This is a genomic window from Streptomyces sp. NPDC056128 (genome assembly GCF_042263835.1).
Classification (GTDB): Bacteria; Actinomycetota; Actinomycetes; order Streptomycetales; family Streptomycetaceae; genus Streptomyces.
The window spans coordinates 71,964-182,961 of record NZ_JBHJVQ010000007.1; the positions used below are offsets into that span (position 1 = coordinate 71,964).

100 protein-coding genes, 9 pseudogenes and 1 riboswitch (1 of these 110 running past the window's edge) are annotated in these 110,998 nt (G+C 72.4%); of the genes and pseudogenes, 41 read left to right on the forward strand and 68 right to left on the reverse strand.

From position 1 onward, the window contains the following. Positions 1 to 54 carry the final stretch of a pyridoxamine 5'-phosphate oxidase family protein gene (locus ACFC1X_RS16600; RefSeq protein WP_376353988.1) on the forward strand. The gene continues 405 nt to the left of window position 1, outside the view, so only the last 54 of its 459 coding nucleotides appear in the window; its start codon lies beyond the left edge, outside the window; its stop codon occupies positions 52 to 54. Between the two features lie 31 nt (positions 55 to 85). Here the strand turns inward: ACFC1X_RS16600 and ACFC1X_RS16605 are convergent, their stop codons facing one another. Both ACFC1X_RS16605 and ACFC1X_RS16610 read right to left on the reverse strand, forming a co-directional pair. After that, a complete protein-coding gene (locus ACFC1X_RS16605; RefSeq protein WP_376353990.1) occupies positions 86 to 985 on the reverse strand; it encodes an aldo/keto reductase in 900 nt (299 codons plus the stop codon). A 27-nt stretch (positions 986 to 1,012) separates the two neighbouring features. Then, positions 1,013 to 1,903, reverse strand: coding sequence for a glycoside hydrolase family 19 protein (locus tag ACFC1X_RS16610; RefSeq protein WP_376353992.1), 891 nt, complete (start codon positions 1,901 to 1,903; stop codon positions 1,013 to 1,015). A 256-nt stretch (positions 1,904 to 2,159) separates the two neighbouring features. Between ACFC1X_RS16610 and ACFC1X_RS16615 the strand changes: the two genes are divergently transcribed. Continuing rightward, positions 2,160 to 3,215, forward strand: coding sequence for an acyl-CoA dehydrogenase family protein (locus ACFC1X_RS16615; RefSeq protein WP_376353995.1), 1,056 nt, complete (start codon positions 2,160 to 2,162; stop codon positions 3,213 to 3,215). Positions 3,216 to 3,269: 54 nt separating this feature from the next. Here the strand turns inward: ACFC1X_RS16615 and ACFC1X_RS16620 are convergent, their stop codons facing one another. The 3 genes from ACFC1X_RS16620 to ACFC1X_RS16630 form a co-directional block, all read right to left on the reverse strand. After that, a complete protein-coding gene (locus tag ACFC1X_RS16620) occupies positions 3,270 to 4,436 on the reverse strand; it encodes an LLM class flavin-dependent oxidoreductase (RefSeq protein WP_376353997.1) in 1,167 nt (388 codons plus the stop codon). Between the two features lie 91 nt (positions 4,437 to 4,527). Beyond that, complete coding sequence (ssuE, locus tag ACFC1X_RS16625) at positions 4,528 to 5,106, reverse strand: NADPH-dependent FMN reductase (protein ID WP_376353998.1); 579 nt, start codon at positions 5,104 to 5,106, stop codon at positions 4,528 to 4,530. 163 nt (positions 5,107 to 5,269) lie between these two features. Beyond that, positions 5,270 to 5,353 (reverse strand): putative leader peptide, encoded by an 84-nt coding sequence (locus tag ACFC1X_RS16630; protein ID WP_356367094.1) that lies wholly within the window; start codon positions 5,351 to 5,353, stop codon positions 5,270 to 5,272. Positions 5,354 to 5,556: 203 nt separating this feature from the next. Between ACFC1X_RS16630 and ACFC1X_RS16635 the strand changes: the two genes are divergently transcribed. Both ACFC1X_RS16635 and ACFC1X_RS16640 read left to right on the forward strand, forming a co-directional pair. Next, the gene (locus ACFC1X_RS16635) at positions 5,557 to 5,997 is read left to right on the forward strand and encodes an SPW repeat protein (RefSeq protein WP_307009580.1); all 441 of its coding nucleotides are present in this window, start codon (positions 5,557 to 5,559) and stop codon (positions 5,995 to 5,997) included. Positions 5,998 to 6,125: 128 nt separating this feature from the next. After that, positions 6,126 to 6,395, forward strand: coding sequence for a GlsB/YeaQ/YmgE family stress response membrane protein (locus ACFC1X_RS16640; protein WP_376354001.1), 270 nt, complete (start codon positions 6,126 to 6,128; stop codon positions 6,393 to 6,395). Between the two features lie 11 nt (positions 6,396 to 6,406). Here ACFC1X_RS16640 and ACFC1X_RS16645 read toward each other — a convergent pair whose 3' ends face one another. Beyond that, entirely contained in the window at positions 6,407 to 7,366 is a 960-nt protein-coding gene (locus ACFC1X_RS16645; protein WP_376354003.1) for an NAD-dependent epimerase/dehydratase family protein, read from the reverse strand. A 153-nt stretch (positions 7,367 to 7,519) separates the two neighbouring features. Here ACFC1X_RS16645 and ACFC1X_RS16650 point away from each other — a divergent pair, with 153 nt between their 5' ends. Further along, positions 7,520 to 8,005 (forward strand): nucleoside deaminase, encoded by a 486-nt coding sequence (locus ACFC1X_RS16650; protein WP_376354006.1) that lies wholly within the window; start codon positions 7,520 to 7,522, stop codon positions 8,003 to 8,005. A 75-nt stretch (positions 8,006 to 8,080) separates the two neighbouring features. On the opposite strand, the gene ACFC1X_RS16655 is transcribed toward ACFC1X_RS16650, so the two are convergent. Continuing rightward, positions 8,081 to 8,788, reverse strand: a complete 708-nt coding sequence (locus ACFC1X_RS16655; RefSeq protein ID WP_376354009.1) for a chaplin — start codon at positions 8,786 to 8,788, stop codon at positions 8,081 to 8,083. Positions 8,789 to 9,045: 257 nt separating this feature from the next. On the opposite strand from ACFC1X_RS16655, the gene ACFC1X_RS16660 reads away from it, so the two are divergent. The 4 genes from ACFC1X_RS16660 (at position 9,046) to ACFC1X_RS16675 (ending at position 14,574) form a co-directional block, all read left to right on the forward strand. Next, entirely contained in the window at positions 9,046 to 10,656 is a 1,611-nt protein-coding gene (locus tag ACFC1X_RS16660) for an alpha/beta hydrolase (protein WP_376354536.1), read from the forward strand. Positions 10,657 to 10,735: 79 nt separating this feature from the next. Then, positions 10,736 to 11,830 carry a chemotaxis protein gene (locus ACFC1X_RS16665; protein ID WP_376354012.1) on the forward strand — a complete coding sequence of 365 codons (1,095 nt, stop codon included), beginning with the start codon at positions 10,736 to 10,738 and terminating at the stop codon, positions 11,828 to 11,830. A 124-nt stretch (positions 11,831 to 11,954) separates the two neighbouring features. Beyond that, positions 11,955 to 12,974: a Gfo/Idh/MocA family protein gene (locus ACFC1X_RS16670; RefSeq protein ID WP_376354014.1), complete on the forward strand. Its 1,020-nt coding sequence runs from the start codon at positions 11,955 to 11,957 to the stop codon at positions 12,972 to 12,974. Between the two features lie 271 nt (positions 12,975 to 13,245). After that, the gene (locus ACFC1X_RS16675; RefSeq protein ID WP_376354017.1) at positions 13,246 to 14,574 is read left to right on the forward strand and encodes a PP2C family protein-serine/threonine phosphatase; all 1,329 of its coding nucleotides are present in this window, start codon (positions 13,246 to 13,248) and stop codon (positions 14,572 to 14,574) included. A 15-nt stretch (positions 14,575 to 14,589) separates the two neighbouring features. Here the strand turns inward: ACFC1X_RS16675 and ACFC1X_RS16680 are convergent, their stop codons facing one another. Continuing rightward, positions 14,590 to 16,098 (reverse strand): hypothetical protein, encoded by a 1,509-nt coding sequence (locus ACFC1X_RS16680; RefSeq protein ID WP_376354020.1) that lies wholly within the window; start codon positions 16,096 to 16,098, stop codon positions 14,590 to 14,592. Between the two features lie 289 nt (positions 16,099 to 16,387). Between ACFC1X_RS16680 and ACFC1X_RS16685 the strand changes: the two genes are divergently transcribed. Together ACFC1X_RS16685 and ACFC1X_RS16690 are read left to right on the forward strand one after the other, a co-directional pair. Then, positions 16,388 to 17,533 (forward strand): aminoglycoside phosphotransferase family protein, encoded by a 1,146-nt coding sequence (locus tag ACFC1X_RS16685; protein ID WP_376354022.1) that lies wholly within the window; start codon positions 16,388 to 16,390, stop codon positions 17,531 to 17,533. 281 nt (positions 17,534 to 17,814) lie between these two features. Then, positions 17,815 to 19,731, forward strand: a complete 1,917-nt coding sequence (locus ACFC1X_RS16690) for an N-acetylmuramoyl-L-alanine amidase (protein WP_376354025.1) — start codon at positions 17,815 to 17,817, stop codon at positions 19,729 to 19,731. Between the two features lie 8 nt (positions 19,732 to 19,739). Here the strand turns inward: ACFC1X_RS16690 and ACFC1X_RS16695 are convergent, their stop codons facing one another. From ACFC1X_RS16695 to ACFC1X_RS16720, 6 genes are all read right to left on the reverse strand, one after another. Further along, on the reverse strand, positions 19,740 to 20,237 hold the full coding sequence (locus ACFC1X_RS16695) for a hypothetical protein (protein ID WP_376354028.1): 498 nt from the start codon (positions 20,235 to 20,237) through the stop codon (positions 19,740 to 19,742). A gap of 58 nt (positions 20,238 to 20,295) precedes the next feature. Then, positions 20,296 to 20,895 (reverse strand): CGNR zinc finger domain-containing protein, encoded by a 600-nt coding sequence (locus tag ACFC1X_RS16700; RefSeq protein WP_376354031.1) that lies wholly within the window; start codon positions 20,893 to 20,895, stop codon positions 20,296 to 20,298. A 75-nt stretch (positions 20,896 to 20,970) separates the two neighbouring features. After that, the gene (locus ACFC1X_RS16705; protein ID WP_376354034.1) at positions 20,971 to 21,873 is read right to left on the reverse strand and encodes a universal stress protein; all 903 of its coding nucleotides are present in this window, start codon (positions 21,871 to 21,873) and stop codon (positions 20,971 to 20,973) included. An 86-nt stretch (positions 21,874 to 21,959) separates the two neighbouring features. Next, positions 21,960 to 22,202 carry a DUF397 domain-containing protein gene (locus ACFC1X_RS16710; RefSeq protein ID WP_376354036.1) on the reverse strand — a complete coding sequence of 81 codons (243 nt, stop codon included), beginning with the start codon at positions 22,200 to 22,202 and terminating at the stop codon, positions 21,960 to 21,962. Between the two features lie 37 nt (positions 22,203 to 22,239). Continuing rightward, positions 22,240 to 23,115: an alpha/beta fold hydrolase gene (locus ACFC1X_RS16715; RefSeq protein ID WP_376354038.1), complete on the reverse strand. Its 876-nt coding sequence runs from the start codon at positions 23,113 to 23,115 to the stop codon at positions 22,240 to 22,242. A gap of 74 nt (positions 23,116 to 23,189) precedes the next feature. After that, positions 23,190 to 24,689 (reverse strand): acyl-CoA synthetase, encoded by a 1,500-nt coding sequence (locus tag ACFC1X_RS16720; protein WP_376354040.1) that lies wholly within the window; start codon positions 24,687 to 24,689, stop codon positions 23,190 to 23,192. A gap of 161 nt (positions 24,690 to 24,850) precedes the next feature. On the opposite strand from ACFC1X_RS16720, the gene ACFC1X_RS16725 reads away from it, so the two are divergent. Continuing rightward, positions 24,851 to 26,626: a serine hydrolase gene (locus tag ACFC1X_RS16725; RefSeq protein ID WP_376354042.1), complete on the forward strand. Its 1,776-nt coding sequence runs from the start codon at positions 24,851 to 24,853 to the stop codon at positions 26,624 to 26,626. Positions 26,627 to 26,652: 26 nt separating this feature from the next. Here ACFC1X_RS16725 and ACFC1X_RS16730 read toward each other — a convergent pair whose 3' ends face one another. The 3 genes from ACFC1X_RS16730 to ACFC1X_RS16740 form a co-directional block, all read right to left on the reverse strand. Next, positions 26,653 to 27,387: a dienelactone hydrolase family protein gene (locus tag ACFC1X_RS16730; RefSeq protein ID WP_376354044.1), complete on the reverse strand. Its 735-nt coding sequence runs from the start codon at positions 27,385 to 27,387 to the stop codon at positions 26,653 to 26,655. Positions 27,388 to 27,462: 75 nt separating this feature from the next. Then, positions 27,463 to 27,798, reverse strand: coding sequence for a hypothetical protein (locus ACFC1X_RS16735; RefSeq protein ID WP_376354047.1), 336 nt, complete (start codon positions 27,796 to 27,798; stop codon positions 27,463 to 27,465). Positions 27,799 to 28,087: 289 nt separating this feature from the next. Next, a complete protein-coding gene (locus ACFC1X_RS16740) occupies positions 28,088 to 29,164 on the reverse strand; it encodes a glycoside hydrolase family 5 protein (RefSeq protein WP_376354050.1) in 1,077 nt (358 codons plus the stop codon). Positions 29,165 to 29,437: 273 nt separating this feature from the next. On the opposite strand from ACFC1X_RS16740, the gene ACFC1X_RS16745 reads away from it, so the two are divergent. Then, positions 29,438 to 30,403: a nitrous oxide reductase family maturation protein NosD gene (locus tag ACFC1X_RS16745; RefSeq protein ID WP_376354052.1), complete on the forward strand. Its 966-nt coding sequence runs from the start codon at positions 29,438 to 29,440 to the stop codon at positions 30,401 to 30,403. Positions 30,404 to 30,463: 60 nt separating this feature from the next. On the opposite strand, the pseudogene ACFC1X_RS16750 reads toward ACFC1X_RS16745, so the two are convergent. After that, positions 30,464 to 30,950, reverse strand: a pseudogene (locus ACFC1X_RS16750) (alginate lyase family protein). Between the two features lie 142 nt (positions 30,951 to 31,092). Here ACFC1X_RS16750 and ACFC1X_RS16755 point away from each other — a divergent pair. After that, entirely contained in the window at positions 31,093 to 31,479 is a 387-nt protein-coding gene (locus tag ACFC1X_RS16755; protein WP_376354054.1) for an SRPBCC family protein, read from the forward strand. 33 nt (positions 31,480 to 31,512) lie between these two features. Here the strand turns inward: ACFC1X_RS16755 and ACFC1X_RS16760 are convergent, their stop codons facing one another. The 5 genes and pseudogenes from ACFC1X_RS16760 to ACFC1X_RS16780 form a co-directional block, all read right to left on the reverse strand. Beyond that, a complete protein-coding gene (locus ACFC1X_RS16760; RefSeq protein WP_376354539.1) occupies positions 31,513 to 31,968 on the reverse strand; it encodes a DUF427 domain-containing protein in 456 nt (151 codons plus the stop codon). Between the two features lie 60 nt (positions 31,969 to 32,028). Next, a pseudogene (locus ACFC1X_RS16765) lies at positions 32,029 to 32,271 on the reverse strand (UBP-type zinc finger domain-containing protein); the annotation flags it as partial. A 201-nt stretch (positions 32,272 to 32,472) separates the two neighbouring features. Next, positions 32,473 to 33,282: an ABC transporter permease gene (locus ACFC1X_RS16770; protein ID WP_376354057.1), complete on the reverse strand. Its 810-nt coding sequence runs from the start codon at positions 33,280 to 33,282 to the stop codon at positions 32,473 to 32,475. Next, positions 33,279 to 34,292: an ATP-binding cassette domain-containing protein gene (locus tag ACFC1X_RS16775; RefSeq protein ID WP_376354059.1), complete on the reverse strand. Its 1,014-nt coding sequence runs from the start codon at positions 34,290 to 34,292 to the stop codon at positions 33,279 to 33,281. Before ACFC1X_RS16775 ends, ACFC1X_RS16770 begins: the two co-directional genes overlap by 4 nt. Positions 34,293 to 34,411: 119 nt before the next feature. After that, a pseudogene (locus tag ACFC1X_RS16780) lies at positions 34,412 to 34,939 on the reverse strand (SDR family NAD(P)-dependent oxidoreductase); the annotation flags it as partial. A 35-nt stretch (positions 34,940 to 34,974) separates the two neighbouring features. On the opposite strand from ACFC1X_RS16780, the pseudogene ACFC1X_RS16785 reads away from it, so the two are divergent. Continuing rightward, a pseudogene (locus tag ACFC1X_RS16785) lies at positions 34,975 to 35,322 on the forward strand (HAD family hydrolase); the annotation flags it as partial. A gap of 107 nt (positions 35,323 to 35,429) precedes the next feature. Next, entirely contained in the window at positions 35,430 to 36,290 is an 861-nt protein-coding gene (locus tag ACFC1X_RS16790; RefSeq protein WP_376354061.1) for an alpha/beta fold hydrolase, read from the forward strand. 71 nt (positions 36,291 to 36,361) lie between these two features. Here ACFC1X_RS16790 and ACFC1X_RS16795 read toward each other — a convergent pair whose 3' ends face one another. Next, positions 36,362 to 36,835 carry a hypothetical protein gene (locus ACFC1X_RS16795; RefSeq protein WP_376354064.1) on the reverse strand — a complete coding sequence of 158 codons (474 nt, stop codon included), beginning with the start codon at positions 36,833 to 36,835 and terminating at the stop codon, positions 36,362 to 36,364. A gap of 339 nt (positions 36,836 to 37,174) precedes the next feature. On the opposite strand from ACFC1X_RS16795, the pseudogene ACFC1X_RS16800 reads away from it, so the two are divergent. Continuing rightward, positions 37,175 to 37,693 (forward strand): annotated as a pseudogene (locus ACFC1X_RS16800) (alpha/beta fold hydrolase); the annotation flags it as partial. A 57-nt stretch (positions 37,694 to 37,750) separates the two neighbouring features. On the opposite strand, the gene ACFC1X_RS16805 reads toward ACFC1X_RS16800, so the two are convergent. Both ACFC1X_RS16805 and ACFC1X_RS16810 read right to left on the reverse strand, forming a co-directional pair. Further along, the gene (locus tag ACFC1X_RS16805) at positions 37,751 to 39,325 is read right to left on the reverse strand and encodes a phytoene desaturase family protein (protein ID WP_376354065.1); all 1,575 of its coding nucleotides are present in this window, start codon (positions 39,323 to 39,325) and stop codon (positions 37,751 to 37,753) included. Positions 39,326 to 39,368: 43 nt separating this feature from the next. After that, the gene (locus tag ACFC1X_RS16810; RefSeq protein WP_376354068.1) at positions 39,369 to 40,394 is read right to left on the reverse strand and encodes an Lrp/AsnC family transcriptional regulator; all 1,026 of its coding nucleotides are present in this window, start codon (positions 40,392 to 40,394) and stop codon (positions 39,369 to 39,371) included. Positions 40,395 to 40,561: 167 nt separating this feature from the next. Between ACFC1X_RS16810 and ACFC1X_RS16815 the strand changes: the two genes are divergently transcribed. Together ACFC1X_RS16815 and ACFC1X_RS16820 are read left to right on the forward strand one after the other, a co-directional pair. Beyond that, positions 40,562 to 41,998 carry an MFS transporter gene (locus tag ACFC1X_RS16815; protein ID WP_376354071.1) on the forward strand — a complete coding sequence of 479 codons (1,437 nt, stop codon included), beginning with the start codon at positions 40,562 to 40,564 and terminating at the stop codon, positions 41,996 to 41,998. Positions 41,999 to 42,035: 37 nt separating this feature from the next. Then, the gene (locus ACFC1X_RS16820) at positions 42,036 to 43,214 is read left to right on the forward strand and encodes an amidohydrolase (protein WP_376354074.1); all 1,179 of its coding nucleotides are present in this window, start codon (positions 42,036 to 42,038) and stop codon (positions 43,212 to 43,214) included. 9 nt (positions 43,215 to 43,223) lie between these two features. Here the strand turns inward: ACFC1X_RS16820 and ACFC1X_RS16825 are convergent, their stop codons facing one another. The 3 genes from ACFC1X_RS16825 to ACFC1X_RS16835 are packed head-to-tail and all read right to left on the reverse strand — an operon-like array spanning position 43,224 to position 46,712. Beyond that, entirely contained in the window at positions 43,224 to 45,359 is a 2,136-nt protein-coding gene (locus ACFC1X_RS16825) for a tetratricopeptide repeat protein (protein ID WP_376354077.1), read from the reverse strand. A gap of 58 nt (positions 45,360 to 45,417) precedes the next feature. Beyond that, complete coding sequence (locus tag ACFC1X_RS16830; RefSeq protein ID WP_376354079.1) at positions 45,418 to 46,278, reverse strand: oxygenase MpaB family protein; 861 nt, start codon at positions 46,276 to 46,278, stop codon at positions 45,418 to 45,420. Between the two features lie 56 nt (positions 46,279 to 46,334). Next, positions 46,335 to 46,712 carry a four-helix bundle copper-binding protein gene (locus ACFC1X_RS16835; protein WP_376354082.1) on the reverse strand — a complete coding sequence of 126 codons (378 nt, stop codon included), beginning with the start codon at positions 46,710 to 46,712 and terminating at the stop codon, positions 46,335 to 46,337. A gap of 89 nt (positions 46,713 to 46,801) precedes the next feature. Here ACFC1X_RS16835 and ACFC1X_RS16840 point away from each other — a divergent pair, with 89 nt between their 5' ends. Then, entirely contained in the window at positions 46,802 to 47,161 is a 360-nt protein-coding gene (locus ACFC1X_RS16840; protein WP_376354085.1) for a DUF6479 family protein, read from the forward strand. Positions 47,162 to 47,171: 10 nt separating this feature from the next. Here the strand turns inward: ACFC1X_RS16840 and ACFC1X_RS16845 are convergent, their stop codons facing one another. From ACFC1X_RS16845 to ACFC1X_RS16855, 3 genes are read right to left on the reverse strand one after another with little or no spacing between them, the layout of a single operon-like run. Continuing rightward, entirely contained in the window at positions 47,172 to 47,861 is a 690-nt protein-coding gene (locus tag ACFC1X_RS16845) for a hypothetical protein (RefSeq protein WP_376354088.1), read from the reverse strand. 8 nt (positions 47,862 to 47,869) lie between these two features. Continuing rightward, positions 47,870 to 49,381, reverse strand: a complete 1,512-nt coding sequence (locus tag ACFC1X_RS16850; RefSeq protein WP_376354091.1) for an ATP-binding protein — start codon at positions 49,379 to 49,381, stop codon at positions 47,870 to 47,872. After that, complete coding sequence (locus ACFC1X_RS16855; RefSeq protein WP_352153778.1) at positions 49,378 to 50,067, reverse strand: response regulator transcription factor; 690 nt, start codon at positions 50,065 to 50,067, stop codon at positions 49,378 to 49,380. The genes ACFC1X_RS16850 and ACFC1X_RS16855 overlap by 4 nt, the downstream gene beginning before the upstream one ends. Positions 50,068 to 50,180: 113 nt before the next feature. Between ACFC1X_RS16855 and ACFC1X_RS16860 the strand changes: the two genes are divergently transcribed. Next, on the forward strand, positions 50,181 to 51,137 hold the full coding sequence (locus ACFC1X_RS16860; RefSeq protein WP_376354094.1) for a DUF3152 domain-containing protein: 957 nt from the start codon (positions 50,181 to 50,183) through the stop codon (positions 51,135 to 51,137). Between the two features lie 51 nt (positions 51,138 to 51,188). Here ACFC1X_RS16860 and ACFC1X_RS16865 read toward each other — a convergent pair whose 3' ends face one another. The 5 genes from ACFC1X_RS16865 to ACFC1X_RS16885 form a co-directional block, all read right to left on the reverse strand. Then, positions 51,189 to 51,398 (reverse strand): hypothetical protein, encoded by a 210-nt coding sequence (locus tag ACFC1X_RS16865; RefSeq protein ID WP_376354097.1) that lies wholly within the window; start codon positions 51,396 to 51,398, stop codon positions 51,189 to 51,191. 55 nt (positions 51,399 to 51,453) lie between these two features. Then, positions 51,454 to 52,458, reverse strand: coding sequence for a TerC family protein (locus tag ACFC1X_RS16870; RefSeq protein ID WP_376354100.1), 1,005 nt, complete (start codon positions 52,456 to 52,458; stop codon positions 51,454 to 51,456). Positions 52,459 to 52,486: 28 nt separating this feature from the next. Then, positions 52,487 to 53,533 (reverse strand): SPFH domain-containing protein, encoded by a 1,047-nt coding sequence (locus ACFC1X_RS16875; RefSeq protein WP_161332247.1) that lies wholly within the window; start codon positions 53,531 to 53,533, stop codon positions 52,487 to 52,489. Positions 53,534 to 53,535: 2 nt separating this feature from the next. Continuing rightward, on the reverse strand, positions 53,536 to 53,967 hold the full coding sequence (locus tag ACFC1X_RS16880) for an NfeD family protein (protein ID WP_376354102.1): 432 nt from the start codon (positions 53,965 to 53,967) through the stop codon (positions 53,536 to 53,538). 121 nt (positions 53,968 to 54,088) lie between these two features. Then, positions 54,089 to 55,228, reverse strand: a complete 1,140-nt coding sequence (locus ACFC1X_RS16885) for a winged helix DNA-binding domain-containing protein (protein ID WP_376354104.1) — start codon at positions 55,226 to 55,228, stop codon at positions 54,089 to 54,091. Positions 55,229 to 55,341: 113 nt separating this feature from the next. Between ACFC1X_RS16885 and ACFC1X_RS16890 the strand changes: the two genes are divergently transcribed. Then, complete coding sequence (locus tag ACFC1X_RS16890; RefSeq protein ID WP_376354107.1) at positions 55,342 to 56,196, forward strand: alpha/beta fold hydrolase; 855 nt, start codon at positions 55,342 to 55,344, stop codon at positions 56,194 to 56,196. Here ACFC1X_RS16890 and ACFC1X_RS16895 read toward each other — a convergent pair. The 3 genes from ACFC1X_RS16895 to ACFC1X_RS16905 form a co-directional block, all read right to left on the reverse strand. After that, positions 56,193 to 56,771 carry a dihydrofolate reductase family protein gene (locus ACFC1X_RS16895; RefSeq protein WP_376354110.1) on the reverse strand — a complete coding sequence of 193 codons (579 nt, stop codon included), beginning with the start codon at positions 56,769 to 56,771 and terminating at the stop codon, positions 56,193 to 56,195. The two genes, ACFC1X_RS16890 and ACFC1X_RS16895, sit on opposite strands and share 4 nt — an antisense overlap. Positions 56,772 to 56,866: 95 nt before the next feature. Beyond that, entirely contained in the window at positions 56,867 to 57,289 is a 423-nt protein-coding gene (locus ACFC1X_RS16900) for a cupin domain-containing protein (protein WP_376354112.1), read from the reverse strand. Then, positions 57,286 to 58,764: an MFS transporter gene (locus tag ACFC1X_RS16905; RefSeq protein ID WP_376354115.1), complete on the reverse strand. Its 1,479-nt coding sequence runs from the start codon at positions 58,762 to 58,764 to the stop codon at positions 57,286 to 57,288. The genes ACFC1X_RS16900 and ACFC1X_RS16905 overlap by 4 nt, the downstream gene beginning before the upstream one ends. 86 nt (positions 58,765 to 58,850) lie before the next feature. Here ACFC1X_RS16905 and ACFC1X_RS16910 point away from each other — a divergent pair, with 86 nt between their 5' ends. Beyond that, positions 58,851 to 59,519 carry a TetR/AcrR family transcriptional regulator gene (locus ACFC1X_RS16910; protein ID WP_376354117.1) on the forward strand — a complete coding sequence of 223 codons (669 nt, stop codon included), beginning with the start codon at positions 58,851 to 58,853 and terminating at the stop codon, positions 59,517 to 59,519. Positions 59,520 to 59,528: 9 nt separating this feature from the next. Here ACFC1X_RS16910 and ACFC1X_RS16915 read toward each other — a convergent pair whose 3' ends face one another. Further along, on the reverse strand, positions 59,529 to 60,428 hold the full coding sequence (locus ACFC1X_RS16915) for a virginiamycin B lyase (RefSeq protein ID WP_376354120.1): 900 nt from the start codon (positions 60,426 to 60,428) through the stop codon (positions 59,529 to 59,531). 235 nt (positions 60,429 to 60,663) lie between these two features. Here ACFC1X_RS16915 and ACFC1X_RS16920 point away from each other — a divergent pair, with 235 nt between their 5' ends. Then, complete coding sequence (locus ACFC1X_RS16920; protein WP_376354122.1) at positions 60,664 to 61,878, forward strand: phosphatidylserine/phosphatidylglycerophosphate/cardiolipin synthase family protein; 1,215 nt, start codon at positions 60,664 to 60,666, stop codon at positions 61,876 to 61,878. Positions 61,879 to 61,910: 32 nt separating this feature from the next. On the opposite strand, the gene ACFC1X_RS16925 is transcribed toward ACFC1X_RS16920, so the two are convergent. Further along, positions 61,911 to 62,765, reverse strand: a complete 855-nt coding sequence (locus ACFC1X_RS16925) for a helix-turn-helix transcriptional regulator (protein WP_376354125.1) — start codon at positions 62,763 to 62,765, stop codon at positions 61,911 to 61,913. A 179-nt stretch (positions 62,766 to 62,944) separates the two neighbouring features. Between ACFC1X_RS16925 and ACFC1X_RS16930 the strand changes: the two genes are divergently transcribed. Then, a complete protein-coding gene (locus ACFC1X_RS16930; protein WP_376354127.1) occupies positions 62,945 to 63,892 on the forward strand; it encodes an SDR family oxidoreductase in 948 nt (315 codons plus the stop codon). Between the two features lie 24 nt (positions 63,893 to 63,916). Here ACFC1X_RS16930 and ACFC1X_RS16935 read toward each other — a convergent pair whose 3' ends face one another. Then, positions 63,917 to 66,202 carry a glycoside hydrolase family 3 C-terminal domain-containing protein gene (locus tag ACFC1X_RS16935; RefSeq protein WP_376354129.1) on the reverse strand — a complete coding sequence of 762 codons (2,286 nt, stop codon included), beginning with the start codon at positions 66,200 to 66,202 and terminating at the stop codon, positions 63,917 to 63,919. Positions 66,203 to 66,318: 116 nt separating this feature from the next. Here ACFC1X_RS16935 and ACFC1X_RS16940 point away from each other — a divergent pair, with 116 nt between their 5' ends. Continuing rightward, positions 66,319 to 67,011 carry an alpha/beta fold hydrolase gene (locus ACFC1X_RS16940; protein ID WP_376354132.1) on the forward strand — a complete coding sequence of 231 codons (693 nt, stop codon included), beginning with the start codon at positions 66,319 to 66,321 and terminating at the stop codon, positions 67,009 to 67,011. Positions 67,012 to 67,141: 130 nt separating this feature from the next. Here the strand turns inward: ACFC1X_RS16940 and surE are convergent, their stop codons facing one another. The 4 genes from surE to ACFC1X_RS16960 all read right to left on the reverse strand — a co-directional run bounded on the left by surE (position 67,142) and on the right by ACFC1X_RS16960 (position 71,786). After that, on the reverse strand, positions 67,142 to 68,200 hold the full coding sequence (gene surE, locus ACFC1X_RS16945) for a 5'/3'-nucleotidase SurE (protein WP_376354133.1): 1,059 nt from the start codon (positions 68,198 to 68,200) through the stop codon (positions 67,142 to 67,144). 342 nt (positions 68,201 to 68,542) lie between these two features. After that, positions 68,543 to 69,901 carry an MFS transporter gene (locus tag ACFC1X_RS16950; protein ID WP_376354136.1) on the reverse strand — a complete coding sequence of 453 codons (1,359 nt, stop codon included), beginning with the start codon at positions 69,899 to 69,901 and terminating at the stop codon, positions 68,543 to 68,545. A gap of 218 nt (positions 69,902 to 70,119) precedes the next feature. Continuing rightward, complete coding sequence (locus ACFC1X_RS16955; protein ID WP_376354138.1) at positions 70,120 to 71,151, reverse strand: LacI family DNA-binding transcriptional regulator; 1,032 nt, start codon at positions 71,149 to 71,151, stop codon at positions 70,120 to 70,122. Between the two features lie 77 nt (positions 71,152 to 71,228). Beyond that, entirely contained in the window at positions 71,229 to 71,786 is a 558-nt protein-coding gene (locus tag ACFC1X_RS16960) for a dihydrofolate reductase family protein (RefSeq protein WP_376354141.1), read from the reverse strand. Between the two features lie 376 nt (positions 71,787 to 72,162). Between ACFC1X_RS16960 and ACFC1X_RS16965 the strand changes: the two genes are divergently transcribed. The 3 genes from ACFC1X_RS16965 to ACFC1X_RS16975 all read left to right on the forward strand — a co-directional run bounded on the left by ACFC1X_RS16965 (position 72,163) and on the right by ACFC1X_RS16975 (position 76,611). Continuing rightward, positions 72,163 to 73,974 carry an ATP-binding cassette domain-containing protein gene (locus ACFC1X_RS16965; protein ID WP_376354144.1) on the forward strand — a complete coding sequence of 604 codons (1,812 nt, stop codon included), beginning with the start codon at positions 72,163 to 72,165 and terminating at the stop codon, positions 73,972 to 73,974. A gap of 88 nt (positions 73,975 to 74,062) precedes the next feature. Further along, positions 74,063 to 74,998 (forward strand): acetoacetate decarboxylase family protein, encoded by a 936-nt coding sequence (locus ACFC1X_RS16970; RefSeq protein ID WP_376354147.1) that lies wholly within the window; start codon positions 74,063 to 74,065, stop codon positions 74,996 to 74,998. Between the two features lie 14 nt (positions 74,999 to 75,012). Further along, complete coding sequence (locus tag ACFC1X_RS16975; RefSeq protein WP_376354149.1) at positions 75,013 to 76,611, forward strand: succinic semialdehyde dehydrogenase; 1,599 nt, start codon at positions 75,013 to 75,015, stop codon at positions 76,609 to 76,611. 51 nt (positions 76,612 to 76,662) lie between these two features. Here the strand turns inward: ACFC1X_RS16975 and ACFC1X_RS16980 are convergent, their stop codons facing one another. After that, entirely contained in the window at positions 76,663 to 77,886 is a 1,224-nt protein-coding gene (locus tag ACFC1X_RS16980) for an NADH:flavin oxidoreductase/NADH oxidase family protein (protein WP_376354152.1), read from the reverse strand. Positions 77,887 to 77,981: 95 nt separating this feature from the next. Here ACFC1X_RS16980 and ACFC1X_RS16985 point away from each other — a divergent pair, with 95 nt between their 5' ends. Then, positions 77,982 to 78,581, forward strand: coding sequence for a TetR/AcrR family transcriptional regulator (locus ACFC1X_RS16985; RefSeq protein WP_376354153.1), 600 nt, complete (start codon positions 77,982 to 77,984; stop codon positions 78,579 to 78,581). Here the strand turns inward: ACFC1X_RS16985 and ACFC1X_RS16990 are convergent. Next, positions 78,574 to 79,152, reverse strand: a complete 579-nt coding sequence (locus ACFC1X_RS16990) for a dienelactone hydrolase family protein (RefSeq protein WP_376354156.1) — start codon at positions 79,150 to 79,152, stop codon at positions 78,574 to 78,576. The two genes, ACFC1X_RS16985 and ACFC1X_RS16990, sit on opposite strands and share 8 nt — an antisense overlap. An 87-nt stretch (positions 79,153 to 79,239) precedes the next feature. Between ACFC1X_RS16990 and ACFC1X_RS16995 the strand changes: the two are divergent. Then, positions 79,240 to 79,386 (forward strand): annotated as a pseudogene (locus ACFC1X_RS16995) (short-chain fatty acyl-CoA regulator family protein); the annotation flags it as partial. Between the two features lie 39 nt (positions 79,387 to 79,425). On the opposite strand, the gene ACFC1X_RS17000 reads toward ACFC1X_RS16995, so the two are convergent. The 7 genes and pseudogenes from ACFC1X_RS17000 to tsaD form a co-directional block, all read right to left on the reverse strand. Beyond that, positions 79,426 to 80,199, reverse strand: a complete 774-nt coding sequence (locus ACFC1X_RS17000; protein ID WP_376354159.1) for an enoyl-CoA hydratase — start codon at positions 80,197 to 80,199, stop codon at positions 79,426 to 79,428. Between the two features lie 2 nt (positions 80,200 to 80,201). Then, positions 80,202 to 81,098: a 3-hydroxyisobutyrate dehydrogenase gene (mmsB, locus tag ACFC1X_RS17005; RefSeq protein ID WP_376354162.1), complete on the reverse strand. Its 897-nt coding sequence runs from the start codon at positions 81,096 to 81,098 to the stop codon at positions 80,202 to 80,204. Next, positions 81,095 to 82,162, reverse strand: a complete 1,068-nt coding sequence (locus ACFC1X_RS17010; RefSeq protein WP_376354165.1) for an enoyl-CoA hydratase/isomerase family protein — start codon at positions 82,160 to 82,162, stop codon at positions 81,095 to 81,097. Before ACFC1X_RS17010 ends, mmsB begins: the two co-directional genes overlap by 4 nt. Next, positions 82,159 to 83,307: an acyl-CoA dehydrogenase family protein gene (locus tag ACFC1X_RS17015; RefSeq protein WP_376354168.1), complete on the reverse strand. Its 1,149-nt coding sequence runs from the start codon at positions 83,305 to 83,307 to the stop codon at positions 82,159 to 82,161. Before ACFC1X_RS17015 ends, ACFC1X_RS17010 begins: the two co-directional genes overlap by 4 nt. Positions 83,308 to 83,312: 5 nt before the next feature. Next, positions 83,313 to 84,836 (reverse strand): CoA-acylating methylmalonate-semialdehyde dehydrogenase, encoded by a 1,524-nt coding sequence (locus tag ACFC1X_RS17020; protein ID WP_376354171.1) that lies wholly within the window; start codon positions 84,834 to 84,836, stop codon positions 83,313 to 83,315. Positions 84,837 to 85,016: 180 nt separating this feature from the next. Further along, positions 85,017 to 85,198: riboswitch (cobalamin riboswitch) on the reverse strand. A gap of 87 nt (positions 85,199 to 85,285) precedes the next feature. After that, a pseudogene (gene alaS / locus ACFC1X_RS17025) lies at positions 85,286 to 87,935 on the reverse strand (alanine--tRNA ligase). Positions 87,936 to 88,017: 82 nt separating this feature from the next. Then, a complete protein-coding gene (tsaD, locus tag ACFC1X_RS17030; protein ID WP_376354174.1) occupies positions 88,018 to 89,088 on the reverse strand; it encodes a tRNA (adenosine(37)-N6)-threonylcarbamoyltransferase complex transferase subunit TsaD in 1,071 nt (356 codons plus the stop codon). Between the two features lie 201 nt (positions 89,089 to 89,289). Between tsaD and ACFC1X_RS17035 the strand changes: the two genes are divergently transcribed. Then, positions 89,290 to 90,258: a DUF3500 domain-containing protein gene (locus tag ACFC1X_RS17035; RefSeq protein ID WP_376354177.1), complete on the forward strand. Its 969-nt coding sequence runs from the start codon at positions 89,290 to 89,292 to the stop codon at positions 90,256 to 90,258. On the opposite strand, the gene ACFC1X_RS17040 is transcribed toward ACFC1X_RS17035, so the two are convergent. Further along, complete coding sequence (locus ACFC1X_RS17040; protein ID WP_376354180.1) at positions 90,255 to 90,671, reverse strand: Rid family hydrolase; 417 nt, start codon at positions 90,669 to 90,671, stop codon at positions 90,255 to 90,257. The two genes, ACFC1X_RS17035 and ACFC1X_RS17040, sit on opposite strands and share 4 nt — an antisense overlap. Positions 90,672 to 90,780: 109 nt before the next feature. Here ACFC1X_RS17040 and ACFC1X_RS17045 point away from each other — a divergent pair, with 109 nt between their 5' ends. Next, positions 90,781 to 91,269 (forward strand): MarR family winged helix-turn-helix transcriptional regulator, encoded by a 489-nt coding sequence (locus ACFC1X_RS17045; protein ID WP_376354183.1) that lies wholly within the window; start codon positions 90,781 to 90,783, stop codon positions 91,267 to 91,269. A gap of 13 nt (positions 91,270 to 91,282) precedes the next feature. Here the strand turns inward: ACFC1X_RS17045 and ACFC1X_RS17050 are convergent, their stop codons facing one another. The 7 genes and pseudogenes from ACFC1X_RS17050 to ACFC1X_RS17080 all read right to left on the reverse strand — a co-directional run. Continuing rightward, entirely contained in the window at positions 91,283 to 91,465 is a 183-nt protein-coding gene (locus ACFC1X_RS17050) for a DUF6480 family protein (protein ID WP_376354186.1), read from the reverse strand. A 152-nt stretch (positions 91,466 to 91,617) separates the two neighbouring features. Then, a complete protein-coding gene (locus ACFC1X_RS17055) occupies positions 91,618 to 93,846 on the reverse strand; it encodes an MMPL family transporter (RefSeq protein WP_376354189.1) in 2,229 nt (742 codons plus the stop codon). 386 nt (positions 93,847 to 94,232) lie between these two features. Further along, positions 94,233 to 95,828, reverse strand: coding sequence for a polyamine aminopropyltransferase (locus ACFC1X_RS17060; RefSeq protein WP_376354192.1), 1,596 nt, complete (start codon positions 95,826 to 95,828; stop codon positions 94,233 to 94,235). Between the two features lie 25 nt (positions 95,829 to 95,853). Next, a complete protein-coding gene (locus ACFC1X_RS17065; RefSeq protein WP_376354195.1) occupies positions 95,854 to 96,291 on the reverse strand; it encodes a DUF350 domain-containing protein in 438 nt (145 codons plus the stop codon). Positions 96,292 to 96,352: 61 nt separating this feature from the next. Then, on the reverse strand, positions 96,353 to 96,748 hold the full coding sequence (locus ACFC1X_RS17070) for a DUF4247 domain-containing protein (protein WP_376354197.1): 396 nt from the start codon (positions 96,746 to 96,748) through the stop codon (positions 96,353 to 96,355). Further along, complete coding sequence (locus tag ACFC1X_RS17075; protein WP_376354200.1) at positions 96,745 to 97,251, reverse strand: DUF2617 family protein; 507 nt, start codon at positions 97,249 to 97,251, stop codon at positions 96,745 to 96,747. Before ACFC1X_RS17075 ends, ACFC1X_RS17070 begins: the two co-directional genes overlap by 4 nt. 377 nt (positions 97,252 to 97,628) lie before the next feature. Then, positions 97,629 to 98,204, reverse strand: a pseudogene (locus tag ACFC1X_RS17080) (VOC family protein); the annotation flags it as partial. A gap of 126 nt (positions 98,205 to 98,330) precedes the next feature. Here ACFC1X_RS17080 and ACFC1X_RS17085 point away from each other — a divergent pair. After that, positions 98,331 to 98,531, forward strand: a complete 201-nt coding sequence (locus ACFC1X_RS17085) for a type II toxin-antitoxin system VapB family antitoxin (protein ID WP_376354202.1) — start codon at positions 98,331 to 98,333, stop codon at positions 98,529 to 98,531. A gap of 25 nt (positions 98,532 to 98,556) precedes the next feature. Here the strand turns inward: ACFC1X_RS17085 and ACFC1X_RS17090 are convergent, their stop codons facing one another. Further along, entirely contained in the window at positions 98,557 to 99,591 is a 1,035-nt protein-coding gene (locus ACFC1X_RS17090; protein WP_376354205.1) for a DUF6215 domain-containing protein, read from the reverse strand. A 110-nt stretch (positions 99,592 to 99,701) separates the two neighbouring features. Between ACFC1X_RS17090 and ACFC1X_RS17095 the strand changes: the two are divergent. The 6 genes and pseudogenes from ACFC1X_RS17095 to meaB all read left to right on the forward strand — a co-directional run. Continuing rightward, positions 99,702 to 99,887 (forward strand): annotated as a pseudogene (locus ACFC1X_RS17095) (hypothetical protein); the annotation flags it as partial. Positions 99,888 to 99,917: 30 nt separating this feature from the next. Next, positions 99,918 to 100,844: a cobalamin-binding protein gene (locus tag ACFC1X_RS17100; RefSeq protein ID WP_376354208.1), complete on the forward strand. Its 927-nt coding sequence runs from the start codon at positions 99,918 to 99,920 to the stop codon at positions 100,842 to 100,844. 68 nt (positions 100,845 to 100,912) lie between these two features. Then, positions 100,913 to 101,404 carry a hypothetical protein gene (locus ACFC1X_RS17105; protein ID WP_376354210.1) on the forward strand — a complete coding sequence of 164 codons (492 nt, stop codon included), beginning with the start codon at positions 100,913 to 100,915 and terminating at the stop codon, positions 101,402 to 101,404. Between the two features lie 116 nt (positions 101,405 to 101,520). Further along, positions 101,521 to 103,332 carry a methylmalonyl-CoA mutase family protein gene (locus ACFC1X_RS17110; protein ID WP_376354213.1) on the forward strand — a complete coding sequence of 604 codons (1,812 nt, stop codon included), beginning with the start codon at positions 101,521 to 101,523 and terminating at the stop codon, positions 103,330 to 103,332. Further along, positions 103,332 to 105,512 (forward strand): methylmalonyl-CoA mutase, encoded by a 2,181-nt coding sequence (gene scpA, locus ACFC1X_RS17115; protein WP_376354216.1) that lies wholly within the window; start codon positions 103,332 to 103,334, stop codon positions 105,510 to 105,512. The genes ACFC1X_RS17110 and scpA overlap by 1 nt, the downstream gene beginning before the upstream one ends. Positions 105,513 to 105,524: 12 nt before the next feature. Then, on the forward strand, positions 105,525 to 106,538 hold the full coding sequence (meaB, locus tag ACFC1X_RS17120; RefSeq protein WP_376354219.1) for a methylmalonyl Co-A mutase-associated GTPase MeaB: 1,014 nt from the start codon (positions 105,525 to 105,527) through the stop codon (positions 106,536 to 106,538). A gap of 15 nt (positions 106,539 to 106,553) precedes the next feature. Here the strand turns inward: meaB and ACFC1X_RS17125 are convergent, their stop codons facing one another. Then, positions 106,554 to 107,627 (reverse strand): alpha/beta hydrolase family protein, encoded by a 1,074-nt coding sequence (locus ACFC1X_RS17125; RefSeq protein ID WP_376354220.1) that lies wholly within the window; start codon positions 107,625 to 107,627, stop codon positions 106,554 to 106,556. A 176-nt stretch (positions 107,628 to 107,803) separates the two neighbouring features. After that, entirely contained in the window at positions 107,804 to 108,469 is a 666-nt protein-coding gene (locus tag ACFC1X_RS17130; RefSeq protein WP_376354223.1) for a TetR/AcrR family transcriptional regulator C-terminal domain-containing protein, read from the reverse strand. A 65-nt stretch (positions 108,470 to 108,534) separates the two neighbouring features. Between ACFC1X_RS17130 and ACFC1X_RS17135 the strand changes: the two genes are divergently transcribed. After that, positions 108,535 to 110,049, forward strand: coding sequence for a monooxygenase (locus tag ACFC1X_RS17135; RefSeq protein ID WP_376354226.1), 1,515 nt, complete (start codon positions 108,535 to 108,537; stop codon positions 110,047 to 110,049). A gap of 12 nt (positions 110,050 to 110,061) precedes the next feature. On the opposite strand, the gene ACFC1X_RS17140 is transcribed toward ACFC1X_RS17135, so the two are convergent. Continuing rightward, positions 110,062 to 110,796: a DUF2071 domain-containing protein gene (locus ACFC1X_RS17140; protein ID WP_376354229.1), complete on the reverse strand. Its 735-nt coding sequence runs from the start codon at positions 110,794 to 110,796 to the stop codon at positions 110,062 to 110,064. Between the last annotated feature and the right edge of the window lie 202 nt (positions 110,797 to 110,998).

Below are 110,998 nucleotides of genomic sequence, written 5' to 3' on the forward strand. Positions count from 1 at the left end.
GAGCGCGAGCTGAAGCAGCGGCACCTCATGCGGGACGGCGCCTGGACCGTGTGACGGAGCCCGGCCGGGCCGGATGTCGCCGGCGTCAGCCGGTCCGGGCCGCGTCGAGCCGTGCCAGTTCCCCGTCGCTGAGCCGGAGCGCGCCCGCGGCGACGTTCTCGGCGAGGTGGCCAGGGTTTCCGGTGCCGGGGATGGCGAGGACGTTCGGGCCCTGGTGCAGGGTCCAGGCGATCCTCACCTGTGCCGGGCTCGCCCCGTGCGCCCGGGCGACCGCGCGGACCTCCTCCTCGTGGGCGGTACCGGCGCCCCGCGGTCCGGCCTCGCCGGCGATGGCGTAGAACGGCACGAAGGCGACGCCCTGCTCGCGGCACAGGGCGAGGAGGTCGTCGGAGGCGGGGTCGTGGAAGCCGAGGCCGTACCGGTTCTGGACGCAGACCACGGGGGCGATGGCCAGAGCCTCGTGGAGGTGCCGGGGCTCGACGTCGGAGAGACCGAGGTGGCGGATCAGGCCCGCCTCGCGCAGTTCGGCGAGGGCGCCGAAGTGCTCGGCGACCGAATCCTGCCGCATGCGGCGCAGGTAGACGACGTCGAGGTGGTCGCGGCCGAGCTGGCGCAGGTTCTCCTCGACGTGGGCGCGCAGGTCCTCGGGGCGGGCGGAGGTGCCCCACTCCCCCGACCACTCGCGGTACGGGCCGACCTTGGCGGCGATGACCAGGTCGTCGGCGTAGGGCGCGAGCGCGCTGTTGATCAGTTCGTTGGCGGAGCGCAGTGAGGAGAAGTAGAAGGCGGCCGTGTCGATGTGGTTGACGCCGAGTTCGACGGCCCGGCGCAGCACGGCGAGTGACTGCTCCCTGTCGCTCGGCGTGCCGAGATGGAAGGCGGCGCTGCCCGTCAGCCGCATCGCGCCCAAGCCGATGCGACGGACGGGCAGGTCGCCGAGGTGCCAGGTGCCGGCCGACTCCGCGGTGATCGTCTCCGAGGTCATCGGCGGAGTTTCGCACACCTGCGCGGGTCAGCAGTACAGGTTGCCGCCCGGGGAGACGCCGAGGATCTGACTGAACTGCTGGTACTTGGTGACGCGGCTCTGGACCTGCGCCGGGTTCCGTCCGTCGCACTCCAGGGAGCCGTTGATGGAGCGGATCGTCTGGCCGAAGCCGGCGCCGTTGACCATGGCGTTGTGCGGGGTCATGCTGCCCGGTCCGGACTGGGTGTTCCAGTACCACAGGGCGGTCTTCCAGGCGACGGCCGCGTCGTTCTGCACCAGCCAGGGGTTGCCCAGCAGGTTGATGCCGAGCGCGTCGCCCGCGGCCTTGTAGTTGAAGTTCCAGCTGAGCTGGATCGGCCCGCGCCCGTAGTAGGCCGCCTGGCCGGCCGGGCAGCCGTAGGGCTGGCTCCAGTCGCAGTAGTGCGGGTAGTTGGCGGTGTTCTGCTCGACGACGTGCACGAGTCCGCCGGTCTCGTGGCTGACGTTGGCGAGGAAGGCGGCGGCCTCCTGCTTCTTGGTGGCGTCGCCGCCGGTGTTGGCGAAGCCGGGGTAGGCGCTGAGCGCGGCGGTGAGGCCGCTGTAGGTGTAGAAGGAGTTCCGGCCCGGGAACATCTGGTTGAACTGGGCCTCGCTCACCACGAAGTTGCCGACCGGCGTACCCGGGCCGCCGCTGCAGGCGTACGGCTCCCAGTACCAGGTGCTGATCACCGGGTCGTAGCCCGGGTTGGCGTGCTCCGCGATGTACGCCTTGCCGTCGGTGTAGCGGACGATGTCGCCGGCGTTGTAGTTCCGGCCCGCCGTCCAGGCCGGGTAGCTCGAACACGCGGCGGCGGACGCCTCGGTGGCGGGCAGGAGGGCGGGCACGGCGCCCGCGAGGGCGAGCACGGTCACCAGGGCGGAGATACGGCGCCTCGACACAGGACTGCCTCCTTTGACGGGCACGGCCGCTCCCGCACAAGGCAGGCCGGGGCGATGCCTTGCGCGCACGCGCCGGCCTGGCCGGTCACGGCGTCGGGGGCGGCCGTAGTGGGGGGTGTGACGGATACTCAACCGCGTTGGTCTGTACCAGTCAAGGGTGTAGACCAGTCGGACTCGGGCCGTTTTCCGGCCTGGCGGGGACTCGCCGTACCGTGCCCGCTCGTCACCGGCCGGAAGACGTCGGGAGAATCGCCGTATGACCACCACGATCCATCCGCTCGTCACCGAGGCGCACCGGCTCGCCGACGCCCTGCTCGCCCCGTCCGCCCAGCGCGTCGACCAGGACGTCGTGCCCACAAGTCACATCGAGGCGGTCCGGCGGTCCGGGCTGCTCGGGGTGAGCGCGCCCGTGGAGTCCGGCGGGGCCGGTGCCCCGGACCGGGTCGCCAGGGAGGTCGCCGAGATCCTGGCCGGAGCGTGCTGCTCCACGTGGTTCGTGCAGACCCAACACCACACGCCGGTACGGCTGCTGGCGAAGGCGGAGCCCGGACTCGCCGTCCGCGAACGCCTGTTGCGTCCGCTCGCCACCGGCGAACTGCTCGCGGGCATCGCCTACGCGCACGTCCGCGCCCACCCCCGGGTCCCGGTGCGGGCCACCGTCGAGCGGGGCGGTGTGCGCTTCGACGGCACCGTCCCCTGGTACACCGGCTGGGGCCTGAACGACCTGATGCTGCTCGCGGGCGTGACGGAATCCGACGAGGTGGTGTTCGCCTTCGCCGACGCCCGCGAACAGCCGGGGCTGCGGGCGTCGCCGCCGATGCGGCTGGTGGCGCTGACGGCGGCCCGCACGGTGTCGCTGACGCTGGACGGCCTGTGGGTGCCGGAGGAGTCGGTCGTACTGCGCACCCCGCGCGAGGAGTTCGCCCGCGTCGACGTGGACCGCAGCACCAACACGTCCCCGGCCGTCTTCGGCCTCGGGTACGCCGCGCTGGACCTGCTCGGCGCCGCACCCGCCGAGCGCGACGCGGCCGACACCCTGCGCGCGCGGCTGGACGAGGTGCGGGAGCGGGCGTACGCGCTCGCCGACCACCCCGTCCCGCACGAGCACGTCGAGGAGCGGCTGGCGCTGCGGACGCGGGCGTACGAGCTGCTGCGCGCGGCCACGACCGCCGCGGTCGTGGCCGGGGGCGGGCGGGCCACGGGTGTGGACAGCCCGGCCCAACGGCTCGCGCGGGAGGCGGTGTTCCTGTTGATCCAGGGCCAGACGGCCACGGTGCGCGAGGCCCACCTGGCCGCGCTGGCCTCCGTCTAGACGGCTTGACGGCTTGACGGCTGGACCACTGGGAAAGCTGGACACCTGGGACGACTAGACGGCGACCGGCAGCACCGCCTCTTCGGCACCCGCACCGGCACCGGCACTCGCATGCTCGGGGTGGCGCCACAGCCCCCGGGCGGCGAGGCGCGGCAGGACGCCCTCGCCGAACCAGTACGCCTCCTCCAGGTGCGGGTAGCCGGAGAGGACGAACTCGTCGATGCCGAGGGCGTGGTACTCGGCGATCCGCTCGGCGACCTCGTCGTGGCCGCCGACCAGGGCGGTGCCCGCGCCGCCGCGCACCAGGCCGATCCCGGCCCAGAGGTTGGGGTGGATCTCCAGGGCGTCGCGGGAGCCGCCGTGCAGGGCGAGCATGCGCCGCTGCCCCTCGGACTCGCTGCGGGCGAGGTTGGCCTGCGCCTCCCGTACGGTGTCCGGGTCGAAACCGTCGAGCAGCCGGTGGGCCTCGGCCCAGGCGTCCGCCGCGGTGTCGCGCGTGATGACGTGCAGCCGGATGCCGAAGCGCAGGGTGCGGCCCTCCCGCGCGGCCGCCTCCCGCAGTCGGGCGATCTTGCCGGCGACCTGCGCGGGCGGCTCGCCCCAGGTCAGGTACACGTCCGCGTGCCGGGCGGCGACCTCGACCGCGGCGGGCGAGGAGCCGCCGAAGTACACCTCGGGCACGGGGTCGGGCACCCGAGTGAGCCGCGCGTCCTCGACCCGGATGTGCTCGCCGCGCAGGTTCACCGTGCCGCCCTGCCACAACTCCCGTACGACGTGCAGGAATTCGCCGGTGCGCCGGTAGCGGGCGTCCTTGTCCAGGAAGTCGCCGTAGGCCCGCTGTTCGCGGCTCTCGCCGCCCGTGACGACGTTGAGCAGCAGCCGTCCGCCGGTCTGCCGCTGGAAGGTGGACGCCATCTGCGCGGCGAGCGTGGGTGAGACGAAGCCGGGACGGAAGGCGACCAGGAACTTCAGGCGTTCGGTGGCCTGGGAGACCATCGCGGTGGTCAGCCACGCGTCCTCGCACCAGGCACCGGTGGGCGTGAGCGCGCCGACGAAGCCCAGGTTCTCGGCGGCGCGCGCGATCTGCCCGAGATAGGCCACCGTCGGCGGCCGGCGGCGCCCGGTGTCGGTGGCGGTGTCCGGGGCGCCGTGGCCGCCGCCGACGACGTCGCGGCTGTCGCCGCTGGTGGGCAGGAACCAGTGGAAGGTGAGGGACGACACGGGGATCTCCGTTCGGGGACGTTCGGCCGCGGCGTGCGGGCGCCGGGCGGGGAAGCGGAAGGGTGAGCGGCGTACGGTCGCGGCGCGGCGGTCAGACAGCCGCGGCCAGCACGGGCGGGGCCGGCGCGGGCGCCGCCGCCGGAGTGCCCAGGGCCACCGAGAACTGGTCGACCACCTGGGCGAGGGCCTCCGCCGAGCCCGGCGCGACGCCGACCGACCCGTCCTCGTGCGCGGTGATGTCCCGGTCCAGCGTGAACCAGCCCTGCACGATGTGCGCGGCGCCCATGGAGTTCAGCACCGGGCGGAGCGCGTAGTCGATCGCCAGGACGTGGGCGGTGGAGCCGCCGGTGGCGAGCGGCAGCACCGTCTTGCCCGTGAGGGCGTACTGCGGAAGCAGGTCGAGCAGCGCCTTCAGTACGCCGGAGTAGGACGCCTTGTAGACGGGGGTGCCGACGACGACGCCGTCGGCGCGGGCGAACAGCGCGGCGGCCTCGGTGATGGCGGGGTGCCTGAAGTCCGCGCCGAGCAGCGCTTCGGCGGGGATGGTGCGGACGTCGAGCGGGATCACGTCGTGGCCCTGCGCGGTCAGCCGTTCGTCGAGGTGGCGCAGCAGCCGGTGGGTGCGGGAGGAGGCGGAGGGGCTGCCGGAGACGGACAGGACGGTGGCCATGGGTCCTCTTTTCGGGAAGGCGGGATTCCCGGTCCGTCCTTCCCTCGGGGAGCCGCTGGACCGGGACATGGACCGGGACATGGGAAGCACCGGACCCGACGGGAGCCTGGGCGGCCACCGGTTCAGTGCGGCGGGGTGAGAAGGGGGCGGCGGATCGGCGGGATCAGGCCGCGGTGCGACAGGAGGCGCTGGAGACGCGTGCGAGGTCGACGTGGCGTCGCCGCGTGAGATCCGGTCGCGTTGGCATGCCGTCGATCGTGGCAGCCGCCGTCGAACAGGGTCAAGGAGATCAGGGCCGGTCTCGGCCCGCGGACGTGGATTTCACACGGGTGTGACAGAGGGGATTCCCCGACTACACATAAGGGAAAAATAAGAGCAGAATGCTCTTATGCGGCGCTACCGCACACCGCAACCGAAGCGGTTGGCCCTGCAAGTCGAAGGAGACGACTCATGGCCCACGTCTCGCACTCCAGAAGTGACATCACCAGCCACCCCGACGCCCCGGAAATGCAGGAACGCTACGCGCGCATGCTGGGTGGCCGTGACGTGGCGCTCGTGGACGGGCCGGTGTTCCTGCTCGGCCTCTACTGTGCCGTGTCCCCGTGGATACTCCACTTCACCACCAGCCAGCCGTCGCTCGTGGCCCACAACCTGATCGTGGGCATCGCCATCGGCCTGCTGGCCCTCGGATTCACCCGCGCCCCGGAGCGCATGTACGGCCTGAGCTGGGCCATGTGCGCGATGGGCGTCTGGATGATCATCTCGCCGTGGATCGTGGGCTCCGGCCCGGACGCCGGCGTCATCTGGAACAACATCATCATCGGCGCACTCGCCCTGGTCCTGGGCATGGTCTGCGCCGGTACGGCGGCGCGCAGCGCCCCCAAGAGTTAGACATCCGGGAAGGGAGCCGCACGAGCCGGTCCGCTCACGCGCGCGGGCCGGCCCGCCCGCGCCCGGACTGCGCCAGCCCGCAGTGGGCAGAAGCACTACAGCGGGGGACCTGACGAAGTGGGGTGGAGATGGAGATCGACGGCGTCATCAGTGCCATCGTCATCGGTATCGTCATCGGCGTCCTGGGCCGCCTCGTGGTCCCGGGACGCCAGCGCATCGGCGTCCTGTGGACGATCGCCGTCGGCATCCTGGCCGCGCTGCTCGGGTCGGCGGTCGCCTCGGCGTTCGACGTGGCCGACACCGACGGCGTGGACTGGGTCGAGTGGCTCATCCAGATCGGGCTGGCCGCGGTCGGCGTGGCCGCACTGGACCGGTCCCGGTCGCGCCCGGGCCGCTGAGGCGTTGACCGTCACCGGTCGGCGAGCCACGCCTCGTACCAGGTGACGGTCGCGTCCAGGGTGTCCGCGAGCGGCGTGGGGGCCACCGCGAAGAACCGCTCGAAGGCGCCGGAGTCCACGATCTGCGGCTCCGTGTGCTGGTAGAACATCTCCTCGTACTCGGCCATGAACCGCTCGTCGAACGGGCCGAAGGCGCGGGGCCGGGTGAGCAGGACGACGTTCAGCGGCCGGCCCACCCGCTTCTCGATCATCGTGTGGATCTCGCGCGTGGTGACGGCGGGCGCGGTGGGCAGGTGCCAGACCCGGCCGTCGCCCTCCGGGCGTTCACCGAGGGTCGCGAGACCGGCTGCCACGTCCGCGATGCCGGTGTAGCTGTGCGGCAGGTCGATGTCGCCGAAGCCCACGACCTCCCCGCCGGTGAGCGCGCCGGGGAAGACAGCCGCGCCGAGGGACGAGTTGAGCACGCCGGGACCGACGAAGTCGGCGCTGCGGCCGAGGACCACGCGGGCCCGGCCGTCCCGGTGCGCGGCGAGGTACCGCTCGTCCAGTTCGGCGCGCATCCGGCCCTTGCGGCTCGTCGCCTGCCAGGGGCTGTCCTCGGTCATCACCGCTCCCCCGGTCTCGCCGTACGGGTAGAGCGTGTCGAGCACGACGAGGCGGGCGCCGGTCTCCTCGACCGCGGCCAGAACGGCCTCCTGGACGCGGGGCATCACCTCGACCTGGAGGTGATAGGCGACGTTGACGCAGTGGTACACGACGGCCGCGTCGGCTATGGCGGCCCGCGCGCCTTCGACCGTGCTGACGTCGGCGGCGAACCGTTCGACGCCCTCGACCGCGGGGCCCTCGCTCCGCCGGTCCACCAGGCGGACGGGGTGCCCCCTGCGTGCCAGTTCACGGGCGAGCGCGGTCCCGGCGGGGCCGGATCCGAGAACGGTGTGCGGGGCGTGCGACTGCGGGGTGACGGTGGGCATGGCGCTCCTCTTCCAGTACGTGCCTTGCGGTGCTAGTGCCACTCGCTTTCGTTAGATACTGTAACTCTCACGAGTAGCGATAGCAAGGACGCCGGAAGTCGGGCGGACATAGGCTGATGGACGGGGGCCACATCGCGAGGAAGGCCGTACGCCATGGTCGTGAAGGACGTCGAACTGCCGCATCTGCGCCGTTGTGTGGAGCTGGCGGCGCGGGCGCTTGAGGCCGGCGACGAGCCGTTCGGGTCGGTGCTGGTCGGCGCGGAGGGCACGGTGCTGGCCGAGGACCGCAACCGGGTGGCCGGCGGCGACCGCACCCGTCACCCGGAGTTCGAGCTGGCGCGCTGGTCCGCCGCCCACCTCACCCCCGGCGAGCGGGCCGCGGCCACGGTGTACACGTCCGGGGAGCACTGCCCGATGTGCGCCGCCGCGCACGCCTGGGTGGGCCTGGGGCGCATCGTGTACGTCGCCTCGTCCGAGCAGCTGGGCGGCTGGCTGGCGGAGCTGGGCGTCCCGGCCTCGCCGGTGCGGCCGTTGGCGGTGCGGGAGGTGGCGCCCGGGGTGGCCGTGGACGGCCCTGTACCGGAACTCACCGAGGAGATCCGCGCGTTGCACCGGCGGTTTTACGAAGGGCGCGGCTGAGCGCGCGGGCCGGGTGAACGGACGGGGCGCCCCTCCCGACGGAAGGGCGCCCCGGAATGTGCGACCGGGCCCCGGTCAGCTCTCGGCACCCGGGCGGAAACGCCGGTAGAGGACGGCGCCGCCGAGGACGAGCGCCGCGCCGCCCGCGAGCACGGGCAGGGTCTGCTCCGCCCCGGTGTGGGCGAGGGCCGCCGACGCGCGCGGCGGTGCGGCGTGCGGGACCGGCTCCGGCTGGGCGCGCTCCTTCTCGGGCGCGGACGGCTCGGGTTCGGCGGGGGCCGGCGGCGGGGGCTCGGGGTCGTCGTCGGAGCCGTTCGTCGACTCGTTGCCGACGGCCGGGTTGCCGATGCCGACCACATTGACGCTGTTGCCGCTGACATTGACCGGCAGGTGCACCGGCAACTGCACTCCGTTGCCGGACAGCACGCCCGGCGAATCCTTTCCGCTCCCCTCGGCGTGCGCGCCGCCCGACGTGCCGGCGGCGCCCGTCCCCTCGTGCGAGGCGTCCGACTCGTGGGACGCGCCGCCCTTCCCGGTGTTGGCGCAACTGTTGCCCGCGGTCGGGTTGAGGAGCCCCACCACGTTCACGGTGTTGCCGCACACGTTGACCGGTACGTCCACCGGGAGCTGGACGGTGTTGCCGGAGATCAGACCCGGCGAACCGGCCGAGGAGCCGTCGGCGGTGGCACCGTCGGACGCGAACGCCGCGTACGCCGGCATCGTCACCGCCAGCGCGCCGGAGGCGGCGACGGCGAGCACACCGTTTCGGGTAACCCTTCTCATGCGGTTCCCTGCCTTCCAGACATGGTCGCGGGCACTCGCCCGCACCGGTTAAAACGCGGGCGCACCATCCGAGTTATGGCTAATCGGTCTTTCACCCCATCGAGTGGACGGTTCATCGAACAAACGGTGGGGTGTTCCGGGCGCCCGCGCGGGGTCCCGCGGGCCGTCCGCGCCCGGAGGCGCCGGGTGCAAGGCCCGCTTATGGTGATCGAGTGGCGCCGACCACGGGTCCGCGACAGGGCGCCCGGGAGGCATCGATGCAGGCCAAGCCGTCGACTCGGCCCTCTGTCCGGCGCTGCGCGGTCAGCGGGGCGCTCGGCCTGTCCCTGCTGGGTGCGGGGCTGCCCGCGGCGGCCGCACGGGACACCGGTCCGGATCTGTCCCGGTTCTACGACCAGAAGGTCACCTGGTCGGCGTGCGAGGGCATGGAGATGCCGAAGGACCTCCAGTGCGGGAAGGTCACCGTCCCCCTCGACTACGACCGGCCGAAGGGCGAGACCCTCGACCTGGCGCTGGCCCGGTTCCGGGCGACCGGCGAATCGCGCGGCTCGGTGCTGCTGAACTTCGGCGGTCCCGGCGGCTCGGGGGTCAGCGAACTCTCCTTCGGCGGCAAGGACTTCATGCATCTCACCAACGGCTACGACGTGGTCACCTTCGACCCCCGCGGCGTCGGCCGGTCCTCCCCCGTGACCTGCGGTCCGGCCACCCTGAAGATCATCGAGGCGACGGGCGGGGACGAGCCGGTCACCGACCCCGAGGACGTGCTCGGACGGCTGCGGGACGCGGCGGCCGAGTGCGCGAAGTACTCCGGACCCGTGCTGTACCACATGGGCACGGTCGACGCCGCCCGCGACATGGACGTGATGCGCAGCGCGCTCGGCGACGGCCGGCTCAACTACCTGGGGTTCTCCTACGGCACCCGGCTGGGCGCGGTCTACGCCGCCCGGTTCCCGGACAAGGTGGGCCGGATGGTGCTGGACGGTGTGGACACGCTGACCGAACCGCTGGCCGAGCAGGGGCTGGCGGGTGCGCGGGGCCAGCAGACCGCGCTGGAGAACTTCCTCGACTGGTGCGTGGAGGACATCGCCTGTCCGTTCGGCCAGGACGCCCGGGCCGCCCGGGAGCATGTCGAGCGGCTCGTCGCCTCGCTCGACGCCGATCCGGTGCCGTCGGCCTTCGGGGAGCCCTTCTCCGGTCAGGACATGGTGGGCGCCATAGGCCAGGCGCTGTACAGCCAGGAGCTGTGGCCCTCGCTGCAGCGGGCGCTGGCGCAGCTGCTGGACGACGGCGACACCCGGGGCCTGGAGGGCTTCTCCTCCGGCGGCGTCACCTTCCCGGTCCGTGCGGGGTCGGTCGCGGCGGGCCGGGAGCCCGCGGGCGGCGGCCTCACGGACGAGGAGGACATACCCATGGACAACCTCCCGGCCGCCCTGATGGCGGTGAACTGCGCCGACGACCCCGACCGCCCCTCGGCCGCCGAGGTCACCGGCTCCCTGGACCGGCTTCGCGCGCGGTACGAGGAGGTGTCGCCGGTCTTCGGCCGGTACCGCCTCACCCAGGTGCTCATGTGCTACGGGCGCCCCCGGGGCACCGACTACATCCGCGACGACGTGAAGGACCTCGACACCGCCAGGATGCTGCTCGTCGGCACCCGGGGCGACCCGGCCACGCCGTACCGCTGGACCACGGAGACCGCCGAGCGGCTGGGGCCCTCGGCCGTGGTCCTCGACAACCGGGACGAGGGACACACCGGGTACGCGTCCTCCGAGTGCGTGCACCGCAAGGTCGACGACTTCCTGCTCTACGGCTCCCTGCCGCCCGACGGCAGCTCCTGCGGACCGGAGAACGGCGAGGGCGAGACCGACTGAGCGCCCGGCCGCACCGGCCGCCCCGGCTGCCCGATGTGATCGATATGCCCTATTCGTCCAACGGTCCTATCGTGCTGACATGGAGCACGATCTGAGTCCCGCCACCCTCGCCGAGCTGCGGCGCCCCCGGCCGTATCCGGCCGTGTCCGTGCTGACGCCGACCCACCGCCGCGAACCGGACAACGCCCAGGACCGGGTCCGGCTGCGCAACGTGGTCGCCGCGGCCAAGAAACAGCTGGAGGACGATCCCGCGGTCACCCGCGAACGCCGTGCCGAGGTCTCCCGGGAACTCGACCGGGCCCTCGCCGAGGTCGATCTGACCTACGCCGAGGACGGCTTGGCGATCTTCGCCGCTCCGGGTGAGCACCAGGTCTGGACCCTCGCCCGTTCCGTGCCCGAGCGCGTGGTCCTCTCGGACACCTTCCTGACCCGCAACCTCGTCGCCGCGCAGGCCGCCGAACGGCCGTTCTGGGTGCTGTCGGTCGCCGCCGACCGCGTCAAGCTGTGGAGCGGCGGCGCGGACCGGGTCGTGGAGGAACACCTCGGCGGCTTCCCGTTCGACCGGCCCGCTGAGGACTTCGACCCCGAGCGCCAGGAGCGGATCGGCGACGCGCCGAGCACCTTCCGCGACGAGGGCACCCGCCGGTTCCTGCGCGACGCCGACACGGCGATGGGCAAGATCCTGCGCACCCACCCCCGGCCGCTGTACGTCACCGGCCCCGAGCCCGCGCTGTCTCTGTTCGACGAGGCGGGCACCCTCGCCGCGGGCGCGGTGCTGGTCCCGCACGGCGGCCTCGCGCACGGCACGCCCGAGGCCGTGTGGCAGGCGGTGCGGCAGGTGCTCGACGACGAGGCGAAGGGGTCCGTGGCGGCGGTGGCCAGGGAACTGGACGCGGCCCGCGGGCGCAAGGACTTCGCGGCCGGGGTGGACGAGCTGTGGGAGAGCGCCCACAGCGGCCGGGTCCGGCTGCTCGCCGTCGAGGAGAACTTCAAGGTCACGATGCGCGACGACGGTGAGCACCTGCTCCCGGCGTTCGACGGGGACCTCGACGCCCGCGAGGACATCGTGGACGAGATCGTCGAGCAGTGCCTGGAGACCGGCGCCGACGTCCGCTTCGTGCCGGACGGCGCGCTCGCGGACGCGGACGGCATCGCGGGGGTGCTGCGCTACTGACGCCGCCCGCCGTTCCTCACCGGCCGTTCCCTCTTGACGACGGTGACGACCATGAAACCCTGTTCGCCGTACACGCGCCCGCCGTCCGCGGGTGCGCGGCGGACGTGGAAGGAGCCGGCGGAGCGTGAGCGATCTTCTGGGTGTGGCGGTCCTGGGCGCGGGACACATGGGCGCCGACCACGTACGGCGCCTCGACGCGGTGGTGAGCGGCGCCAGGGTCGCCGCGGTCGCGGACCCCGACGCGGAACGGGCGAAGGAGGCCGTGGGCGGCATCGACGGGGTCAGCGTGCACACGGACGCCGTGGCCGCGCTCGACGCGCCGGGCGTCCGGGCGGTCCTGATCGCCTCGCCCGGCGAGGCGCACGAGGAGGCCCTGCTGGCCGCGTTCGAGCGGGGGCTGCCGGTGCTGTGCGAGAAGCCGATGGTGCCGGACTCCGCGGGCGCGCTGCGCGTGGTGGAGGCGGAGGCGCGGCTCGGCAGGCGGCTGACGCAGATCGGGTTCATGCGCCGGTACGACACCGAGTACCGGCAGCTGAAGTCGCTGCTGGACGGCGGGCGGCTGGGCCGGCCCCTGATGCTGCACTGCGTCCACCGCAACGTCTCCTCGCCACCGCACTTCACCTCGGCGATGCTGGTCAACAGCTCCGTCTCGCACGAGATCGACGCCGCCCGCTGGCTGCTCGGGCAGGAGCTGAGCGCGGTGACCGTGCTCCGGCCGCGGCCGTCGGCGGGGGCGCCCGAGGGCCTGCTCGATCCGCAGCTGGTGCTGTTCGAGACCGACGGCGGCGCGCTCGTGGACGTGGAGGTCTTCGTCAACTGCGGCTTCGGCTACGAGGTGCGCTGCGAGGCCGTCTGCGAGGCGGGCAGCGCCCGGATCGGCGAGGCACACGGCATGCTGGTGACGGCGGCGGGCGGCGCCCGGGAGGAGGTGCCGCAGGACTACCTCGTACGGTTCGCCGACGCCTACGACCGCCAGGTCCAGACCTGGGTGGACGCCACCCGCCGCGGCCGGGTCACCGGTCCCGGCGCCTGGGACGGGTACGCCGCCTCCGCGGTCGCCGAGGCCGGGGTGCGGGCGCTGGAGACGGGTGAGCGCACGCCGGTCGAACTGGCACCGCGGCCGGCCCTCCACGACCCGGCATAGAACAAGGGTCCACCGAACACCAGGGCGACGACACCTCCGGGATCCGGCACCCGCCAAGTCCCGTAGGGGTTCTACGACTTGAGCTCCGACACACGTACGCCGCCCACGTACCCAAGTCACTCCGCCAAGACGCTGGCATATGCCGGAAGCACCACCGTATCGTGTGTTGCCGAATCCCTTACGAGCCGTCGCGGGCTGTGCAACAGTCGTAACGGTCCTTCCGCCGGCCCCGGTTCACCCTGGTCGTACCGTCTGCACATCGGAGTGCGTCATGTCGCCCCATCTCTCCGCGGACCACCCCGCCGCCCAGCCGCCGGGACGCGGCTCGGTCGAGTCCCTCATATCGCAGGCGCGGCGGCTGCGGGGCGACGTGGACGCGGTACGGCGGGACAGCCAGGGCGAGGCGGCGGACCCCCGGGGACGGTGGCAACGCGCGCTGTACGACCTGGCGCTGCACCAACTCACCGACCTCGACGCGCACTTGGCGCAGCTCCGGGACGGCCCGGCGCCCGCGCCACGGCCCGGTTCGCTGCTCAGCCGGGTCGGCAGCGCGGAGTGGAACCTGCTGACGGACGAGGCCGACTGGTCCGGGGAACTGTTCCAGATCCTCGGCCGCGACCCCGCCTCCACCCCGCTCAGCCTCGACGAACTCCCGTCCCTGGTCCTCACCGAGGACCGCCCGAAGCTGACCGCGATGGTTACGGACTGTCTTGTCGACGGCCGGCCCATCGACGGGGAGTTCCGCGTCGTGCGCCCCGACGGCACCGTGCGCACGGTGCACATGATGGGCGAGCCCGTGCTCGACGCCGACGGCAGCACCGCCTCGATGTGGGCGGTGCTGCGGGACGTCAGCGAACTGCGCCGCAGCCAGCGGGCGGTGAGCGAGACCCGTGACTCGCTCCGTCACCGCCCGCCGCCCGCGGACACCGGGTCACGGGCCGCGGTCGAACCGCGGGAGGCCGCATCCGCGCCCTGGCACGGCCTCCTGCGGTTCCCGCACCAGGGACGGCCGGGCCTCGACCTGGCCGCCGGGTACCTGCCCTCGTCGGACCACGCGCCCCGGCACAGCGCCTGGTACGACGCGTGCCCGCTCACCGGCGACGAGACCCTCTTCGCCGCCGGCGACCTCCCCGGCGTGGACACCGACGGGGCGCAGGGCCCGGTGATGCTGATCGGCGCCCTGCGGGGCCTGGCGCTGGCGGGGATCCGTCCCGCGCAACTCCCGGACCGGCTGGCCGGGTTACTCGACGCCACCGCCCTGCCGCCCGTCCGCTCCGCCGTGTACTGCGGCTACGCGCCCCGCACCCGCGCCCTGACCTGGGCCGGGTCCGGGCACCCGGTCCCGCTGCTGCTGTTCCGCGCGGGAGCGGGGCGTGCGCTGACCGGACAGGGCGAGGCGACCCTCGAACCGGGCGACCTGCTGCTCCTGCATACCGGCGCGACGGAGCCCGCGGCCGTGGCACACCTCCTCTCCCTGGCCCCCCGGCTGACCGGGTCGGGCTCGGCGCGGGACGGCGTACGGATCGCGGCCGGGGAACGCGCCGAGTCCCCGGCGCCGATGGACGACGCCTGTGTGCTGGTCGCCCGGGTGACGCCCTGAACGACGGGTCGCCCCCTACGCCGGCGCGACGCTGCCGCCCCTCCCCTTTCCCCTGGCCGACTTGCCCTTGGGTAGCGCCAGTTCGATCTCCTCGCGCAGTTCCTGGATCTTCGGGTAGCCGGCGTACTCGGCGGTGAGCCGGTACATCTGCCGCAGCCGGTCCCAGGTCCGCTGGGAGGAGTTTGACCCCATCGACACCAGGGCCAGGCGCGCGTACCGGTCCGCCTGTTCGGGGTCGTCGGCGATGAAGCAGGCGGAGGCCATGGACAGGTAGTCGAAGATCTTCGACCGCTGCCGGCCGTCGATCCGCAGGGCCAGCGCTTTCTCCGCGTAGTACTGCGCGTGCACGGCGGCGCCCGGCTCGAAGTCGGCGAGCGTCCGGTAGGCCAGGGCCTGCATGCCGAGCAGGTCCTCCTCCTTGAACGTCTGCATCCAGTCCGGCGGCGGCACGTCGGCCTTGTCGGAGACGAAGAGGTCCTCGGCCCGCCCGAGGGTGCGGCGCATGGCCTGGCCCTTGCCCATGGACGCCTGTGCCCAGGCCTCGATGGTGCAGAGCATGGCCTGGGTGCGCGGCAGCACCTGCTCGCCGGAACCGGACTTGGCGAGCTTCATCAGGTCGAGCGCGTCGTCGGGCCGGCCCAGGTGCACCATCTGGCGGGCCGCCCGGGAGAGCGCCTCCCCGGCCCGGGGCCGGTCGCCGCCCTCGCGTGCGGCGTGGGCGGCGATGACGAAGTACTTCTGGGCCGTGGGTTCCAGGCCGACGTCGTGCGACATCCAGCCCGCGAGGACGGCGAGGTTGGCGGCGACGCCCCACAGGCGCCGCTGGAGATGGGGTGGGTGGTGGTAGGCGAGCATGCCGCCCACCTCGTTGAGCTGGCCCACCACGGCCTTGCGCTGGAGCCCGCCGCCACGGGCGGCGTCCCAGGCGCGGAACACCTCGACCGAGCGCTCCAGTTCCTCCACTTCCTGCGACCCGATGGGGGCGGCCTCGTAGCGGTCGAACCCGGCGGGGTCGGCGTGCAGGGGTTGGCGGAGGTCGGGGGCGTCGGCCGCGAGGGCCGGGTCGGTGTGCAGCCAGTCGTGCATGGCGCTGCTGAGTGCGGAGCCCGCGGCGAGCGCGGCGCCCGCGCCCACCAAGCCGCGTCGGTTGAGCATGAGGTCCATTCCCGTGAATTCGGTGAGGACCGCCGCAGTCCGCTCGGGCGCCCACGGCACTCCGTCGGGATGTTCCTCGCTCCCGCCGCCCTGCCGTTTCCCCGCGCGCCCGTGCCGGACCAGGCCGAGGTCCTCGATGGTCACGACACGGCCGAGTCGCTCGGTGAACAGAACCGCCAGCACCCGCGGCACCGGATCGCGCGGGATCTCTCCCATGTCGATCCACCGCCGCACCCGCGAGGTGTCGGTCGCCAGCTGGGGGTGGCCCATGGCCGCCGCCTGCCGGTTCACCAGCCTCGCGAGTTCGCCCTTGGACCAGCCGGCCAGGCCGAACAGGTCCGACAGACGGGTGTTGGGTTCTCCGCTCACGTCAAGCCCCCAGGTTCTCGGCTGAGTTGACAGTAGCCCGGTGCGGGTTGCCGGGCGACTATTCGCCACCGTTCGCCAGGGTGCGCCAGATGGTGTGCCAGGGGCGGCCGGGTGTCAGGTAGGAATGCGCCACCCCGACCCGGTTGCCGTGGAGTTACTCCCCAGGGTGACCCCCGGGCGGCCGGTCGGGCGGCGCGACGGCTTACGGAAGACGCGCTCCTCCGGAACCACGGACGGGCACCGGTCTTCAGGCAGGCACAGCAGGCACACGAAGGGATCTGTCTCGCCCATGTACGCAGCATCGTCCTCCGTGTCCGCCCCGCAGCGCTCGCTGCACCCCCGCCCGGCGGCGGGCGGCGGCCCCTATCTCGCCCCCGCTCGTCCGGCGGCCCCGGTACTCGGGGCAGGCAGGGCGCGGCGCGGCGCGGGGCCCGGCACGCAGCCGCTCAGCGGGAGAATCGACCTGTCCGGCCCCCAGGGGGCCCAACTGCGCACGGCGATCGCCTCCGTGCACCGCATCTGCCCGGAGTTCTCCCCCGTGCAGGTCCTGCGCCGCAGCGGGCGCTCCGTACTCCTGGTCGGTACGACCGGGCGCAGTACGGCGGTCGCCAAGTGCTTACTGGACCACTCACCGGCGTGGTCGGAGCGGATCCGGCACGAGATAGGGGCATACCGCTCGTTCGTCCGGCAGCGCCCTCCGGTGCGGGTGCCGAGGCTGATCGCGGCGGATCCGGACAACGGCACGCTGGTCATCGAGCGGATGCCGGGACGGGTGGCCGCGTTGCAGCGGCACCCCGTGGAGGCCCCGCCGCGTGCGGACATCAGGGCGGCGCTGGGCGCGATCTGCCGGCTGAACGCCTGGCGGCCGCCGGCCGGGGCGTTCGACGCCCCGCTGGACTACGCGGCCCGGATCTCCCGGTACCACGAGCTGGGGCTGCTCACCGACCGGGACCTGGGCGACCTGCAGAAACTGCTGCACGGCATCGCCCACGCGAGCGGACGCCAGGGCATGGGGCAGTTCTGCCACGGCGACGCGCTCCTGTCCAACGTCCTGATGTCGCCGGCCGGTCCGGTCCTGGTGGACTGGGAGCACGCCGGCTGGTACCTGCCGGGCTACGACCTGGCGACGCTGTGGGCGGTCCTCGGCGACGCCCCGGTGGCCCGCCGTCAGATCAGCCAGATCGCCCAGTCGACGGGCACGGCGGCGCGCGACGCCTTCCTGGTGAACCTGATGCTCGTACTGACCAGGGAGATCCGTACCTACGAGACGGCCGTGCAGCGTTCGATGCACGACTCGGTCCCGGCCCCGTCGGCCACGCCGGCCCACCCCGGTGCCACGCCGACCGGCGAGGAGCAGCGGCTGCTGCTGCGCCGGCTGCACGACGACTGCCAGATGGCCCGCCGGGCCGTGCGGGCGGCGGTCGGCACGCGCTGACGCGAGAGAAGGACAGTCCGCGGTGTGCCCCTCGGGGCGCACCGCGGATTTTGTGTGTCCAGGTACATGCAGGGGCCATTGGTGTACGCCACTGACGCCGCGCAGGCCGGTGCCCCGCCGCCACGAAACTCGCCGGGCACCTTGCTGACGTGGGAAATCGCCGCCATGACGGCATGATTGACGGATTGTCGGACCGCCGGGTACCACTGACCCAGCCCGGCCCCGAACGCCCCCCCCACGTCCGACCGTCACAGGAGGCCGCTTTGCGAGGATCCCCCGTAGTGCCCGCCCTGGCCGTCGCCGCGCTGCTGCTGCCGCTGCTCGGCGCGGCACCGTCCGCCGCCGGTCCCTCCGACGCACCGCCCGCCACGGACCGCCTCCAGCGGGCGTTCGCCACCGCGGCTGCCGAGTACCGGGTGCCGCAGAGCGTGCTGCTCGGCGTCTCCTACCTCCAGTCCCGCTGGGACGCGCACGGCGGAGCGCCGAGCGTGACCGGCGGCTACGGCCCGCTGCACCTGACCGACGCCCGCACGGCCCTGGCAGGGACCTCGCACCACGACGAGGGCACCGAGGACCCGCGCGGCGACGACGCCCGCGACCCGCTGCACCCGAAGGCGCGGGCCACGCGCGCCGCCGCCCTGCCGGACCGGCTGACGACGCTGCCGAAGGCTGCCGAGCTGACCGGCCTGAGCCCCGAGACGCTGCGCACCGACCCGGCCGCGAACGTGTCCGGCGGTGCCGCGCTGCTGGCCGCCGCCCAGCGGGAGCTGGGTGAGCCGCTCAGCGCCGACCCGGCGGACTGGTACGGGGCGGTGGCCCGCTTCTCGGGCGCGGAGGACTCGGCGACGGCGGCGGCGTACGCGAACGACGTGTTCGAGGTGATCCGCGCGGGCGGGCGACGGACCACGGACGCCGGGCAGCGCGTCACCCTGGCCGCCCGTCCGGGCGTGGCCCCCGACACCGCGCAGCTGGGCGACGCGGGCCTGAGCGCCGCCTCGGCCGCCGGCACCGAGTGCCCGAAGTCGGTGTCCTGCGAGTGGATCCCGGCGCCGTACGAGGAGTTCGGCGACGGCGACTACGGCAACCACGACCTGGGGAACCGGCCCGCCTCGCAGCGCATCCGGTACATCGTCGTGCACGACACGGAAGGCGCCTGGGACGGCGTCCTCAACATGGTCCAGGACCCCACCTACGTCTCCTGGAACTACACGCTCCGCTCCACCGACGGGCACATCGCCCAGCACGTGAAGGCGAAGGACGTGGCCTGGCACGCGGGCAACTGGTACGTCAACGCCAAGTCGATCGGGCTGGAGCACGAGGGTTTCCTGGCGGAGCCGGACGCCTGGTACACGGAGGCCATGTACCGCTCCTCGGCGCGGCTGGTGAAGTACCTGGCGAGGAAGTACGACATCCCGCTGGACCGGCAGCACATCCTGGGCCACGACACCGTCCCGGGCACCACCACGGCGACGATCCCGGGCATGCACACCGACCCGGGCCCGTACTGGGACTGGCGGCACTACTTCCGGCTGCTCGGCCGCCCCTTGGAGCCGACCGCGGGCCGGAAGTCCGGCCTGGTGACGATCCGCCCCGACTACTCCGCCAACCGCCCGGAGTACACCGGCTGCGAGAAGGCGGGCGAGCCCTGCACGACGCATGGCTCCAGCGCGGTGCGGCTCTACTCCGACCATGACGTGAACGCGCCCCTGATCAAGGACATCGGCCTCGGCTCGGCCCCGACGACGGGCGTGAACGATCTGTCGTCCCGGGTCTCCACGGGGCAGCAGTACGCGGTGGCCGACCGGTGGCGGGACTGGACGGCCATCTGGTACCTGGGCCAGAAGGCCTGGTTCCACAACCCGGCGAAGAACCCGGCGGCCGTGCCCGCGTCGGGCCGGGTGATCACCCCGAGGAAGGGGCTGGACAGCGTCCCCGTGTACGGAAGGGCGTACCCGGAGAAGGCCGCCTACCCGGCTGACGTGCCCGCCCAGGCCGTGTCACCGCTGCCGTACACGCTGGGCAAGGGGCAGAAGTACGTGGTCGGGGAGAAGGTTCCCGGCGAGTACTACTACGCGGTCGGGTTCGACACGGCCTCCCACCGGGTGGTGCGGGGCGAGGACCAGTACTACGAGATCCAGTACGGCCACCGGGTCGGGTACGTGCGCGCCGCCGACGTCACGCTCTCGACCGTGCGGTAGCCGCCGGGTCAGCCCTGCTGGAAAAGCTCCGCCGGGAGCGGCTTCAGCAGGGCGTACAGGTCGTCGGTGATCGGGCGGTCCCAGGCGGCGATGGTCACCAGGACGCCGTCGCTGCGGTCGAACTGCACGCAGGAGATCCGGCCCTCGGAGAGCTTGAGGCGGCGCACGATGAGCAGGTTGTCGCCCTGCATCACCGGGACGTCCTCGGCGCCGACGACGGTGACCTCCTCGTCGTTCTCCAGCGCGAGCAGCAGTTGGGCCACCTCGAAGGGGATCTCGCCCTCGGGGACCTCGCGGGCCGGGGAGCCGTCCGGCAGGTTGCCGATGATCATCGCGGGGCCGCGGCCGCCGAACAGGTCGTAGCGCAGGAAGACGCCCTGACAGCTGCCGTCGGGCGCGGGCAGCAGGCCGGCGCCCAGATTGCCGGGCCAGTCGCCCGGGTCCATGGCCAGTACGTCGAAGTCGGGCCCGGCGGGCGTGGCGCTGCGGCGGCGGAGGAACGACATGCCGCCATGGTACGTGGCCGGACCCCGCGGACGGCGTGCGGGCGGGCAGCCGTCCCGGCTATGGCCGAGGCTCGGCGGTCCGTTGCTGCCGCTGCTGGTGGCGGGCGACCCGGGCCCGGTTGCCGCAGGACGGTTTGCACCACTCCTGGCGCGGGTGGTCCTTGAGGAAGTACCGGACGCAGCGCGGTGCGTGGCAGGCCCGCAGCCGCTGCCGGTCGGGGCCCGCGAGGAAGCCGATCACGGCCTGGGCGAGCGCGGCGGTGAGGTCGGGCCGGGCGCCGGGCGCGGGCGCGGCGCGGACGACGGGGGCACCGGCGTCGGCCCAGTGCAGGACGGGGACGGTGGGGGTGCGGGCGGCGGCCTCGTTCAGGCGCCGCAGGGCTTCGGGGACGGGCAGCAGCCGGGCGGCGTCGGCCGGGCTCGGCTCGCCGGGGCGCACGGCGCGGGCGAAGAGGGCGCGGGCGGCGGCTCGCACGTCCCGGACGGCGGCCAGGTCCGCGGCCCCGGCCTCCGCCGCGAGGTCGGGGTGGGCCCGTACCCAGGCGGTGAGCCCGGCGGGGCCGGCGAGGTCGTCGGCGACCCCGCCGTGCCCGTCGTGCCGGACGGTCAGAGCGAGGTCGAGGGCGATCCGGGCGTCCCTGTCGGGTGAGTCCTGCATGGGGCCGATGATAGGCAGGGCAGGTGCGCCGGGGGCGCGGCCTCGTACGGGAGAGCGGACTACGGGGCGGCCCCCTCAGTCCTCCGGTGGGGCCGGTGGTACGACCGCGACCGGGGACGCCGCGTGGAGCAGGACCGCGTGGGTGACCGAGCCCATCATGCGGGCGGGGGCCAGCAGGCGGCGGCGGTGGCGGCCGACGACGACCAGCAGGGCGTCGCGGGAGGTGGCGACGAGGTGGCCGGCGGCGTCGCCGGGCGCGACGTACGGCTCGGCACGGACGTCGGGATGACGTTCGCGGTACGGGGCAAGGAAGCCGTCGGCCAGGACCCGGGTCTCGCTCTCGATGGAGACCTCGTCGATCACCGGGGGCATGATCTGCCCGGCGGCGGCCCAGGTCTGCACCGGCCACGGGTAGGCGGCGACGACCTGGAGGCGGGCGCCGCGCAGCTCGGCCTCGGCGAAGGCGAAGGAGAGGGTGGCCTCATCGGGGCTGTCCACGTGCAGTCCGACGACCACCCGGGGCCCCTCCTCGGCCGGCGCCTCGCCGTGCACCTCGCGTCCGGGGCGGGGCACCACGACGACGGGGCACTCGGCGTCGCGGGCGGCGGCCATGCCGTTGGAGCCGAGCAGCAGGCTGGCGAAGCCGCCGCGGCCCCGGGAGCCGAGCACCAGCATCTGGGAGTCGGCGCCCAGTTCCGGCAGCGCGGCGCCCGGCACGCCCTCCATGCCGACGTACTCCGTCGCCACGGCGTAGGCACGCCCCTGGAGGTGGCCGCGGGCCTGGTCGAGCACCGGGTCGTCGCCGGTGTCCGGCTCACCCGCCACCAGGATGTCGGTCTGGGCCCAGGTGGCGTACTGGCGCACATGCACCACCCGCAGGGGCGCCCCGCGCCGGTGCGCGGCGTCGAGGGCCCAGTCCAGGGCGCGCAGGCTGTCGTCGGAACCGTCGACGGCCGCGATGACCGGCAGGGTGCTCATGGGGCCTCACCTCCGGAGTACGGCCTTCCCCCCGGCACAGGACGGGACACCCCGGTTCGGCCGGTCGGCTCACCGCACCCGGCGGGTCAGGTGAGGTCGAACTCCCCTTCCCGCGCCCCCGACACGAACGCGCCCCATTCCGCGGGGGTGAAGATCAGGGAGGGGCTTTCCGGGCTGCCGCTGTTGCGCATGGCGATGAACCCCTCGACAAAGGCGATCTGGACATCCCCCAGGCCCCGGCTGCTCGACTGCCACTGCGCGTCGCTGAGGTCCAGCTCCGGCTTGTCCCAGCCCATGATCGGGCGCTGGTATGTGGTGCTCTCGGCCACGTCCGTGCTCCTCCCGGTCTCGTCGTTCGCGGCCAGCCTAGCGATCGGCTCCGACCGCCGACAGGCCACGTGAGGGCTGCCCTTCGAGGAACGCGGCGACACGCCGTACGAACCACTCGGGGTCGTCGAGCCAGGGATAGTGCCCGGCGCCCGGCTGGACGGCGACCTCGGCGTGCGGGAAGACGGCGGCGCAGCGGCGGGCGAGTTCCGGCCGGGGACCGCCGTCGAGTTCACCGGCGAGGACCAGGACCCGGGCGGTACCGCGGGCGAGGGCGGCGCGGGTGGCGGGCGGGTCGAAGGCGTCCGGGGAGAGGTAGACGTCGCCCGCCTCGTAGTTGGACTCCTGGTCGCCGCGGGCGACGTGGGCGCGGGCGGCGTCGTCCCAGCGGCCGTGGAAGAAGGGGAGGAAGACCGGGTCGAAGTCGCCGGTGCCGGCCAGCCAGGCCTCGAAGGGGCCGTACGCCTCCTCGAACCAGGGTTCGTCCCGGCGCAGGAGGGCGGCCGCCCTTCGGTCCTCCGGCGTGGCGGGCATGTCCAGCGCCCAGGGCGTGGCGGTGATCAGGGCGAGGCGTCGCACGCTCGCCGGGTGGCGGGCGGCGTGGAGCATGGCGAGGCTGCCGCCGGCGGAGTGCGCGAGGACGTCCATGCGGTCGAGGCCGAGGTGGACGCGGAGCGCCTCCACGTCGTCGACGAGCCGGTCGCAGCGGTAGGTCGCCGGGTCGGCGGGCACGCCGGAGTCGCCGGTGCCGCGCAGGTCGAGGAGGACGAGCTGTCGGTGCGCGGTCAGACCGCCGAGGTCGCCGAGGTAGGAGGAGGCCCGCATGGGCCCGCCCGGCAGCACGACCAGCGGGGCGCCGCGGCCCCGGACGTGGTAGGCGAGTTCGGTTCCGTCGTACGCGGTGAAGGTGCCCATGGCGCCGATCCTCGGCTGCCGGGGGTGGGGGCCGCAACGGAGTTGTGGAGGCTGGGCCCTGCCGCCGAAAGGACCTAGGACCCGGCGAAGCGGTCCCGCAGTTCGCGCTTGAGGATCTTCCCGCTGGCGTTGCGCGGCAGCGCGTCCACGAACCGCACCCCCTTGGGCGCCTTGAACGCGGTGAGCCGGTCCCGGGCGTGGGCGATCAGCGCGTCCTCGGTGACCTCGCCGCGCGGGACGACGACGGCCGTGACGGCCTCGATCCAGCGTTCGTCGGGCAGGCCGATCACCGCGACCTCGGCGACCGCGCCGTGCGTGTAGAGGGCGTCCTCGACCTGGCGGGAGGCGACCAGGACGCCGCCGGAGTTGATGACGTCCTTCACGCGGTCGACGATCGTGTAGTAGCCGTCCGCGTCCCGCACGGCGAGGTCGCCGGAGTGGAACCACCCGTCGCGGAAGGCGGCTTCGGTCTCCTCGGGCTTGTCCCAGTAGCCCTCGCACAGCTGCGGCGAGCGGTAGACGACCTCGCCGGGGGTGCCGTCGGGCACGTCCGCGCCGTCCTCGTCGACCACGCGCGCGTCCACGAACAGGACGGTCCGCCCGCAGGAGTCCATCCGGCCCTCGTGCTCGTCCGGGCCGAGGACGGTGGCGAGGGGGCCGATCTCGCTCTGGCCGAAGCAGTTGTAGAAGGCGAGTGCGGGCAGGCGCTCGCGCAGCCGCTCCAGGACGGGCACGGGCATGATCGACGCCCCGTAGTAGGCCTTGCGCAGGCCGCCGAGGTCGCGGGTGGCGAAGTCGGCGCGGTTCGCGAGGCCGATCCACACGGTGGGCGGCGCGAAGACGCTGTCCACGCGGCCGGCTTCGATCAGGTTGAAGAGCAGGTCGCCGTCCGGGGCGTCCAGGATGATGTTCGTGGCGCCGACGGCGAGGTAGGGCAGCAGGAAGACGTGGGTCTGCGCCGAGTGGTAGAGCGGCAGGGCGTGCACGGGGCGGTCGCCGGCACTGAGGTCGAGGGCGGTGATGGCGCTGAGGTATTCGTGCACCAGGGCCCGGTGGGTCATCATCGCGCCCTTGGGCAGGGCGGTGGTGCCGGAGGTGTACAGGAGCTGCACCAGGTCGTCGCCGGCCGGCTCGGGACCGTCGTACGCGGGCGCCGCCGCGAGGCGGGTGAGGAGCGAGTCGGCGGCGTCGCGCAGCGCGAGGACGCGGGTGCCGTCCGGCAGCCGGTCGGCGAGGCCGGGGTCGGCGAGGACCAGGGAGCTGCCGGACTGGCCGACCAGGTAGGCGAGGTCGTCGCCGGTGAGGTTCTGGTTGACCGGGACGTGCACCAGGCCGGCCCGGGCGCAGGCCAGGAAGGCGATCAGGTAGGCGTCGGAGTTGTGGCCGTAGGCGCCGACCCGGTCGCCGGGGGACAGTCCCTCGGCCCGCAGGACGCTCGCCGCGCGGGAGACCGCGGTGTCGAGTTCCCCGTACGTCCAGGTGCGGTCGCGGTACTCGACCGCGACGCGTGCCGGAGTGCGTCGGGCGCTGCGTCGCAGCACCCCGTCGACCGTGCTGCCGTGTCCGGGCTTCATGACATGATCCTCGGCCGCCCGCCGGGGCGGGTCAAGCGACGTGCGTCCGGTCCGTGGACCGCGCACGCCCCATTGACACGACCCCGTCATGACAGGAAAGTTTCACTCCGCACGGCGATCCGGGAAAGATACTTTCAGCTTCGGTGGCGGGAGACTCTTCGATGGCCGGACAGGCGACCAGCGGATTCACACGGCGTCAACTGGGCGCCGGCGCCCTGGCCCTGGGCGGTGCCCTGGCCATCGCCCCGTTCGCCGCCGGGCCGGCCGAGGCGGTCGCGGACAGGGGCCGCCGGCCCACCCTCCGGCGCGGCTCCGCCGAGCGGGCGGGTCTGCTCCCGGGTCATCTGCGCCGGCTCGTCAGCGACGCGGAGACCTACCTCGGGCCCTCTCCCCAGCACCCGTGGTACGCGGGCGCCGTGCTGCTGGCCGGCCGGGGCGGCACGGTCGCCCTGCACGAGCCGATCGGCATGGCGGTGCGCTACCGGGCCTACGACGAGGCGACCGACACCGGCGTCGAGTTCCCGGCCGCGGAGCAGATCCCGATGGCCGGCGACACCGTGTTCGATCTCGCGTCCATCTCCAAGCTGTTCACCTCGATCCTCGCCGTGCAGCAGCTGGAGCGGGGCGCGCTGGAGCTGGAGGCGCCGGTCGCGTCGTACCTGCCGGACTTCGGGCGGGCCGGGAAGCAGGACGTGACGGTCCGGCAGCTGCTCACGCACACCTCCGGGTTCCGGGCGTGGATCCCGCTGTTCCGCGCGCCCACCTACGAGGAGAAGGTGCGGCTCATCTACGACGAGGTCCCGGTCAGCGCGCCCGGTACGGCGTACCTGTACTCGGACCTGAACATGATCTCGCTCCAGCTGGTGCTGGAGAAGGTCACCGGCCGCGCGCTGGACGTCCTGCTGCGCGACGAGATCACCCGCCCGCTCGGTCTGCGCCGCACCCGCTACAACCCGCCCGCGTCCTGGCGGCCGGGCATCGCGGCCACCGAGGACGCCCGGCAGCCCTGGTCCGGCCTCGACCGCGGTCTCGTGTGGGGCGAGGTGCACGACGAGAACGCGTTCAGCCTCGGCGGCGTCGCCGGTCACGCCGGGGTGTTCTCCTGCGCGTGGGACCTGGCGGTGCTCGGCCGGACCCTGCTCAACGGCGGTTCCTACGGCCGGGCGCGCGTCCTGCGGCCGGAGTCGGTGGAGCTGATGTTCACCGACTTCAACACGGACTTCCCGGGGGACGCGCACGGCCTGGGCTTCGAGCTGTACCAGCACTGGTACATGGGTGCCATGGCGACGCCGCGCACGGCCGGGCACACCGGCTTCACGGGTACGTCGCTGGTGCTCGACCCGACGACGGACTCGTTCCTGGTGGTGCTCGGCAACTCGGTGCACCCGGTGCGCAGTTGGCGCTCGGGGTCCGCTCCCCGGGTGGCGGCCGGCACCCACATGGCGCGGGCGGTGCCGGTCCGGCCCGCGCACGGGCGCACGGCGTGGTTCTCGGGGACGGCGAGTTCCGCGACGGCGACGCTCACGCTGCCCGCGCTCGACACGTCGGCCGGGCGAGCGCGGCTGCGCTGCTCGCTGTGGTGGGACACCGAACCCGGGTCGGACGCCCTGGTCCTGGAGGCCACGACCGACGGCGGCGCCGCCTGGCAGCCCGTCCCGTTCACGACCACTCGGCGCGCACACGAACCCGTGGCGCACGAGGACGGCTCGGTCACCGGCTGGTCGGGGCGTGTCTGGCACCGGCTGGCGGCCGAACTCCCGGCCGCCCGCGCGCTCACGCTGCGCTGGCGGTACACGACCGACCGGCTGTACGTGGGCCGCGGGGCGTACGTCGACGGGCTGCGGGCGGAGGCGGCGGGCAAGGTCCTGTTCCACGACGCGCGCCCGGCGGACGCCGCGCGTGTCGAGACGGTGGGGTGGACCGCGTCGGCCGACTAGACGCCGGCCCCGCCGCTTCCGGAGTCTCAGTTCCTGGTCAGCGTGCGGCCCAGGAGGGGCAGCAGGCGGTCCCAGTGGAGCTGGAGGGCCGCGGAGTTGAAGGCTTCGGTATCCGACATGGTGAAGCCGTGGACGGTGCCGGGGTAGATCTCCGAGGTGTAGTCGACTCCTGACGCGTCCAGGGCCCGGTTGAGCCCGCCGAGGGCCTCGGGCGTCAAGTCGCCCTCGGCGTGGCCGAAGTGGGTCTCGGCGGTCAGCTTGGCGAGGCTGTCCGGCCCGTCCGCTCCCACCGGCGCGTGGAACGCGGCGAGGGCGGCCACCTCGTCCGGGTGGGCCACGGCGGTGCGCGCCGCCAGGAGGCCGCCGAAGCAGTAGCCGGTCACCGCGACCGGTCCGCCGTCGGCCTCGGGCCGGGCCCTGAGGAAGTCGAGGTAGGCGTCGGCGTCGCTCAGGGCACGCTCTGCGGTGTGGGCCTCGATCATGGGCATCAACTGGGCGAAGAGCGCGGTCCGGTGCTCGTCGCGGATGTGCTCGGGTAGTTCGACGACCGGCGTCTCACCGTGCCGGTAGAAGATGTTGGGGACGAGCACGTAGTACCCGTGCCCGGCCAGGTACCCGGCCATCTCCCGCAGGACGGGACGGATTCCGAACGCGTCCGGATACATCAGCACCCCCGGGTGCCGCCCGCCGCCGTCGGGGAAGGCGGCGAGGGCGTCGGCCTGACCGTCCGCGGTGGTGATCCGCAGCGTCTTGATGGGCATGAAATCTCCTGTCGTGGATGTCCACAACGTAGTCCACCCGATGAGACGGACGGTCCGCACCCGGGTGACCTCCGGTCAGGACCGGGGCAGCGTCGGAAGGACCTTCTCGGCGAGGCCGAGGAGGACGCCGTCGTCCGGGAAGGCTCCGGACGTGCTCCACACGGTGATGTCGTAGTAGCCGCCCCGGTCCCCGCTGTCGAAGGCCACGGAGAGCGTCCTGGCGAGCGGGCCCTGCTCGACCGGGCCGCCGGCGCCGCTCCCGAGGCCGATCTCGATCTTCATGGTGTGGCCGGAGGCGAGGACCGCGGGCCGGCCGAGGACGGTGGTCGTCCTGACGTCCGTCTCCTCCCCGAGCTTCATCAGGTCCACGTACTGGGCGGAATCCGACGGCGTGGACCTCCACGAGGACATCGTTCTCGGCGACGTGCGGGCGCTCACTGCCGGTGGGCCACTTGCGCCGATGGGAGCGTGAACGCCGGAAGGCGAAGGTCGCGGCGCGAAGGCCGGAGCGCGCTCGCATGGCGGCCGCGATGGTGGGACCGGATGTGTCGCGAAGCCGCCCCCGGCGGTGATTCCGTCAGCGGCACCGGGGGCGGCGAGGGTCCCGAGGAGAGCCCCTCGACCTGTCCTTCCGCCGACACGCGGAGGACGGATGCAGCTCTCGCGGCTCGGTGACCGTGGAGAGGCGGGGCTCGGTGGATCAGCGGGCGGGGAAGGCGTCGGGAGTACGGACGCGGTCACGGATCCAGGCGCCGGCGGGCTTCAGCGAGGAGGTGCCGGTCCACGGCCCGTTCCTGTCGCAGGTGCCGGTCTTGAAGACGGCACCGGAGCGCTGGTCGTCGGAGAAGTTCCAGTTCACCCAGCTGATCTTCTTGCTCGCCATGAGGTCGAGGTAGCGCTGGGACATGGCGAAGTCGTTGCTCCCCTCACCGGCGTAGTTCTGTGTGCCGAACTCGGTGACGAAGACCGGGAGGGCGTCGGCGGCCCGGGACAGGGTCGCCAGGTACTCGTCACGGTGCGAGTACGCGTAGAAGTGGAACGTGTACATGATGTTGGCGGCGCGGACGGGGTTGTTGACCACCTCGGACTCGTCGGCGCCCTCGGAGACGCCGAACGAGGACCAGGCGCGCGTGCCGACCAGGACCGGGGCGTCGGCGTCGATGGCGCGGATGGTCGGGATGATCTGCTCGGCGTAGCTCTTGACGCGGGACCAGCTCACGCCGCTGGGCTCGTTGGCGATCTCGTAGATGATGTTGTTCTTGTTCTTGTTGCGGTTGGCGATCTCGGTGAAGAACTGCCGGGCCTTGCTCAGGTTGGCGTTCGGGTCGCCCGGAGTGAGCATGTGCCAGTCGACGATCACGTACATGCCGTGGTCGGTCGCCTGCTGGACGAGGGAGTTCGCCAGGTCGGTGAAGCGCTTCGGGTCGGTTTCGTAGCCGCCCTCCTGCACGTAGGTCGACACCCGCAGGACGTCCGCCTTCCAGTCCTGGGCGAGGGCGTCGAGCGAACCGCCGGTCAGGCAGTGCGGGTACCACTGGGTGCCGTGGCTGCTCATGCCGCGCAACTGGATGGGGTTGCCGCGGCTGTTGCACAGCTTGGTGCCGCAGACCTTGAGCTGGCCGTTGGCACCGACGGGGGTTTCCGCGGTGGCCGCGGCCGGCACCTGACGTGCGCTGGTGGCACCCGCGCCTGGAGCCACGCCCAGGACCAGGAGCAGGGCGCTGCCCACGACGCCTGCCGCCACAGAGGATCGCCATGAGGTGCGGTGTGCGCGCATACGAACTCCATTCATGGAACTGTCTGATAGGAAACTTTCCTAACTACAGCGAAGCAAGTACCACCCCCTCCATCAAGAGTGCCGACGACATCCGGCCGACAGGTCATTCACAGCGCCCTGTGAATGAGATGTATCCACGCGAGGGACACGTCGACCGGCCTTGACGCCCAGGGGGAGCGCCTCTACTTTCCCCCCACCTGATTCACATCAGTAGGTATAGGCCATGTATGTGAATCACACCATGAACCACGTCCAGGACACAGGAGGTCCCCCATGCGCACGCGCTCCCGCTCGCTGCTCACCTCCCTGCTCGCCGTGACCGGCGGGCTGGCCCTGCTCCCCACGCCGGCCCCGGCCCTCGGGTCGGCGTCCGTCATCGAGGTCACCACCGCCGCCCAGTTGAAGTCGGCGCTCGCGGCGGCCGCGCCCGGCGACACGATCCGGCTCGCCGACGGCACGTACACGGGCAACTTCAAGGCCACCCGGGCCGCCACCGCGGTCTCCCGCATCACGCTCACCGGCTCGTCCAGGGCGGTGCTCACCGCCGGCGGCGGCTACGGCCTCCACCTGAACGCGGCCTCCTACTGGACGGTCCGCGGGGTGACGGTGACCGGCGGCCAGAAGGGCATCGTGATCGACGCCGCGCGCGGGGTGGTCGTGGACGGCGTGACGGTCCACGACCTGGACATGGAGGGCGTCCACTTCCGCAAGTCCAGCGCGGACGGCGTCATCCGCGACTCACGCATCCACGACACCGGCAACGACGGGCGCGGCATGGGTGAGGGCGTGTACGTCGGCTCGGCGAACACGCTCTCCGACAGGAGCGACAACGTGCAGATACTGAACAACACCATCGGGCCCGACGTCGGCGGCGAGAACATCGACGTCAAGGAGGGCACCACCGGGACCCGGATCATCGGGAACACCTTCGACGGCGGCGGCCTCACCGGCGTCCACTACGACGACTCGTGGGTGGACGTGAAGGGCAACGACGTCCTGGTGGAGAACAACACCGGCACCCGGACCACGAACGACGGCTACCAGACGCACACCCAGCAGCCGGGCTGGGGCTGCGGCACGGTCTTCCGCAACAACAGGTCCGACCTGAGCGGCGCCGGCGGGTCCACCAGGCTGGCCATCAACGTCACGAACTCCGGCTCCGGTTGCCGTACCACGGTGTACGCGAGCAACACCGTGACCGGCGGCCGGGGGCTGACCAACGTCGCCGTGACGCCGTGACACCGGCACCATGAGGGGCTGGCGCCGACCCTCTCGTGGTGCCCCGGGGGGCGGGTCAGGTCAGCCCGCTATGGAGTCCAGTTGCTCGGCGGCGGGGCGAAGTGTCCACAGATCGCCGCCGGGTGGCGTCTCCAGCAGGGGCAGGGCGCGCCGCTCGCCGCGAACAGGCTCTGCCCCTGTGGGCCCCGGTGCGCCCATAGATCCGCCCCGGCGTTCTCGCCGATCGCCGCGAGCCGGGTGTAAGCGACCAGGTCGAAGGTGGAAGTGGTCCAGGTTGGGGTTCATCCGGGTGGCCGGGGAGAGGAACCAGGTCCGCAGGACGTCCGCCGCCTTCCGCTGGTACCACCGTTCGCTGGTGTAGTACCAGGCGAGCGCGAGGTCGTACCACCTCGGGGTTCCGCTCGCCGTCGCGCTGGACGTAGGGGCAGCCCCACGGATTGTCGGCGGTCGAGGTTCGGCTGGGCCACCAGCAGGGAGCCTGGCTCAGATAGGCGTGGACGTCACCGCCGGGTGCCGGTCGCGGCTTGTCGACGACGGTCCAGATCACCGCTGCCAGCAGGGGCCGTGATCGGGCGGAGTCGTCTACCCCATCGCTACGTCGGGGCCGGTTCGGCCTGCGGTGACGGCGCTTCCGACCGGATCAACCGCCGGCCGTGCCGCGGACCCGCAAGATCGGGTACTCGTGAGTCATGGCCAGTCTGACCATTGAAGCGGTGGGACCGATCGACGCCGACACGGCGTGGCAGCGTTATGCCCGGCTCGACGAGTGGGCCTCGTGGGCCCCGCAGATCAGGTGTGTGCACGCGGACCGCCGCCTGCTCGTTCCAGGGCTCACCGGTCAGGTGGAGGGGGTGGCCGGGATCAAGGTTCCCTTCCGGGTCGAGGCGGTCGACGACGTACGGCGTACATGGTCCTGGCGGGTCCGGGTGGGGCCGGTGCGGATCCGGCTGCATCACGGGGTGCACGCCTCCGAGGGCGGCTGCCGCACCGATCTCACCATGAACGGGCCCGGGCTCGTACTGGCCGCCTACGCGCCACTCGCCCGCTTCGCCCTGCGTCGACTGGTGCGACGGTGAGGCGGGAGGTGCCGACGATGCTGCGGCACTCCGTCACCACATGCCGGTGCCCGGCTCGCCCTTGAAGGGGCCCCGCACCTCAGTGGTGATCCAGCCGCCGTAGAAGTCACCCCGCTGCGCGCCGACCACCTGGTCGCCGACCGTGCAACGGTCCATCCGCCCGGGGTAGAAGGCGAGGAAGCCGGCGATGCGTTCGTAACCGGGTGTGGGAGTGGGATAGCTCCATGCGGCGCCGGCACGCCGGTCGTTCTCCACCAGGACGTCCCAGTACGTCGCCTCGCCCTTCCACTCGCACCAGGTGGGTGCCGTGGCCGCAGGCCGCAGGAGGTCGGTGGCCACGTCCGACGGCGGTACGTAGAAGACCGGGGGGTGACTGGTTTCCAGTACCTGGACGGCCTGTCGCGTTTCGGCGACCACGAGCCCCGCGCACTCGACGCGGACCACACGACCGTCCTCCCGGAGTGCGGGCGGCCTGGGGTAGTCCCACACGGACTCCCGTTCCCGGGAGGCGGAGGGGGCCGAACCTCCTCCGGGCGACGGATCCAGGTAGACCTGGTCCTCGTAGCACCACGCCCACTCCTCGCCGGGCGCCAGGGAACGCACCACCGGATGACCGCTGTCGTCGAAGTGCGCACTGGCGTGAGCGCCGGGCGAGCTGTCGCTGCACCCGACGTGTCCGCAGGTCAGGCAGAGTCGCAGGCCGATCTGGTGCCGCCCGCGCGCCGCGCACGGCAGGCACACCTCGCTGAGGGGTGCCGGCTCCGGGAACACCGTTCGGGTGTGGGCGCACACACGGCCGTCCGGGCGGCCGCCGTCCGGACGGGGCTCCCACCGCGGCTCCGTCTCCGTCTCACTCTGCGTCGTCGCCGCCTCCGTACGATGCGGTCGGTTCCGGCTTTCCATCTCCGCTCCTTCCGGCCGGGTCATCCCCGGCTCACCGCTGCCTCCCCCCTGCTTCGCCCATGTTCGGCGTGCCGGATGCGGTCGCGGCGGTCAACCGCGCGAGACGCGGCCGCGGAGCGCCGTGAAGGCGAGGGCGAAACTGAGGGTGCCGACACCGAGCACCGCCAGCAGCCCCGGCCACAGCTCGGCCCACGACCAGCCGTCACTGAGCAGGGACCGCAGTGCGGCGAGAAGGTAGGTGACCGGGTTGTAGTCGGCGATGGTGGCCAGCCACCCGGTCAGCGCCTGCTGCGGCAGGAACGACGTCGTGAGGAACGCGAACGGGAAGAAGAGGAGAAAGGAGGAATTGACGGCTCCGGGGCTTCCCGTGCGCAGGGCGATCGCGTAGGGGAATCCGGTGAAGGCCAGTCCCCAGAGTCCGGCGATGACGACGAAGGCCAGAGCACCGAGCACCCCCGTGGTGAAACTGACCCCGACGACGAGACCGAGGAGGATGACCGGGACGCACAGCGCCATGACGAGCGCGAGATCGGCCACCATCAGGCCGAGCAGCAGGGCCGTACGGCGCATCGGGGTGAGGAGCAGCCGGTCGAAGTACCCGCTGCTGATGTCGGTGACAAGTCCGCTTGCGCGCGATACGCCGGTCACGGCGAAAATGATCGCGACCGGGAGTTGGAAGGCCCGGAAGTCCCGCACGCCGCTCTGTTCGGCGACTGGCTCCAGGGCGCCGATGTTCACCACGAAGAAGAACACCGGAATGATCAGCGCGGGGACGACGGTCTCGAGGTCGCGCGGAATGGACCGCAGCGCCCGGATCGCGACGGAGATCAGGTCCCCGGCGAATCCGGCTCGCCGCGGCTGTGCGCGCACGATGCCGCCGCGCTCGTCGGTGGTGGTCATGAGGACTCCGTGTCGGGCTGCCCGCGCTCCGCGCTCCTCGACGCCTCCGCGTCCAGGTCGCGTCCTGCCATGCGCTCCCCCGTGGCGGAGAGGAACACGTCTTCCAGCGACGGCCGGCGCAGCGAGAGCTCCTGGACGGTCACGCCGGGGGCCCGGGACAGTGCGACGGCCATGGGGCTGATCGCGGACGGGCCGTCGGACACGCTCACCGTGAGGGTCTGACCGCTGGTATCCACCCGCCGCACGCCGTCGAGCGCCCGCACGGCGCGCCGGGCGTCGTCGACGGGACCCTCCAGCCTCACGACGACCACGTCGGTGCCGATGGCGCGTTTGAGGCTCTCCGGAGTGCCTTCGGCGACCAGCCGGCCCCGATTGATGATGCCGACCCGGTCCGACAGCTCGTCGGCCTCCTCCAGGTACTGGGTGGTGAGGAACACCGTCATGCCCAGCTCCTTGTTGAGGCGGCGGACCTCCTCCCAGATGCGGGACCGGCTGACGGGGTCGAGTCCCGTGGTGGGCTCGTCCAGGAACAGCACCTCGGGATCGTGCACGAGGGCGAGGGCGAGGTCCAGGCGCCGCTTCATGCCTCCGGAGTACGTGCCGACGCGTCTGCCGAGGGCGCTTCCGATGTCGACCAGGTCGGTCAGTTCGGCCACGCGTGCCCGGGTGGCGGCGCGGGTCAGGCCGTAGAAGCGGCCTTGCAGGGCCAGCATCTCCGCGCCCGTCTGCTGGTCGTCCAGCGCGGCCTCCTGCAACGCCACGCCGACCCGGAGCCGTACCTGGTCGGCCTCGGTCGCGACGTCGTGGCCCGCCACCGTGGCCCGTCCCGAGGTGGGGCGGAGCAGCGTGCAGAGCACCCGGGTCAGGGTGGACTTGCCGGCGCCGTTGGGGCCGAGGAAGCCGTAGATCTCACCTGCGCGTACGGCGATGTCGACACGGTCGACGGCGACCAGGTCGCCGAAGCGCCGCTCGACGCGCTCCGCCGCGATGGCGGTACCCGGCAGTTCCATGACGTGCTCCCCGCATCGGCCTTCGCACCATGTGTACCGGCCGGAACCGCCTCGCGGATGCAGGCGCGCTCCCGTCGGCGCCCCTACGACGTCGTGGTCACCCCGCGCGCGAGGCACCCTCAGGGCAGGGCCACCGGGTAGGGCTCGCCGAAGTCCGCCGAACGGCTGACCTTCTCCCAGGCTGCCGCCTCGGCCGTGCGCCGGCGGGAGTGGTCCAGGGCCATCGTCGCCGCGTTCACGCCGAGGGGAAGGTGACCGGGGACCTCCTCGCGGCGGACGGTACGCACGATGATCTCGGCGGCCCGCCGAGGGTCCCCCGCCGCGCCGTCCGTGCTCCGGCGCACCCGGCGGTTCATCTCGCCGACGGTGGCGTCGTACGCCTGCGGGAGGTCGTGGACCGTCATCGACGACCCGGCCCAGTCGGTGGCGAAACCGCTCGGCTCGACGACCATCACCCGCACACCGAACGGCGCAGTCTCCGCAGCCAGGACGCGGCTGAAGCCGTCGACCGCGAACTTGGCCGCCTGGTAGGAGGCGATGCCGGGCGACCCTCCGACCCTGCCGCCGATCGAGGAGAACTGCACGACCGTGCCCGTCCCCTGGCGGCGCAGGGTGGGCAGGGCGGCCTTGGTGACGTTGTAGACGCCGGCTGCTGGACGCCGTCGCCCACCAGTCGCAGCTCGCGGTGGCGGCCGAGTTGGAGGAAGCCGGCCGGACGGCTGTCGTCGTCCTGCGCGGACAGGAGCCGGTGGGCGTGCTCGGCGTCGCGGACCGGCTGCGCCCGGACGCGACGGCCACCCTGACCCGCCTGACCGGCCGGACTCCCGTACTGCTGACCGGCGACAACGCACGCGCCGCCGGGCGTCTGGCCGCCGATGTGGCCATCACCGACGTCCGCGCCCACCTGCTGCCCCAGGACAAGGTCGCCGCCGGCGACGGCGTGAACGACGCGCCCGCCGGCCACGAGGGCTCGACCGTCGTCGTCGGCCTCAACGGCCTGCGCCTGCTGCGCGAGAGCGCCTGGCCCCGGCCCGCCGGGAGACGGCCTGAGCGGAGACCGTCCTTGAGAAACCCGGATCGGGGCAGGCGAGATGCCGGGGGCCGGAGCCGAGCCTCCAGAGCGGAAAGGGGCTTGCCGTGTTCGAGGGTTTCGCCACCGAGACGGTGGACGTCGGTGAGGCATCCGTCTTCGTGCGGTACGGAGGAGATGGGCCGCCCCTGCTGTTGTTGCACGGCCATCCCCGTACTTCTGCGACCTGGCACCGCGTCGCGCCCCTCCTGGTCCGGCGCGGCTTCACCGTGGTCTGCCCCGACCTGCGCGGCTACGGCCGCTCCCGCGGCCCCGCCCCCGCCGCCGACCACGCTCCGCACTCCAAGCGTGCCGTGGCCGGGGACATGGCCGAGGTCATGCGAGCACTGGGGCACCGGCGCTTCGGGCTCGCCGGCCACGACCGCGGGGTGCCGGTGGCGCTCCGCCTCGTGCTGGACCACCCGGAGGCGGTGACCCGGGTGGCGTTCCTGGACGGGATACCCCTGAGCGAGCATCTGGCCCGTGCCGACGCACGGTTCGCCACCGCGTGGTGGCACTGGTTCTTCTTCGCCCAGCCGGAGATCCCCGAACGCGTCATCAACGCCGACCCCGACGCCTGGTACCGCGGCGACGCACAGGTCATGGGGCAGGAGAACCACGACGAGTGGCGGGCCGCCACGAGGAACCCGGACGTCGTCCGCGCGATGTTGGAGGACTACCGTGCCGGGCTCACCGTGGACCGCCGCCACGAGGAGGAGGACCGGGCCCGGGGCTCACGGATCCAGTGCCCGGTCCTTGTTCTGTGGTCACTCCGGGACGACTTGGAGGACCTGTACGGCGACCCGCGCGCCATCTGGCGCGACTGGGCCGAAGACGTGCGCGGCCAGGGCATCGACGCGGGCCACCACGTGGCCGAGGAGGCCCCCGGCCCGCTCTCCGCCGCCCTGGGCGACTTCTTCACCCGCTGACTCCTGCCGGCTCGGCCTGCCACTCGACGTGGCCCGGACACCGTGATCAGCTTGTCCTGGCCGCCGTGCCCTCAGCAGATGTCGAGGCGATTGAAGTCGTACGTGGCCTCGTCCCGAACCGTGTAGATCCGGCCGTCCGCGGGGATCTTGACGTCGAACCTGGGTCCCCAGAAGTGGACTTGAGCCCGACCCGTCTGGTTGTTGCGGACGGCGAGCGCGTCGATGAAGTTCGACAGCGACCGCGTGTCGCACTTGAACAGGTGGAAGACGCTGTGCCTGCCGTCACCCTGCCCCACCGACACGCAGGCGATTCCATCCGCCACGGAGCACGCGACCAGCGCCGCGTTCCGGTCGGCGCTCGCCACGTTCCGCTGTACCCACTCACCCGAGAACAGCGGGTAGATCTGCGGTGTCCACGCGGCCGTTCCGGCCTCGCCGTTCGACGCCGCCCGTGCCGGTGCCTGCGCGGCCAGCGGAACAAGGGCCGTGGCGATCACCGTCGCGACCATCGCGGCCGCCCTTGGCCTGAGACCTCTCGACTTCATGTGCCCTCCTCGTTCAGTCGCAACCCATGCGGCCGCCGCAACGGCGAGACGCGGTCACCGCGGCTGCTGCTCTTGTCCGCCCGGAGCGCACACCTGCCCTGCTTCGACTGCCATGACGGCCAGGAACTCCCCCGAGTCGGCGCCTCGAAGCGTAGACCGCGCCGGCGGCGTCGCGACCCTGACAATTGCCAGGGTGGTGCGCGCGGCGGCCGTTGGTGGTGCGGTGATGGTGCGCGGAGGCCCAGTGGCTACGCTCGGCTCTCCGTGAAGCCGGAGTGGAGGAGAACAGACCGTGCGCAGCGCCACCGTGACGTCCGATGGCAGCCGGATCCGCCCGGCGCGGGTGTCGTGGGCGCCGAGGTGATCGCGCACAGCATGGGTGGCTCGGTGGCCATCGTCCTGGCCGCCCGGCACCCCCCGCTGGTCTCCCGCCTGGTCGTGGTCGACGGCAACCTCGACCCGATCCCGCCCGTGCTCGGCTCGGCGGGCAGTAGCGGCATCGCCGCCTACTCCGAGGAGGAGTTCCTGGCGGGCGGCTGGGAAGAAGTCCGAGACAGGGCCGGTTCCCTCTGGTGGTCCACGATGCGCCTGGCAGGCCGGGAGGCCCTGCATCGCAGCGCGGTGCACCTCACCCGCGGCACCGTCCCCACCATGCGTGAGCTTCTGCTGGACCTGAAGATCCCCCGCACCTACCTGCTGCCCGAGGCCGACGGCCCGCTCCCGGGCACCGACGTGCTCACCGAAGCCGGCGTGGCCGTGGTCCCGGTCCCCGACTGCGGGCACAACATCATGCTGGACAACCCCGAAGGCTTCGCCCGCGCCACCGCGGACGCCCTTTCGGACGGCTTCCAGCGGTAGGCCGAGGGCCGATCACGGCGCCCTCCTCGGGCAGGCGCGTCCAGCCCCGGGCACCCGTCACCGGTCCGCCTCCAGTACCGCCATCGCCGCGTTGTGTCCCGGCACGCCGCTCACCCCTCCCCCGCGTACCGCGCCCGCCCCGCAGAGGAGGACGTTGGCCTGAGCGGTCTCCACGCCCCAGCGGCCGGTGCCGTCCTGGGTGTGCGGCCAGGACAGCTCGCGGTGGAAGATGTTGCCGCCGGGCAGGCGCAGGTCGCGCTCCAGGTCGAGCGGCGTCTTGGCCTCGATGCAGGGCCTGCCGTCGGCGTCGGTGGCCAGGCAGTCGGCGATCGGCTCGGCGAGGTGGGCGTCGAGCTGGGCGAGGGTCGACTTCAGCAGGTCCTCGCGTACGGCGTCGTTGTCCCCGGCGAAGAGCCGGGCGGGGGTGTGCAGGCCGAAGAGCGTGAGGGTGTGCAGGCCCCGTCCCGCCAGGTCCGGACCGAGGATCGTGGGGTCGGTCAGGGAGTGGCAGTAGATCTCGGAGGGCGGGGCGGCGGGCAGTGCGCCCGCGGACGCCTGGGCGTGGGCGGCGGCCAACTGCTCGTACCCCTCGGCGATGTGGAAGGTCCCGGCGAACGCCTCGCGCGGGTCGGCGTCGGGGTCGCGCAGCGCCGGGAGCCGGTCGAGCAGCATGTTGACCTTGAGCTGGGCGCCCTCGGCGGGCGGCGGCGCGGGGGTGCCGGTCAGGGCGGCCAGTTCTCGCGGGGAGGCGTTCACCAGGACGTGCCGTGCGGCGGCGACGTGCTCGCCGTCGGCGGACCGGTAGGTGACCTCGGCGGTGCGTCCGTCGGTGTCGATCCGCACCGCCTCGTGGCCGGTGGCGAGTTCGGCGCCGGCGGTGCGCGCCGCGCCGGCCAGGGCGTCGGTGAGGGCGCCCATGCCGCCGACCGGCACGTCCCAGGCGCCGGTGCCGCCGCCGATCACGTGGTACAGGAAGCACCGGTTCTGGCTCAGCGAGGGGTCGTGGGCGTCGGCGAAGGTGCCGATCAGGGCGTCGGTGAGGGCGACGCCCCGGACGGTGTCGTCGGCGAAGTGCTCCTCGATCGCGACGCCCACCGGCTCCTCGAACAGGGCCCGCCAGGCCGCCTCGTCGTCGATCCGGCGGCGCAGTTCGTCGCGGGTGGGCAGGGGCTCGGTGAGGGTCGGGAAGACGCGTTCGGCGACGTGGCCGGTCATGGCGTAGAACCGCTGCCAGGCCGCGTACTCCCGGTCCGACCCGGTGAGCCCGGCGAACGACTCCCGCGTCCGCCGCTCGCCGCCGCCGACGAGGAGCCCGGTGGGGCGGCCGTCGCGCTCGACGGGCGTGTACGAGGAGACCGTGCGCCCGCGGACCCGGAAGTCCAGGTCCAGGTCCCGCACGATCTTCTGCGGCAACAGGCTGACCAGGTACGAGTACCGGGACAGCCGGGCGTCGACCCCGGCGAACGGCCGGGTGGAGACGGCCGCGCCGCCCGTGTGGTCCAGCCGTTCCAGTACCAGCACGGAGCGGCCCGCGCGGGCCAGGTAGGCGGCGGCGACCAGGCCGTTGTGGCCGCCGCCGACGATCACGGCGTCGTAGGTGCGGGAGGCGGGGGGTGTGCTGGTCGGGGTCATGGCTCTTGGTAACACGGGGTGGTCCGGGGCGGCCAGGGGTGGCTCACGGGGCCGGCCGGTGGAAGAGCCTGCCGGTGACCGTGGCGCCCGCGGCGCCCACGGGACGTCCGGCCCGCCGGTAGGTGCGCATCAGCAGCGCGGTGCGCACCTCGCGCAGCCCGGGGAGACCGGCGAAGGCGCGGGCGTGGAAGTCGTGCATCTCGCTCGCGGAGGCGTGGCTGGCGTACCCCAGCACGTTGGAGCGGCCGGTGGTGACGACCAGGTGCCGGACGGACGGTTCGCCCGCCAGCCGGCGCAGCGCGGCATCGAGGCTGCCGTGCCGCACCTCCAGCTGGAAGCGGGTCTCCACGGGGTAGCCGAGCACGGCCGGTTCCGCGAACAGGCGCAGGTGGAAGACGTGCGAGGACATCAGGCGGTTGAGCCGGCGGCGCACCGTCGACTCGCCCAGGCGGAGCCGGCCGGCCAGCGTGCTCATCGGCATCCGGGCGTCCTCGCCCAGCAGGTGCACCAGTTCCCGGTCCACGGCGTCGACGGTGATGGGCGGCGGAGGCGGTCGGCCCTCGACGGCGAGTCGGCGCAGGGGTGAGGGTTCGGGGTCGTAGGGCGCCCAGTCGACGGCGGTGAGCAGCAGGCGGAGCACGACGGCGGAGTGGATGTCGAGGACGCCGGGCATCCGGCCGACGGTGCGGTCGATCAGCTCGATGAGTTCGGCCTCGTCCGCGACGGCCATCTCGGCCAGCACCTGGAGGTCGCCGGTGGCCACCTCCACGGAACGGGCCTGGGGGCGGGCCGCGACGGCCCGCGCGACCTCCTCCAGTCGGCCCGGGGCGCAGCGCACGGCCAGTTCGACGGCCATGCCCTCGCCCAGGTACTCGTTGGTCAGGGAGGCGATGAAGCGGACCTCGCCGGTGTCGAGCAGCCGGCCGAGGCGGCGGGCGACGGTCCGTTCGTGCAGCCCGACGCTCGCACCGACCTCCGCGAAGGAGGCGCGGGGACGCCGGGCCAGGTACCGCAGGATGCCGAGGTCGGCGGTGTCCGGAACCACCTCCGGCGGGCTCTCGCTTTCCACCGTGCGCGACCCCCTTCCTGCCTGATTCCGCCGTGTGCGGCTCGTGGATGCCTGATTCGCGCTTTCTGACCGGTGCCTGTTGCTCGGATCCGATGGTGACGCGCAGATTACCCGACAGCATCCGACCGCCGGTTTCCGGCCATCCGCTCATCCGCAGAGGTACGCCCATGACTCAGGCAGCCGCCAAGGCGCCGTCCGGCTCCGCTCCCCCGGTCCGCACCGTCCCGACCGCGGCCATCGTCGTCTCGATCGTCCTCGTCGAACTGTCGAGCGGGATCACCCAGGGGTTCCTCGCTCCGGTGCTGCGCAGCCTCACCGACGTCCTGCACGTCACGGCCGCCGGGCTGAACTGGCTCAGCATCGCCAACCTGATGGCGAGCGTGGCCTTCACCCCGCTGCTCTCCCGCCTCGGCGACCTGCACGGGCACCGCAGGGTGCTGCGCTGGAACCTGGCCGTCGTGCTGCTCGGCTCGCTGATCGTGGGGACGGCCGGATCGTTCCGCACCCTGCTGATCGGGCAGATCCTCCAGGGGGCGTTCGCCGGGTTCTTCCCGCTGCTGGTCGGCATCCTGCGCAACCGGACCTCGGAGGCCGCGAGCCGCCGCAGCATCGGGGTGATGGTGGCGGCCCTGGTGTCCGGCATCTGCGTCGGCATGGTGGCCAGCGGCCTGGTCGCGCACTACGTCGACACGCCCACCGCGGCCCTGTGGGTGCCGGCCGCGGCGGTGAGCGTCGCGCTGCTGGTGACCTGGCCGCTGCTGCCGGAGACCACCGAGCGTCCCGGCGGCCGACTCGACGTGCGCGGCGGTGTCCTGCTGTGCGCCGGGCTGGTCGCGGTCATGCTCGGGCTGGGGCAGGGCGGGCTGCCGGGCTGGGAGTGGACCTCGGCGCGCACCCTCGGCTGTCTGGTGGGCGGCGTGGCCGTGACCGCGGTGTGGGTGTACGTGGAGCTCCGCTCGCCGGAGCCGATGATCGACGTACGGCTGTTCCGCCGCCGCAACGTGGCGGTGGTGGCGCTGGTGACGACCACGTTCTCCTTCTGCATGCTGGGCCTCCAGATCGCGAGCGCCGTCTTCCTCGGCACCCCCGGGGAGGTGGCCGGGTACGGCATGGGGCTCTCCCCGCTGGAGATCGCCTTCGCCACGATCCCGGGCATGGCGTCCCTCGCCCTGGCCGCCGTCGCGGCACCCCGGCTGGCCGCGCGCGTCGGCGACCGCGCCACGCTGGTCCTCGGCTCCCTGCTGATGGCCGCGGGCTACGCGCTGGCACTCGCCCTCCACACCTCGCTGACGCCCTACCTGCTGTCGACGGTGGTGGCGGGGGTCGGTACCGGGCTGCTCCAGCAGTCCACCCGCACCCTCGCCGTCGAGTGCGTGCCGCACGAGCAGACCGCCGTCGGCTCAGGCATCAACGAACTGCTCATCAACGTGGGCGGCTCGCTCGGCGCGGCCTGCGTCCTCGCGGTGACCGCCGCCCACACCTCGGCCGGCTCGACCCTGCCCGCGTACGGCGCCTATGCCACCACGTGGTCCGTGTGCGCCGGGGTGTCCCTGCTGGGCGCGCTGGCCGCCCTGCTGTACCGGCGCTCCGACCGGCCCGCGTGACCTCCTCCCCGTCTCAGCACTCCCCCTAAGGAGCCCCATGAACCGGCACGACCCGCGCGAACGCGCCCGAGCCGTCGTCACCCGGCGCCAGGACGACGTCCTCGCGCTCAGCCACAGCCTGCACGCCGAACCCGAACTCGCCTACGAGGAGCACCGGTCGGCCCGGAAGATCGCCGACCTGGTGGAGGCCGCCGGTCTCGACGTCACGCGCGGCGCCCACGGTCTCGACACCGCCTTCGAGGCGACGGCCGGCGACGGCGAACTCGTCGTGGCGATCACCGCCGAGTACGACGCGCTGCCCGGCATCGGCCACGCCTGCGGGCACAACGTCAACGGCGCCTCGGCGGTGACCGCCGCGCTCGCCCTGGCCCCGCTCGCCGACGACCTCGGCCTCACCGTGAAGCTGCTCGGCACCCCCGCCGAGGAGTACGGCGGCGGCAAGGTCGACCTGCTGAACGCGGGCGCCTTCGACGACGTGGCGGCCGCGATGATGGTCCACGCGGCGCCGTCCGACGGGGTCGGCATGACCTCGCTGGCCATCGGGAGCTGGCAGGTCCGCTACACCGGCCGCACCTCGCACGCGGCGGCGATGCCGCACAAGGGCGTCAACGCCGCCGACGCGATGATGATCGCCCAGGTGGCGATCGGCGCGTACCGGCAGCAGATGATCCCCGGCGGCGTGGTGCACGGCGTCGTCACGCACGGCGGCGAGGCGCCGAACGTGATCCCGGGCCTGGTGACCGCGGACTACGACTGCCGCGCCGAGACCGCCGAGGACCTCGCCGCGCTCCAGGCCCGTATCCGTGCCTGCTTCGAGGCGGGCGCCCTGGCCACCGGGGCGGAGCTGGCGCTGGAGGCCGTGGGCAACGACTACGCCGATCTGCGGCAGGACCTGGAGATGTGCGGCGTCTACCGGGACAGCGCGCGGGACCTGGGCCGTTCTGCGGACGCGCCCGACCTCGGCATGCGGGGCGGCTCCACCGACATGGGCAACGTCTCTCACCTGGTGCCGACCATCCACCCGAGCATCGGCTACGACTGCGGGGACACGATCATGCACAACCCCGAGTTCACCCGGTACGGGACCAGCGCGGGCGCGGACCGGGCGGTGCTGGACGGCGGGCTGGCCATGGCGTGGACGGCGATCGCCCTGGCCTCGGACGACGGGCACCGGGCCCGGCTCCTGGCGCGGCTGGCCGGACGACGGGCCGCCTGAGCCGCCCGCTCAGTGCGCCGCCGCCCGGTGTGGTGCCGGGGCCCCGCGGTACAGCTCCGCGGCCTCGGTGGCGCGGCCGAGCTGTTCCAGGCAGTGCGCCTCGTCCTCGCGGGCGGTGCGGGTGTCGGGGTGGTCGGGGCCCAGGACGCGGTGGCGGGCGCCGGTGACCAGGCGGTACTCGGTGAGGGCGGCGGACCAGCGGCCGAGCCGGCACAGCGCGACGGCGACCTCGCGGCGGCTGACCAGGGTGTCCGGGTGGTCGGCGCCCAGGACTCGGGCGCGGGCCGCGCACACCTCGCGGGACTCGGCCAGGGCCTCGGCCCAGCGGCCGAGCCGGCCGAGGTTGACGCCCAGGCCGTGCCGGGCGCGCAGGGTCTCCGGGTGCTCGGGCCCCTGGACGCGGGTGCGGTCGGCGATCAGTTCCGCGTAGAGCGCCAGCGCTTCGGTGCTGCGGCCGAGGCGGCCCAGGGCGATGCCGGTCTCGTGGCGGGCGGCGAGGGTGTCGGGGTGGTCGGGGCCCAGCGCCCTGCCGCGGGCCGCGGCGACGCCCCGGTAGGTCGCCAGGGCTTCGGGCCAGCGGCCCAGCCGCCCGAGTTCGTAGGCCACCTCGTAGCGGGTGACGAGGGTGTCGGGATGGTCGGGGCCGAGTACGCGGGCGCGCGCGGCGGCCACCTCGCGGGCCATGCGGTGGGCGTCCTCGGTGCGCCCGAGGCGGCCGAGGTTGAAGGCCAGGTTGTGGCGGCAGCGCAGGGTGTCGGGGTGCTCGGCGCCCATGGTGCGCTCCCGGGCGGCCAGGACCGCCGTGTAGACCTGGTGGGCGTCGGTGTGCCGGCTCAGCCGTCCCAGGGCGTAGGCCATCTCCTGGCGGGCGGCGAGGGTGTCGGCGTGGTCGGCGCCCAGCACCCGGATCCTGGCCTCGGCGACGCGCTTGTAGGCCCGCAGCGCGTCGGCGGCGTGCCCGGTGCGGCCGAGGACGAAGGCGACCTCGTAGCGGCTGGCGAGCGTGTCGGGGTGGTCGGGGCCGAGCAGGTGCTCGCGTTCGGCGGCCACCTCGCGGTGCACCTCGCCTGCCTCCTCCCAGCGGCCGAGCCGCCCCAGGCTCAGGCCCGCGTGGTGCCGTGCGGCCAGGGCGGCGACTCTCCCGGTGCGGTCGGGCGGCGTGGTGCGCCGCCCGGTGCCGGTCCCCGCGTGTCCGGTGGTCTGGCCCTGGGTCCAGGAGGGCGGCGCGGTGCGGGCCCCGACCGGCACGGGCGTCCGCGGCACGGGCGCCGCCGGGGCCGGCCCGTGCGCCGGTGCCGTACGGCCGGCGGTGATCCGGCGGGCCAGTTCCCGGGCGTCGTCGGGGCGTTGCTCGGGCCGCTTGGCCAGCAGGTCCAGGATGATGCGGTCCAGGTAGCCGGGCAGGTCGGCGCGGTGGCCGCGGGGCGGCTCCGGCTCGGTGTCGCGGTGGCCGACGAGGACCGCCCAGGTGTCGTCGAGGTCGAACGGCGGGGCGCCGGTGGCCACCTCGTACAGCACGCAGCCCAGCGAGTACAGGTCGCTGCGCCGGTCGACGTCGTCGCCGCCGATCTGCTCCGGCGACATGTAGTGCGGGGTGCCCATGGCGATGCCCGTGCCGGTCAGCCGGGCGGTGAACCCGACGTCGTGGCCGAGCCGGGCGATGCCGAAGTCGCAGATCTTCACGGTGCCGTCGGCGAGCCGGACGATGTTCGCGGGCTTCAGGTCGCGGTGCACGATGCCCTGCTCGTGGGTGTAGGCGAGCGCCTGGGCGACCTGTTCGGCGATGTCGACGACGTCGGGCACCGGCAGCGGGCCGTTGCCGTTGTCCTTGAGGAGCCGGCTCAGGTCGCGGCCCTCCAGCAGCTCCATGACCAGGAAGAGCACGCCGTCGCACTCGCCGAAGTCGTGCACGACGGTGACCCCGCGGTGCTGGAGCGCGGCGGCCACCCGGGCCTCGCGCCGGAACCGCTCCCGCAGCACGCGGGTGAACGACTGGTCGTGCTGGGTGCCCAGCGGTTTGAGGCATTTGACGGCGACGCGACGGCCCAGTGACTCGTCCTTCGCCCGCCAGACCTCGCCCATGCCGCCGCGCCCGATCCGCTCCAGCAGCCGGTACCGGCCCTGGATCAGCGTGGTGTCCCCCATCTCGCTGCCCGCCCCCGTAGCAGTCCGCGCCCTCCCCTGGCCGGTCCAGTATGGCGGCTTATCGTCCGAGTTTGTACGGTGCCGGGCGCACGGCCGGACCGAGCCGCGCCATCGCGCTCAGGATGTGTTTGGGCGGCAGTTGCCAGCGCAGACGTGCGGGAATCCCGCGCAGCAGGGTGCCCGTGGCGCGCAGCCGCCGGGTGACGGTGGCGGGTGGGGGCGCCGGTCTGCCGTACAGCTCGTGCGCGTACGGCGGTAGGGAGTCGTACGCCAGATGTGCGACCCGCCGCCACAGCAGTGCGCGGGCCGGGACCAGCAGGGGCGGGACGGGCGGGTTGCGCAGGAAGTCGTCCACCTCGTGCGCCTCGCCGCCGGCGGCCAGCTCGGGCCGTACCCGGTCGAAGTAGGCGGCCAGCTCGGACCGGTCCGCGGGTACGGCGTGGGGGTCGAGGCCGACGAGGCGGGCGCTGTGCCGGTGCTCGGCGAGGTAGCGGTCGGCGTGGGCGTCGGTGAGGGGGTAGCCGGAGCGGCGCAGGACGTGCAGGTAGGAGCCGATCTCGGCGCAGTGCACCCACATCAGCAGCGCGGGGTCGTCCACGCCGTACCGCTCCCCCGTGCCGGGGTCGGTCGCGCCGAGCATGCTGTGGATCTTCCGGACCCGGGCACCCGCCCGCTCGGCGGCCTCCGTGGTGCCGTACGTGGTGGTGCCGACGAATCCGGCGGTGCGCATCAGGCGGCCCCAGGCGTCGCGCCGGAAGTCGCTGTTCTGCGTGACACCGCGTACGGCGCGGGGGTGCAGGGCCTGGAGGTAGAGGGCGCGGATTCCGCCGATCCACATCATCGGGTCGCCGTGCGCCTGCCAGGTCACCGAGTCCGGGCCGAACAGCCCCGGATCGGCGTTCGAACGCATCGCCGCCATGCCGCGAGGCTAACGCCCCGCGCGGCCGGATCCCAGGGGCCGCTGTTCCCCGGGTGTCAGCGCAGGGTGGCCAGGAACTCTCCGCAGGCCCGGGCGCAGTCGCGGCACGCCTGCGCGCTCTCCTCGGCGCCCGGGTGCGCGTCGAAGACGTGGGCGCTCTCCAGGCACACCTGCCGGCACCACTCCAGCTGGACGCGGATGGCGTCCTCGTCCACCTGGTTCTGTTCGGACAGCACGCGGCAGGTCGCGTCGCAGACCTCCGCGCACATGATGCCCCGGCGCCGTACGAGTTCCTGGTTCTCGGTTCCGTCCGGGTCCACGAGGCTCGCCCGCAGCGCGCAGGCCCTGGCGCACTCGGTGCACGCCTGTGCGCACGCGAAGCGGTCCTCCAGGAAGCGGAACAGTTCCTGCTGGGAAGTCGTCGTCGATGTCACACCGCGCGGGTTGCCGCTGCGAGCGGCGGCAAACCGGCGGGCCCGGTGTTTCCAAGGGTTCTGGCGGGAATTCCGGGTACCCGCGCGCCATGAACGACACAGGGATGGACCTGGCCGCGGGCACGGGCGGGCTCGGCGTCGGACTGATCGTGGCGGCCGTCGTGGTGGTGGCCCTGCTGATCGGCGCGTTCGCCTTCGGCAGCCGTCAGAAGCGCCGTGAGTCTCCGCCGCCGCTGCCGGAGGAGCAGCCCCGTCTGCCCGACGACGGGCCCGTGCGCGAGGTACGGGAGCGGCGGGAGCCCGACGAGATGCCGCGGAGCGACGAACGGACGCTGCCGCACGACCTGGGCCATCAGGGCAGCCGCACCGCCCCCGGGCAGGAGCGGCCCCGCTGGGACGAGGGCGGCAGCGGTGCGTTCGGCAGCGGAGGGCCGGGCGGACGACGCTGACGCGGGTTCGTCAGCCGCCGCCACCGCCGGTGCCACCGGATGGGCCGGGGGCACCGGTTCCGCTGTCGTCGGGCGTGCCGGTGCCAGTGCCGCTGTCGCTGGGCACGGCGGTTTCGGTGCCGCCCGTCCCGGCCGGGGCCGGTTCCGCGCCTGCCGGGCAGTCGTCACTGGAGCGGCCCGCGAGCCGGCCGCCGGGCTGTTCCACGGTCACCTGCGCCCGGTCCAGTGCCGGGTCCTGACGCAGCCGGGCGGCGGCGACCGTGCAGGCCAGCTGGTCCACGGCCGTGTCGCTGAGGCTGCTGGTGCCGCGCGGCAGGAGCACGGTGACCGACGCCCCGTCGACACGGACGGTGGGCGCGGCGGCGGTGAGCGGCAGTTCGGTCGTCAGTCCCCTGTTCCGCTCCTGGTCGTCCGGGCCCTTGAACAGCATGAGCACGATGGTGCCGGGATCGGTGGCACCGGGCACCGTACGGGTCACCGACGCCAGAGTGCCGTCGTCGACGAAGAAGAGCGGCACGGTGGCGACGGGCACCGCCGTGGGTTGTGCCTGGGACGGGCTGGGAGCGGCGCCCGGTTCCAGGACGCCGGTCGCGGGTTCACCCGCCTCGACCACGCCGGTCTCGGGGATGCCGCAGCCGGCCAGCGGGAGCAGCGCCGCGAGCAGCAGCGGGAGGGCGCGTCGGGCGGTCCGTGGTGTCATCGACGGTTTCATGTCCGGTCCCCCTTGGCCGCGTCCGCCGCCCCGTCCCGCGCGCCGTCGCGCGGCAGGGGCAGGACGACCGTGAAGACGGCGCCGCCGTCCGGGTCGTTGGCCGCCCGGACGGTGCCGCCGTGCAGGCGTACGTTCTCCGCGGTGATGGCCAGCCCGAGTCCGCTGCCCTCGCTGCGGGTGCGGGCGACGTCCGACTTGTAGAAGCGGTCGAAGACGTGCGGCAGGACGCGCTCGGGGATGCCCTCGCCCCGGTCGCGGACGGTGAGGACCGCCTGTCCCCCGGTGCGGGTTTCGTCCCCCGCGCTCAGGCCGACGTGGACCGGGGGTGCGCCGTGCCGCAGGGCGTTGCCGACGAGGTTCGCGACGACGACGTCGAGGCGGCGCGGGTCGACCCGGCCGCGCAGCTCGCCCGGTCCGGGCAGGCCGGCCGTCACCGAGTCCAGCCAGCCGCGGGAGGCGAGCGTGCGCCGTACGGACTCCGCCAGGTCGATCTCGTCCAGGTGCAGGGCGGCGGCCCCCGCGTCGAACCGGGATATCTCCATCAGGTCGTCCACCAGGGCGGCCAGCTTGGTGGTCTCCTCGCTGATGAGGCGCACCGCCGTCGCCGTGTCCTCGTCCAGTCCGGCGGCGTCCTCGTCCAGTACGTCCGTGACCGCCGACATCGCCGCGAGCGGGGTGCGCAGTTCGTGCGAGACGTCCGCGGCGAAACGGCGGGCGCCGGCCTCCATGCGCCGCAGCTCCGCCACCGAGCCCTCCAGGGCGGCGGCCGTCTCGTTGAAGGTGTGGGACAGGTCGGCGAGTTCGTCGGAGCCCTGCACCGCGAGCCGGGTGTCCAGGCGGCCCTCGGCGATGCTGCGGGTGGCCCGGCGCAGTGCCCGCACGGGTCGCAGCACCCCGCGCGCGGCCAGCAGCGCGATCAGCACGGCCAGCACCAGCGCCGGCACGGTGGCCCGTTCGATGGCGGTGACCAGGGCGTCGACGTAGCCCTGTTCCTCCTGCTGGGGCACGGTCAGGTAGACCTCCAGGCCTGAGGCGCGCTCGGCGACGGCGTACGGGCCGGTGAAGGTGACCGGCATGCCGACGACGAGTGCGGACCGGCCGTCGTGCGAGACCCGCTGGAACACGGTGGCCCGGCGGGAGCGCACGGACTCGCGCATCTCCGGGGACAGTTCGCGGAAGGCGTCCCCGGGGCGCGAGGTGGCGTCGGCGTCCCGGTAGGCGGCGAGCACCCGCCAGGTCTGGGACCGGCCGCTGCGCGCGACGTCGGCGGCGAACGCCTGGAGATCGGCCGCGTCGGGCGGGAAGCGGTAGTTGGGGACCAGGGTGTTGACCCGGTGCCGGAAGTCCTCGATCACGGTGTCCTGGCTCTGCTGGAGGACCCCGTTGCGTGCCTCGCGGAAGGTCAGCGCGCCGGTCGTCACGGTGGCCACGACGGCGACGAGGGTGAAGGCCACCACCAGCCGCACGCGCAGCCCGTTCAGCGCGCGCAGCGCCCGCGGAACGTTCACCGGGCCCCGAACCGGTAGCCGAAGCCACGCACGGTGTGGACGTGGCGGGGACTCCCCGCGGGCTCGCCGATCTTGGCCCGCAGGCGCTTGACACAGGCGTCCACGAGGCGGGCGTCCCCGTGGTAGCTGTGCTCCCACACGGCTTCCAGGAGCTGCTGGCGGCTGAACACCTGGCCCGCCGACGCGGACAGCGTGAGGAGCAGCCGCAGTTCCGAGGGGCCGAGGGCGACGGGCCGTCCCTGGTGGGTGACGGTCAGTCCGGCCCGGTCGATGACCAGGTCGCCGTGGTGTTCCGTGCGGGGGGTGCCCTGGTCGTCCGAGGTGCCGCCGGCGCGGCGCAGTACCGCGCGGATGCGTGCGTCCAGGACCCGGGCGCGGACCGGCTTGACCACGTAGTCGTCGGCTCCGGCCTCCAGGCCGACGACGATGTCCGTGTCGTCGCCGCGGGCGGTGGCCATGATGATCGGCACCTGGTCGTGGGCGCGTGCGCGGCGGCACACCTCCAGGCCGGACATGCCCGGCAGCATCAGGTCGAGGACGACGGCGTCGGGCCGGAACGACCGCAGCAGCTCCAGCCCTTCCTCGCCCGTCGCGGCGGCGGCGACCTCGTGCCCCTGGCGGCGCAGGGCGAGGCGCAAACCGTCGCGGACGGCGCGGTCGTCTTCGATGATCAGGACCCGTGGCATGGGTCTCAGTATGCGTATGAACGGGCGGGCGTCCCCGCGCGGGTGACGGCTGTTACACAGCGGTCCCACAGCGGTCCACGGGCGATCACACCGTCGCGGCACGCTTTGTGATCATGAAAGAGCGCCGATCGACCCCCTCGTCCTCCTCCGTAACGGACCGGCGGCACCGCCGCGGGACCCGCGGCCGCCGTGGCAGCGGTGCGCGCCGCCGGCGGGGCGTCCGGTCGCGTCTGCTGTGGCCGGGGCTCGCGGCCGGGGCGGTGCTGGTGCTCGCCGGCGGTCTGGCCCTGCGGGAGGGCGGGGAACCCGCCGCCGGCCGCTCCGTCGGCGCCACCGGCCCGGCGGACTCGCCGGCCCCCTCCGCGTCGTCCGCCGCGTCCGCGCGGCCCGGGCCGCGCGACGCCGTGGAGACGAAGAAGGCCGAGACGACGGAGCAGGCGGAGTCGACGGAGAAGGCCGACGGGACGGAGCGGACGGGGAAGGACCGCGACCCCGGCTCGATCCCGTCGTCCGGCCCGGGGACGTTCGCCACCGCGGACGGCGGCGGGGAACGGGTCGGCGGGAGCGGGCGGACGCTGACCTACGTGGTCCAGGTCGAGGACGGCATCGGGATACCGGCCCGGGACGTCGCGGACGAGGTCGAGCGGATCCTCGCCGACGAGCGGGGCTGGACGGCGGACGGGAAGGTGGGGTTCCGACGGGTGTCGGGCGGCGCGTCCGACTTCCGGGTACGGCTCGCCACGGCGGGGACGGTGGACACGATATGCGGCCGGTACGGTCTGGACACCGGCGGCGAGGTCAACTGCAACGTCGGTCAGGACGTCATGGTCAACCTCAAGCGGTGGCTGCTGGCCACGCGGTACTACGCGGACGACGTGACGTCGTACCGGGCGCTGATCATCAACCACGAGGTCGGGCACTTCCTGGGCCACGGCCACGAGGGGTGCCCCGGGGCGGGGCGGCCGGCACCGGTGATGATGCAGCAGATCAAGGGCCTGCACGGCTGCCGGACCAACGTCTGGCCCTACGACGCCGAGGGCAGGCCGATCACAGGGCCCGCCGTCGGCTGAGCCCGGGCGGGCGCGGGCCCCTCGGCGCCGTGTGCCGGTGGCGGAACGGTGTCAGTGGTGGGGGCCGGTGGCGTCGGTGCCGCAGTCGGGGTTCCGGCAGGTGCCCGGCCCCCAGACCGGGACGTAGATCCCGAGGGTCTTGTGCCGGGTGATCTCCGCCGGGACGGAGTGACCGCAGGTGGGGCAGATGTCATGACGCTGCGAGTCGGCCTGCCGCGGTGCGGTGCGGGTCTGTTTCGTCTGCTGCGTGTGACTGCTCATGGTTCTCACGTCCGCACTCGGAACGGATATGGGAGGCTTTGGGGAGACTTTACCCCTATTTTACGTTCTTATGTTCGGGTGAGGTCAGGACTTCCTCGTCGGGACCGCCCGTGTCCCCGCCGTCCTTGTCGGGTGGGCGCCGCAGGCTCAGGAACACCGACGCCGCCAGGACCACGACGATGACCGCCAGGCTCACCGGCGAGGGGATCTCCGGCACGGAAGGGCTGACTATCTTGTGGGTCGCCTGGAGGATGAGCTTGACGCCGATGAACCCCAGGATGATCGCCAGGCCCTTGCTCAGGTAGTGGAAGCGGTCGAGCAGCCCCGAGAGCATGAAGTACAGGGCCCGCAGGCCGAGGATGGCGAAGGCGTTGCTGGTGTAGACGATGAAGGTGTCGTCACTGACCGCGAGCACGGCCGGCACGCTGTCCACGGCGAAGATCAGGTCCGCCGCCTCGATCGCGGCGACGACGGCGAGCAGCGGCGTCGCCACGTGCTTGCCGGCCTCCTTCACGAAGAACTTCGGGCCCGCGTAGGTGTCCCGCACGGGGATGATCTTGCGCAGCAGCCGGACGGCGAAGCTCTTGCCGGGGTCGAAGCTCTCCTCCTCGCCCTTGAGGATCTTGTAGACGCTCCAGAAGAGGATGGCCGCGAAGGCGAACAGCACGGCCGTGAAGCGGTTGACCACGGCCACGCCGGCGGCCAGGAAGATGCCGCGGAACACCAGCGCGCCGATGACGCCGAAGAAGAGCACGCGGTGCTGGTAGGCGCGGGGCACCTGGAAGTAGGCGAAGATCAGGGCGAAGACGAAGAGGTTGTCGACCGAGAGACTCTTCTCCAGCAGCCACGCGGTGGTGTACTCGGTGCCCGCGGTCGGGCCGAGGACAAGGAAGACGATCGCCCCGAAGACGAGCGCCAGGCTCACCCACAGGCCGCTCCAGGCGGCCGCCTCCTTGAATCCGATGACGTGTGCGCTGCGGTGGGCCAGGAGGTCGACGGCGAGCGACACGACGACGGTGGCGGCGAAGGCTATCCAGAGCCAGAAGGGCACATCGAACATGGGGGCCTCGCATGGACGGGCGGGGTTCTCATCGGTCCTCGGTCACGGGGGTGGCGCGCATCGCCTCGGAGGTCACCCGGTCGGCCCGGGCGGCGTCGGCGAGGGCCTCGGCGGCGGCCTCCGCGGCCTGCGCCGTGTCGTTGGCGGCCTGGGCGGCACCGTCGTCCGAGCGGCTCTCGCGCGTGGCGGGCGACTGGGGCAGCGCTTCGGTGAAGGCGCGGGAGACGCCCTGGAGCGCGGAGGTGACCTCGCTGGGGATGACCCAGAAGGTACTGCCCGAACCCTGGGCGAGCTGCGGGAGCACCTGGAGGTACTGGTAGGCCAGGAGCTTGGGGTCGGGGTCGTTGCGGTGCACGGCCTGGAAGACCTCGTCGATGGCCCGGGACTGTCCCTCGGCCTTGAGGATCTCGGCGGTGCGGTTGCCCTCCGCGCGCAGCACGGCGGCCTGCTTGTCGCCCTCGGCGGTGAGGATCTGCGACTGGCGCTGGCCCTCGGCGCCGAGGATCGCGGCCCGCTTGTCGCGCTCGGCCCGCATCTGCTTCTGCATCGCGTCCTTGATGGACTGCGGCGGGTCGATGGCCTTGATCTCCACCCGGTTCACGCGCAGCCCCCATTTGCCGGTGGCCTCGTCCAGTACGCCGCGGAGCTGGCTGTTGATGGTGTCGCGCGAGGTGAGGGTCTTCTCCAGGTCCATCGAACCCACGACGTTGCGCAGGGTGGTGACGGTGAGCTGCTCGACCGCCTGGAGGAAATTCGCTATCTCGTAGAAGGCCGCGCGTGGATCGGTCACCTGGAAATACAGCACGGTGTCGATCTCGACGACCAGGTTGTCCTCGGTGATGACCGGCTGCGGTTTGAAGGAGACGACCTGTTCGCGCAGGTCTATCACCGGATAGACCCGGTCGATGTAGGGGATGACGAGGTTCAGCCCAGGTTTCAGCGTGCGATGGTAGCGGCCGAGCCGTTCGACATTTCGGGCACGGGCCTGGGGCACGATGCGAACCGCCCGCACCACGGTGAATACCGCGAGAAGCGCGACGATCACACCGGCGATCAGGAACGCCGAGACTTCCATGGTCACTCCCGGGGATAGACGAATGCGGTGGTGCCGCTGATCTCCAGGACGTCGACGGTCGTCCCGCGGGGAATCACCAGCGTCTCGTCGTAGGAACGGGCGCTCCATTCCTCACCGCCGATGCGGACCCTGCCCTCCATGCCGGTCACCTCGGAGACGACGTACGCGGCCTTGCCGACCAGTGCCTCCACGCCGAACCGCTCGGTCTGGGGCTGCAGGAGATGGCGTACGGCGACGGGGCGCACGAACAGCAGGGTGACCGTGGCGACGACGGTGAACAGCAGGAACTGGAAAGGCGGCGAAAGACCGGCCGCGGCGGATCCCGCCGTGATCAGCGCGGCCGCACCCAGCATTCCGAGCGCGGCGGTCAGAGTGAAGATCTCCGCCACGATCAGGACCGCCGAAACGATCAACCAGATCAGCCACGGATCCATGGCGACCCCTCCCGGACGGTGCGAAAAGAGCGGTCTGTTGATCAAGTAATGATCAAGGCGCCACAAAGGCGCCTTTGGAGTAATTTTACCCGCTTCCCATAAAATCCGACCCCGCCCGGGATCAGCCCTTAACGATCACGTGTTCGGCACCCGGGAGGCCCTTGTCCCACCAGTGTCCGTAGCGCCGGTAGACGGCCGGATCGCGGTCGGCGAGCAGCGCCGACAGTTTCTCCGCCTCCTCGGTCACCCCGCGCCACGCGGTCTTGCCGAGCTTGTGGAAGGCGGTCAGTTCCAGTCCGCCGTCGACCGTGCGCCACACCCCGGCGACCCGGCCGTCGACCAACAGGGAGGGCAGCACGTCGCCGTTGCGGCGGACGACCGCCGGGCGGTACTCGGGAGGCAGGAACCGTCCCGGTACGACGTGCGCGAGCAGGGTGCTGTCCCACATCGGCAGCAGCCGGGGCGGAGGCTCGGTGTCCTCGGCCGGCACGGTGGCGTCCGCCAGGTCGAACAGGGCGGCGCGGCCCCGGCCCGCCACCGGCACCACCCGGTCGCCGAGTTCGTGCAGCGCCCCGTCGACGGCGCCGCGCGTCAGCAGGGTGAAGCGGGCGAAGTCCTGGGCGGTGGCGGGCCCGAACGCCCGCAGGTAGGAGAGCAGCAGCCGCCGCACCCCCGCGGCCGCCTCCCCCGGACCGTTCTCGGCGTCCGCCGGGGCGGCCAGGTAGGCATTGCGCGCGGTGAACGACCAGGGCCCGCCGGTCGGCCCGTGATGTATCGGCGCGTAGGTGCGCAGCGCCCACCACACGCGGTGCGCGTCCTCGCCGAACCGCGCGGTGACCTCCTGCTCCACCTCGGCGCCGGTGCGGGGCCGGTCGAGGAACCCGGCGAGTTCCGGGAGTACCCCGTCGGCGTCGGCGGGGGTCAGCGATGTCGAGGTGAAGCGGCGGTCGTACAGCCGGGAGGCGCGCAGGGTGCTCAGCATGGCCGCGCGGTAGGGCGCGTAGTCCTCGGCGTGCACGGCGTGCAGGGTGATCCGCATCAGGCTCGCCTTGACGATCCGGCGCTCCGCGAACGCCGCGTCGAGGTCCTCCGGCGCGAAGTCCCGCACCCGGTTCCACAGCGCCAGGTACGGCGACGCCGGTGACTGCGCCTGCAGCGCGCAGACCCGGCGGACCGCCTCCGCCACGTCCAAGCGCGCGCGTTCGAGCAGGAGTTGCCGGTCCAGGGTGGCCAGGGCGAGGCGTCGCGGGGTGAGAGTCACGCACGGATTATGGCCCCCCTCCGCGTGCGCAGGGCGACGTATGCGCGGAGGTCCCTCCCACGCCCTCGCCCGTCGGAGCGGCCGGGCCGCTCAAGGCCGGATACGGTGGTCCGATGAGTACCGTCAACGCCAACGAAGTGTCCCTGGGTGTCGAGTCGTTCGGTGACGACGACGCGCCCCTCGTGCTGCTCGCGGGCGGGACGACGATGCTGTCCTGGCCCGACGCGCTCTGCGAGCGACTGGCCGCCGGTGGCCGGCGCGTGGTGCGCTACGACCTGCGCGACAGCGGCGAGTCGACGACGGCGGACCCGGAGGCGCCCGCCTACACCCTGCGGGACCTCGCCGCCGACGCGGCGGCGCTCGCGCACGCCCTGGGCGGCGGGCCCGCGCATCTCGCGGGGATCGGCGTCGGCGGGATGGTCGCCCAGGTGGCCGCCCTCGACCATCCGGAGGCGTTCTCCGCGCTCACCCTGGCCGGCACCCGCGCGGTCGCCCCCGGCCCGCCCGACGACGACCTCCCCGACCACGACGCGGCGACGATGAGCCGCCTGTTCGCGCATCCCATGCCGGACTGGACCGACCGGGAGGCGGTGGCGGAGTTCGCCGCCGCCGGTGCGGCGATCCTCGGCGACGACCCCGACGCCGCGCGCACGACGGCCGCGCGCGTCTGGGACCGCACGCCCGGCACCGCGCCCCCCGTGCAGCTGGCCAACCAGCTCGGCATGGTCTTCTCCGCGCTCGACTGCGCGCCCCGCTGGCGCGAGCGGCTGCCCGGGATCGCGGTCCCCACGCTCGTCGTCCACGGCCGCCGCGACCCGTTCTTCCCCGTCGGCAACGCCGAGGCTATCGCGCGCGAGATCCCCGGCGCCCGGCTGCTCGTGCTGGAGGACGCGGCGACCGCGATCCCCGACACGTCGGCCGACGAGGTCGCCGAGGCGATGCTCGCGCTCGGCACGGGCCGGCCCTAGTCGCCGGCGCCGGGCGGCCCGTCGAGGACCCTGGGGACGTACTCCAGCAACTGGAGGCCGCCGTCGAACGTGCGGTGTTCGACCATGTCCAGGGCGAGGTCGGGATAGCCGTCGAAGATGCGGTCCTTCCCGGTGGCGCCGGTGATGACCGGGAAGACGACCACGCGGAAGCGGTCGACCACGCCGGCCGCGATGAGCGACCGGCACAGGGTGAGGCTGCCGAGGGTGCGCAGCGGGCGCCCGTCGCGCCGCTTCATCTCCCGTACGGCCGCCACGGGCTCCTCGCGGTTCAGCTCCGTACCGGACCACGACAGCGGCGCCTCCAAGGTCGAGGAGAACACCACCTTGGGCGTCGCGGCCAGGAGGGCCATCCCCGGGTCGTCGGGCATCTGGGCGGCGAACCCCGACATGAGCCGGTACGTCGTGGCGCCCATGAGGGCCGTGTACTCCTTCCGCGAGTCCTCCTCCAGCCAGGCGAGGTACTCGGGCCCCTCCATGCCCCAGAAGCCCGGCCATCCTTCCGCGGCCCCGTAGCCGTCGAGCGAGATGATGAAGTCCACCATGAGGCTTGACATCGGCCTCTCCTCCTTGCCGCACGTGTACGTAAGAGTGCTGACCGGCGGCGGGGCCGAAAGTCATCGGCGCGGGCGGGACGACGCGTGGCCCGGGCTCATTGGGCCGGCGGGTCCCCCGCAGGGCCGGTGCGCTTCTCCAGGCGGGTGCCGGCGCGGAGCGTGATGGACATCAGGTCGCTGGGGGCGTCCAGTTCGAGGCGGTGCCAGCGTCCGCGCGGGACGATCACGGCGGTGCCCGGCCGCAGCCGGACCGTCTCCTCGCCGGTGTCGGGCCCGGTGAGCCGCAGGTGGAGGCGGACACCGCCGGTCAGGCAGCACACCGCCTCGTCGGCCTCCGGGTGCATCTCCCAGTGGTCGGCGTGCACGTCGGCATCGCTCTCCACGTGGAACGTGGCGACCTGCCAGGCGCCGGCCCCGCCGCTCGCCATCCGCCGCTCACCGGCCCGGACGTCGCCGCCGGGGCCGATGTGCAGGGCGGAGGTGAACAGGTCGAGGGGCGAGAGGGCCGTCGTGGTCATGATGGTGTTCCTTCCAGTTCGTCATCGGCTTCGTCATCGGCTCGGTGCTTCGGTGCGTTCTTCGCCGCGCGCTCCGCTTCGTTCTCCGCGGTGGGCTCGGGGCGCGGGCCGGGTGCCGCGGCCCGGCGGCCGGGCAGCACGCGGACCGCCACGACGGCCGCGAGCACGAAGAGTGCGGCGGCGACGGCCAGGCCGAGGGCGTAGCCGTCGTTGAGCGCGGTGGGGCCGGTCGCCGTGCCGGTGCGGTGTTGGGCGAGGGTGGCCAGGGCCGCCAGCCCGATGCAGCCGCCGAGCTGGCGGGAGCTGTTCATGAGACCGGAGGCCATGCCGGCCTCGTGCGGGGCCACCCCGGTGGTCGCGGCGGCGACGATGGGGGCGATGACCAGTCCGACGCCGAAGCCGGTGACGAGGCAAGGGCCGAGCACGTCGGTGAGGAAGCCGCCGTCGGGGCTGATGAACGCGAACCAGACCAGGCCGGCGGCGGCCAGTAGGGCGCCGGGCACCAGGGACGTCCGTGGGGTGCGCGCGGAGGTGACCCGGGTCGCGACGAGGGTGCCCGCGATCAGGCTCACCGAGAAGGGCACGAACGCGGCGCCGGTGGCCGCGGCGCCCATGCCCAGGACCTGTTGCATGTACAGGGACACGAAGTAGAACGCCGCGAACTGACCGGCCGTGGAGAAGAACACCAGCACGTTGGCGCCGGCGACCCAGCGGCCGCGCAGCAGACCGAGGCGGAGCAGCGGTGCCGATGTCCGGCGCTCGGTGCGGACGAAGGCGGCCAGGAGCGCGGCCCCGGCGACGAGCATCACCCACGTGACGGGTGCTCCCCACCCCTCGGCATCGGTGCGGACGACACCGAGCACCAGCAGCCCCACGCCGCAGGTGGCGAGGACGGCGCCGAGCACATCGAGCCGGTCGCGCCGGGCGGGCCGCGCGTCGGCGGGGACGCCGGCGGGAACCAGCGCGAGGGCCACCGCCACGATCGGCAGGTTGACCAGCATCACCCAGCGCCAGCCCGCGTACTCCGTGAGCAAGCCGCCCACCAGCACGCCCAGTGCGCCGCCCGCGGCGTTCACCCCGCTCCACACCCCGAGCGCGCGCACCCGACGCGGGCCTTCGGCGAACGTGGTGGTCAGCATCGCCAGGGCGGCGGGGGCGGCAGCGGCGGCGCCCAGTCCCTGACCGGCGCGCGCGGCGATCAACTGCCAGGGTGCCTGGGCCACTCCGCCCGCCAGCGAGCACAGCCCGAAGACGGCCAGGCCCAGTACGAAGAGCCGACGCCGGCCGAACAGGTCGGCGGCGCGGCCGCCCAGCAGCAGGAACCCGCCGAGGGTGAGCGCGTAGGCGTGCACGACCCAGGACAGTCCGAGCGGCGCGAAGCCCAGGGCGGTGCGCATGGCGGGCAGCGCGACGTTGACCACGGACAGGTCCAGGGCGACCGCGAACTGGGCCACGGCCACCGCCGCGAGGATCATTCCGGGATGACCTCGTGAGTTTCTATACATGTAAGAAAACTACAGCGGGCGGCAGCCGCTGTCGACACCTGAGGGATGATGAGGGCATGCCGCAACCGTCCGCACCGCGCAAAACCCCGGGCCGGCCGCCCCGTATCTCCCGGGAGGAGGTCGTCGGCACAGCCCGCAGGATCGTGGACGCCGACGGCGTGGACCGGCTGACCATGCGTCGGCTGGCCACCGAGATCGGCAGTACGCCGATGGCGCTCTACCACCACGTCCGCAACAAGGAAGAGCTGCTCGTCCTGCTCCTGGACGACTACGCCGCGCGGACGCTGCACCGGCCCGAGCTGCCCTCCGAGCCCCGCGAGCGCGTCGTCGTCGGTGCCGCCGCGATCCACGAGGCGCTCGCCGCCTGCCCCTGGATCGTGGAGGTGCTGACCGCCGACGACCTGCTGTCCACGTCCGCCCTGTGGTTCGTGGAGCAGATCGTGGACGGGCTGGTCGCCTGCGGCCTGTCTCCCGAGCGGGCCGTGCACGGCTACCGGGCGATCTGGTACTACACCGCCGGAGAGATCGTGGTCCGGACGACGGCGGCCCGGCGGCGCGCGGACGACGGCCGTCCGACGTACCGGGAGCAGGTCTTCGACGGCCTCGACGCGGACGAGCTGCCCCGCTTGGCCGAGGTCGCCGGCCGCTGGGCGTCACTGACCGCCGAGGACACCTACCTGGACGGCCTCCGGGCCCTGGTGGACGGCTTGCTCGCCCAGCGCTGAACCTTTGAGTCAGCGTGTCGTCAGGCGGGCGATCGTCCCGTTCTCCAGGGCGGTCCAGATCGCGCCGTCCGGTCCCTGGACGATGCCGTGGGGTTCCGAGGCCGGGGTGGGGAGGTCGTACTCGTCGATCTCGCCGTCGGGGGTGATCCGCCCGACCCGGTTGGCCCCCCACTCGGTGAACCAGCAGCTGCCGTCGGTGCCGGCGGTAATGGCGTGCGGGCGGGACTCGGGGTCGGGCAGGGCGAACTCGCCGATCGTGCCGTCCGGCGTGATCCGCCCGATCCGCCCGGCGCCGATCTCGACGAACCACATGGCGCCGTCGGCCCCGGCCGCGATGCCGACGGGGGCGGCGCCCGGGGTCGGCAGCGGATGGACGTCGACGGCGCCGTCGAGACCGATGGCGCCGATCGCGTTCGCCTGGTTCATGGTGAACCACAGCCGGTCGTCCCGGCCGACGGCGATGCCCGAGGGGAAGGCACCCGACACGGGGAGGGGGAACTCGGTGACGTGACCGTCGGTCGTGATGCGGCCGATGCGGTCGGCGCTCGCCTCCGTGAACCACAGCGCGCCGTCCGGGCCCGCCACGATCCCGAACGGCCCGGCGTCCGGCGTGGGCAGCGGGAACGAGACGACGTCCCCGGCCGTGGTGATACGGCCGATCCGGTGGCCGCGGAACTCGGTGAACCACAGCGCGCCGTCGGGCCCCGCCGTGATGGTCGACGGTCCGCCGGAGGCCGGTTCCAGGGGGTGGGAGTCGGTTGCGCCGTCCGGTGTGACGCGCCCGATCCGCCCGTGGTGGACCATGGTGAACCACACCGCGCCATCGGGTCCGGCGGTGATCCCGTAGGGGCCTGCCTCGGGGTCGGAGACGGAGAACTCCTCGATCGAAACGGTGGGGCGGCGCGACATGGGCGGCTTCCTTGATCGGTCGGCGGCGGGAGTCCGACAGCGGATGCTAGTCGTGCCGCGGTCACCACGCCTCCGGTTATTCCGGCGGCCCGGCCGCCGGCCACGCCTCGCGGGACGACGCGCATGCACGGCGACGGACAGGGCAGACTGAGCGTCGTCGGCGTCGGCCGACGGCTCAGGGGCGGGTTCACCGGGAACTGTCGCTTCCCCTTGCACGCTTCGGAAGGAAACAGGGATGACGAGTGTCCAGGAGGTCCCGTCGGCCTCCGCCCGCGCGGCGGACGACGGTGCGGTGACGGAACGAGCCGTGCGGATACGGCGCCGCCTGGAACGTCTCATCGGCATCGCGGCGACCGAGGGCAACGCGCTGGTTCCGCTGCGCAACGGGGACGAGATCTTCCCGGCCATGCTCGACGCCATCCGCTCCGCCGAGCACACCGTGGACATGATGACGTTCGTGTACTGGAAGGGCGAGATCGCGCGCGAATTCGCGCACGCCCTTGCCGAGCGGGCCCGGGCCGGCGTGCGCGTGCGGCTGCTCCTTGACGGCTTCGGCAGCCGGCTCATCGACACCGACCTGCTCGCCGAGATGGACCGGGTCGGCGTCCAGGTGGCCTGGTTCCGCAAGCCCGCGCACCTGTCGCCCCTCAAGCAGAATCACCGCTGCCACCGCAAGGTGCTGGTCGTGGACGAGCAGGTGGCCTTCACCGGCGGCGTGGGCATCGCCGAGGAGTGGTGCGGCGACGCCCGCAACCCCGGCGAGTGGCGGGACACCCACGTCCAGGTGCGGGGACCGGCCGTGGACGGCGTCGCGGCCGCGTTCGCGCAGAACTGGGCCGAGTGCCACGACGAACTCTTCGACGACCGCGACCGCTTCACCCCGCACCGCACCCACGGCGACGCGGTGGTGCAAGTGGTGCGCGGCTCGGCCAGCTTCGGCTGGCAGGACATGCAGACCCTGATCCGGGTCATGATCGAGTCCGCCGAGGAGCGTTTCCGGCTGACCACCGCCTACTTCTCCCCGGACAGGTATTTCATCGAACTCCTGTGCGCCGCCGCACGGCGCGGCGTGGAGGTGGAGATCCTGCTGCCCGGCCCGCACACCGACAAGCGCGTCTGCCGGCTGGCCGGACAGCACTACTACGACGATCTCCTCGCCTGCGGGGTGAGGGTCTACGAGTACCAGCCGACCATGATGCACGCCAAGGTCATCACCGTGGACCGTACGGCCGCTCTCGTCGGGTCGACCAACTTCAACCGGCGCTCCCTCGACCACGACGAGGAAGTCATGCTGGCCGTCCTGGACGCGGAGTTCACCGCCACCCTGGACGCCCACTTCGGCGCCGACAAGGCGGCAGCCGAGCCGATCCGCAAGGGTGCCTGGAAGCGGCGTTCGGTGCTCCAGCGCACCCGCGAGGCAGCCGTCCAGCCCATCCGCCGGTTCCTGTGAGGTGACCACCGGTGCCGCGCGCCACGCCCTGATCAGCGCAGTGCCCGCGCCTGCGGCCCGATGACCGCGAGGAGGCGCAGTCGGTCGTGGCTCTCGCTGCCCGGGACCGCCGTGTGGACGAGCAGGCGGTGTGACTGGTCCGGGTCGAGGAGGGTCTGGCAGTTCAGTTCGAGGGCGCCGACCTCCGGATGGCTGAAGCGCTTGACGTGGTGGGGCCGGATGCCGACCTCCTGCTTGTCCCACAGACCGCGGAACTCGTCGCTCCGGGCGAGGAGCAGCTCGGCGTAGTGGGCGGCCCGGGAGCCGGGGCCCCGCAGCGCGGTGATTTCACGCAGCCCGGAGGCGAACATCCGGGAGAGGAACGCGTGATCCTCCGGCGCGTAGAGCCCGCGGGTGGCCGGATCCATGAACCAGCGGTAGCCGATGCTGCGCGCGGGGCCGGTGTAGCGCGTCGTGTCGCCGGTGAGCGCGATACCGAGCGGGGTCTGCCGCAGCGTCTCCCCCAGTTCGGTGACGACCTCCGCGGGCGTGTCGTCCAGCCGGTCGAGGATGCGCAGCAGGCCGGGGCTGATGTGCTCGTCGACGGCGCCCGTGCCCCGGACGGGCGGGGCGTGGCCGCCGAGGCGGAACAGGTGGTCCCGCTCGTCGAGGGAGAGGTGCAGCCCCTGCGCGATCGAGGCGATCATCGACTCGGACGGCTGCGGGCCGCGCTCGCGCTCCAGCCGGGCGTAGTAGTCGGTCGACATGTGACACAGCTCGGCGACCTCCTCGCGGCGCAACCCGCTGGTCCTGCGCCGCCGTCCGCGCGGGAGGCCGACGTCCTCGGGTTGCAGCAGCTCCCGGCGGCGCCGCAGGAACGCCGCGAGCCCGGCCCGGTCGATCTCCATGCGCTGTCTCCCTCTCGTACCGGTCCCTTTTCTAGCGTGCGCGTCCGCGCTTATCCACGGTCCGCCGATCCCCCTCTCCGACGGCGCCCCGCGACCGCGCGCATAGGTGGATCGGGAGTCCCTGGATGCGTCCGGTCGCCGGGGTGACGGTGGAGGCAACGACATCGTTGGGAGCAGACATGCCACGCCAGGACATCGACATCACCGTTCCCGACCTGACCGGGAAGCGCGCTGTCGTCACCGGAGCGAGTGACGGGATCGGGCTCGGCATCGCGACGCGTCTGGCCGCCGCCGGCGCGCAGGTCGTCATGCCGGTCCGCAATCCGCGCAAGGGCGAACGGGCGGCCGCCGAGATCCGGGAGCGGATCCCCGGCGCGGACGTGTCCCTGCGTGCCCTCGACCTCTCCTCGCTCGCCTCCGTCGCGGAGCTGGGCAGGACGCTGCTGGACGAGGACCGCCCCGTCCACCTCCTCGTCAACAACGCCGGCGTCATGACCCCGCCCGACCGGCGGACGACGGCCGACGGCTTCGAGCTGCAGTTCGGCACCAACCACCTGGGGCATTTCGCCCTGGTCAGCCACCTCCTCCCCCTGCTACGGGCCGGCCGGGCCCGCGTGACGTCCCAGATCAGCGTCGCGGCGAACCGCAACGCCATCAACTGGGACGACCTGAACTGGGAGCGTTCCTACAACGGCATGCGCGCCTACAGCCAGTCGAAGATCGCCTTGGGTCTCTTCGGCCTCGAACTCGACCGGCGCAGCGAAGCGGCGGGCTGGGGCATCACGAGCAACCTCTCCCACCCGGGAGTCGCGCCGACGAGCCTGCTCGCCGCCCGCCCCGAGGTCGGCCGCGCCCGGGACACGCTGGGCGTACGCCTGATCCGCGCCCTGTCCGCCCGCGGCGTCGTCGTCGGAACGGTGCGCACGGCGCAGTTGCCCGCCCTGCACGCCGCCACCGCCCCCGAACCCGAGGCCACGGGCGGCGGCCTCTACGGGCCGAGCGGGCCCGGACACCTGGGCGGCCCGCCGGCGCAGCAGAAGCTGTACAGCCGCCTGCGCGGTACGGAGGACGCGCGGCGCGTCTGGCAGATCTCCGAGGAACTCGTGGGCGCCCCCGCCTGGAGGTAGGCCGGGCACATGGTCAGACCATGGTCAGACCACGGCCCCGGCGAATCGTGCGACCGCTTCCTCGATCTGTTCCTCGCTCAGGGGGAATCCGGGGAAGCGGGAGAGCCGTTGCAGCGGTATCGCACGGATCATCTGACCGTTGTGCGGATCGAAGAGGATCGCGCCGAAGCCCTGGTCGCCGACGGCCTCGCGGAGCCACGGTCCGGCGGCGCGGTGGGACAGCCACTCCTCGGCCGGGGAGTCGGACCGGAGCGGGAGGGCGACGTCGTCGCCGGTGAGTCCGACGGCGGTCTCCAGGCGGATGTCGCGGGACGAGGAGCCGACGCGCAGGCCGAACGTGCCGCCCTCGACGACCCACCGGTTCAGTGTCTCGTTCCAGAAGGCGAAGGCCCGCCGGCCGAGGGCGAGGGTGACCAGGGAGCTCTCACCGGGCTCCAGGGTGACCCGCGTGAACGCGCGCAGTTCCTGGGCGGGCCGGGTCACGGTCGATTCGGGGTCCGTGACATAGAGCTGGACGGTCTCGGTGCCCGGCCGGTCACCGGTGTTGGTGACGGTGACCGTGACCTCCACCTCCGGCTCGGCGCCGTCGGACCGGATCACGGCGTCGACGTCGTCGTAGGAGAACGTCGTGTAGGACAGCCCGTGACCGAACGGGTAGGCGACGGGCATCCGGCGCGTGTCGTACCAGCGGTAGCCGATCAGGAGGCCTTCGCCGTAGTGGACACGGCCGAAGTCGCCGGGGAAGTTGCCGAAGGCCGGGTTGTCCTCGTGGCGCAGCGGGATGGTCTCGGCGAGCTTGCCGGAGGGGGTGGCGGCACCGAGGAGGAGGTCCGCCACGGCGCTGCCGCCCGCCTGCCCGAGCAGCCAGCCCTCCAGCACCGCCCGGGCTCGCTCCTGCCAGGGTGTCAGGCATACGGCGGACCCGTTGGTCAGCACCACCACCACGCGCGGATTGACGTCCGCGACCGCGTTCAGCAGGTCGATCTGGTGGGCGGGCAGGTTCATGTGGGCGCGGTCGTAGCCCTCGGACTCGTACGAGGGGGGCAGACCGAGGAAGAGCACGGCGGTGTCGGCGTCCGCCGCGGTGCGCACGGCCTCGGCGACGAGAGCCGGGTCGGCCGACTCGGACTCCACCACGAAGCCGGACGCGAAGGCCACCTCGCGACGTCCGTCGACCGCGGTGCGCAGCGCGTCCAGCGCCGGGACGACGCGGGTCGGGTTGACCTGCGACGAGCCGGCCCCCTGGAAGCGGGGTGTGCGGGCGAACTCGCCGATCACGGCGATCCTTCCGCCCTCTGCCGGGTTCAGCGGCAGGATTCCCTCCTCGTTCTTCAGCAGGACGGCGCTGGCGAGGGCGGCCTCCCGGGCGAGATCGTGGTGGGCGTCGGCGTCGAACTCCGTGTCGGTGTCGTGTCCGGCCTCGGCACGGTCCACGAGCGTCAGGAGGCGGGTGACCGCGAGATCGAGGTCGGACTCGGTGAGCTGCCCGGAGCGGACGGCTTCGAGGATGTCCTCGGTGCCCGTGCCGCCGGACGCGGGCATCTCCAGGTCGACGCCCGCGGTCAGGGACCGCGCACGGCTGCTGACACCGCCCCAGTCGGACACCACGAGGCCGTCGAAGCCCCACTCCTCGCGCAGGAGCCCGGTGAGCAGGGCGCGGCTCTCGGCGACGTACGTGCCGTTGATCTTGTTGTACGAGGACATGACGGTCCACGGCCGGGCCTTGGTGACGACCGTTTCGAAGGCGGGCAGATAGATCTCGCGCAGCGTCCGCTCGTCGACCTCGGCGGACACCGTCATGCGGTCGGTTTCCTGGTTGTTGGCGGCGTAGTGCTTGACGGACACGCCCACGCCCTGGCTCTGCACGCCGTTGGTGAACGCGGCACCGAGTTCACCGGCGAGCGCCGGGTCCTCGGAGTAGTACTCGAAGTTCCGGCCGCACAGCGGTGAGCGCTTCATGTTGATGCCGGGCCCGAGGACGACCGAGACCCGCTCGGCCCGGCACTCGCGGCCGATCGCTTCCCCCACCCGGGCGAGCAGGGCAGTGTCCCAGCTGGAGGCGAGACCGGCGGCGGGCGGGAAGCAGGTGGCGGGGACGCTGTCGAGGAGGCCGAGATGGTCCCCGCCCTCCTGCTGCTTGCGCAGGCCGTGCGGGCCGTCGGACAGCATGATCGCGGGAATGCCGAGCCGCTCGACGGGCTGTGTGTGCCAGAAGTCCGAGCCGTCGAGCAGTTGGGCCTTCTCCTCCAGGGTGAGCCCCTTGAGCAGCGCCGGGATGTCGAGTCGCGACGTGACGTGAGGTGCGGGCATGGCGGTGCCTCCTTCGAGTCGTACGTGTGTTGCCGACCGGTGCCTCTTGCCTGCCGGGCACCGGGTGCCATATGAATGCTGACACGTGTAACCCGCTCTACGGAAGGCTTCCGCTGATGAAGTTGAACGTTCATGAGAACGGCACCGGTGACAAGGTCGCGCTGCTGATCCACGGCGGCATGTCCGACCACCGCACCTGGCACGCCGTCGAGGACCACCTCGTCGGCCTCGGCTACCGGGTCGTCGCCCCCGACCTGCGCGGACACGGCCGCAGCCCCCGTGGCGAGTACCGTCCCGCGCTGCTCGCCGAGGACCTGGTGGAGAACCTGCCGGCCGGCGCGGACGTGGCGATCGGGCACTCGCTGGGCGGTCTCTCCCTGGCGCTCGCGGTCTCCCGGCTGGAGCCGGGGCGTGCCGTGTACTCCGACCCCGGCTTCCTGCTGGGCAACGTGCCGGCCGGGGCCACCGCGGGCATGCGGCAGATGGTCGCCTCCGCGACCGCCGAGAGCGTACGGGCCATGAACCCGAGGTGGTCGGAGCAGGACGTGGCGGCGGAACTGGCGGGCTTCGCGCTCTTCGATCCCGAATTCCTGTCCGCCATCGAGCAGTTCGAGCAGGGCTACCTGCCGGAGACGGCCGTCGTGCCCTCGCTGGTGCAGCTGGCCGATCCCAGCCTGTGCGTCGACGCGCGGGGCGCGGCACGGCTCGAGGAGCGCGGCTTCGAGGTGTGCGTGGTGCCGCGGGCGGGACACTGCATCCACCGCGACGATCCGCAGGCGTTCCTGAAGTCGCTGGACGGCTGGATCTGAGCCCGCCCCCGTACGCCGTGAGACGCCCCCGAGCGTCGTGAGAGGGCCCCGGCGCTCCCCCCTGAGCGCCGGGGCCGTCGTGGTGGGGGTGGGAGCGGCGGCGTGTGCCGCGCCGCTCCCACCCCGGTCCTCAGTGGCCGCCGCGCACGAAGCGTTCCAGCGGCCGGGTCTCCCGGCCCGTGTGGGTGCGGTCCGGGCCGACCGGTGTCACCGTCACGTAGCCCCGCTGGAGCAGGCCGAAGTCCGGGCGGCGCTTGGTCTCGGGGCGGCAGTCCGGTGAGTCCGGCACACAGAGCCGGCCACCGATGGTGAAGGTGTCGCCGTGCGCCGTGTAGCGCAGCTCGACCAGCTTCTGGGTGCCCACGGACGTCCACGCCGTCCCGCGGGGACGCTGTCCCGGCGCGTGGTGCGGGTAGTTCACGTTGACGACGTACTCCGTTGTGAGCAGGTCGCGTTGGCGCAGACCGGCGATGAACTCGGCCCCGAACTCTGCGGTCTTGCGGTAGGTGTGGTCCGCGACCTCCAGGGAATCGGTGACGGCCGGGTCGTAGGAGCTGTTGAGGGCGACCGCCGGGACACCCTCGTCGATCGCGGCGAGCGCTGCCCCCACGGTGCCCGACTCGTTGACCACGGAGGCCACGTTCGGGCCGTAGTTGCTGCCGGTGACCACCAGGTCGGGGCCGTCCTTCCAGCCCGCCTTGGCGGCCAGTCCGCCACGGGTCGCGAGCCGCACGGTGTCCGCGGGCGTCGCGCTCGGCGTGGACGGCCCGCAGGGCGCCGCTCCCTTGCAGACCCCGTACACCGCGCCGCCGCCCGGCGCTCCGGAACAGTCGCCCGCGTACCCGGCGGGCAGCGTGGCCCGGCGCTGGACGGTCAGGGAGCCGGCGCTCGTGGCGCTGGTGCCGGCGCCGCTCTGGTTGGCCCACGGGGCCATGACGACGACGTCGGCGCCGGCCGCGCACAGGGCGCGGCGGACCTCGTACAGGCCCTTGCCGTCGGAGGCGTTGGGGCGGGCCATCTGCATGGAGTCGTCGTTGCTGAGCAGGACGCGCAGTCCCGCGAGCGGCCGCCGGTCACCCTCGTGCCCGGGTCCGGGTCCGGGTCCGCCGTGGGCCGCTCGCGCCTGGGTGCAGGCGAGCAGCACGGTGCTTGTCGCGGCGAGGGCGGTGAGTGTTCTGCGTCGGTTCACGGTGCGTCTCCTTGGGTGGGCGGTGTGGGCTGTGCGGGCGGGATGGGCTGCGCGGGCGGTGTGGGCGGTAGCGGTGGGGGCGTGACGGGCGACGGCCAGGCCGATGGCCGGTCCGGTGTTGTGGCCGATGTCGTGGCCGGTGCCGTGGTCGGTGCCATAGCCCGAGTCACGGCCGGTGCTGTGGCCCAAGTCGCGGCCGATGCCGTGGCCAGAGTCGCGGCCGGTGCCGTAGCCGGTGTCCTGGCCGATGTAGCTGCCAGTGCAGTGGCCCGAGTCGCGGCCGGAGTCACGGCCGGTACCGTGGCCGAAGTCGCGGCCGATGCCGTGCGGGCGGGCGTGGGATCACCGGACGCCGCGGACGCGCAGTACGCCCACCGCGCCGATGAGCGAGACGACGGCGGCGACCGGGAACAGGGCCTCGTAGCCGCCGGCGGCGACGATCCAGCCGGCGATGGAGGGGGCCAGGATCTGCGGGCCGGCGTTGGCGATGTTGATGACGCCCATGTCCTTGCCGGCGTCCTCGGTGCGGGGCAGCACCTTGGTGATCAGGGCCATGTCGACGGCCATGTACACCCCGAAGGCCAGACCGCCGGCGATGTTGTACGCGAGCATGCCGCCCTCGGTGGGCCACACCATCGGCAGGGTCAGGGCGAGCGCGGCCGCGATGCCGGAGGTGAGGACGAAGGGCTTGACCCGCCCGACCCGGTCGGCGATGGGCCCCACCACGACGGAGGCGATCACCGTGCACACGGCGTTGACGATCATCAGGAAGCCGACCGTCGGCAACAGGTCCTGCGGCGGGACCTCGATGTGCTCCGCGAGCAGGAACATGTTGTACGTGAGGACGATGAAGTAGCCGAGCATGACGCCGAGTCGCGACAGGAAGGCCCAGCCGAAGTCCGGGTGCCCCTTGGGGCTGACCCAGAAGTTGGTGAGGAACGCCCTGAGCGAGAACCGTTCCCGCGGCAGGGCACGGGCGTCCTGGTCCGGGGAGACGATCACGAACATGATGGCCGCGGCGACGACGACCGCCGCGATCAGGTAGTAGCCGTTCTCCCCGGCGAACCGCCCGCCGAAGCCGCCGATCACGCCCTCGAAGCCGAACTTCTCACCGGGCACACCGCCGATGACCAGCGCGGCGGCGATCGTGCCGAGCGGCACGCCCAGCCCGACCAGCGCGGAGAAGGTGCCGTACCTGGCGGCCGGTACCCGGTCGGGCATCGTGGCGGTCAGGGCCGCCTGGTAGCCGTTCATGATGAACTGCACCACCCCCCAGCTCAGACCGAGCATGGCGATGCTCGCCGCGTGAGCCTGACCGACCAGGGCGAGCGCTCCGAGCACGGCGCACAGCAGGATCCAGGGCGCACGGCGGCCGAACCGGGAGCGGGTGCGGTCCGAGAGCTGTCCGAACACCGGGTTGCCGACGGTCGCGAGAACGGCGCCGATGGTGCTGGCGGTGGACAGCGCGGCGGTGTCGTTGGTGCCGGTGATCTGCGCGACCTGGAGGGGGAGCAGGAAGCCGCCCACGCCGAACCAGAGCAGGTACAGCGCGATGTTGGCGACCGGCAGCGTGGCGTGGAGCCGGCCGAGGCGCGCGGGGACGGCCGGGGCGCCGGCACCCTCGCCCCCGTGATCGGCCATGGCGGTGGCGGGCACGGTCGGGCCGGGCGCGGGGGTCGTGGGCGTCGAGGTCGCGGGCACGTTTTCAGGAAGTGAATGAGTCATCAGGGCCCCTAGGAAGGCGATGCCGGAACAGCGGGACGCGGGGTGGGGCACGCGTTCGGCAGGAGCGTAGATGACACGTGTAAGCATGGGAAGGTGTCGTACACCCCTCGATGCTTTTCGTTACTTCCGAGGGGGGCTGTGTTGAGAAGTTGGAGGAGTCGCAGGCCGGAGCGCGCTCGAACCGGGGGTCCGGGTCAGGCCGATTCGCGCACGACGATTTCCGCGCGGAGCATGTCGTGGGTCTCCGGCGGCGTGTCGGGGGCGCCGATCAGCCGGTCCAGCAGTCGGGCGATCTCGCGCGAGGGCATGTAGTCGAGACGGACGGTCGTGAGCCGGGGCCGGAGCAGTCTGCCGATCAGCAGATCGTCCGCGCCGACGACCGCGATGTCCTCCGGCACACGCACTCCCGCGTCCTGCAGCGCGCGCACGGCGAGCGCCGCGTACTCGTCGTTGTACGCGAACAGGCCGTCGACCCCGTCCGCCGCGCACTGCCGAGCCCACCGCGGCGCGGCTTCCTCGTCGAGGGACAGGGTCTGCCGTACGACGGTGGCGCCGCCTTGGGCCCGGGCGGCTCGCTCGACACCGGCCAGCCGGGGCTCGGCGAACCCGCGCAGCGAGGAGTCGACGGGCGTGATCACGCCGAGGGTCCTGCGGCCCGCCGCCAGCAGATGGGTCGCCGCGTGGAAGCCGACCTGTTCCTCATCGGTCACCAGGGCATGCGCGCCCGCGACGGGCGCCGGACCGAAGTCGAGTACGACCTTGACGCCGGCCTGGTGCAGGACGGCCACGGCGTCCTCGTCCATGCTGTCGTCGCGCAGCGACAGCACGGCGTCGGGCCGCAGTTCGGCCCAGCGGCGGCCGGCGTCCGCGCCCCGGACGCCGGTGGGGCCGTAGAGCACGGCCGTGTGGCCCAGTGCGGACAGCTCCTGCTGCAACTCGGCGAACGTGCGCGCGAAGAGCGGCCCCACGGTGACCGCCGGCGCGGTCAGCAGCACGATCCCGCTGCGTCCGGCCCGCAGGGCCCGCGCCACGGCGTGCGGCACGTAGCCGAGTTGCCGGGCGGCCTCCCGTACCCGCTCACGCGTCGCCTCGCTGACGCGCCCGCCCTCGGTGTCGTTGAGGACGTAGGAGACCGTGGCCCGCGACACCCCGGCGGCACGTGCCACGTCACTGCTGGTGGGCGGGGTACCGACGGGGCGGGGCGAGGAGGACGAGGGCGAGGCCATGTTCGTCATCTTCGCAGAGGGGTGAGGCGGGCCACCGCCCCCCTGGCGTCCGCCCCCGGTGAGACCGGCCGTGCGGTTCAGCGGGTCCGGTAGCGCGCGTAGATCAGTCCGCTGTCGAAGGCACGCTCCTCGACCATTTCCAGATCGAGGCGTACGCCGTCGGGGAAGAACCTCTTGCCGCCGCCGACCACGCTGGTGGTGATGAACAGGTGGTACTCGTCCACCAGACCGGCCGCGATCGCCTGGGCCGCGAGGTTGGGGCCGTCGACGGTGAGGTCGGCCTCGGCCTCGGCCTTGAGCTTGCGCACCGCCTCCGGGTCGAAGGTCCGCTCGATCCTGGTCTTCGCGCTGGACACCGACTCGAGCGTCGTGGAGTACACGACCTTCTCGGCGGCCTGCCAGTCGCGGGCGTACTGCAGGATGTGCGGCGGCTGGTCGGGCTCGGTGTGCGCGGTCTCCCAATAGACCATCGTCTCGTACATCCGGCGGCCGTAGAGGTAGGTGCCGACAGGGCGGAAGAGGTCGTTGATGAAGGTGTGCACCTCCGGATCCTCGGCCCCGGTGCCGAGGTCGCCCTCGGCCGCCTCGGCGTAACCGTCGAGCGAGGTGACCATCGAGTAGATGAGCTTTGCCATGGCTCTCCTTCGGTAGGGGCGCATAAGTCTGTCAGCGGTCCTGCGAACCATGACCCCGACAGGGCCCGGAACTCATCGGTCGGCCGACCCACTGACGGACGCCCTGGCCACCATCGGCGATTCGGCCACGTCCGTGCGCGCGGGACCGGCTCCAGCAACGAGCCGCCCCGTTCGCTCCCTTGGGCGGCAAGGGGTCCAGCGCGTCCGGAATCGAGCGCGTTCGATTCCGGGTCCGCCTCGTTGTGCCGGGCACCACCGAGCCGTCCAGGCACGGTACCGACCTTCAGGAGGGACGCAGGTGACTGTGACTCACGCCTCGACCGCGAACGAGGGAACGCCGCCCCCTCCGCCACCGGCTGCCCTCACCTTCGGGGGGATGCACGGCAAGAACCCGCTGGCGGATGCCAGTTTCGCGGCGATGTGCCGCCGCCTGCCCTCGGTGCTGGGGCACACCGCGCGGCTGGCGTGGGCCGTCGACAGGGCAGGCGTCGTCCTGCTCCTCGCCTGTCAGCTGCTCACCGGCGTCGCGGCCGCCGTCGTCCTCGCGTTCACCGCTCGGGCCATGACGCACATCCTCGGCAACGGTCCGGTCTCCGAACGCCTGGACGGCGCGCTGCCCGCCCTGGTCGTGGTGACGGCCGCGGCCGCCGTCGGCCGGATCAGCGGCGCCCTGTCCTCCTACGCCGACGGCCGCATCACTCCCCTGCTGATGACCGAGGCGGACGTCGCCCTGGTCGCCGCCGTGTGCCGGGTGGAGTCCTCGGCGTACGGCGAGGACGGCTTCGCCGACCGGCAGGAGGCCGCCGAAGTCGGCGTGACCCGCACCCGGATGATGGTCCAGGACGCCCAGCGGTTCATGTCCGCCCTGATCCGCATGGTCGCCGCGAGCGGAGTCGTCACCGCGCTGCACCCGCTGATGCTGCCCCTGCTCCTGCTGGCCGTCCTCCCGGCCGGCGCCGGAGCCGTGCTGTCCGCACGCGTCACGTACGAGACCCACTACCTCAACGTCGGCGACCGCAACGTCCGGACCATGATGCGCTGGTGGGCGACCTACTCCCGGCACGGCGACGAGGTCCGCGCCAACGGCATGACCGGCTACCTCCTGAACTGGTACCGCGCGCTGTCCGACCGCATCGACCGGCGCACCCTGACCGCGGCCCCGCGCATGCTGCGCATCGTGCTGTCCACCAGCGCGCTGGGCGGGGTCTTCCTGCTGGGCACCTGGGCCACCCTCGCCTGGCTGACGGCCGACGGCCGGGTCGCCCTGCCCGTCGCCGCCACCGCCGTCGTCGCCGTGCAGACCACGCTCGCGGCGCTGTCCCAGTTCGTCATCCACGGCGCCGCGATGTTCCACACCTCGCTCTACCTGGCCGACATGCGGGCCTTCCTCGAACTGGCCGCCGAACGCGCGCCCCGGCGCGGGACGTCGACCATTCCCGAGCGAGTGGACGAGATCCGGATCGACGAAGTGGTCTACCAGTACCCCGGCAAGGACGAACCGGCCGTCGCCGGGGTCTCGCTCGCGCTCCGCCGGGGCGAGATCCTGGCGATCGTCGGCGAGAACGGCTCGGGCAAGTCCACCCTCGCCAAACTCATCACCGGCATCCTCCTGGCCGACAAGGGGCGCGTCTCCTGGGACGGAGTCGACCTCGCCGACGCCGACCCCGACGCCGTGTGGAAACGGACCGCGCTCGTCCCGCAGAACTTCGCCTGCTGGCCCCTGCGCGCCCGCGAGAACATCACACTCGGACAGCCCAGGACCTTCGACGACGGACCCGTGTGGGACGTCGTCGACGCGGTCGGCATGCGCGAGGCCGTGGAGAAGCTTCCCCAGCAGCTCGACACCCTCCTCGCCAAGGAGCTGTGGGGAGGCGCCGAACTCTCCGGAGGCCAGTGGCAGCGCCTGGTCTGCGGACGCGCGCTGTACCGGCGGACACCCCTGCTGATCCTGGACGAGCCGACCTCCCAGATGGACGCCCGCGGCGAACACGCGATCTTCCTGGAGATCAAACGGATCGCCGCCGAGCGCATGACCATCGTGGTCACCCACCAACTGGAGAACACCCGCCTCGCCGACCGCGTCCTGGTCATGGACCGGGGCCGGGTCATCGAGCACGGGACGTACGAGGACCTGGTCGGCGCCGGCGGCCTGTTCGCCGAACTGGTGGCCCTGGCCAAGGACAGGTGACCGGACTCCCCCCAGTGTTGACGGTGCTTACATGACCGGGTTAGCTTCATGTATGCACCGTCAACATGAGCGCAAGGGAGCTGCTCCGATGCCATCGAGCCCACAGGAACCGGACGGGCGGGACAGGGTCGAGGTCGATCTGGGTGGCCGCACGGTCACCGTCCCCAGGGGCGGCCTGTACGACCGGTACCGGATGGACACCGACCTCGACGAGGTCGCCCGCGACCCCCGCGTCAGCGGGGTGGACTTCTTCCGGCGGCTGCCCAAGACGCGGGTCGACTCCGCCATCGGCCCCACCCTCACCCCGAACTTCTACTACCGCGTCTCGACCGCCCGGCTGACGATGCCGGCCCCCTCCCGGGCGATCCGCTCCCGGCTGCCGAAGGAGCTCGCGCCGCTGGAGGTCGCGCCCGGGCTCGGCCTGGTGTCGGTGATGTTCTTCCGCTACGACGTGTGCGACATCGACTTCTACACCGAGGCCGCCGTCGGCATCGCCGTCAAACCGGCCCGGCACGGCGGGCTCGGCTTCTTCGATCTCGTCGCCGGTCTGAAGAACGAACACCTCGACTCCTACGTGCTGGCCCTGCCCGTGAGCACCCGGATCGCCCAGGTCCGCGGCCACGACGGCTACGGGTTCCCCAAGTGGGTCACCGCCCTCGACGTCGACATCGACGCGGACCGCACTACGGCGCGCGTCGCCAACGACACGGGCGGCACCGACCTCTCCCTCTCGGCGGCCACGCCCGCGCAGACCGCCCACCCCGGCGGCGCGCGCGTCACCTCGCTCACCTCGTACACGACGATCGACGACGCGTGGCACTCCACCCTGAGCCAGACCCATGTGCTGTCGGCCGGTACGGCACGTCTCCCCCGCGGCCTCACCCTCCAGGTCGGCCAGGGCCGCATGGCCGACGAACTGCGCTCGCTCAAGCCGAGGAGAACGGTCCAGTTCGACGTCGTGACCGAGGGCCAGCTCGCCCTGCACATGCCGGTCCCCACCTCCGTCCAGAGCCGCAGCCAGTGACAAGGAGCCCCACCATGGTCACCGACCACGCCACCCGCCCCACCACCACCCGCGGCCCGGCCCTCCCGGCGTCCCTGACCCCGGCCCTGCTCACCCGGCTGACCGCACGGGTCTCGGCGGCCGCGGACGCCGAACGGGTCACCACCAGCGCCCCGTACACCGGCCTCCCGCTGGCCGACATCCCGGTCTCGACGCCCCCCGACGTCGAGGACGCGTACACCCGCGCCCGTGCCGCCCAGCAGACCTGGGCCGCCACACCCGTCGAGCAGCGCAAGAGGATCCTGCTGCGCTTCCACGACCTGGTCCTGGCCCGCCAGGACGAGGCGCTCGACCTGATGCAGGCCGAGAACGGCAAGACCCGCCGGGACGCCTTCCTCGAAGTGACCGACATCGCGATCACCGCCCGGTACTACGCCCGCAACGCCGCCAGGTACCTGAACCCCAGGCGACGCCGGGGCGCGATCCCCGTCCTGACCCGCACGACCGAACTGCGCCACCCCAAGGGCGTGGTCACGGTCGTCTCCCCGTGGAACTACCCGCTGAGCATGGCGGCCGGCGACGCGCTCCCGGCGCTGATGGCCGGCAACGCCGTGGTCCAGAAGCCCGACACCCAGACCGCGCTCACCGCGCTGTGGGCGCTCGACCTGATGCACGAGGCCGGGCTGCCGGACGGGGTGTGGCAGATGGTGATCGGCCGGGGCGGCTCCATCGGCCCCGCCCTCATGGACAACGCCGACTACATGATGTTCACCGGCTCCACCGCGAGCGGGCGGAGGATCGCGCGCGACGCCGGGGAGCGTCTCATCGGCGCGTCCCTCGAACTCGGCGGCAAGAACCCCATGATCGTCCTGGACGACGCCGACATCGAGAAGGCCGCCGAAGGCGCCGTCGCCGCCTGCTTCCCCTCGGCGGGCCAGCTCTGCGTCTCCGTCGAGCGCCTGTACGTGGCCGAGTCCGTCCATGACGCCTTCGTCGCCGCGTTCGTCGCCCGCACCGGGAAACTCGAGCTCGGCGCCGCGTACGACTACGGCGTCGATGTCGGCAGCCTCACCACCGTGTCCCAGCTGAGGACCGTCACCACGCACGTCGACGACGCCGTGGCCAAGGGCGCGACCGTCCTCGCGGGCGGCAGGGCACGGCCGGACCTGGGGCCACTCTTCTACGAACCGACGATCCTGACCGATGTCACCCCCGACATGACGCTGCACGACCAGGAGACCTTCGGCCCCGTCGTCTCCGTCCACTCGTTCCGTGACGTCGAGGAGGCGATCGCGCGGGCCAACGCCACTCCCTACGGCCTCAACGCCAGCGTGTGGTCCGGCAACGGGGCCCGGGGCAGGGCGGTCGCCGCGCGCGTGCGCGCCGGAACCGTCAACGTCAACGAGGCGTTCGCCGCCGCGTGGGGAAGCATCGACGCGCCGATGGGCGGCATGGGCGACTCCGGACTCGGCCGCCGCCACGGCGCCGACGGCATCCTCAAGTACACCGAGCCCCAGACCGTCGCCCACCAGCGCCTCCAGGGATTCACGCCGCCCGCCCGCGTCTCCCCCGAAGCCTGGGCCAGGCTCCTGACGGGGGCGCTGAAGGTCCTGAAGGCGACAGGGGTTCGCTGAGCCTTGGTCCGGCTAAGCGGGGCGGCGCACCGCCTCGTCGCCCCGCGAGGCCTACAGCCAGGCACGGTAGCGGCGCAGTGCCCCGCGCTGCTTCCACTGCTCGGAGAGCAGGGTGTACACCGGGTGGATCCGGGGCCTGGGGTCACTTCCGCGGGCGAGGCGGCGCATCTGGTGCCGGACCCGTGCCATGCCCGCGGCCGAGGCGAGGGCCTTGTCGGACCAGGTCACCGGTGTCATCTGCCGGTCGGCTTCGCGTTGGTTCCGCCAGCGGTCGGGCAGGTCGGGAGTGACGGCGAGGGCGGTGCCCATGCCGACGACGCCCACACCGCTGTCGAGGACCCGCTCCGCGGTGGTCCGCCGCGTGATGCCACCGGTGAGCATCAGCGGGAGGGGACTGGTCCTGACCAGCTCGCGCGCCAGGTCCAGGAAGTAGGCCTCGCGCGCCTGGGTGCGTGCGTCGGCGGAGCGGCCGGTCATCGCGGGGCTCTCGTAGCTCCCGCCGGACAGTTCGACCAGGTCGACGCCGAGCGGTTCGAGCATCTCGATGACCTGACGGGCGTCGTCGGCGTCGAATCCGCCGCGCTGGAAGTCGGCGGAGTTGAGCTTCACCGCGACCACGAAGGACGGCGAGACGGCGGCACGGACGGCGCGGACGACGTCGAGCAGCATCCGCGCGCGGTTCTCCGGCGACCCGCCCCACCGGTCGGTGCGCCGGTTGACCAGGGGAGACAGGAACTGCGACAGCAGATAGCCGTGGGCGGCGTGGATCTCCACACCGTCGAAGCCCGCCTTCTCGGCACGGTGCGCCGTGACCGCGAACCGGGTCACGGTGGCGTCGATCTGCTCGGGGGACATGGCTTCCGGACGGCCGAAACGACCGCTGTGCCGCCCCAGGTCGACGCCGACGTCGGAGGGACCCCACACGACGCCGGGCATGTCGGAGGCCACCTGCCGGCCGGGGTGGTTGATCTGCATCCATATCGCGCCACCGGCGGACTTGCCGGCCTCGGCCCACGCGGCGAACGGCTCGAGCGGCGCGTGCTCGTCGAGCACGACGCCTCCGGGGCCCGTCAGCGCCTCGGCGTGCACCATGACGTTGCCGGTGATCAGCAGTCCGCTGCCGCCGGCGGCCCAGCGCCGGTAGAGCGCCGGCAACCGCTGGTCGGGCAGCTGGCCGTCGCCCGCCAGGTTCTCCTCCATCGCCGCCTTGGCGATCCGGTTCTTCAGCACCTGTCCGGAGCGCAGGGGCAGCGGCGAGAACAGCTCGCTGGTCATCCCGATTCCTCTCGTTCGTCTCGGTCACCTACGATGTATGCATCGTTCACATTAGAGGACGATGTAAGCGCCGTAAACATAGAGAGGTGTGACCTGTGCCGCAGGCCAGCACGTACCACCACGGCGATCTGCGCGCCGCCTGTCTGCGAGCCGCACGCGAACTCCTCGAAGCAGACGGCAGCGCCGGCCTTTCGCTGCGCGCGGTCGCCCGGCGCGCCGGGGTGTCGGCGACGGCCCCCTACCGCCACTTCGCCGACCGCGACGCCCTCGTCTCCGCGGTGGCCGCCGAGGGGTACCGCGAGCTGGCCGGCTACCTCGCCGAGGCCCACCCCGCGCCCTCGACGCCCGACGAACTCGCCGCGGTCGCCGTCGCCTACGTCCGGTTCGCGCTCGACCACCCGGCCCTGTTCCGGGTGATGTTCGCCGAGCCCTGCGACCCCACGAGCGAGGAACGGGTCGCCGCCACCGCGGCCATCTCGGAGTACGTCCGCGGCATCGTCCGCGCCACCTTCCCCGAGGTGGACGCGGACGCCCTGTCGACCACGGTGTGGGCCCTGGTCCACGGCCTCGCGTTCCTGCACCTCGACGGCAAGCTCGACACCTCCACCCCCGAGGTGGTCGCCACGCAGGTCCAGGCGGCCGTGCACGCGCTGTTCGACGCCTCACCGGCGGTCCGCGAGGTGCCCCCTACTTGATGCGGTCGAGGAAGCCGAGCACCCGATGGGCGACCTGCTTCGCGGCCTGCTCGTCGTAGGACGGCAGGCTGCTGTCGGTGAACAGGTGCCTGTCGCCCGGGTAGAGGAACAGCTCGGCGTCCGTCGCCGTCTCCACGAGCGCGCGGGCGGCGTCCACGTCGCCCTCCCCGGCGAAGTAGGGATCCGCGTCCATGCCGTGGATCTGGACCGGGACGTCCCGGGGCCAGGCGCCGCCGAACTTCGAGACCGGGACGCATGATTCGAGCAGCAGCGCGCCCTTCGCGCCGGGGCGGGTCTGGGTCAGCTTCTGTGCCGGCAGAGTGCCGAGTGAGAAGCCGACGTAGACGAGTTCCGCGGGCAGCTTCTCGGCGGCGGTGGTTCCGCGCGCGGTGATCGTGGCGAAGCCGGTGTTCCCGGCGTAGGTGAGACCCTCCTCAAGGGTGTCGAATACCTGCCCCTCGTACAGGTCTGGGGCGTGGACGGTGTGTCCGGCCTGTCGCAGCTGATCCGCGAACTCGCGAACGCCGGCGGTCAGGCCCTGTCCATGGTGGAAGACCAGCACCTCAGCCATGTTGCTCCCCTCGTACCGCGGCGCCCGGGCGGCGCCGCGGTACGAGTATGTCCGGGAGCACTGACACCCGGTCCGGTTCAGCGCTGCGCCGCCACCCCGATCGGCCTCGGCTGCCGGATCTGCGAGCGTCGTGACTGCGCGCGGCGGGCCCGTCCACCGGCGGGCGGGCGGCTGGCCGTCGATCCCGACCGGCGGACGTACGTGCCCTGTCCGGTGGAGAGCACCGGGGTGTGACGGCGCGGGGCCTTCGCAGGGCGGCCCGCGCCGTCCGGTTCAGCGATGCCGGAAGCTGGGTGACCGCTTCTCGGTGAAGGCCGCCATGCCCTCCTTCTGGTCTTCGGTGGCGAACACCGCGTGGAACAGGCGGCGTTCGAAGCGGACGCCCTCGGTGAGCGTGGTCTCGAAGGCGCGGCCGACGGCCTCCTTCGCCATCATCGCGACCGGCAGCGACATCCCGGCCACGGTCTCGGCGACCGCCAGCGCCTCCCCCACCAGCTCGTCCGCCGGCACGACCCGGGAGACCAGCCCGGCCCGCTCCGCCTCGGCGGCGTCCATGGTGCGCCCGGTGAGGCACAGTTCCATGGCCTTCGCCTTGCCCACCGCGCGGGTCAGCCGCTGGGAGCCGCCGATACCGGGGATCACCCCGAGTTTGATCTCCGGCTGGCCGAAGACGGCGGTGTCGGCGGCGAGCAGGATGTCGCAGAGCATGGCCAGCTCGCAGCCGCCGCCCAGCGCGAATCCGGCGACGGCCGCGACGGTCGGGGTCCGCAGCTGTCCGAGCCGGTCCCAGGCGGCGAACCAGTCGGTGAGGTACATGTCCATGTACCCCTGCGGCCGCATCTCCTTGATGTCGGCGCCGGCCGCGAACGCCTTGGCCGAACCGGTGATGACGACGCAGCCGCAGTCCGGGTCCCGGTCGAGGGCCTCGGTGGCGGCCACGACCTCGTTCATCACCTGGAGGTTGAGCGCGTTGAGTGCCTTCGGCCGGTTGAGGGTGAGCAGGGCGGTGCGGCCCTTGCGCTCGACCAGGATGGTCTCGAAGTCCATGGTCACGTGGCTTCTCCGCTCAGGTTCCTGATGCTACGTACGATGCCCGAGAAGTCCTCCGCGTCACCGACCCGTTCGGCGTGGGCCGCGAACAACTCTGCGGCTCGGAGGCCGAGTTCCGCGTGTACGCCGCCCTCGTGGACGGCGTTGGCGGCCAGGCCCAGGTCCTTGGCCATCAGGGACGCGGCGAAACCGGGCCGGTAGTCGCGGTTGGCGGGGCTGGTCGGCACCGGGCCGGGGACGGGGCAGTTGACGCTGAGGGCCCAGCACTGTCCGGATGCCGTGGAGGCCACGTCGTACAGCGCCTGGTGGGACAGTCCGAGGCTCTCGCCGAGGACGAACGCCTCGCTGACGGCGATCATGGAGACGCCGAGGATCATGTTGTTGCAGATCTTGGCGGCCTGTCCGGCTCCCGGCCCGCCGCAGTGGACGGCCTTCTTGCCCATGGCCTCCAGCAGGGGGCGCGCCTCGGCGAACTCGGCCTCGCCGCCGCCCGCCATGAAGGTCAGCGTGGCGGCCTCGGCCCCGACCACCCCGCCGGACACGGGCGCGTCCAGGGCGCGCATCCCGGCGGCGAGGGCCCGCTCGTGAGCGGTGCGTGCGTCGGCGACGTCGATGGTGGAGCAGTCGAGGAAGAGGGTGCCGGGGCGGGCGGTGGCCAGGATGTCGTCGTAGAGGCCCAGGACGTGGCGTCCGGCGGGCAGCATGCTGACGACCACGTCGGCGACGGCGACGGCCTCGGTCACGGACGCGGCGGGCTCGACGCCGGTCCCGGCGGCGGCCTCCACGGCCGCGGGGACCAGGTCGTGGCCGAGCACCCGGTGGCCGGCCTTGGCCAGGTTGGCGGCCATCGGGCCGCCCATGTGCCCGAGTCCGACGAAAGCGACGGTACGGCTCACCAGGCCACCTCCTCGGGGGTGTCGGATCCGGCGGCGAGCCCGAGTTCGCGCTCGCCGAGGGGGGTGAAGAAGCGCTCGACGTCCGCGTCGGTGACGTCGCCGAGGGTGGCCGGCGACCAACTGGGGCTGCGGTCCTTGTCGATGACCTGGGCGCGGACTCCTTCCACCAGGTCGGGGCCGCGCAGGCAGGCGCAGGAGACGCGGTACTCCTGGTCGAGGACCCGCTCCAGCGGGCCGAGCCGTCGGGCGCGGCGCAGCGACGTCAGGGTGACCTTGAGCGCGGTCGGGGACTTGGTGAGCAGGGTCTCGGCGGTCTCCTTGGCGGCCGGGTCGCCGTGGGCGAGGAGCCGCCGGACGATCTCCTCGACGGTGTCCGCGGCGAAGCAGCCGTCGATCCAGTCCCGTCGACCGGCCAGTTCCCCCGGTGGCGGTTCCTGGACATGCCGCCCGAGGGCCTCGCGTACCGGCAGCCGGGCGAGGTCGTCGGCGAAGGCCCGGAGTGAGGCCGCGGGCACGTAGTGGTCGGCGAGTCCGCAGAGCAGGGCGTCGGCGGCGCCGATCTGTGCGCCGGTCAGGGCGAGGTGGGTGCCGAGTTCGCCGGGGGCGAGGGCGAGCAGGTGGGTGCCGCCGACGTCGGGGACGAAGCCGATGCCGGTCTCGGGCATGGCGATCCGGGAGCGTTCGGTGACGATCCGGACCCTGCCGTGCGCGGAGATGCCGACGCCGCCGCCCATGACGATGCCGTCCATGAGGGCGACGTACGGCTTCGGGTAGCGGGCGATCCGGGCGTTGAGCCGGTACTCGTCACGCCAGAACGCGGCCGAGGCCGTGCCGTCCCCGTCACGGGCGTCGTCGTGGATGGCGCGGATGTCACCACCGGCGCACAGGCCGCGCTCCCCCGCGCCGGTGACGACGACGGTCTCGACGGCCGGGTCCCGCTCCCACTGCGTGAGCGCCTCGTCGACGCGGAGCACCATCTCGTGGGTGAGGGCGTTCAGGGCCTTGGGGCGGTTGAGGGTGATGTGGCCGGCGTGGCCACTCGTACGGAACAGGACGTCGCTCATCCGAACGCCTCCGTCAGGCCGCGGGCCACGATGACGCGCATGATCTCGTTCGTTCCTTCCAGGATCTGGTGGACGCGCAGGTCACGGACGATCTTCTCGATGCCGTACTCGCTGAGGTAGCCGTAGCCGCCGTGGAGCTGGAGCGCGCGGTCGGCGACCGAGTAGCCGGTGTCGGTGGCGAACCGCTTCGCCATCGCGCACAGGTACGGCGCCTGCGGATCGCCCCGGTCGAGCGCCTGCGCGGCCTGCTGGACCAGGGCGCGGGCGGCGGCGAGTTCGGTCACCATGTCGGCGAGCCGGAAGCGCAGCGCCTGGGCGTCGAGGAGGCGTTGTCCGAACGCCTCGCGGTCGGCGAGGTGGGCGAGGCTGCGGTCGAGGGCGCTGTGGGCGCCGCCGAGGGAGCAGGCGGCGATGCCGAGCCGGCCGCCGTTTAGGCCGTTCATGGCGATGCGGAAGCCCTCGCCCTCGCGGCCGAGGAGCCGGTCGTCGGGCAGGCGGACCCCGTCCAGGACGACCTGGCGGGTCGGCTGGGCGTTCCAGCCCATCTTCCGCTCGTTCGGCCCGAAGGCGAGACCGGGATCGTCCTTGTCGACGACGAACGCGGACACGCCGTCGGCGCCCCCGCCGCCGGTGCGGGCCATCACCACGTACGACTGGGCCGCTCCGGCGCCGGAGATGAACTGCTTGACGCCGGTGAGCACCCAGCCGTCGCCGTCCCGTACGGCACGGGTCGTCAGGGCCGCCGCGTCCGAGCCGGCGCCCGGCTCGGTCAGGCAGTAGCCGGCGAGGTCGTCCATGGCGCACAGGCGGGGCAGCCATCGCTCGCGCTGGGCGGTGTCGCCGTAGCGGTCGATCATCGAGGCGACCATGTTGTGGATCGAGAGGTAGCCCGCGATGGACGGGCAGCCGGAGGCGAGGGTCTCGAACACGAGGACGCCGTCGGCCCGGCTCAGCTCCGAACCGCCGTACTCCGCACGGACGTAGACGCCTCCGAGTCCCAGCCCGGCCGCCTTGCGGAGCACGTCCACGGGGAAGTGCTTGTCGCGGTCCCAGTCCAGGGCGTGCGGGGCGAGGTGGTCCTGGGCGAAGTCGAGCGTGGTCTCCACGAGGGCCTGCTGGTCCTCGGTGAGCAGGGTGCTGGTCATGTCGCTCAGCCCATCGTGGGGATCGTGAAGCTCGCGCCTTCCCTCAGGCCGGCGGGCCAGCGTGAGGTGACCGTCTTCGTCCGGGTGTAGAAGCGGACGGCGTCAGGGCCGTGCTGGTTCAGGTCGCCGAAGCCGGAGCGCTTCCAGCCGCCGAAGGTGTGGTAGGCGACCGGCACCGGGATGGGCACGTTGACGCCGACCATGCCGGTGTTCACCCGCCGGGTGAAGTCGCGGGCGGTGTCGCCGTCGCGGGTGAAGAGGGCCACGCCGTTGCCGTAGGGGTGCTCGCTGGGCAGGCGCAGGGCCTCCTCGTAGTCGGCGGCGCGTACGACGGACAGCACCGGTCCGAAGATCTCCTCCCGGTAGACGCGCATGGCGGGGGTCACCCGGTCGAAGAGCGACGCTCCGGCGAAGAAGCCGTTCTCGTGCCCCTCAAGGACGAAGTCCCTCCCGTCCACGACGAGTTCGGCGCCCTCCTCGACGCCGAGGTCCACGTAGGAGCGGACCCGGTCCACCGCGTCCCGGCCGACCAGGGGGCCGAAGTCGGACTCGGGGTCGTCGCTGCGGCCGATCCGCAGCGAGCCGATGCGCTCCTTCAGCCGGGCCACGAGGGCGTCGGCGGTGTCCTCGCCCACCGGCACGGCGACGGAGATGGCCATGCAGCGCTCGCCGGCCGAGCCGTAACCGGCCCCGATCAGGGCGTCGACGGCCTGGTCGAGGTCGGCGTCCGGCATCACGATCATGTGGTTCTTGGCGCCGCCGAAGCACTGGGCGCGCTTGCCGTGGGCGGCGGCGGTGGCGTAGACGTGCGCGGCGACCGGGGTGGAACCGACGAAGCCGAGCGCCGCCACGCGAGGATCTTCGAGGAGGGTGTCGACGGTCTCCCGGGCACCGTTGACGACGTTGAGGACACCGGGCGGCAGCCCGGCCTCCAGGAACAGTTCGGCGAGCCGCAGCGGGACGGACGGGTCTCGCTCCGACGGCTTGAGGATGAAGGCGTTGCCGCAGGCCAGGGCGGGGGCGGCCTTCCACAGGGGGATCATCGCGGGGAAGTTGAACGGCGTGATGCCGGCGGCCACGCCGAGCGGGGCGCGCAGGGAGTGGACGTCGATGCCGGTACCGGCGTTGTCGGTGAACTCGCCCTTGAGCAGGTGCGGGATGCCCGCCGCGAACTCGACGACCTCCAGGCCGCGCTGGAGGTCGCCGTGCGCGTCGGCGATCGTCTTGCCGTGCTCGGCGGAGAGCAGCCGGGCCAGCGCGTCCTTCTCCTGTTCCACCAGCTGGAGGAACCGCATGAGGACCCGGGCGCGGCGCTGCGGGTTCCACTCGCCCCACTCGCGTTGGGAGTTGACGGAGTCGGCGATGACCGCCTCCGTCTCGGTGCGGTTGGCGAGGGGCACCAGGGCCTGGACCTCGCCGGTGTTGGGGTCGTACACCTCGCCGTGGGCCCCCGAGGTTCCCGGGGTGTGCTTGCCGCCGACGAAGTGGGTCAACTCGCGCACGGAGGCGCGTTCGTGCTCGCGGACCATGACTGCCTGCTCTCGTCAGGAGGGATCCGGGGATGGCGCACCGGTCCCGCACGCGCACGCCGGTGGCGTACGGGTGCCGGAGGGCGCGAGTCGCGTATGGCCGGAATCCCGTCAGAGGGCGGGTTCACCAGGGTCGTGGGTGCACACCGGTGCCATGCGTGTCAGCTCCATCCTCGTGGAAAACACGGAACATCCCGCGGCCGGTATCCTGACTCCCGGATCAGCGCGCGCCGTCCGCCTTCCCGACATCCAACTCGTCAGTGGCGTACCGCTCGACGGCGTACTCCCCGGTCACAGTGGCGGGACCGTGCCGGAATCACACCGGCTTCCCTGCACCGCGGGCCTTGTACTCGCGACTATATAGTTGGACGTCCTAGTAAATCCAGTGCCGCGCGGCGGGCAGGCGCCGGGAGGGCCCTGCGCCGGGCCCCGGGCTCTCCCGCTCGGTGTCAGTGTCCGGCGACGAGCCGTGGCAGGGTGGCGAGGACGCCGGTGACCCGGCCGGCGGGCAGGCCGCCGCCCTGGGCCAGGTCGGGGGATCCGCCGCCGCGGCCGTCGAGGAGCGCCTTGACCAGCGTGGCCGCGTTCAGCCCGGCCTCCCGGGCCTTCTTGTTGAGGGCCACGACGACCGCGCCGTGGTCCGTTCCCACGGCGACGGCTCCGGGCGTGGTGCCGGGCAGACGGTCGCGTACCGCCAGGGCCAGGGCGCGGGCCTCGTCGGCGCCGCCCTCGGCGGTGGTGGTGACGACGAGGGTGCCGCCGGCGTCGACGGCCTGCCCGGCGAGTTCGGTGGCACGGACCGTGGTGGCCCGGCTCTTGAGGCGGGCGTTCTCCCGGTCGGCTGCCTTGAGCCGGTCCAGGAGGGCGGCGATCCTGTCGGGCAGTTCGGCGCGGGGTGCGTTCAGCTGTTCCGCGACGCGGCTCACCAGGTCGCGTTCGCGCGCGAGGTAGCCGAAGCCCTCGATGCCGACCGCGGCCTCCAGCCGGCGTATCCCGGCGCCGACGGAGGACTCGCCGGTGAGGGCGACGGTGCCGATCTGCGCGGCGTGCTCGACGTGGGTGCCGCCGCACAGCTCGCGCGACCAGGCGCCGCCGATCTCGACGACCCGGACCTGCTCGCCGTACGTCTCGTCGAACAGGGCGAGCGCGCCGAGTTCCTTGGCCTCGGGGAGGGTCATCCAGCGGACGTCCACCGCGAGGTCGCGGCGCAGGGCGCGGTTGGCGGCCTCCTCGATCTCGCCGCGGACGGCCGGGGAGAGGGCGCCGCGCCAGGGGAAGTCGAGGCGGAGGTGGCCGGGGCGGTTGTAGGAGCCGGACTGCAGGGCGTTCGGGCCGAGGATCTCGCGCAGCGCGGCGTGCAGGACGTGGGTGCCGGAGTGGGCCTGGCGGGCGCCGAGCCGCCACTCGGCGTCGACGGCGGCCACCACCGCGTCCCCGGTGGCGAGTTCACCCGCCGTGACGCGGACGCGGTGGACGACCAGGCCGGGCAGGGGTCGCTGGACGTCGATGACCTCGGCCTCGCCGGAGGCGCCGGAGATCCGTCCGGCGTCGCTGTCCTGGCCGCCGGACTCGGCGTAGAACGGGGAGCGGTCGAGGACGACGGTGGCGAGCTCGCCCTCCCGGGCCACCGGGGCGGTCCCGTTCGCGCCGAGGACGGCGAGGACGGTCGACTCGGTGGTGAGGGCGGACCAGGCCCGCCAGTCCGTCGGCCCGTGGGCGTCCAGCACAGCGCGGAGTGCGGCGGTGTCGGCCGCGCCGCCGGACTTGCGGGCCCGGGCGTCGGCGCGGGCCCGCTCGCGCTGCTCGTTCATCAGGGCGGTGAAGCCGTCGCGGTCGACCTCGACGCCCTGTTCGGCGGCCATCTCCAGGGTGAGGTCGATGGGGAAGCCGTAGGTGTCGTGGAGCAGGAACGCCTGCGCGCCGGGCAGTGAACGGCCGCCTTCCTCCTTGACCTTGGTGACGGCCGTGTCCAGGACTGTGGTGCCCTGCTTGAGGGTGGTACGGAAGGCGTCCTCCTCCCCGTACGCCTGGTCGGCGATCCGGGCGAACGCTTCGGTGACCTCCGGGTACGAGGGGGCCATGCAGTCGCGCGCGACCGGCAGCAACTCCGGCAGGACGGGATCCTGGAAGCCGAGCTGGCGCATGGAACGGACCGAGCGGCGCAGGATGCGGCGCAGGACGTAGCCGCGGCCCTCGTTGCCGGGGGTGGTGCCGTCGGCGAGGAGCATGAGGGCGGTGCGGACGTGGTCGGCGACCACGCGGAGGCGGACGTCCGCCTGCGGGCCGGCGCCGTAGCGGACGCCGGCGAGGTCGGCGGCCCGGTCGAGGACGGGCCGGGTCTCGTCGATCTCGTACAGGTAGGTTGTCCTTGCCCTGGAGGAGGGTGGCCATCCGTTCCAGGCCCATGCCGGTGTCGATGTTGCGGCGGGGCAGTTCGCCGAGGATCGGGTAGCCGGACTTGCCGGTGCCCTCGCCGCGCTCGTACTGCATGAAGACGAGGTTCCAGAACTCCATGTACCGGTCCTCGTCGACGGCCGGGCCGCCCTCGCGGCCGAGGGCGGGTCCCCGGTCGTAGTACAGCTCCGAGCAGGGGCCGCAGGGTCCGGGCACGCCCATGGACCAGAAGTTGTCCTCGTCCCCTCGGGCGACGATCCGCTCGTCCGGCAGACCCGCGACCTCGCGCCAGATGTGGCGGGCGTCGGTGTCGGAGTGGTGGACGGTCACCCAGATCTTCTCCGGGTCCAGCCCGTAGCCGCCCTCGGCCTGCGGCCGCGTCGACAGCTCCCAGGCGAGGGCGATGGCCTCCTCCTTGAAGTAGTCGCCGAAGGAGAAGTTGCCGTTCATCTGGAAGAACGAGCCGTGCCGGGTGGTCTTGCCGACCTCTTCGATGTCGAGCGTGCGGATGCACTTCTGCACGCTCGTGGCCCGGGGGTACGGCGCGGCCTGTTCGCCGGTCAGGTAGGGCTTGAACGGCACCATGCCCGCGTTGACGAACAGCAGTGTCGGATCGGGGGTGGGCAGCGGCGCGCTGGGCACCACGGTGTGGCCGCGCGCGGCGAAGAAGTCGAGGAAGCGCTGGCGGATGTCGGCGGTACGCAAGGGTCTCACTGCTCCGGTGGAGGGGTCGGAAGACGCGGGGTCGGGGGCGCGGGCCGGGTGTCGCGAGCGGCGACGGCGGGCCTCAGGCGACCTGTGGTGCGCGGGCCGGGAGGGGCGTCAGCGAGGCGTACTCCAGCGGCGCGGACGGATCGATGGACACCTCCAGTGGCGCGGGCTCGGCGCCGGCGCGGACGAGGAGGTCACCGACGGCCGCGATCATGGCGCCGTTGTCCGTGCACAACGTCATGGGCGGCACTCGCAGCTCGATCCCGGCCGTGGCGCAGCGTTCCTCGGCCAGGCCCCGGACCCGGGAGTTCGCGGCCACACCGCCGACGACGATCAGTGTCCTCACGTCGTGGGCACGGCAGGCGGCGAGCGCCTTGCGGGTCAGCACGTCCGCGACGGCCTCCTGCAGGGCGGCGGCGCCGTCGGCCACCGACACTTCCTCACCGCGCAGCCGCTGCCTCTCGACCCATCGGGCCGCGGCCGTCTTGAGCCCCGAGAAGGAGAAGGCGTACGGGTCGTCGCCGGGGCGCGTGAGGGGGCGGGGGAAGTCGACGGCGCGGGGGTCGCCCTCCCGTGCCGCGCGGTCGATCGCGGGCCCGCCCGGATAGGGCAGGCCGAGGATGCGGGCGACCTTGTCGAAGCACTCCCCCGCCGCGTCGTCGAGGGTGTCCCCGAGGTGCAGGATCGGCTCACGCACCAGGTCCCGCACGAGCAGCAGCGAGGTGTGTCCGCCGGAGACGATCAGCACGACGCACGGAGTGGGCAGCGGCCCGTGCTCCAGCGTGTCCGCGGCGACGTGTCCGGCCAGGTGATGCACCCCGTACAGGGGCACCCCCGCCCCGTAGGCGAGCGACTTGGCTCCGGCGAGGCCGACTTGGAGGGCGCCGGAGAGCCCGGGGCCGGTCGTGACGGCGACGGCGTCGATCCGGCCGAGTCCCAGCCCTGCCTGGTCGAGGGCCTCACGCACGACCGGGTTGAACGCCTGGAGATGCGCCCGGGCGGCGATCTCGGGCACGACCCCGCCGAAGCGGGCGTGCTCGTCCATGCTCGACGCCACGACGTGGGCGAGCAGCCTTCCGTCCTGGACGATCCCGGCTCCGGTCTCGTCGCACGAGGATTCGATCCCGAGTACCACTGGTCCGCCCATCGGGCACATCTCCTTCTGCACATGGTCCGCAACTGCAATATATGTGCAATAGATGCGGGCAGACACGTCCGGCCCGTCCGAGGGCGACGGCGAGCGCGTGCGGGGTGAGCGCTTCCCGACCGCGGAGGCATGCGGGTACGGGATTCTGCGCGCAGAATGAAGCCCGTCGCCGGCCGAGTGGCCGTCAGCGGGAGGAGAAGCGTGGGCGAGACTCCGTCGAAGCACATCGCCTCCGGGATGCGGGAGGCGGCACGTGCGCTGCTGGCCGCCCTGAAGCCGGAGCAGGTGCGTGAACTGCGCGCAGGGCCCGACCGGTTGGACGCGCCGGAGCTGCGCGAGTGGACCTACCTGCCGGGCCCGCGCCCCGGGCTCTCCACCGAGGGACTCGACGACCGGCAGCGCGAGGCGGTCGACGCGCTCCTGGCCACGGCGCACAGCGTGCCGGGAGCGGAGCTGGCGCGCGGGGCGATCGAGGTGGAACGGCATCGCCGCGCCCAGCAGGGGGCCGTGGGCGCGGACCGCTACTGGGTGCGGCTGCTCGGTGACCCGGACGGCGACGAACCGTGGGGCTGGCGGATGAACGGCCACCACCTCGCCGTACACGTACTGGTCACGGCGGCCGGGATCCGGGTGACGCCGCACTTCGTCGGCTCGGAACCGGCCCGCATCGGCAGCGGCCCCCAGGCCGGCCGCCGGCTCCTGGGCCCGGAGGAGGACCTGGCCAGAGAGCTGATCACGGGCCTGGACGGCGGTGCGCGGGCCGCGGCGGTCTTCGCCGCCACGCCGCCGGACGACATCCTGACCCGGGACGATCCGTTCGCCGATCCGACCGCCCTGCCGGACGGCCTGACCCACGACCGCATGACGCCCGGCCAGCAGCGCCTCCTGGAGTCCCTGGTGCGCCGCTATCTCGACCGCGCGCCCGCGGCGTACGCGCGGGAGTGCTGGTCGGACGCCGTGACTCGCGGACTGGGTTCAGTCTCCTTCGCCTGGGCCGGCGGCCTCGTCCCCGGAGACCGGCACTACTACTGCGTCCGCGCCCCGGATTTCCTCATCGAGTACGACAACACCCAGGACGACGGCAACCACGCCCACTCGGTCTGGCGCCACATCCGCCACGACTGGGGAACGGACCTGCTCCGGGGGCACTACACGGAGCGGCACGCTTAGCCGACGACGGCGGTGACGCGGATCTCCACGCGCATGGCCGCGAGGCCGAGGACCGTGACGCCGGTCTCGGTCCAGATCGGCGCGCGGCCGTCGAGGCGGCGGCGGAACTGCTCGGCCATGACCCTGTTGTGGTCGTCGCCGATGGCGTCGTCCCCCGGTGCGACCTTGTGGTACGAGTTGACGTGGATGACGTCCTTCCACGTCGCGCCGACCGTGGCGAGCGTGCGCTCCACGTTGTCGAAGGCCTGGATGATCTCGTCCTCCAGCGAGTCGGGGATGACCAGATCGTCGTCCACTCCGGCCTGGCCGGAGATCTCCACCCGGTCGCCGACGCGGACGGCTCCGCTGTAGCCGAGGGCCTCGTGGAGCTTCTCACCGAAGCCCGGAGTGACGCCGAAGGTGACGGTGCTCATGGTGGTCCCTCTTCCTGTCCATAGGGCCGCGTTTCCTGTCGCATGACTTCACGCGTAAAGTGAGACTAGCAAGCGATGACTTCAAGCGCAAAGTGATGACGGAGGGCGCATGAGCGGCACCGGAGAACACGAGGACGATCAGGACCTGCGATGGCTCGACGAGCAGGAGAAGGCGGCGTGGACGGGGCTGATCTCCCTCGTCCTGCTGCTGCCCGGCAAGCTGGAGTCACCGCTGCGGCAGGAGCACGGCCTCACCCTGTTCGAGTACCTCGTGCTCAGCCACCTCTCCGAGGCTCCGCAGCGCAAGCTGCGGATGGGAGAGCTCGCGTTCCTCGCCAGCGGATCCCTCTCCCGCCTGTCCAACGTCGTCAAACGCTGTGAACAGCGCGGTTGGGTCGTACGGACCCCCGACCCGGCCGACGGCCGCTATACGCTCGCCGCACTCACCGACACCGGCTTCGACACCGTGCACCAGGCAGCGCCCACCCACCTGCGCTCCGTACGCGGCATCGTCCTCGACTCGCTCAACACCAGCGACCAGAAGGCCCTCGCGCGCATCGCGGAGAAGCTCCGCATCGTCCCCGACGACTTCGGCTGACGGACGGAGCCGGTCACATGAGTGACACGGCGCGGGCGACGAAGAAGCCGGCGAAGATCACCGCGCCGATGAGGATGATCCACGTCCAGATGCGGGGGTGCTCCCAGATGCCGCCGTCGGGGCGCTCCTCGTGGGCCTCGGCCGTGGAGCCTTCGGCGGGAGGGGTCTCCTCGGGAGGTACGAGCGGTTCTGTCATGCTTCCAGGTTCCTGCAGACACCCGGGGTACGCATCCGCTGCCGCACACGCTCCGCACGCGACCCGCGGACGCGGAGGACGAAGGTCCCGGCAGTGACACGACTGTCACTGCCGGGACCGGGCGCCGCTGGGGGTGATCACTGTCGGCGGGATCAGACTCCCGTGGGGTCCTTCTCGTACGTCCGCTCCGCCACGGGTGCCGGCTCGTGGCCGCCCTCGCTGAGGCCGAAGCGGTCGTGCACCTTCCGCAGGAACGGCGGCGCGTACCAGGCCGAGCGGCCGAGCACGCGCATCGCGGCGGGCACGAGCACGCCGCGGACGGCGACGGCGTCGATGAGGATGGCCAGTCCGCTGCCCAGACCGAACATCTGCATGTAGCTGATGCCGGCCGTCCCGAAGGCGAAGAAGCTGACCGCCAGCAGGCAGGCCGCCGCGCTGACGATGCGTCCCGTGTGGCCGAGCCCGTTGACCACCGCGGTCTCGTTGTCCGCGCCCTCGTCGTGCAGCTCCTTGATCCGGCTGGTGACGAACACCTCGTAGTCCATCGAGAGGCCGAAGGCGATGCAGAACATCAGCAACGTCATCGACACCTCCATCGGCTGCGGAGTGAAGCCGAACAGGTCGGAGAGGTGGCCGTCCTGGAACATCCACGTCATGACGCCGAGGGCCGCTCCCAGGCTGACGATGTTGAGCACCAGCGCCCGCAGCGGCTGCACCACGCTGCCGGTGAACAGGAACAGCAGGATGAAGGTGGTGAGGGCGATCAGGCCGCCGGCCAGCGGAATCAGGCTGGTGATGGAGTCCTTGGAGTCGACCAGTGCGGCGTCCCTGCCGCCCGCCAAGGGGTCTGTCCCCTCGGGTGCTTCGACCGCTCGTACGTCCTTGACCAGGTCCTGGGCGGCGTCCGACATCGGTGTCAGGTCGCTCACCACGTTGATCCGCTGCGCCTCGGGGCGGCCGAGCGCGGCGTTGCGCGGGCTGGGCGCCGCGGCCTGCCCGTCGGTGTAGGTCCCGGTGGACGCCTCGACGCGGACCACGCCGTCGAGCTCCGAGAGCTTGCCCGCGTACGAGTCCAGCGGCGCCTTGCCGACGGCCTTGTCCATGACCACGTGGATGGCCGCCGCGTCACTGCCGTTGAAGTTCTTCTCCAGTGCGGCCGAGACCTGGCGGCTCTTGGCGTCCTCGGGCAGGGAGCGCTCGTCGGCGATACCGATGGTGATGCCCAGCAGCGGGCTCGCCGCCAGCAGCAGCACCGCGAGCACCGGCAGCGCGGTGAGGGCCGGACGCCGCATGGCCGTACGGGCCAGCCGACCCCAGAAGGGGACCCTGGAGTCGTGCCGCTTCGCGTTCTTCGCCCAGGGCAGCTGCCCCTTGTTGACCCGGTGTCCCAGGACCTTGAGCAGGGCCGGCATCACGAACAGGGTGCTGATGGCGGCGATGGCGACGACACCGACCCCGGCGTACCCGAAGGAGCGCAGGAAGTACTGCGGGAACACCAGCAGCGCCGCGAGCGCGACCGCTACCGTGGCGGCGGAGAAGGCGACCGTACGGCCCGCGGTGTTCACGGTGTGCCGGACGGCGTCGTCCACACTCGCGCCCTTCGCGAGCTGTTCGCGGAACCGGCTGACCATCAGCAGCGCGTAGTCGATGCCGAGACCGAGTCCCAGGGCGGTGGTCAGGTTGGTGGCGGTGATGGAGATACTGGTGGCGCTGCCGAGGAGGAAGAGTTCCGCGAACGTACCCACGATCGCGATGAGCCCGATGACCAGCGGCAGCAGGGCCGAGACCACACTGCCGAAGACGAAGAGGAGCAGCAGGAGGGTCAGGGGCAGCGCGATCGCCTCGGCAAGGACGAGGTCCTCGGAGGAGTAGGTCCCCATGTCGTCACCCACGGCCGCGGTGCCGCCGGCCTCGACGGTGAGCCCGGCGCCCTTCGCACCGGTGTACTCGTCGATGATCTCCTTGGCGTTCTCCCGCTCCTTGGTGTCACCGCCCTTCACATGGGCGAGCACCATCGCCTGGTCGCCCTCCTTGGAACGGAGGTCCGGGTTGCCGGTGTCCCAGTACGAGATGACGTTCGCAACCGTGTCCTCGTTCTTGAGATCGGCCGCCAGCTTCGTGCCCTGCCGCTTGACGGCCTCGGCGTCGACGCCGCCCTCGGGGGCACGGACCAGCAGGACCAGGTTGGACTCCCCGCCGAACTTGTCGCTGATGACCGTCTTGGCCTTGCTGGACTGGGAGGACGGATCGTCAAAGCCACCAGGCAGGAGCTTGCCGAACGCGCCGGCGCCCAGAACTCCCATGAGGACCACGGCCACAGCGGTGATGACGAGTACCAGCCGGGACCGGCGGATCGCCAATTCGGCTATGCGTTCAAACACGCACTTTCTCCTTGCATTCTGACGGCGTGAACCCTGGGCCCGCGCTGGTGGTGGGGGTGTGGCCCTGAAGGTATCCAGGCAGCAAGGGGCTTTGGCAGTGCGAGATTTACTTGACAGTGTCAGGTATTTCTCACACCTATTCCAGGACGCCGCGAGCGGCACGACCTTGGTGACTCCGGGCCCTCGTCATGGCAAGGGAGCTCGGGCCCCTGCGGCTGATCGAGCCGAGCACACGGGCGGCACCGCCGAACTCGTCCCGGCCGACAAGGCCTTCGTCGACCCGAGGCGGCCGGTGCGCTGGGCGAGTACCGCAGGATGGGAACGTGCTCCTGAATCGCCCGCCGATCGCGACGCGCCGGCGACCGTCGGCGGGCACCCCGCCTGACTCAGTAGTCGCGCCACTCGTCCAGAACGTATTCGAGCACCGCCGGATCCATCAGGGTGCTCGGCCGTACGTCGGTGCGGCGGCGGTCGACGGGGAACACGGTGGCCGCCTTCAGCACCGCCTCGTCCAGGTAGCGGAGCTTCGGCGTGTCCTGGGCGAGCCGCAGCGGCGGGGCCTCGGTGCCGGGGGCGGCGAGGACGAAACCCCAGTTGCCGAAGCTCGGCACGTCGATCTGGAACTCCGTCGTCGCGTACCCGGCCGTCTCGATCGTCTTCGCGATCGACCAGTAGGTCTTGGGGGCGAAGAACGGCGATCCGCTCTGCACCATGACCTGGCCGTGCGGCGCCAGTACCCGGCCGAGCAGATGGTAGAACTCCACCGAGTACAGCTTCGCCAGCGACGCCGAGTCCGGGTCCGGGAAGTCGATGATCACCGCGTCGTACCGCTGCCGGGCCTCGCGCAGCCAGGTGAAGGCGTCCGCGTTGACGACCTCGGCCCGCGGATCGTCCAGCGAACCGTGATTGAGCTTGCGCAGCGGCTCGAAGGTGCGCGCCAACCGGGTCACCGCCGGGTCCAGTTCGACCAGGGTGACATGCCGGACATCCTCGTAGCGCAGCACCTCGCGCAGCGCGAGCCCGTCACCGCCGCCCAGGATCAGCACGTTGGAGCGGCGGCCGGACAACGCGGGGTGGACCAGCGACTCGTGGTAGCGGTACTCGTCGACCGAGCTGAACTGAAGGTCGCCGTTGAGGAAGAGCCGTACGTCGGGGCCGCCGGTGAAGGCGGTGGAGCGGGTGACCACGATGTCCTGGTACTGCGTGGTCTCGGAGTGGATGATCGGGTCCGCGTACATGTGCTGCCGCGCAGTCACCTCCAGGTCGTCCGCCAGCACATACGTCGTGCCGAGCGCGGCGAGCACCACGGTGACGCCGGCCAGCAGCCCGGCCCGGACCAGCCGGCCGGTCTGGCGGCGGAAGATGAACACCACGACGATGACACCGGCGATCGCGTTGACCACGCCGACCACCAGCGCGCCCTTCAGCTGGCCGAAGGTCGGCAGCAGGAGCAGCGGGAAGCACAGGCCGCCGACGAGGGCGCCGATGTAATCGACGGCGAACATGTCGGCGACGGCGCTGCTCGCTTCCTGTTTGCGGATGCGCTGGAGCAACGTCATCAGCAGCGGGATCTCGGCGCCGATGAGCAGGCCCACCACCAGGGCCACCACGATCATCGCGGGCATGTAGAGCTGGAGCCAGGCGAAGGCCGCGTACAGCATCAGGACGGACAGGCCGCCGACCAGCGCGAGCACCCCCTCCAGCACCGCGAACGCGACGATGGGATGGCGGCGCAGCGGTTTGGCAGCCAGCGAGCCCACGCCCATGGCGAAGACCATCACGGAGATGACCACGGAGGTCTGCAGCACCGAGTTGCCGATGAGGTAGCTGCCCAGCGCGGTCAGGGCCAGTTCGTAGACGAGGCCGCAGGCGGCGCAGAGGAAGACGGAGAGCAGCAGCAGGAACCGCGCCCCCCGGGTGTGGTGGTGGGCCGGGGGGCGCGAGGGCGTCGCGGTGGCGCGGTCGTCCAGGGTGGAGCTCATGGGGGGGGTGGTCCTCGTGGTGGTCCTAGGAGAGGGCCGCGCCGACCATGACGGCGGTGCCCAGGTACATGCCGGCCTGGACCCAGGCGGCGGGGTGCGAGCGGTCGTCGCCGTCGTCGAGGGCCACCGCGCCCATCTGACCCGGCGTCAGCATGCCTATGACGATGCCGACCAGCGTCATCACCAGCACCCCGGCCAGACCGTAGAGGAGCGTGCTGAACAGGCCGTATCCCAGGCCCTCCTCGGACTCGCTGGCCTGGATGGCCGACATGATGACCAGCCCGACCGCGACGGACTGGCCGCCGAGGAGCACGGCCGCGCCGCGGTTGCGGTCCCGCCACACCACGTGGAAGAGCTTGCCGGGCGTGACGAGGTCGAGGGCGACGAAGCCGACGGCCATCACGGCGAGGCCCACGACCCCGTAGAGCAGGGCCTGCCCGGCCGACTCGAAGATCTCGGTCACTGCGTTGCCTTTCTGGAGGGCGTCTGGGGAGGGCGTCGTCAGGATCGGGGGGCGCCGAGCGTCACTTGCCGGAGCCGGGGCCGCCGCCGCGGAAGCTGCTCGGGTTGGGCCAGTAGGTGAGGTGCTGGTGATGCCGGCGGTAGCCGTTGCGGTAGTCCTCGATCTCGATCGTGCTGCCGCTCTTGTACGGCGAGACGGTCACCATGTCGTCGCCGTAGCGCAGGAACTCCATGCCGCCGCCGGACGCCCGGTCGAGGGCGTCGCGGTGGTCGTCGATCGCGGCGGCGACCTTGGCCGGCGAGCTGTTCTTGTCGAGCCACCCGCTCCCGCCGGCGGAGTAGGTATCGCCGATCCAGTTGCGCGGGACGCCGTCCTCCCCATCGCTGGAGCAGGCGGAGAGCAGGACCGTGACCAGCACGGCCGTCACCGCCCCGCGTAGGTGTCGGGTGCTGTTCATCGAGCCTCCAGCCGGCTGTGGGTCGATACGATGTGCCCGTCCTGCGGGTAGCTGTGCCAGGTACGCCAGGCCAGCCCCGCGCCGGACCGCTTGCCGCGCGCCTCGACGACCACCGCCGTCACTGCTTCCGGAGACCCGGGGAAGACCCCGCACAGGCTGTGCTCCGCCGCGTCCGCGCGGCTCAGGGCGTCCGCGACCCGGGCGCTGAACTCCTCGGGTCCGAGGCATGCCGTGTCGGCGCTGAAGTCGTACGTCCACCCCGCCAACCGCCGGGTGTGCGTCGCCGGCAGTCCCCTGACCGCCTCCGGCAGGCACGCCACGGTCTCCCGCACCGGGCCTGCGAAGACCTGATGGGACGCGCCGAGCAGCCTCAGTCGCACGGCAAGCCCTCCCACGGCCACCTCCCGTTCGGCAAGCGCCGGCCGTTCGGTCAGGTCCAGAGAGAAGCAGAGCTGATCCGCGGCCGTGTCCAGGTAAGGGGCTTGCAGAGATATGGCGTGCACGCGGCCCCCCGGTCCGATATTGCTACGAGCGGCGCTGAGTATGACACATGCGTCAGCGGTGGCTGGAAAGCGGCCCCTGGGCAGTCTCGTTCGGATTACCGACTGTGTTGCGCTGCCTGTAGGCGTCGCGGTCGGAGGCGGGCGCCCTGCCGCCCGGATACCGTCCCTGCGCAAGTGCCTGCGGATTGCGCGTGTTCGACGGCTTCCAACTGGTCACGCACGCAGTGGATACTGATCATCAGCCCACTGGGACGGAACACGTGCCGTCCCGGCCGGTCGGCCTCCGATACCGAGGAGAGATCGCGGAGCGAGTTTCAGCGCCGTGCCGGCCGCGTGCCGAGCCATACCGATTCCCGGCTCACTTCTCGGAGTGCCCGTCAGCCCCGGCCGAGGACGCAGAACTCGTTGCCTTCCGGGTCGGCCAGGACGACCCAGGAGACGTCGCCCTGGCCCACGTCGGCCCGGGTCGCGCCGAGGGCTTCGAGTCGGGCGACCTGCTTCGCCTGGTCCTCGACGGGGTCGGACATCACGTCGAGATGGACGCGGTTCCATACGACGTCGTCGTCAGGCGTCCGGCGGAACTCCAGGTACGGCCCGACACCCTTGACGGAGCGCAGCAGGGCGCGGTCGTCGGTCAGCTCGTGGAGGGTCCAGTCAATCGCCTCGCCCCAGAACCGGACCATGGCCCGCGGGTCGGCGCAGTCGACGACCACGGCGGCTATCGGCCCGGTGTCCCGGTAGGGCTCTTGGGGCTCCAGGACGCTGAACACGTTGCCTTCCGGGTCGGCCATCAACGTCCACGGTGCGTCGCCTTGGCCCACGTCCGCGAGCGTCGCCCCGAGCTCCTTCGCACGTGCGATCAACTCCGTCCGGTGGGTGTCGGAGGTCGTGGCGAGCGCGATGTGGACGCGGTACTTCACGGTCTCCGGGTCCGGGACGCGGACGAGATCGATGGGCCTTGAAGTTCACCTGAACAAGTTGCAGCGTCATGCCGCACACCCTAGGTAGTCCTGCAACGCCGGCAAGCGAGTCGATGCTGTGTGGCTGTTAGAGTCCCGGTCCGACGAAGGGGGACGCTCGTGGCCAAGGTCAACATCAGTCTCGATGCCGAACTGGTGGTGGAAGTGATGGTCCTTGCCGGGGTCGGCTCGCCCCAGGACGCCGTCGAAGCCGTGGTGCGTGACTACATCGCCCGGGGGCACCGCACCGAGGCACGCACCGAGCTCAAGGACCAGAGCCTGCGCGAGGTCGATGCCAAACCGCAGGAGTCTCAAGGCTGACCACGGATCGATCGCCGACCGCCTCTCACACACTCCGTTCGGGGATCGTCGGCAGGATCTTCTCGGCGATGTCGAGGAGGGCGCTGTCGTCCGGGAGGGCTCCGGTCTTGCTCCACACGGTGATGTCGAAGTAGCCACCCCGGTCCTTCGCGTCGAAGGCCACGGACAGCGTTCTGGCCAGCGGGCCCTGCTCGACCGGCCCGCCGGATCCGCCGCTCCCGAGATTGATCTCGATCTTCATCGTGTGATCCGACGCGAGGACCGCGGGCCGGCCGAGGACCTCGAGCGTCTTGACGTCCGTCTCCTCCCCGTACTTCATCAGGTTCACGTACTGGGCGATGGACAGCTTGTTGTACGTGGCCGAGACGTTCACGGTGTAGGTGTCGAACTGGACCTCGGCCTCCGGCTGGGCGACCTTCCCGTCCGTCAGGGGCGCGGTGTTGCTCGTGCCGGACGCCACGGTGGCGGTCTCGGCGGGCGTTCCCAGGAGCTGGGCCAGGTCGGGCAGGTTGAGCGCCTTGCACAGCTCGTCGCCGGTCACCGCCTCGGGGTTCTTCGCGTAGGCGCTCGGCAGTTCCTCGCCCTCCCCGCTCGAACACGAGGCGGCCTGCGGCGTGCTGTCTTCGTCGGAGGGCTGCAGACGGGGGCCCAGCCACACCGCGGCCGCGAGCGCCGCGAACACGGCCACGGCAGCGATGGCCTGGGCCCACGCGTTGGGTTCCTTCTCCGGAGCGGCCGGGGCGGGACGCTGCGCTGCTGGAGCGTGAGTCTGCGGCTGCGGCTGCGGCTGCGACTGCGTCTGCGGCTGGACAGGGGCGGAGGACGCCGCCCCGTCCGTCGAGGCCGCCGGGCTCGGATTCCGGCGAGCGCGCAGGGCACGGACCACCGTTTGGACGCGCACCGCGGTGAACACCAGGAACACCACGCCGATCCCGGCCAACACCCATTCGTCGTCGCGGAGGGCGAGATGCATCAGGCGTACGCCGAAAACGGCCCCGACCACGATGAACAGAGGCTCGCGAACCCAGAAGGGCAGGAGCCGGAGGAGGAAACCGAGCATCCGGCAATCTCACCAGGACAAGATCGCATTGGCTGTGGTGGAAGCCACAGTTCCGGCTCGGACGGTTCAGTCGCTCCGGCCCAGGTCGACGACTCGGATGTTGTCGTGCTGCCTCCATCGACGGACTGCGTGCGGTGGCGGGCAGTGGCTGCACGGCCACGCCGCCCGTACCGGTCACCCCGGGAGCACCCCAATGGGTGAGCCAGGGCTCCTTCACCCCCCTCAACGGCAAGGCCAACAGCGGCACCGGCACGTGGAAGGTCGGCGACACGATCCCCCTGCGCTGGGGCGCCTGACCTCGTCGACCGCGACGTAGGGTCGCGGGCATGCGCATCGTCTCCCTGCTGCCCGCCGCGACCGACATCGTGGCCGTCCTCGGACTGACCGATCAGCTGGTTGGCCGCACGCACGAGTGCGACTGGCCGGCCCGGGAGGTGGCGCCGGTCCCCGTGGTGACCGGCGCCGACCTGGACCAGGACCGGCTCAGCAGCCGGGAGATCTCGGACGCGGTCGGCGGCTCGGCCCACACCGGGTCGTCGCTGTACACGCTCGACACCGAACGGCTGGCGGCGCTCCGTCCCGACGTGGTGCTCACCCAGGACCTGTGCGACGTGTGCGCCGTGTCGTACGAGAGGGTCAGCGGCACCGTCCGCCGTATCGACGCGGACACCCGCGTCCTCAGCCTGGAACCGCGGACCCTCGACGGCGTACTCGACTGCCTGGTCACCGTCGGCGAGTTGCTCGGCGTGCGCGAGCGCGCCGAGCGGGAACGGGCCGAGCTGACGGCCCGCCTGGACGCGGTCCGCGCTGCGGTCGCCGGGCGCGACCGGCCCCGGGTCGTGGCGATCGAGTGGCTCGACCCGCTGTGGCCCGCCGGGCACTGGGTGCCCGAGCAGATCACGGCGGCCGGCGGAGACCCGCTGCTGGCCGGTCCGGGCGAACACACCAAGCCGATGACGTGGGAGGCGGTACGCGCCGCACGGCCGGACGCCGTGCTGGTCCTGCCGTGCGGCTTCCCTCCCGAGCGCACCCTGCGGGAGACCGGTCTGCTCACCCGTCTCCCGGGCTGGCAGGACCTGCCCGCCGTACGGGCCGGGCAGGTCTGGGTCCTCGACGGCCCCGCCTACTTCAACCGGCCCGGACCCCGCGTGGTGCGCGGTGCGGAGGTGCTGGCCCACGTCCTGCACGGCGTACGGGCCGGGGCGGCGGTCACGGCGGCGGAGGCACGCCCGTTCCCCGGCAGAGCAGGCTAGGAACGCGGACGGCGCGGCCCCATTGACGCGGCACATCGCTGTGGGCGACCATCCCCGCCGGAGGGAAGATGACCGTCACCCACGCCGTCGCCACCACCGTCTACCCGGGTGAGCCGGCACTCGTGCTCGTCGAGGAGTTCGCCCACCTGAGGCGCCTCTCGGCCAAGGCTCACACCCCGCACCAAGTCGAAGCGCGGGTCGAAGAGGTGCGTGACCGCATCGTCCGGGACGCCACCGCACCCGGCTTCCTGGCCGTGACGGCACGCATCGGCAGTCGGCTGTGCGGCTTCGGCACGGCCGTCCGGTCGGCGGACCGCGCCATGCCGCATCCAGCGCTCGGCGTGCGGCGTTCCCGGGAGTGGCTGGCGGGAGGGGTGCAGGTCACCGACCTGACCGTGGCGCCCGATGCCCGGGACCGCACAACGCTTCCCTTCTTCCGCTGCCGCGGCTGGCGGCAGGCCGTTTTCCCGTCCGCCGACGTCGCCGCGGCCGGGCGTACACCGGTCGTCTTCCTCGCACCACGTCATCCGGCCCTCACCGACCTTCCCGCCGTGCCCTGATGAGGGTGGGAGTGAGCAGAGGTGCGCGTGAGCGGCTCATGTCACACACGCAGAGAGAACAAGGTCACAACGGCTCCCTCTGCTGCTCGTCTGCCAGCCTGACCTAACATCCGAGCATGACGCTCCTGCCTGACGACGGACTCGGTCTCGCCGCCGAGTTCCCTCACGCGACACACGACCAGTGGCAGCACCTGGTGGCGGGCGTGCTGCGCAAGTCGGGCAGGGAGGTGCCGGACGACGAGGCGGAGGACGCCCTGTCCACCGCGCTCGAGGACGGCCTGCGGGTACGCCCCCTGTACACCGCGCGCGACGCCGCCCCCGACCCCGGCCTGCCGGGCCTCGCGCCCTTCGTGCGCGGCGGCCGCGCCCAGGCCGGCCGCATCGGCGGCTGGGACGTGCGCCAGCGACACACCGTGGCCGACGGCGCGTCGGTCATGACCGACCTCGAGAACGGCGTCACCTCCCTGTGGCTGGTCGTCGGCGAGTCCGCCGGCATCCCGGTCACCGCGCTCGACCGCGCCCTCGACGGCGTCTACCTCGACCTCGCTCCCGTCGTCCTGGAGGCGGGCGACGCCTTCGAGCCTGCCGCGCGGGCCCTGTTGCGCCTGTACGAGGAGCGGGACGTCCCGGCGGACGCCGTACGGGGCAACCTCGGCGCCGATCCGCTGGGCCACGAGGCCCGTACCGGCAAGTCGTACGAGACTGCCCCCGTGGCCGAGCTGGCCCGGCTGTGCGCCGCACGCCACCCGAGACTGCGGGCCCTGACCGTGGACGCGCTGCCGTACCACGAGGCCGGCGGTTCGGCGGCTCAGGAACTGGGCTGCTCCCTGGCGACGGGTCTGGCCTATCTGCGCGACCTGACAGCGGCCGGACTGGACACCGCCCAGGCCCTGGCACAGCTGGAGTTCCGGTACGCCGCTACCGCCGACCAGTTCCTGACCATCGCCAAGCTGCGCGCCGCACGTCGACTGTGGGCGCGGGTGGCGGAGGTCTGCGGGGCGCCGCGGGAGGGCGCGCAGCTGCAGCACGCGGTGACCTCGCCGGTGATGATGACGCGCCGCGACCCGTGGGTGAACATGCTGCGCACCACGGTGGCCGCCCTCGCCGCCGGGACGGGCGGCGCCGACGCCGTGACCGTGCTGCCCTTCGACCACGCGCTCGGTCTGCCGGACGCGTTCGCGCGCCGTATCGCCCGCAACACCTCCACCATCCTGATCGAGGAGTCGCACCTGACCCGGGTGATCGACCCGGCGGGCGGTTCCTGGTACGTGGAACGGCTGACCGACGAACTGGCCCACGCCGCCTGGACGTTCTTCCAGGACATCGAGCGGGCCGGCGGGCAGGCGGCCGCCCTGCGCTCCGGCACGGTCGGCGAACGGCTGGCGGACACCTGGGCCGTGCGCAGCGCGAAGCTGGCGAAGCGGCGGGAGCCGGTCACCGGGGTCAGCGAGTTCCCGCATCTGGCCGAGAAGCCCGTCGTGCGCGAGCCCGCGCCCGAACCTCCGTCCGGGGGCCTGCCCCGGGTGCGGCGGGACGAGGCGTTCGAGGCGCTGCGCGCCCGTTCGGATGCCCACCTGGCCGCGACCGGCGCCCGGCCCCGTGTCCACCTGGCCGCGCTCGGCCCGGCCGCCGCCCACACCTCCCGGCTCACCTTCGCCGCCAACCTCTTCCAGGCCGGCGGCATCGAAACCGTCACCGAAGGGGACTTCGGTGGGAGCGGGGCGCGGGAGGTGTGCCTGTGCTCCAGCGACGCGCTGTACGGGGAGCAGGCCGAGTCCACCGCCGCCGCGTTGCGCAAGGAGGGCGCCGAGCACGTGTTCCTCGCGGGCCGTCCGGGGCCGTACACGGGCGTGGACACGTACGTCTTCGCAGGCTGCGACGCCGTCGCCGTGCTGTCCGCCACCCTCGACCGCATGGGAGTGTCCTGATGTCCATCCCCGACTTCTCGGCGATCGAGCTGGGGACTCCGACCGCCGACGCCGACGGCTTCGACGAGTGGCGCGCGGCCGTGAAGAAGGCCGCCGACGGCGACGACCTCCTCTGGGAGACGCCGGAGCAGATCACGGTCAAGCCGCTGTACACCGGGCAGGACCTGGAGGGTCTGGACTTCCTGGACACCTTCCCGGGCGTCGCCCCGTACCTGCGCGGCCCGTATCCGACGATGTACGTCAATCAGCCGTGGACGATCCGTCAGTACGCGGGGTTCTCCACGGCCGAGGAGTCCAACGCGTTCTACCGCCGCAACCTGGCGGCAGGGCAGAAGGGCCTGTCGGTCGCCTTCGACCTGCCCACCCACCGCGGCTACGACAGTGACCACCCGCGGGTGACCGGTGACGTCGGCATGGCGGGCGTGGCGATCGACTCGATCTACGACATGCGGCAACTCTTCGACGGCATCCCGCTGGACAAGATGACCGTGTCGATGACGATGAACGGCGCCGTGCTGCCGGTGCTCGCGCTGTACATCGTGGCGGCGGAGGAACAGGGCGTGCCGCCCGAGAAGTTGGCCGGGACCATCCAGAACGACATCCTCAAGGAGTTCATGGTCCGCAACACCTACATCTACCCGCCGAAGCCGTCGATGCGGATCATCTCCGACATCTTCGCGTACACGTCCCAGCGGATGCCCCGCTACAACTCCATCTCCATCTCCGGCTACCACATCCAGGAGGCCGGCGCGACGGCCGACCTGGAGCTGGCGTACACCCTCGCCGACGGCGTGGAGTACATCCGGGCGGGCCGGGAGGCGGGCCTGGACGTGGACGCCTTCGCGCCGCGGCTGTCGTTCTTCTGGGCGATCGGCATGAACTTCTTCATGGAGATCGCCAAGCTGCGCGCCGCCCGGCTGCTGTGGGCCAAGCTGGTCAAGCAGTTCGACCCGCAGAACGTCAAGTCGCTGTCCCTGCGTACGCATTCGCAGACCTCCGGCTGGTCGCTGACCGCGCAGGACGTGTTCAACAACGTCACGCGCACCTGCGTGGAGGCGATGGCCGCCACCCAGGGCCACACCCAGTCGCTGCACACCAACGCCCTCGACGAGGCGCTCGCGCTGCCCACCGACTTCTCCGCGCGCATCGCCCGCAACACCCAGCTGCTGCTCCAGCAGGAGTCCGGCACGACCCGCGTGATCGACCCGTGGGGCGGCAGCGCCTACGTGGAGAAGCTGACGTACGACCTCGCGCGCCGCGCCTGGCAGCACATCCAGGAGGTCGAGAAGGCGGGCGGCATGGCGCAGGCCATCGACGCGGGCATCCCCAAGCTGCGGGTGGAGGAGGCCGCCGCCCGCACCCAGGCGCGGATCGACTCCGGGCGGCAGCCGGTGATCGGCGTGAACAAGTACCGGGTGGACTCGGACGAGCAGATCGAGGTGCTCAAGGTCGACAACTCCTCGGTGCGCGACCGGCAGATCGCCAAGCTGCGGCGGCTGCGCGAGGAGCGGGACGAGATCGCGTGCCGGGACGCGCTGGACGCGCTGACCCGGGCGGCCGGCGGCGAGGGCAACCTGCTGGAGCTGGCGGTGCGCGCGGCTCGCGCGAAGGCCACCGTGGGGGAGATCAGCGACGCCCTGGAGAAGGTGTACGGGCGGCACGCGGGTCAGATCCGTACGATCTCCGGTGTGTACCGCAACGAGACGGGCGAGTCGCCGGCCGTGGAGCGCACCCGGGCGGTGGTGGACGCCTTCGCCGAGGCCGAGGGGCGCCGGCCGCGCATCCTGGTCGCCAAGATGGGCCAGGACGGCCACGACCGTGGCCAGAAGGTCATCGCCACCGCCTTCGCCGACCTCGGCTTCGACGTGGACGTCGGCCCGCTGTTCCAGACCCCGGCCGAGGTGGCCCGCCAGGCGGTCGAGGCGGACGTGCACATCGTCGGGGTGTCGTCCCTGGCCGCCGGGCACCTCACCCTCGTCCCGGCGCTGCGCGAGGCGCTCGCCGAGGAGGGGCGGGAGGACATCATGGTCGTCGTGGGCGGGGTAATCCCGCCGCAGGACGTGCCGACCCTGCTGGAGATGGGCGCGGCGGCCGTGTTCCCGCCCGGCACGGTGATCCCGGACGCGGCCCGTGACCTGGTGGGACGGCTGGCGGCCGGTCTCGGCCACGGCGAGCTGTGAGCCGGTGACGTGATGGCCCTCGAACTCGACGCGTACGTCAAGGGCGTCCTGGACGGCAAGCGCGCGGTCGTCGCCCGTGCGATCACCCTCGTCGAGTCCACCCGCCCCCAACACCGGTCGCTCGCACAGCAGTTGCTGACCGAGCTGCTGCCGCACAGCGGCACGGCCCGGCGGATCGGGATCAGCGGCGTGCCGGGCGTGGGCAAGTCGACGTTCATCGACACCTTCGGCACGATGCTGACCGGGCTCGGCCACCGGGTCGCCGTCCTGGCCGTCGACCCGTCCTCGAGCCGGACCGGCGGATCGATCCTCGGCGACAAGACCAGGATGGAACGCCTGGCCGTCGACCCGGCGGCGTTCGTCCGCCCCTCCCCCACCGCGGGGACGCTCGGCGGCGTCGCGAAGGCGACCCGCGAGTCGATCGTGGTGATGGAGGCCGCCGGCTACGACGTGGTGCTGGTGGAGACCGTCGGCGTCGGCCAGTCCGAGACGGCCGTCGCCGACATGGTCGACTCCTTCCTGTTGCTCACCCTGGCCCGCACCGGCGACCAGTTGCAGGGCATCAAGAAGGGCGTGCTGGAGCTCGCGGACGTGATCGCCGTCAACAAGGCGGACGGCCCGCACGAACGCGACGCCCGCACGGCCGCGCGTGAACTGGCGGGCGCCCTGCGGCTCATGCACGGCAAGGACGCCTTCTGGACGCCGCCGGTGCTCAGTTGCAGCGCGCGCGAGTCGACCGCCCTCGACACCGTCTGGGAGCGTCTGGAACAGCACCGCACGCTACATGACTCCACCGGCCGCCTCGCCGCCAAGCGCCGCACCCAGCAGGTCGACTGGGTCTGGACCATGGTCCGCGACGAACTGCTGGGCCGGCTGCACGCCGACCCGGCCGTCCGGTCTCTCGCTCCGCGGCTCGAACAGCAGGTGAGGGAGGGCGGAGTGACGGCGACCCTGGCCGCGGAACGCATCCTGGACGCCTTCACGAATGACACAGCCGTCCCTGGACCACCCGCCTCCCCTCAGTGACCGTCCCCCTGTGGCTCAGTGCCTGACCGGTTCGACCACGCGGGTCGTTGACTTCACGCCGGGGAGGGGCTGCCTGCCCGTGAGCAGGTGCTCGCCCCTTGGATTGCCGTTGAGGTGCTTCTCGAAGAACGCCGTGGCGTACGGGGTGAAGGCGTCCTGCTGAGTCGTAGGGGCGAGTCCGCGTTTCGGGCAGGTGCTGTCGTCCTCGCCCAGTGGGGCAGGGGGGCTCCATTGGGTGTTGAAGAAATTGTGGTTACCGTCGTGCAGCGAGACGGAGTAGGCCGGTGCGGAGGAGTGTCCCTCGGCGTCGTCGAGGTACTGCTGCCCCGCTTCGCCCACCGCGCCGTCGCAGCCGGAGGTGACCACAGCCACGGGGGTGTCCGTGACCAGGGTGTCGCTGTTGTCCCCCTCCGGGTCGTCGAACTTCACGGGTGCGAGGGCCAGGACGGCGGCAACGCGGACACCGTCGGGTACCTCGTTCCGGTGCTTGGCGGATGCCTGCCACATCACGCCCTTGCCGCCCCGCGAGTGCCCCACGGTTCCGACGCGCCGCATGTCCACATGGCTGCTCAACGCGGGCAGGCGATGGGCCAGAACACCCTGGCCCCGGGACAACTGCTGCCACAGGCGCAGGTGTTCGTTGATCAGTCGGGCGCGGTCCCCGTAGTCGAAGGACGTCATGTTGATGGCGCCCGCGCTGAGCGAGACGACGATGAAGCCGCGTTGTGCGAGTGCCTGCCCGACGTAGTCGTAGCCGCGGTGGCTGGGGTAGGGCGTGCCTCTCTCGCACGGCCACTGTTGAGCGTCGGGATCGGTGCACCCGTACCACGACCCGTGAGAGAGAACCACCAGTGGCAGCTTTCCACGCACGGTGCTCGGGCGGTGCACCACCGCGCGTATCTCACTGACGGTGCCGGTGGTGGGGTCCCTGAAGGCCTCGTCGCCCAGGTCGTAGGTCTCGGTGACGACGCCCACTCGGCCGTTGACGATCGCGGTGGACGCGGGGGCGGCCTCCGTCCCGGCCGACGCTGCCGCAGACGCGCTCGCAGCCGTCGGACAGGCGCCCACCAGAAGAGCGGCGGCGAGCACCCAGCGCGCAGTTCTCCCGGTTCCTGAACCTGCACCTGTGCCTGTGCCTGTGCCGACGAGCCGACGTAATGTCATCGTGGTCCCTTCTCCCGATGTCCAGAGCCGGGCCGGAGGTCTGGTGAACTCCGCAGAGCGCCGATCCTTGCCGGGATAGAGGCAACGACGACCGGATCGGTTCACCGCCGGACGGCACGCAGTCCGTCCAGGAGCAGTCGCAGTCCGAACTCGAAGTGTGCCGTGAAGTCCGTACTGGTGAGCACCGGCAGGGTGGCAGCGAGGTGCGGATACGTCTCTGTCACCACCGCCTCGCGCAGGACACCCGCATCGGTGGGCCCGCCGTCCCCGGGCCGGAGGGCGGCCTGTTCCTCCAGGGTGTGTCCGACGGTGAAGTTGGTCACCGCGTAGAGCGCCCGCGCGGCTTCGACGTCGCCGAAGCCCGCCTCGCGCAGCTCGCCGACGAAGCTGTCGGCGAAGCCCAGGGTGTTCGGGCCGGTCGAGTGAGTACCGGCGAAGACGCGTGCGCCGTCGCGATGGGCGAGCAGGGCCGTGCGCAGCGCGCGGGCGAGGCGCGCCGCTCTCTCGTTCCAGTCGCCGTCCCCCGTCGGCCCGGCGGCGTCGGCGACGCCGTCGACCATGCGCTCGGCCATCGCGGTGAGCAGGTCCTGCTTGGTCGCGAAGTAGCGGTACAGCGCACCGGCCCGGACGCCCATCGCATCGGCGAGCCGGCGCATGGTCAGCGCGTCGAGACCGGACTCGTTCAGCAGGTCGAGGGCGGTATGGACGGTGCGGGCCTGGTCGAGCCGGGCGGGCCGGCCTCTGGTCGGGCTTGACGGGGAGCTCATGCACCTCACTATAGTGAACATCGTTCACGTGAACACCGTTCACTAAATATGGGAGGAGATCTCCGATGAACACCGATGTGATCGTCGTGGGCGCGGGCCCGACCGGGCTGATGCTCGCCTGCGAGCTGGCACTGGCGGGCGTACGGACCCGGATCGTGGAGCGCCGCACCGAACCGCAGCGCGATTCGCGGGCGCTGAGCCTGCACCCGCGCAGCGTGGAACTGCTGGACCAGCGGGGCCTGCTCGACCGGTTCCTCCCGCTCGGCCGGACCGTGCCGGGCTGGCACTTCGCCGGACTGCGGACACCACTGGACTTCCGCGCTCTCGACTCCCGGCACAACTACACCCTCTTCCTGGCCCAGGCACGCACCGAGGCGATCCTGGAGGAGCGGGCGCGCGAGCTGGGTGTGGCGATCAGCCGGGGATACAAGGCCCTCGGCGTGAGCCAGGACGGCGACGGGGTCGAGTTGGAAGTGCACGGTCCAGGGGGCGGCACCGAGACCGTGCGCGCCCGGTACGCGGTCGGGTGCGACGGCGGCCGTAGCCTCGTACGGCAGGCCGCGGGGATCGACTTCCCCGGGACCGACGAAACGCTGACCGGGGTGCTCGGGGACGTCGCGGTCATCGACCCACGGCCCAGCGCCCTCGATGCCGCACGGGCCCGTGGCGTGCTCGTCGTGCCGCTGGAGGGAGGGCTCACCCGGATCGTCTACCTGGATCCGGAGCGGATGCGGGTGCCGGCCGGGGAGCCCGTGACCCTGGAGGAGTTCCGTGCGTCGCTCACCCGGATCACCGGATCCGACTGCGGGGTCGCCGAGCCCCGCTGGCTGTCGCGCTTCGGCAATGCCACCCGGCTCGCGGACAGCTACCGTTCGGGACGCGTCCTGCTGGCGGGAGACGCCGCCCACATCCACTTCCCCGCGGCGGGCCAGGGCCTCAACACCGGTCTCCAGGACGCCATGAACCTCGGCTGGAAACTGGCGGCCGTCATCAACGGCTGGGCGCCACCGGGGCTGCTCGACAGCTACGACGCGGAGCGCCGGCCGGTCGGCCAGTCGGTCACCGAGAACACCGAGGTCCAGACTCTGCTGGCGGAGCTGACACTCGTCGAGCAGTACCAGCGCCCGGCCGCGGCCCTGCGCAAACTCCTCGACCAGCTGCTGGGCATGGCGGAGGTCAACCGCCGGCTCGCCGATCAGGTCTCCGCGCTCGGCACCGGATATCCACCGGTGACCCCGGGCGCCGATCCGCTGGTGGGGCGGCGCATGCCCGACATCGGGCTGACCGCCGCCGGTTCGCAGGCGACGCGGGTCTACGAACTGCTCCCCCCGGGCCGCTTCGTGCTGCTGTCGCTGACCGGTGACCCGGCCCTTCGGGAGGCGGTCGAGGCCGGCTGGGGCTCGCGGGTCACGGCCGTCACCGTCACCCGGCACGACGAGCACGCGGACCTCGACGGGGTGAACGAGGTTCTCGTACGCCCCGACGGTCACGTTGCGTGGGCCACCCGCACCACCGACGCCGACGCGCGCAGAGACGAGCGTGTTGACGCGCTGACCGCCTGGGCGGGTAGGTCTTCCTGAACTCACCGCAGTTCAGATCGGATCGTGCTCTTCGCCCTCAAAGCGAAACCTCACGAGCGGTACCCGGAAAGCGAAGGGTTCGGCCTCGCCGATGATTGCCCTGGCCGTAGAAGAAACAACCGGCCCGGTGAGCGCTATGCAGGCATCAAGAGGGATGCCCAGGGAAATCTCCTGCCGGGTCACCCGCCCGTACCACGGCTGCACCGACAGCGCACGGTCCTGAGGCACGCAGTAGGCCAGCATCTGCTCATAGTTGGAGAAGGCGCAGCGCCAGGGGCCGTCCGTTGGCCACTCCGACAGTGGGGAGAGTTGGGCTTCGGCGCCCGGCGCGGAGCCGCGTCCTGGATCCAGCAGAAGATCGATCCGGCCGCCCTCCGAAACGAGGAGCGAAGCCCGCTCGAGAACGTGCATGGGCAGCGCCTCGGCACTCATGCGGGCGCCGATGGCGTGCAGCGTGCGATCGATGGCGGTGCTGAGGAAATAGACGCCCGACGCACCTGTGCGACGGTGCCGCACGTAAACGCGCCAGTTGCTCTGCAGCGGCGAGGGCAGCAGTCGCCGCCATCGGCCGAGCAGCGCCGGTCCCAGGTGCCCATGGCGGTAGCTCAGGAAGGTCAGCATGGCCTGGTCACCGGCCTCACCGACGCGCTGCAGCTCCAGGCCGGGCGGGATCAGTGGCGCGATGCGGTGAGCGTCGACCACGTAGTTGACGTAGACGACGTCCGTGATGTCGCTGACGAAGGCCACCGGTGGAAGGGGCTCGCACAGTCTCCTCAGCAGTCGGCTGTTGGCCACCCAGTTCAGCGGCGCGGCGAGCCGGCCTCCTGGGTGGACCCACGGCGCGTACCGTCCATACCTGGTCGGCCGACGAGTGCGACGAAGCACACGCTCAGCAAGCCAGGCCGCCAAGCCGGCCGGCAAGGCCAGACCGAGCGCGGTGAGGAGTGCG

Coding starts and splice junctions, on each gene's coding strand:
- meaB (WP_376354219.1), top strand. CDS start 105,525: ATGGCCCTCGAACTCGACGCGTACGTCAAGGGCGTCCTGGACGGCAAG.
- ACFC1X_RS16695 (WP_376354028.1), bottom strand. CDS start 20,237: ATGTCGTTCCTCCGCCGCCGCAGCGCCACGCCCGCCGGGCCCGACTTC.
- ssuE (WP_376353998.1), bottom strand. CDS start 5,106: ATGGCCACCGTCCTGTCCGTCTCCGGCAGCCCCTCCGCCTCCTCCCGC.
- ACFC1X_RS16675 (WP_376354017.1), top strand. CDS start 13,246: ATGTCGCCCCATCTCTCCGCGGACCACCCCGCCGCCCAGCCGCCGGGA.
- ACFC1X_RS16665 (WP_376354012.1), top strand. CDS start 10,736: ATGGAGCACGATCTGAGTCCCGCCACCCTCGCCGAGCTGCGGCGCCCC.
- ACFC1X_RS17070 (WP_376354197.1), bottom strand. CDS start 96,748: ATGAACAGCACCCGACACCTACGCGGGGCGGTGACGGCCGTGCTGGTC.
- ACFC1X_RS16700 (WP_376354031.1), bottom strand. CDS start 20,895: ATGCAGGACTCACCCGACAGGGACGCCCGGATCGCCCTCGACCTCGCT.
- ACFC1X_RS16650 (WP_376354006.1), top strand. CDS start 7,520: ATGGTCGTGAAGGACGTCGAACTGCCGCATCTGCGCCGTTGTGTGGAG.
- ACFC1X_RS16895 (WP_376354110.1), bottom strand. CDS start 56,771: ATGTCAAGCCTCATGGTGGACTTCATCATCTCGCTCGACGGCTACGGG.
- ACFC1X_RS16795 (WP_376354064.1), bottom strand. CDS start 36,835: ATGAAGTCGAGAGGTCTCAGGCCAAGGGCGGCCGCGATGGTCGCGACG.
- scpA (WP_376354216.1), top strand. CDS start 103,332: ATGTCCATCCCCGACTTCTCGGCGATCGAGCTGGGGACTCCGACCGCC.
- ACFC1X_RS16845 (WP_376354088.1), bottom strand. CDS start 47,861: ATGACACCACGGACCGCCCGACGCGCCCTCCCGCTGCTGCTCGCGGCG.
- ACFC1X_RS16955 (WP_376354138.1), bottom strand. CDS start 71,151: ATGGCCTCGCCCTCGTCCTCCTCGCCCCGCCCCGTCGGTACCCCGCCC.
- ACFC1X_RS17010 (WP_376354165.1), bottom strand. CDS start 82,162: ATGAGCGACGTCCTGTTCCGTACGAGTGGCCACGCCGGCCACATCACC.
- ACFC1X_RS16830 (WP_376354079.1), bottom strand. CDS start 46,278: ATGGCGGCGATGCGTTCGAACGCCGATCCGGGGCTGTTCGGCCCGGAC.
- ACFC1X_RS16735 (WP_376354047.1), bottom strand. CDS start 27,798: ATGTCCTCGTGGAGGTCCACGCCGTCGGATTCCGCCCAGTACGTGGAC.
- ACFC1X_RS16875 (WP_161332247.1), bottom strand. CDS start 53,533: ATGGAAGTCTCGGCGTTCCTGATCGCCGGTGTGATCGTCGCGCTTCTC.
- ACFC1X_RS16900 (WP_376354112.1), bottom strand. CDS start 57,289: ATGACCACGACGGCCCTCTCGCCCCTCGACCTGTTCACCTCCGCCCTG.
- ACFC1X_RS16655 (WP_376354009.1), bottom strand. CDS start 8,788: ATGAGAAGGGTTACCCGAAACGGTGTGCTCGCCGTCGCCGCCTCCGGC.
- ACFC1X_RS17050 (WP_376354186.1), bottom strand. CDS start 91,465: ATGACAGAACCGCTCGTACCTCCCGAGGAGACCCCTCCCGCCGAAGGC.
- ACFC1X_RS16630 (WP_356367094.1), bottom strand. CDS start 5,353: ATGCCAACGCGACCGGATCTCACGCGGCGACGCCACGTCGACCTCGCA.
- ACFC1X_RS17045 (WP_376354183.1), top strand. CDS start 90,781: ATGAGCGGCACCGGAGAACACGAGGACGATCAGGACCTGCGATGGCTC.
- ACFC1X_RS16880 (WP_376354102.1), bottom strand. CDS start 53,967: ATGGATCCGTGGCTGATCTGGTTGATCGTTTCGGCGGTCCTGATCGTG.
- ACFC1X_RS16840 (WP_376354085.1), top strand. CDS start 46,802: ATGAACGACACAGGGATGGACCTGGCCGCGGGCACGGGCGGGCTCGGC.
- ACFC1X_RS17110 (WP_376354213.1), top strand. CDS start 101,521: ATGACGCTCCTGCCTGACGACGGACTCGGTCTCGCCGCCGAGTTCCCT.
- tsaD (WP_376354174.1), bottom strand. CDS start 89,088: ATGGGCGGACCAGTGGTACTCGGGATCGAATCCTCGTGCGACGAGACC.
- ACFC1X_RS16645 (WP_376354003.1), bottom strand. CDS start 7,366: ATGCCCACCGTCACCCCGCAGTCGCACGCCCCGCACACCGTTCTCGGA.
- ACFC1X_RS16725 (WP_376354042.1), top strand. CDS start 24,851: ATGGCCGGACAGGCGACCAGCGGATTCACACGGCGTCAACTGGGCGCC.
- ACFC1X_RS17100 (WP_376354208.1), top strand. CDS start 99,918: ATGCGCATCGTCTCCCTGCTGCCCGCCGCGACCGACATCGTGGCCGTC.
- ACFC1X_RS17105 (WP_376354210.1), top strand. CDS start 100,913: ATGACCGTCACCCACGCCGTCGCCACCACCGTCTACCCGGGTGAGCCG.
- ACFC1X_RS16705 (WP_376354034.1), bottom strand. CDS start 21,873: ATGAGCACCCTGCCGGTCATCGCGGCCGTCGACGGTTCCGACGACAGC.
- ACFC1X_RS16720 (WP_376354040.1), bottom strand. CDS start 24,689: ATGAAGCCCGGACACGGCAGCACGGTCGACGGGGTGCTGCGACGCAGC.
- ACFC1X_RS16715 (WP_376354038.1), bottom strand. CDS start 23,115: ATGGGCACCTTCACCGCGTACGACGGAACCGAACTCGCCTACCACGTC.
- ACFC1X_RS16925 (WP_376354125.1), bottom strand. CDS start 62,765: ATGGAGATCGACCGGGCCGGGCTCGCGGCGTTCCTGCGGCGCCGCCGG.
- ACFC1X_RS16660 (WP_376354536.1), top strand. CDS start 9,046: ATGCAGGCCAAGCCGTCGACTCGGCCCTCTGTCCGGCGCTGCGCGGTC.
- ACFC1X_RS16935 (WP_376354129.1), bottom strand. CDS start 66,202: ATGCCCGCACCTCACGTCACGTCGCGACTCGACATCCCGGCGCTGCTC.
- ACFC1X_RS16820 (WP_376354074.1), top strand. CDS start 42,036: ATGAACCGGCACGACCCGCGCGAACGCGCCCGAGCCGTCGTCACCCGG.
- ACFC1X_RS16615 (WP_376353995.1), top strand. CDS start 2,160: ATGACCACCACGATCCATCCGCTCGTCACCGAGGCGCACCGGCTCGCC.
- ACFC1X_RS16745 (WP_376354052.1), top strand. CDS start 29,438: ATGCGCACGCGCTCCCGCTCGCTGCTCACCTCCCTGCTCGCCGTGACC.
- ACFC1X_RS16975 (WP_376354149.1), top strand. CDS start 75,013: ATGGTCACCGACCACGCCACCCGCCCCACCACCACCCGCGGCCCGGCC.
- ACFC1X_RS17040 (WP_376354180.1), bottom strand. CDS start 90,671: ATGAGCACCGTCACCTTCGGCGTCACTCCGGGCTTCGGTGAGAAGCTC.
- ACFC1X_RS16910 (WP_376354117.1), top strand. CDS start 58,851: ATGCCGCAACCGTCCGCACCGCGCAAAACCCCGGGCCGGCCGCCCCGT.
- ACFC1X_RS16755 (WP_376354054.1), top strand. CDS start 31,093: ATGGCCAGTCTGACCATTGAAGCGGTGGGACCGATCGACGCCGACACG.
- ACFC1X_RS16740 (WP_376354050.1), bottom strand. CDS start 29,164: ATGCGCGCACACCGCACCTCATGGCGATCCTCTGTGGCGGCAGGCGTC.
- ACFC1X_RS16920 (WP_376354122.1), top strand. CDS start 60,664: ATGACGAGTGTCCAGGAGGTCCCGTCGGCCTCCGCCCGCGCGGCGGAC.
- ACFC1X_RS16905 (WP_376354115.1), bottom strand. CDS start 58,764: ATGATCCTCGCGGCGGTGGCCGTGGCCCAGTTCGCGGTCGCCCTGGAC.
- ACFC1X_RS16805 (WP_376354065.1), bottom strand. CDS start 39,325: ATGACCCCGACCAGCACACCCCCCGCCTCCCGCACCTACGACGCCGTG.
- ACFC1X_RS17130 (WP_376354223.1), bottom strand. CDS start 108,469: ATGAGCTCCCCGTCAAGCCCGACCAGAGGCCGGCCCGCCCGGCTCGAC.
- ACFC1X_RS17090 (WP_376354205.1), bottom strand. CDS start 99,591: ATGCTCGGTTTCCTCCTCCGGCTCCTGCCCTTCTGGGTTCGCGAGCCT.
- ACFC1X_RS16730 (WP_376354044.1), bottom strand. CDS start 27,387: ATGCCCATCAAGACGCTGCGGATCACCACCGCGGACGGTCAGGCCGAC.
- ACFC1X_RS16970 (WP_376354147.1), top strand. CDS start 74,063: ATGCCATCGAGCCCACAGGAACCGGACGGGCGGGACAGGGTCGAGGTC.
- ACFC1X_RS16775 (WP_376354059.1), bottom strand. CDS start 34,292: ATGGAACTGCCGGGTACCGCCATCGCGGCGGAGCGCGTCGAGCGGCGC.
- ACFC1X_RS16980 (WP_376354152.1), bottom strand. CDS start 77,886: ATGACCAGCGAGCTGTTCTCGCCGCTGCCCCTGCGCTCCGGACAGGTG.
- ACFC1X_RS16605 (WP_376353990.1), bottom strand. CDS start 985: ATGACCTCGGAGACGATCACCGCGGAGTCGGCCGGCACCTGGCACCTC.
- ACFC1X_RS16965 (WP_376354144.1), top strand. CDS start 72,163: ATGCACGGCAAGAACCCGCTGGCGGATGCCAGTTTCGCGGCGATGTGC.
- ACFC1X_RS16635 (WP_307009580.1), top strand. CDS start 5,557: ATGGCCCACGTCTCGCACTCCAGAAGTGACATCACCAGCCACCCCGAC.
- ACFC1X_RS17020 (WP_376354171.1), bottom strand. CDS start 84,836: ATGGTCCGCGAGCACGAACGCGCCTCCGTGCGCGAGTTGACCCACTTC.
- ACFC1X_RS16855 (WP_352153778.1), bottom strand. CDS start 50,067: ATGCCACGGGTCCTGATCATCGAAGACGACCGCGCCGTCCGCGACGGT.
- ACFC1X_RS16870 (WP_376354100.1), bottom strand. CDS start 52,458: ATGTTCGATGTGCCCTTCTGGCTCTGGATAGCCTTCGCCGCCACCGTC.
- ACFC1X_RS16825 (WP_376354077.1), bottom strand. CDS start 45,359: ATGGGGGACACCACGCTGATCCAGGGCCGGTACCGGCTGCTGGAGCGG.
- ACFC1X_RS16930 (WP_376354127.1), top strand. CDS start 62,945: ATGCCACGCCAGGACATCGACATCACCGTTCCCGACCTGACCGGGAAG.
- ACFC1X_RS16815 (WP_376354071.1), top strand. CDS start 40,562: ATGACTCAGGCAGCCGCCAAGGCGCCGTCCGGCTCCGCTCCCCCGGTC.
- ACFC1X_RS16685 (WP_376354022.1), top strand. CDS start 16,388: ATGTACGCAGCATCGTCCTCCGTGTCCGCCCCGCAGCGCTCGCTGCAC.
- ACFC1X_RS17060 (WP_376354192.1), bottom strand. CDS start 95,828: ATGAGCTCCACCCTGGACGACCGCGCCACCGCGACGCCCTCGCGCCCC.
- ACFC1X_RS16890 (WP_376354107.1), top strand. CDS start 55,342: ATGAGTACCGTCAACGCCAACGAAGTGTCCCTGGGTGTCGAGTCGTTC.
- ACFC1X_RS16990 (WP_376354156.1), bottom strand. CDS start 79,152: ATGGCTGAGGTGCTGGTCTTCCACCATGGACAGGGCCTGACCGCCGGC.
- ACFC1X_RS16640 (WP_376354001.1), top strand. CDS start 6,126: ATGGAGATCGACGGCGTCATCAGTGCCATCGTCATCGGTATCGTCATC.
- ACFC1X_RS16865 (WP_376354097.1), bottom strand. CDS start 51,398: ATGAGCAGTCACACGCAGCAGACGAAACAGACCCGCACCGCACCGCGG.
- ACFC1X_RS16915 (WP_376354120.1), bottom strand. CDS start 60,428: ATGTCGCGCCGCCCCACCGTTTCGATCGAGGAGTTCTCCGTCTCCGAC.
- ACFC1X_RS17015 (WP_376354168.1), bottom strand. CDS start 83,307: ATGACCAGCACCCTGCTCACCGAGGACCAGCAGGCCCTCGTGGAGACC.
- ACFC1X_RS16960 (WP_376354141.1), bottom strand. CDS start 71,786: ATGGCAAAGCTCATCTACTCGATGGTCACCTCGCTCGACGGTTACGCC.
- ACFC1X_RS16860 (WP_376354094.1), top strand. CDS start 50,181: ATGAAAGAGCGCCGATCGACCCCCTCGTCCTCCTCCGTAACGGACCGG.
- ACFC1X_RS17000 (WP_376354159.1), bottom strand. CDS start 80,199: ATGGACTTCGAGACCATCCTGGTCGAGCGCAAGGGCCGCACCGCCCTG.
- ACFC1X_RS16940 (WP_376354132.1), top strand. CDS start 66,319: ATGAAGTTGAACGTTCATGAGAACGGCACCGGTGACAAGGTCGCGCTG.
- ACFC1X_RS16770 (WP_376354057.1), bottom strand. CDS start 33,282: ATGACCACCACCGACGAGCGCGGCGGCATCGTGCGCGCACAGCCGCGG.
- ACFC1X_RS17135 (WP_376354226.1), top strand. CDS start 108,535: ATGAACACCGATGTGATCGTCGTGGGCGCGGGCCCGACCGGGCTGATG.